63 protein-coding genes, 1 pseudogene and 1 riboswitch are annotated in these 82,519 nt (G+C 73.6%); of the genes and pseudogenes, 36 read left to right on the top strand and 28 right to left on the bottom strand.

The genetic code is table 11. The features are described 5' to 3' along the window. Positions 1-194: 194 nt before the first annotated feature. A complete protein-coding gene (locus AB0M39_RS18245) occupies positions 195-1,907 on the bottom strand; it encodes a PucR family transcriptional regulator ligand-binding domain-containing protein (protein ID WP_365365410.1) in 1,713 nt (570 codons plus the stop codon). 295 nt (positions 1,908-2,202) lie between these two features. Between AB0M39_RS18245 and AB0M39_RS18240 the strand changes: the two genes are divergently transcribed. The 5 genes from AB0M39_RS18240 (at position 2,203) to AB0M39_RS18220 (ending at position 9,036) form a co-directional block, all read left to right on the top strand. After that, positions 2,203-3,102 carry a xanthine dehydrogenase family protein subunit M gene (locus AB0M39_RS18240; RefSeq protein ID WP_365365408.1) on the top strand — a complete coding sequence of 300 codons (900 nt, stop codon included), beginning with the start codon at positions 2,203-2,205 and terminating at the stop codon, positions 3,100-3,102. Continuing rightward, a complete protein-coding gene (locus tag AB0M39_RS18235; RefSeq protein WP_365365406.1) occupies positions 3,093-3,677 on the top strand; it encodes a (2Fe-2S)-binding protein in 585 nt (194 codons plus the stop codon). The genes AB0M39_RS18240 and AB0M39_RS18235 overlap by 10 nt, the downstream gene beginning before the upstream one ends. A 5-nt stretch (positions 3,678-3,682) precedes the next feature. After that, entirely contained in the window at positions 3,683-6,091 is a 2,409-nt protein-coding gene (locus AB0M39_RS18230; protein ID WP_365365404.1) for a molybdopterin cofactor-binding domain-containing protein, read from the top strand. A gap of 271 nt (positions 6,092-6,362) precedes the next feature. Continuing rightward, positions 6,363-7,844 (top strand): NCS2 family permease, encoded by a 1,482-nt coding sequence (locus AB0M39_RS18225; RefSeq protein WP_365365402.1) that lies wholly within the window; start codon positions 6,363-6,365, stop codon positions 7,842-7,844. A gap of 40 nt (positions 7,845-7,884) precedes the next feature. After that, entirely contained in the window at positions 7,885-9,036 is a 1,152-nt protein-coding gene (locus AB0M39_RS18220) for an XdhC/CoxI family protein (RefSeq protein WP_365365400.1), read from the top strand. A gap of 94 nt (positions 9,037-9,130) precedes the next feature. Here AB0M39_RS18220 and eccCb read toward each other — a convergent pair whose 3' ends face one another. Then, entirely contained in the window at positions 9,131-13,450 is a 4,320-nt protein-coding gene (eccCb, locus tag AB0M39_RS18215; RefSeq protein WP_365365398.1) for a type VII secretion protein EccCb, read from the bottom strand. Then, a complete protein-coding gene (locus AB0M39_RS18210) occupies positions 13,413-13,895 on the bottom strand; it encodes a hypothetical protein (protein ID WP_365365396.1) in 483 nt (160 codons plus the stop codon). Before AB0M39_RS18210 ends, eccCb begins: the two co-directional genes overlap by 38 nt. 327 nt (positions 13,896-14,222) lie before the next feature. Between AB0M39_RS18210 and AB0M39_RS18205 the strand changes: the two genes are divergently transcribed. Both AB0M39_RS18205 and AB0M39_RS18200 read left to right on the top strand, forming a co-directional pair. Beyond that, a complete protein-coding gene (locus AB0M39_RS18205; RefSeq protein ID WP_365365412.1) occupies positions 14,223-14,642 on the top strand; it encodes an RNHCP domain-containing protein in 420 nt (139 codons plus the stop codon). A gap of 148 nt (positions 14,643-14,790) precedes the next feature. Continuing rightward, complete coding sequence (locus AB0M39_RS18200; RefSeq protein ID WP_365365394.1) at positions 14,791-16,077, top strand: GNAT family N-acetyltransferase; 1,287 nt, start codon at positions 14,791-14,793, stop codon at positions 16,075-16,077. Between the two features lie 213 nt (positions 16,078-16,290). Here AB0M39_RS18200 and AB0M39_RS18195 read toward each other — a convergent pair whose 3' ends face one another. Continuing rightward, the gene (locus AB0M39_RS18195) at positions 16,291-16,791 is read right to left on the bottom strand and encodes a GNAT family N-acetyltransferase (RefSeq protein ID WP_365365392.1); all 501 of its coding nucleotides are present in this window, start codon (positions 16,789-16,791) and stop codon (positions 16,291-16,293) included. A 145-nt stretch (positions 16,792-16,936) separates the two neighbouring features. Between AB0M39_RS18195 and AB0M39_RS18190 the strand changes: the two genes are divergently transcribed. After that, entirely contained in the window at positions 16,937-17,380 is a 444-nt protein-coding gene (locus AB0M39_RS18190; RefSeq protein ID WP_365365390.1) for a DUF6299 family protein, read from the top strand. An 82-nt stretch (positions 17,381-17,462) separates the two neighbouring features. Here the strand turns inward: AB0M39_RS18190 and AB0M39_RS18185 are convergent, their stop codons facing one another. Next, the gene (locus AB0M39_RS18185) at positions 17,463-18,221 is read right to left on the bottom strand and encodes a class I SAM-dependent methyltransferase (protein WP_365365388.1); all 759 of its coding nucleotides are present in this window, start codon (positions 18,219-18,221) and stop codon (positions 17,463-17,465) included. Positions 18,222-18,460: 239 nt separating this feature from the next. Here AB0M39_RS18185 and AB0M39_RS18180 point away from each other — a divergent pair, with 239 nt between their 5' ends. Further along, positions 18,461-21,175, top strand: a complete 2,715-nt coding sequence (locus AB0M39_RS18180) for a SpoIIE family protein phosphatase (RefSeq protein ID WP_365365386.1) — start codon at positions 18,461-18,463, stop codon at positions 21,173-21,175. A gap of 73 nt (positions 21,176-21,248) precedes the next feature. After that, positions 21,249-21,434, top strand: coding sequence for a DUF6381 family protein (locus tag AB0M39_RS18175; RefSeq protein ID WP_365365384.1), 186 nt, complete (start codon positions 21,249-21,251; stop codon positions 21,432-21,434). Between the two features lie 77 nt (positions 21,435-21,511). On the opposite strand, the gene cobN is transcribed toward AB0M39_RS18175, so the two are convergent. Next, on the bottom strand, positions 21,512-25,117 hold the full coding sequence (gene cobN / locus AB0M39_RS18170; protein WP_365365382.1) for a cobaltochelatase subunit CobN: 3,606 nt from the start codon (positions 25,115-25,117) through the stop codon (positions 21,512-21,514). 57 nt (positions 25,118-25,174) lie between these two features. Beyond that, a riboswitch (cobalamin riboswitch) is annotated at positions 25,175-25,247 on the bottom strand. A 113-nt stretch (positions 25,248-25,360) separates the two neighbouring features. Between cobN and cobG the strand changes: the two genes are divergently transcribed. The 3 genes from cobG to AB0M39_RS18155 are packed head-to-tail and all read left to right on the top strand — an operon-like array spanning position 25,361 to position 28,858. After that, positions 25,361-26,722, top strand: coding sequence for a precorrin-3B synthase (gene cobG / locus AB0M39_RS18165; RefSeq protein WP_365365380.1), 1,362 nt, complete (start codon positions 25,361-25,363; stop codon positions 26,720-26,722). 4 nt (positions 26,723-26,726) lie between these two features. Beyond that, entirely contained in the window at positions 26,727-27,368 is a 642-nt protein-coding gene (locus AB0M39_RS18160; RefSeq protein WP_365365378.1) for a precorrin-8X methylmutase, read from the top strand. Then, the gene (locus AB0M39_RS18155; RefSeq protein ID WP_365365376.1) at positions 27,365-28,858 is read left to right on the top strand and encodes a precorrin-2 C(20)-methyltransferase; all 1,494 of its coding nucleotides are present in this window, start codon (positions 27,365-27,367) and stop codon (positions 28,856-28,858) included. Before AB0M39_RS18160 ends, AB0M39_RS18155 begins: the two co-directional genes overlap by 4 nt. Positions 28,859-29,143: 285 nt before the next feature. On the opposite strand, the gene AB0M39_RS18150 is transcribed toward AB0M39_RS18155, so the two are convergent. Continuing rightward, complete coding sequence (locus tag AB0M39_RS18150) at positions 29,144-29,890, bottom strand: cobalt-precorrin-6A reductase (RefSeq protein WP_365365374.1); 747 nt, start codon at positions 29,888-29,890, stop codon at positions 29,144-29,146. Between the two features lie 12 nt (positions 29,891-29,902). Here AB0M39_RS18150 and AB0M39_RS18145 point away from each other — a divergent pair, with 12 nt between their 5' ends. Beyond that, the gene (locus AB0M39_RS18145) at positions 29,903-31,030 is read left to right on the top strand and encodes a cobalt-precorrin-5B (C(1))-methyltransferase (protein WP_365365372.1); all 1,128 of its coding nucleotides are present in this window, start codon (positions 29,903-29,905) and stop codon (positions 31,028-31,030) included. A gap of 78 nt (positions 31,031-31,108) precedes the next feature. Here AB0M39_RS18145 and cobM read toward each other — a convergent pair whose 3' ends face one another. The 5 genes from cobM to AB0M39_RS18120 form a co-directional block, all read right to left on the bottom strand. Then, positions 31,109-31,861, bottom strand: a complete 753-nt coding sequence (cobM, locus tag AB0M39_RS18140) for a precorrin-4 C(11)-methyltransferase (protein ID WP_365365370.1) — start codon at positions 31,859-31,861, stop codon at positions 31,109-31,111. Then, positions 31,858-33,123: a precorrin-6y C5,15-methyltransferase (decarboxylating) subunit CbiE gene (gene cbiE / locus AB0M39_RS18135; protein WP_365365368.1), complete on the bottom strand. Its 1,266-nt coding sequence runs from the start codon at positions 33,121-33,123 to the stop codon at positions 31,858-31,860. Before cbiE ends, cobM begins: the two co-directional genes overlap by 4 nt. Before the next feature lie 128 nt (positions 33,124-33,251). Then, a complete protein-coding gene (locus AB0M39_RS18130; RefSeq protein ID WP_365365366.1) occupies positions 33,252-34,835 on the bottom strand; it encodes a patatin-like phospholipase family protein in 1,584 nt (527 codons plus the stop codon). Further along, entirely contained in the window at positions 34,832-36,535 is a 1,704-nt protein-coding gene (locus AB0M39_RS18125; protein ID WP_365365364.1) for a GMC family oxidoreductase, read from the bottom strand. Before AB0M39_RS18125 ends, AB0M39_RS18130 begins: the two co-directional genes overlap by 4 nt. A 255-nt stretch (positions 36,536-36,790) precedes the next feature. Beyond that, entirely contained in the window at positions 36,791-37,483 is a 693-nt protein-coding gene (locus AB0M39_RS18120; RefSeq protein ID WP_365365362.1) for a TetR/AcrR family transcriptional regulator C-terminal domain-containing protein, read from the bottom strand. A 127-nt stretch (positions 37,484-37,610) separates the two neighbouring features. On the opposite strand from AB0M39_RS18120, the gene AB0M39_RS18115 reads away from it, so the two are divergent. The 4 genes from AB0M39_RS18115 (at position 37,611) to AB0M39_RS18100 (ending at position 40,303) form a co-directional block, all read left to right on the top strand. Beyond that, positions 37,611-38,129 carry a hypothetical protein gene (locus tag AB0M39_RS18115; protein WP_365365360.1) on the top strand — a complete coding sequence of 173 codons (519 nt, stop codon included), beginning with the start codon at positions 37,611-37,613 and terminating at the stop codon, positions 38,127-38,129. 110 nt (positions 38,130-38,239) lie between these two features. After that, positions 38,240-39,139 carry a LysR family transcriptional regulator gene (locus AB0M39_RS18110; protein ID WP_365365358.1) on the top strand — a complete coding sequence of 300 codons (900 nt, stop codon included), beginning with the start codon at positions 38,240-38,242 and terminating at the stop codon, positions 39,137-39,139. Positions 39,140-39,222: 83 nt separating this feature from the next. Further along, positions 39,223-39,684 carry a carboxymuconolactone decarboxylase family protein gene (locus AB0M39_RS18105; RefSeq protein WP_365365356.1) on the top strand — a complete coding sequence of 154 codons (462 nt, stop codon included), beginning with the start codon at positions 39,223-39,225 and terminating at the stop codon, positions 39,682-39,684. 67 nt (positions 39,685-39,751) lie between these two features. Continuing rightward, the gene (locus AB0M39_RS18100; RefSeq protein ID WP_365365354.1) at positions 39,752-40,303 is read left to right on the top strand and encodes a GNAT family N-acetyltransferase; all 552 of its coding nucleotides are present in this window, start codon (positions 39,752-39,754) and stop codon (positions 40,301-40,303) included. A 19-nt stretch (positions 40,304-40,322) separates the two neighbouring features. Here AB0M39_RS18100 and entS read toward each other — a convergent pair whose 3' ends face one another. Continuing rightward, positions 40,323-41,735: an enterobactin transporter EntS gene (entS, locus tag AB0M39_RS18095; RefSeq protein WP_365365352.1), complete on the bottom strand. Its 1,413-nt coding sequence runs from the start codon at positions 41,733-41,735 to the stop codon at positions 40,323-40,325. A gap of 377 nt (positions 41,736-42,112) precedes the next feature. Beyond that, the gene (locus AB0M39_RS18090) at positions 42,113-42,898 is read right to left on the bottom strand and encodes an AraC family transcriptional regulator (protein WP_365365350.1); all 786 of its coding nucleotides are present in this window, start codon (positions 42,896-42,898) and stop codon (positions 42,113-42,115) included. 129 nt (positions 42,899-43,027) lie between these two features. On the opposite strand from AB0M39_RS18090, the gene AB0M39_RS18085 reads away from it, so the two are divergent. The 5 genes from AB0M39_RS18085 (at position 43,028) to AB0M39_RS18065 (ending at position 49,001) form a co-directional block, all read left to right on the top strand. Next, positions 43,028-44,074, top strand: coding sequence for an iron ABC transporter permease (locus AB0M39_RS18085; RefSeq protein ID WP_365365348.1), 1,047 nt, complete (start codon positions 43,028-43,030; stop codon positions 44,072-44,074). Then, a complete protein-coding gene (locus tag AB0M39_RS18080; protein ID WP_365365346.1) occupies positions 44,074-45,153 on the top strand; it encodes an iron ABC transporter permease in 1,080 nt (359 codons plus the stop codon). Before AB0M39_RS18085 ends, AB0M39_RS18080 begins: the two co-directional genes overlap by 1 nt. Then, on the top strand, positions 45,150-45,953 hold the full coding sequence (locus tag AB0M39_RS18075) for an ABC transporter ATP-binding protein (RefSeq protein ID WP_365365344.1): 804 nt from the start codon (positions 45,150-45,152) through the stop codon (positions 45,951-45,953). The genes AB0M39_RS18080 and AB0M39_RS18075 overlap by 4 nt, the downstream gene beginning before the upstream one ends. Before the next feature lies 1 nt (position 45,954). Beyond that, the gene (locus tag AB0M39_RS18070) at positions 45,955-47,004 is read left to right on the top strand and encodes an ABC transporter substrate-binding protein (RefSeq protein WP_365365342.1); all 1,050 of its coding nucleotides are present in this window, start codon (positions 45,955-45,957) and stop codon (positions 47,002-47,004) included. Positions 47,005-47,123: 119 nt separating this feature from the next. Further along, the gene (locus tag AB0M39_RS18065; RefSeq protein ID WP_365365340.1) at positions 47,124-49,001 is read left to right on the top strand and encodes an SIP domain-containing protein; all 1,878 of its coding nucleotides are present in this window, start codon (positions 47,124-47,126) and stop codon (positions 48,999-49,001) included. Positions 49,002-49,068: 67 nt separating this feature from the next. Here the strand turns inward: AB0M39_RS18065 and AB0M39_RS18060 are convergent, their stop codons facing one another. The 4 genes from AB0M39_RS18060 to AB0M39_RS18045 all read right to left on the bottom strand — a co-directional run bounded on the left by AB0M39_RS18060 (position 49,069) and on the right by AB0M39_RS18045 (position 53,959). Further along, complete coding sequence (locus tag AB0M39_RS18060) at positions 49,069-51,135, bottom strand: iron ABC transporter permease (protein WP_365365338.1); 2,067 nt, start codon at positions 51,133-51,135, stop codon at positions 49,069-49,071. 5 nt (positions 51,136-51,140) lie between these two features. Next, the gene (locus AB0M39_RS18055; RefSeq protein ID WP_365365336.1) at positions 51,141-52,124 is read right to left on the bottom strand and encodes an iron-siderophore ABC transporter substrate-binding protein; all 984 of its coding nucleotides are present in this window, start codon (positions 52,122-52,124) and stop codon (positions 51,141-51,143) included. Next, complete coding sequence (locus AB0M39_RS18050) at positions 52,121-52,981, bottom strand: ABC transporter ATP-binding protein (protein WP_365365334.1); 861 nt, start codon at positions 52,979-52,981, stop codon at positions 52,121-52,123. Before AB0M39_RS18050 ends, AB0M39_RS18055 begins: the two co-directional genes overlap by 4 nt. 303 nt (positions 52,982-53,284) lie before the next feature. Next, positions 53,285-53,959 carry a DUF998 domain-containing protein gene (locus AB0M39_RS18045; RefSeq protein WP_365365332.1) on the bottom strand — a complete coding sequence of 225 codons (675 nt, stop codon included), beginning with the start codon at positions 53,957-53,959 and terminating at the stop codon, positions 53,285-53,287. A 160-nt stretch (positions 53,960-54,119) separates the two neighbouring features. Between AB0M39_RS18045 and AB0M39_RS18040 the strand changes: the two genes are divergently transcribed. Continuing rightward, positions 54,120-54,443: a YciI family protein gene (locus AB0M39_RS18040; RefSeq protein ID WP_365365330.1), complete on the top strand. Its 324-nt coding sequence runs from the start codon at positions 54,120-54,122 to the stop codon at positions 54,441-54,443. Between the two features lie 139 nt (positions 54,444-54,582). Continuing rightward, a complete protein-coding gene (locus tag AB0M39_RS18035; protein ID WP_365365328.1) occupies positions 54,583-56,550 on the top strand; it encodes a DUF6596 domain-containing protein in 1,968 nt (655 codons plus the stop codon). A 25-nt stretch (positions 56,551-56,575) separates the two neighbouring features. Here the strand turns inward: AB0M39_RS18035 and AB0M39_RS18030 are convergent, their stop codons facing one another. The 4 genes from AB0M39_RS18030 to AB0M39_RS18015 all read right to left on the bottom strand — a co-directional run bounded on the left by AB0M39_RS18030 (position 56,576) and on the right by AB0M39_RS18015 (position 60,491). After that, positions 56,576-58,258: a hypothetical protein gene (locus AB0M39_RS18030; RefSeq protein ID WP_365365326.1), complete on the bottom strand. Its 1,683-nt coding sequence runs from the start codon at positions 58,256-58,258 to the stop codon at positions 56,576-56,578. Between the two features lie 227 nt (positions 58,259-58,485). Next, positions 58,486-59,202, bottom strand: a complete 717-nt coding sequence (locus AB0M39_RS18025) for an adenosylcobinamide amidohydrolase (RefSeq protein WP_365365324.1) — start codon at positions 59,200-59,202, stop codon at positions 58,486-58,488. A 148-nt stretch (positions 59,203-59,350) separates the two neighbouring features. Further along, on the bottom strand, positions 59,351-59,935 hold the full coding sequence (locus tag AB0M39_RS18020) for a fasciclin domain-containing protein (protein ID WP_365365322.1): 585 nt from the start codon (positions 59,933-59,935) through the stop codon (positions 59,351-59,353). A 49-nt stretch (positions 59,936-59,984) separates the two neighbouring features. Next, positions 59,985-60,491: a hypothetical protein gene (locus AB0M39_RS18015; RefSeq protein ID WP_365365320.1), complete on the bottom strand. Its 507-nt coding sequence runs from the start codon at positions 60,489-60,491 to the stop codon at positions 59,985-59,987. A gap of 252 nt (positions 60,492-60,743) precedes the next feature. Here AB0M39_RS18015 and AB0M39_RS18010 point away from each other — a divergent pair, with 252 nt between their 5' ends. The 6 genes from AB0M39_RS18010 (at position 60,744) to AB0M39_RS17985 (ending at position 68,506) form a co-directional block, all read left to right on the top strand. Continuing rightward, the gene (locus AB0M39_RS18010) at positions 60,744-62,117 is read left to right on the top strand and encodes a deoxyribodipyrimidine photo-lyase (RefSeq protein ID WP_365365318.1); all 1,374 of its coding nucleotides are present in this window, start codon (positions 60,744-60,746) and stop codon (positions 62,115-62,117) included. A gap of 8 nt (positions 62,118-62,125) precedes the next feature. After that, entirely contained in the window at positions 62,126-63,625 is a 1,500-nt protein-coding gene (locus AB0M39_RS18005) for a cryptochrome/photolyase family protein (protein WP_365365316.1), read from the top strand. Between the two features lie 132 nt (positions 63,626-63,757). Then, entirely contained in the window at positions 63,758-64,966 is a 1,209-nt protein-coding gene (locus tag AB0M39_RS18000) for a polyprenyl synthetase family protein (protein WP_365365314.1), read from the top strand. Beyond that, on the top strand, positions 64,963-66,519 hold the full coding sequence (locus tag AB0M39_RS17995) for a phytoene desaturase (RefSeq protein WP_365365312.1): 1,557 nt from the start codon (positions 64,963-64,965) through the stop codon (positions 66,517-66,519). The genes AB0M39_RS18000 and AB0M39_RS17995 overlap by 4 nt, the downstream gene beginning before the upstream one ends. Beyond that, positions 66,516-67,511, top strand: a complete 996-nt coding sequence (locus AB0M39_RS17990) for a phytoene/squalene synthase family protein (RefSeq protein WP_365365310.1) — start codon at positions 66,516-66,518, stop codon at positions 67,509-67,511. Before AB0M39_RS17995 ends, AB0M39_RS17990 begins: the two co-directional genes overlap by 4 nt. Then, positions 67,508-68,506: a DUF5914 domain-containing protein gene (locus AB0M39_RS17985; RefSeq protein WP_365365308.1), complete on the top strand. Its 999-nt coding sequence runs from the start codon at positions 67,508-67,510 to the stop codon at positions 68,504-68,506. The genes AB0M39_RS17990 and AB0M39_RS17985 overlap by 4 nt, the downstream gene beginning before the upstream one ends. 25 nt (positions 68,507-68,531) lie before the next feature. Here AB0M39_RS17985 and AB0M39_RS17980 read toward each other — a convergent pair whose 3' ends face one another. The 6 genes from AB0M39_RS17980 to AB0M39_RS17955 form a co-directional block, all read right to left on the bottom strand. Beyond that, on the bottom strand, positions 68,532-70,094 hold the full coding sequence (locus AB0M39_RS17980) for an FAD-dependent oxidoreductase (protein ID WP_365365306.1): 1,563 nt from the start codon (positions 70,092-70,094) through the stop codon (positions 68,532-68,534). Continuing rightward, entirely contained in the window at positions 70,091-70,825 is a 735-nt protein-coding gene (locus AB0M39_RS17975; protein WP_365365304.1) for a class I SAM-dependent methyltransferase, read from the bottom strand. Before AB0M39_RS17975 ends, AB0M39_RS17980 begins: the two co-directional genes overlap by 4 nt. Further along, positions 70,803-72,044: a lycopene cyclase family protein gene (locus tag AB0M39_RS17970; protein ID WP_365365302.1), complete on the bottom strand. Its 1,242-nt coding sequence runs from the start codon at positions 72,042-72,044 to the stop codon at positions 70,803-70,805. The genes AB0M39_RS17975 and AB0M39_RS17970 overlap by 23 nt, the downstream gene beginning before the upstream one ends. 8 nt (positions 72,045-72,052) lie before the next feature. Continuing rightward, a complete protein-coding gene (locus tag AB0M39_RS17965; RefSeq protein ID WP_365365300.1) occupies positions 72,053-72,556 on the bottom strand; it encodes a hypothetical protein in 504 nt (167 codons plus the stop codon). 184 nt (positions 72,557-72,740) lie between these two features. Continuing rightward, the gene (locus AB0M39_RS17960) at positions 72,741-73,988 is read right to left on the bottom strand and encodes an NAD(P)/FAD-dependent oxidoreductase (RefSeq protein WP_365365298.1); all 1,248 of its coding nucleotides are present in this window, start codon (positions 73,986-73,988) and stop codon (positions 72,741-72,743) included. A gap of 273 nt (positions 73,989-74,261) precedes the next feature. After that, positions 74,262-75,248 (bottom strand): MerR family transcriptional regulator, encoded by a 987-nt coding sequence (locus AB0M39_RS17955; RefSeq protein ID WP_365365296.1) that lies wholly within the window; start codon positions 75,246-75,248, stop codon positions 74,262-74,264. Between the two features lie 141 nt (positions 75,249-75,389). Between AB0M39_RS17955 and AB0M39_RS17950 the strand changes: the two genes are divergently transcribed. The 5 genes and pseudogenes from AB0M39_RS17950 to AB0M39_RS17930 form a co-directional block, all read left to right on the top strand. Continuing rightward, positions 75,390-76,028, top strand: coding sequence for a sigma-70 family RNA polymerase sigma factor (locus AB0M39_RS17950; protein WP_365365294.1), 639 nt, complete (start codon positions 75,390-75,392; stop codon positions 76,026-76,028). A 236-nt stretch (positions 76,029-76,264) separates the two neighbouring features. Next, positions 76,265-78,973 (top strand): class III lanthionine synthetase LanKC, encoded by a 2,709-nt coding sequence (gene lanKC, locus AB0M39_RS17945; RefSeq protein WP_365365292.1) that lies wholly within the window; start codon positions 76,265-76,267, stop codon positions 78,971-78,973. Positions 78,974-79,057: 84 nt separating this feature from the next. After that, a complete protein-coding gene (locus AB0M39_RS17940; RefSeq protein ID WP_365365290.1) occupies positions 79,058-79,189 on the top strand; it encodes a SapB/AmfS family lanthipeptide in 132 nt (43 codons plus the stop codon). 227 nt (positions 79,190-79,416) lie between these two features. After that, complete coding sequence (locus tag AB0M39_RS17935; protein ID WP_365365288.1) at positions 79,417-81,330, top strand: ABC transporter ATP-binding protein; 1,914 nt, start codon at positions 79,417-79,419, stop codon at positions 81,328-81,330. A gap of 125 nt (positions 81,331-81,455) precedes the next feature. Continuing rightward, positions 81,456-82,373, top strand: a pseudogene (locus AB0M39_RS17930) (ABC transporter ATP-binding protein); the annotation flags it as partial. Positions 82,374-82,519 lie beyond the last annotated feature (146 nt).

Here is an 82,519-nt window from a genome sequence, read left to right as displayed (position 1 = left end):
GACGCGCGCGCTGGCTTCGTACGGCGACGAGACCGCGCCCCCCGCTCCCTCCCGAGCCCCCGCGCCTCAAACGCCGGCGAGGCTGGATGTGCGCCTCGAGCGCCGGCGGGGCTGGATGTGCGCCTCAAGCGTCGGCGGGGCTGGGTTGGGCACGTGACTCAAGTGCCGGCGAGCCCGTGAACCCCCCGTCCCCCTCAGCTCATCCGGAGCGCCAGGAAGAAGTCCAGCTTGTCCTCCAGGCGGGACAGGTCTCTGCTTGTCAATTGCTCGATTCGGCCCACCCGGTACCGCAGCGTGTTCACGTGCAGATGCAGCCTTGCCGCGCATCTCGTCCATGAGCCGTCGCAGTCCAAGAACGCCTCCAGCGTCGGGATCAGCTCCGCCCGGTGTCTGCGGTCGTAGTCGCGCAGCGGGTCCAGCAGGCGCGCTGTGAAGGCTCGTCGGACGTCGTCCGGGACGAACGGGAGCAGCAGGACGTGGGAGGCCAGCTCGTGGTGGCCCGCCGCGCAGACGCGGCCCGGGCGGGCCGCCGCGACGCGGCGGGCGTGGCGGGCCTCCTCCAGGGCGCCGCGCAGGCCCTCCGCCGAGTGGACCGCCGCGCTGACGCCCAGCGTGAGGCGGCCGTCGTCGGCGAGGCCGGCCGAGAGCGGGTCCCGTACGGAGGCCAGCAGCGCGTCCGCGTGCAGCCCCGCCTCTATGGCCTCCTCCTCGCCGGTCTCCGGCGAGACGGGGACCGTCGGCAGCGGTACCAGGGCGATGGCCTCGTCGCCCGTGTGGGCGACCGCGATGCGGTCGGAGGAGTCGGAGCCGGTCACCGCCGGGTCCACGAGGATCTCCTCCAGCAGGGACTGGGCGACCGGCCCCGCGTCGATGCCCGTGCCCGTGCCGGAGCCCGCCGAGCCGTCCTGGCCGCCCCAGTCCACCCGGGCCACCACGACCTGCCAGTGCGGCGCGGTCCCCAGGCCCGGCAGCAGCACCGGCGCGGCCACCCGGAGCCTGGCCGCGATCTCCGCAGGGGCCGCGCCCGTTTGGACCAGCTCCAGGACCTCCTGCGCGAGCCGCCGCCGTACCGTGCGCGCCGCGTCCCGCCGGTCCCGCTCCACCGCGATCAGCTGGGTCACGCCCTGGAGCAGGTCCAGCCGCGCGGCCGGCCAGTCGCTCGCGTCCGCCTCGACGGCCAGCAGCCAGTCCGACAGGACGGTCTCGCGTACGTCCCGGGCCGCCGGGACCGCTCCGCGCCCGGTGTTACGGATCGGGAAGAGCGAGTACGTCACCGCGCCCACCGTCGCCCGGTGCGGTCCGCGCCGCCCCGTGCGGACCGCCGCCAGGTGCTCCCCGGCGAGCTTCGCGCTCGTCGACGGCGGCAGCGGATCGCCCGCCCCCGCGATCTGGCGGCCGGTCGGCGAGAGCACCCAGGCGCGAAGGTCCAGGTCGGAGCCGAGCAGGTCCAGGACGACGTCCGGTCCGCCGCCCGCCGGACCGGAGGTCATCAGCCTCCTGTGCCTGTCCACGACAGCAGCGAGGTCCCCGGCCCGCTCGCCGGAGACCTGGCGCACGACGTACTCGGTGATCGTTGCGAAAGCGACGGACTCGTTGACTGCGAACAGGGGGAGGTGGTGGCGTGAACACGCCTCCACCAGATCTCCGGGGACGTCCGCGAGCTCCGCCTCCCCGGCTGCGAGGCCGGCGACCCCCGCGCCTGCGAGAATTCGTACAAAAGGTTCGGAGTCAGCGGCGTCGTGCCGCCATGCGAGCCCGGTGAGCACCAGCTCGCCGCCCGAGAGATAGCGGCTCGGGTCCCGCAGGTCGGTCGTCATGACGCCGCGTACGCCGCGGTCCAGCTCCTCGTCACCGCCGAGCAGCCGCAGCCCCAGCGCCTCGGTTTCCAGCAGTGCGCGCAGCCGCATCTCGTCGCCGCCGATCTGTCTCGTTGTTGCCGGTGACCTGTGGCCACGGTTTCCGGGGGAAAACGGTGAGGTAACTGAGCCTCGCCTTTCGTTCGAATCTACAAGACGAGGGAGGCGGCCAGCCAACTCCTTCATGTTTTCGGTGACTGCACCCCGGACGAGCAACGCTTGTGTACTTGTGCCACACCGCGTTAACAGCACGTGAATACCAGTCGAGGGTCGGCCGTCCCTGGCCCGTTTGCGACGTACGCCCCCCGATGCGCACGACCACCGATCACGAAGAAGAGAGCCACTCATGGACTTCCTTCGCCCCGCCAGCTGGGAGGAGGCGCTCGCGGCCAAGGCCGAGCACCCCACCGCCGTGCCCATCGCGGGTGGCACCGACGTGATGGTGGAGATCAACTTCGACCACCGGCGGCCGGAGTACCTCCTCGACCTGAACCGCGTCGGCGAGCTGAGCGAGTGGGAGGTCGGCCAGGGCAGCGTGCGGCTCGGCGCCTCCGTTCCGTACACCCAGATCATGGAGAACCTCAGGGCGGAGCTGCCCGGTCTGGCTCTCGCGTCGCACACCGTCGCCTCCCCGCAGATCCGCAACCGCGGCGGCGTCGGCGGCAACCTCGGCACCGCGTCCCCGGCCGGCGACGCCCACCCGGCCCTGCTCGCCGCGGGCGCCGAGGTGGAGGTCGAGTCGGTGCGGGGCAGCCGCCTCATCCCGATCGACGCGTTCTACACCGGCGTCAAGCGCAACGCCCTCGAGGCGGACGAGCTGATCCGCGCGGTCCACGTCAAGAAGGCCGACGGGCCGCAGCAGTTCTCCAAGGTCGGCACCCGCAACGCCATGGTGATCGCGGTCTGCGCCTTCGGACTGGCGCTGCACCCCGAGACCCGCACCGTGCGCACCGGCATCGGCTCCGCCGCCCCGACCCCGGTCCGGGCGAAGGCCGCCGAGGAATTCTTGAACGCCGCGCTCGAAGAGGGCGGACTCTGGGACAGCAGGAAGATCATCACGCCGTCCGTCGCCAAGCAGTTCGCCGATCTCGCAGCCGGCGGCTGCAGCCCGATCGACGACGTGCGCGGCACCGCGAGCTACCGCCGTCATGCCGTCGCCGTCATGGCCCGCCGCACGCTCGGCTGGACCTGGGAGTCGTACCGCGGCCAGGACCGCGGCGTCGAGGGAGTCGCATCATGCGCGTGAACTTCACGGTCAACGGCCGTCAGCAGGAGGCCGACGACGTCTGGGAGGGCGAGAGCCTCCTCTACGTACTGCGCGAGCGCATGGGCCTGCCGGGCTCGAAGAACGCGTGCGAGCAGGGCGAGTGCGGCTCCTGCACGGTCCGCCTGGACGGCGTGCCCGTCTGCTCCTGCCTCGTCGCGGCCGGTCAGGCCGAGGGCCGCGAGATCGTCACCGTCGAGGGCCTCGCCGACTACGCCAAGCAGCGCGCCGAGCGAGCCGAGTGCGCGACCGGCGCCTGCGGCACCTCGCTCCAGGACGCCCGGCACTGGAGCGCCCAGGGGACGGACTCGCAGACCGGCGAGGGCACTGAGCTCTCCCCGATCCAGCAGGCGTTCATCGACGCCGGCGCCGTGCAGTGCGGCTTCTGCACGCCCGGTCTGCTGGTGGCCGCGGACGAGCTGCTCGAGCGCAACCCCGAGCCGTCCGACGCGGACATCCGCGAGGCGCTCTCCGGCAACCTCTGCCGCTGCACGGGCTACGAGACGATCCTCGACGCGGTCCGCCTCGCGGCCGCCCGTCAGGAAGAGGCGGTCTGACAGCCATGGCTTCCACTCCACGCGCCGCCGCCGCTCCGGCCGGCACTCCCACGAACCTCTCCCAGGGCTCCCAGACCAAGGGCGGCGTCGGCGAGTCGACGCTCCGCCCCGACGGCACCCTCAAGGTCACCGGCGAGTTCGCGTACTCCTCGGACATGTGGCACGAGGACATGCTCTGGGGCCAGACGCTGCGCTCCACCGTGGCGCACGCCGAGATCCGGTCCATCGACGTCTCCGAGGCCGTGGCCATGCCCGGCGTCTACGCCGTGCTGACCTACGACGACCTGCCGGCCGAGACGAAGAACTACGGCCTGGAGATCCAGGACACCCCGGTCCTCGCCCACGGCAAGGTCCGCCACCACGGCGAGCCCGTCGCGCTGGTCGCCGCCGACCACCCGGAGACCGCCCGCCGCGCCGCCGCCAAGATCAAGATCGACTACGTCGAGCTGCCGCTCGTCACGGACGAGGCGTCGGCGACCGCGCCGGACGCGGTCCTGGTCCACGAGGCCCGCGCCGACCACCACATCGGCCATGTGCCGCACCCGAACATCGTGCACCGCCAGCCCATCGTCCGCGGCGACGCCGACGCGGCCGCCCGGCGCGCCGATGCGATCGTCCAGGGCGAGTACACCTTCGGCATGCAGGACCAGGCCTTCCTCGGCCCGGAGTCCGGCCTCGCGGTCCCCGCCGAGGACGGCGGCGTCGAGCTGTACGTGGCCACCCAGTGGCTGCACTCCGACCTCCGCCAGATCGCGCCCGTCCTCGGCCTGCCCGAGGAGAAGGTGCGGATGACGCTCTCCGGCGTCGGCGGCGCGTTCGGCGGCCGCGAGGACCTGTCGATGCAGATCCACGCCTGTCTGCTGGCGCTGCGCACCGGCAAGCCCGTCAAGATGGTCTACAACCGGTTCGAGTCCTTCTTCGGACACGTCCACCGGCATCCGGCGAAGCTCTCCTACGAGCACGGCGCCACCAAGGACGGCAAGCTCACGCACATCAAGTGCAGGATCGTTCTGGACGGCGGCGCCTACGCCTCCGCCTCCCCGGCGGTCGTCGGCAACGCGTCCTCGCTGAGCGTGGGCCCGTACGCCGTCGACGACGTCGACATCGAGGCCATCGCGCTCTACACCAACAACCCGCCCTGCGGCGCGATGCGCGGCTTCGGCGCGGTCCAGGCGTGCTTCGCCTACGAGGCCCAGATGGACAAGCTCGCGGCGAAGCTCGGCATCGACCCGGTCCGGTTCCGGCAGATCAACGCCATGGAGCAGGGCACGCTCCTGCCCACCGGGCAGCCGGTCGACTCCCCGGCGCCCGTCGCCGAGCTGCTGCGCCGCGTCAAGGCCAGGCCGCTGCCGCCCGAGCAGCAGTGGCTCGCCGCCGGCGAGGCGCCGGACGTCCGCGCCCTGCCGGGCGGCCTGTCCAACACCACCCACGGCGAGAGCGTCGTACGCGGCGTCGGCTACGCGGTCGGCATCAAGAACGTCGGCTTCTCCGAGGGCTTCGACGACTACTCCACCGCCCGGGTGCGGATGGAGGTCGTCGGCGGCGAGCCGGTCGCGACCGTGCACACCGCGATGGCCGAGGTCGGCCAGGGCGGCGTCACCGTCCACGCGCAGATCGCCCGCACCGAGCTCGGCGTCGCACAGGTGACCATCCACCCGGCCGACACCCAGGTCGGCTCGGCGGGCTCCACCTCCGCCTCCCGCCAGACCTACGTCACCGGCGGCGCGGTCAAGAACGCCTGCGAGAGCGTCCGCGAGAAGGTGCTGACGATCGGCCGCCGCAAGTTCGGCTCGTACCACCCCGCCTGGGCCACCGCCGAGCTGCTGCTCGAAGGAGGCAAGGTCGTCACCGACGGCGGCGAGGTCCTCGCCGACCTGGCGGACGTCCTGGAGGACGAGGCGGTCGAGCTGGAGCTCGAGTGGCGCCACCGGCCCACCCAGGCGTTCGACCTGGTCACCGGCCAGGGCAACGGACACGTCCAGTACTCCTTCGCCGCGCACCGCGCGGTGGTGGAGGTGGACACCGAGCTGGGCCTGGTCAAGGTCGTCGAGCTGGCCTGCGCCCAGGACGTCGGCAAGGCGCTCAACCCGCTCTCCGTCGTCGGCCAGATCCAGGGCGGCACCACCCAGGGCCTGGGCATCGCGGTGATGGAGGAGATCATCGTCGACCCGAAGACCGCGAAGGTGCGCAACCCGTCCTTCACGGACTATCTGATCCCCACCATCCTCGACACGCCGACGATCCCCGTCGACGTGCTCGAACTGGCCGACGACCACGCGCCGTACGGGCTGCGCGGCATCGGCGAGGCCCCGACCCTGTCGTCCACCCCGGCCGTCCTCGCGGCGATCCGGAACGCGACGGGGCTGGAGCTGAACAGGACGCCGGTACGACCCGAGCATCTGACCGGCGCCTGATTCCCCATCACCTCTCCGGGCGGTGGGCCGTGCCTCCAAGGAACGTCACACTTCCGCCCGTGCTCGCCGCCCGGAGAACCCCAGTACCGCACCGCTCGCGGTCCTCGGAGCACCACCGGCACCATCCGCACCACCGGCACTACCAGAACCACCAGCACCATCCAGTTCGTCTCGGGCCGTCCCCCGGGTCGTGCAGCCAGCGCACCATCCCAAATCCCGCAGATGCCGATCCACGGCGCGGGTGCCCCTGTGAACCTTGGGAGTAGGCACCATGACCCAGCAGTCCCTTGAGACCGAGACCCCGGCGGAGGACGCCGGCGCGGGAACGCGCCAGCCGGCCGGACGGTCTTGGCTCGACCGGTACTTCCACATAACCCAGCGCGGTTCGACCATCGGTCAGGAGGTGCGCGGCGGCGTCACCACCTTCATGGCGATGGCGTACATCATCCTGCTTAACCCGGTGATCCTCTCCGTGCCGGACGCGACCGGCCAGCGGCTCGACGGCGACCAGCTGACCACCGCGACCGCCTTCGCCGCCGCCGCGACGACCATCGTGATGGGCGTGATCGGCAATGTGCCGCTGGCCCTCGCCGCGGGACTCAGCGTCTCAGCCGTCATGGCATTCCAGGTCGCACCTGAGATGACCTGGGAAAACGCGATGGCCATGTGTGTCATCTACGGCCTGGTGATCGTCCTGCTCGTCGTCACCGGCCTACGCGAACTGATCATGAACGCGATTCCGCTGGCGCTCAAGCACGCCATCACCATGGGAATCGGCCTCTTCGTCTGTCTCATCGGTCTGGTCCAGGCCGGATTCGTCACCTCGATGCCCGGCGAGGGCGGCATCTCCGGCGCCAAGCCCATCCAGCTCGGCACGGCCGACATGCTCACCGGCTGGCCGGTCCTGTGCTTCTCCTTCACCGTTCTGCTGATCTTCCTGCTGCAGGTCCGCAAGGTCCCCGGCGCGATCCTCATCGGAATCGTCGGCGGCACCGTCTTCGCCGCGGTCGTCCACCAGTTCGCCGGCCTCGACAAGAAGTCCTGGGGCGGCCTGAACGCCCCGGAGATCACCGGCTCGATCGTCTCCACACCCGACTTCGGCCTCTTCGGCAAGGTCTCCTTCGACGGCATCGGCGGCGTCGGCGGCATCACGGTCGGCGTCATCGTCTTCACCCTGGTGCTGGCGGGCTTCTTCGACGCCATGGGCACCATCATCGGCATCGGCCAGCAGGCGAACCTGGCCGACGACAAGGGCAAGATGCCCGGCCTCAACAAGGCTCTGGCCATCGACGGCGCGGGCGGCGCGATCGGCGGCGTCGCCGGCGCCTCCGGCCAGACCGTGTTCGTCGAGTCCACCGCCGGAGTCGGCGACGGCGCACGCACCGGCCTCGCCAGCGTCGTCACCGGCCTCGCCTTCACGCTCTGCCTGTTCTTCACCCCGCTGGCCCAGGTCATCCCCACCCAGGTGGCCGCCGGCGCGCTCGTGGTCATCGGCTCGATGATGCTGACCAACGCCAAGCACATCGACTGGAACGACCAGGCGACCGCCATCCCGGTCTTCCTGACCACGGTCCTGATGCCCTTCACCTACTCCATCACCGCGGGCATCGCGGCGGGCGTCATCGCCCACGTCCTCATCAAGGCCGTCCAGGGCCGGGCCCGCGACATCGGCTGGCTGATGTGGGTGCTCGCCGTGGTCTTCCTGGCCTACTTCGCCCTTCACCCGATCGAGGGCTGGCTCGGGGTCAAGTAGCTCCGTGCCGCCTTCCCCGCACCCTCCGAGGAGTACCGACATGCTGGACATCGCCGAAGAGCTGCACCGGTGGGTCGAGCAGGGCCGCGACTTCGCCGTCGCCACCGTGGTGGCCGTCGGCGGCAGCGCGCCCCGCCGGCCGGGCGCCGCCCTGGCCGTCGACAGCGCCGGCACGGCGATCGGGTCGGTCTCCGGAGGGTGTGTGGAAGGCGCGGTGTACGACCTGTGCCTGGAGTCGCTCACGGACGGCGAGACCGTTCTCGAACGCTTCGGCTACAGCGACGACGACGCCTTCGCCGTGGGTCTGACCTGCGGCGGCGTCGTCGACATCCTGGTCACCCCGATCCGTGCGGAATCTCCCGCCCGTCAGGTGTTCGTCGCCGCGCTGTCCGCCGCCGCCCGTGGGGAGGCGGCGGCCCTCGCGCGGGTCGCCGAAGGACCGGACGGTGTGATGGGCCGCGCGATCCTCGTCCGGCCGGGCGGCTCCTGCGAGGGCTCCCTCGGCGGCCACACCGAGCTGGACCGCACCGCGGCGGCCGAGGCGAGCGCCATGCTGGACGCCGGGCGCACCGGCGCCGTCGTCATCGGCGAGGACGGCAGGCGCTGCGGACAGCCGCTGACCCTGCTCGTCGAGTCCAGCGTCCCCGCCCCTCGCATGATCGTCTTCGGCGCCGTCGACTTCGCCTCCGCGCTGGTGCGCGTCGGCAAGTTCCTCGGCTACCACGTCACCGTCTGCGACGCCCGCCCCGTCTTCGCGACGAGGACCCGCTTCCCCGACGCGGACGAGATCGTCGTCGACTGGCCGCACCGCTATCTGGAGTCCGCCGAGGTGGACGGCCGCACCGTGCTGTGCGTCCTGACGCACGACGCCAAGTTCGACGTGCCCCTGCTGGAGCTGGCCCTGCGGCTTCCCGTCGCGTACGTCGGCGCGATGGGCTCCCGCCGCACCCACGAGGACCGCAACACGCGGCTGCGCGAGGTCGGCGTCACCGAGCTGGAGCTCGCCAGGCTCCGCTCCCCGATCGGCCTCGACCTCGGGGCGCGCACGCCCGAGGAGACCGCGCTGTCGATCGCCGCGGAGATCGTCGCGGGCCGCCGCGGCGGCAGCGGCGCCTCGCTGGCCGGCGCGCACACCCCGATCCACCACGACGTCCCGCGTGAGGCGGCCGTCCCGATCGGCTCCGTCGCCTGAGCGGCCCGGGCGGCGCGGCAGCCGGCGCGCCTGACCTCAGGCCTGACCTCACCGTGGCCTCAGGCCCGACCGCACTCCCGCCCCACACTTGACCTCACGACATGTGCAGCGGCTGGTACGCCAGCTGGATCTGGCGCAGCGAGTGCCTGCGGGTCACCAGCGTCCCGCGCCCCGGCGGCTGCCGCGAGGGCCGCACCGGGCCGATCAGGTTCCCCTCCGACGCGTCCCCCGACAGCACCAGACCCTGCGCGCCCGCCTCCTTCATACGGCTGAGGAACGGCTCGTACGAAGCCCGGGAGGCCCCCACCGAGCTGCGGGCCAGCACCACCCGCAGTCCCAGGTCCCGGGCGAAGGGCAGATGGTCCGACAGCGGAGCCAGCGGGTTCGCGCCGGTGCTGAGCAGTTCGTAGTCGTCCACGAGCACATAGGCGTCCCGCCCGTGGTACCAGCTGCGGTCGCGCAGCTGCTCGGGCGTGGTGTGCTCGGACGGCATCCGCTGGGCCAGGGACTCCGCCAGCTCCCCGAGCACCGCCTTCAACTGCGCGCCCGACGTGCAGTACTTGAGCAGATACGACTTCGGCACGTCCCCCAGCAGCGAGCGCCGGTAGTCCGCCACCACCAGCATCGCCTGGTCCGCGGTGTGCCGCGCGGTGATCTGCCGCGCCAGCAGCCGCAGCAGCGAGGACTTGCCGGACTCGCTCTCGCCGAAGACCAGCAGCAGCGGGTCCGTCTCGAAGTCGACGAACACCGGCGTCAGCGTGGCCTCGTCGACGCCGATGGGGACGCCCCGCCCGGGGAAGGCCCCCGCCTTCGGGAGCTCGTCCGCCCCGAGCAGGTCCGGCAGCATCCGCACGGGCGGGGCCGCCGGACCCGGCCAGTGCGAGCGGACCGTCGCGGCCAGCCTCTGCGTCTCCTCGCCGAGCGTGTCCCGGCCGTCGGAGTCGGCGAGGCGGGGCAGCGCGGCCAGGAAGTGCAGCTTCTGCGGCGTCAGCCCGCGACCGGGCGCGCCCATGGGGACGTTCTCCGCCTCCTCGCGGTCGATCTCCGACTCCGCCGGGTCGCCGAGCCGCAGCTCTATCCGGGTGAGGAGGTGGGAGCGCAGCGCCGGGCGGACCTCCATGTGGCGGGAGGCGCTGATCAGCAGATGGACCCCGAGGCCCGGGCCGCGCTCGGCGATGTCCATGATCATCGGGTCGAGGAGCTCGTACTCCGTCTTGAACGACGACCAGCCGTCGACGACCAGGAACACATCGCCCCACCGCTGCTCCTCCAGATGCCCCGCCGCCAGCCGGGTCCGGAAGGCGGCGACGGAGTCGATGCCCTCGGTGCGGAAGAGCTCCTCGCGCGCGTCCAGGAAGATCGCTATCTCGGCCACCGTCCGGCGCACCTTCTCGCCCTCGAGGCGCGAGGCCACGCTCCCCACATGCGGCAGGCCGGCGAGCTGGGACATGCCGCCCCCGCCGAAGTCCAGGCAGTAGAACTGCACTTCGGCCGGCGTGTGGGTGAGGGCGAACGCGGCGACGACCGCCCGCAGCAGCGTGGACTTCCCCGACTGCGGCCGCCCGACGACCAGTCCGTGCCCCATGTGCCCCGAGAAGTCCAGCTCCATCACGTCACGCCGCTGCTCCAGCGGATTGTCGACGATCGCGACCGGCACGACGAGACGACGGCCCCGCTCGCCGTACTCCGCCGGGTGCAGGCCGCGCTCCGGCGAGGTCGCCAGCGCCGGCAGCAGCTGCGCGACCGAGGGCGACGCGTCCAGCGGCGGCAGCCAGATCGGATGCGCGACCGGCCCCCTGCCCGCCAGCTGCCGCACCACGACGTCCAGCAGCGTGTCCGCCCCGTCGTCGTCGAGGCCGGCGGCGCCGTCCGTGCGGCAGGCCCCCGAGACGTACGCCGCCCGGAAGCGGGTCGTCTCCTCGCCGGTCCTCAGATAGCCCGAGCCCGGCGCCGGCGGCAGATGCAGGGCGTCGGGCACGCCCAGCACCGCGCGGGACTCGGACCCCGAGGAGGTGCGCAGGCCGATGCGGTACGAGAGATACGTGTCCAGGCCGCGCAGTCTGCCCTCCTCCAGGCGCTGGGAGGAGAGCAGCAGATGCACCCCCAGCGAGCGGCCGAGGCGGCCGATCATGATCAGCAGGCTGTTGAACTGGGGCCGGTCCAGCAGCTCGTAGAACTCGTCGACGACGAACACCAGCGAGGGCAGCGGGTCCTCCAGCGGCGCGCCCGCGGCCCGGGCCCGCTGGTAGTCATGGGCGCTCGCGTAGCCGCCCGCCCCGCGCAGCAGGTTCTGGCGGCGCAGCAGCTCGCCGTGGATCGCGTCGCCCAGCCGGTCGGCCATGCCGGGGTCGTCCGCGAAGCCGGCGACGACGGCCGAGACATGGGGCAGGTCGCGCAGTCCGTCGAAGGCGCCGTCGCCCTTGCCGTCGGCGAGGACGAAGTTCAGCGTCTGCGAGGAGTGGGTGAGGGCGAGCCCCAGCACCAGCGTGCGCAGCAGCTCCGACTTGCCCGAGCCGCTCGCGCCCACGCACAGACCGTGCGGACCCATGCCGCTGCTGCCGGACTCCTTCAGATCCAGCAGCACCGGCTCGCCGCCCTGGCCGACGCCGATGGGGACCCGCAGCCGCAGGGCCGTCGGCCGGGACTGCCGGATCTCGTCCAGGTCCAGCGCCGCCGGGTCCTCGACGCCGAACAGCTCGGCGAAGGACGGGGAGGACTCCAGCGGAGCGGCGTCCGCCGCCTCTCGTCTCAGCCCCAGCCAGCTCGCCCGGATCCGGTCGGCGACGTCGCTCAGCGCGCGCCGCGCCCTGGCCGGATCGGCGACGTCCTCGATCCTGGGCACCGCGACCCTGAAGCGCCTGCGGTGCGCCAGTCCCCAGCCGACGCCCACCGACGAGGCGAGCGACGCGTCGACGAGCGACTCGTCGGGGGCGTCCAGCGCGAGCTCGACCCGTGTGCCCAGCAGCCCCAGCAGATCGGTGGGGAAGTCGCTCCAGCGGCGGGCGGACGCGAAGAGGTGGACTCCGTAGTTGAGCCCGGTGTTGGCCAGCCGGTGGATCTCGTCGGCGAAGGCCGGATCCTCCAGATGGAAGTCCAGCCAGCCGTCGACGACCAGGAAGACGTCGCTGCCCGCCGCGCCCTGGAGCCCGCCCGAGGCGCGCAGCTCCCGGAACTCCTCGATGGAGTCGATGTCGCGCTCCCGGAACAGCGAACGACGCGTCGCGACGGCCTTCTTGACCGTGCTCAGGATGCCGGCGACGGCGTCGTGCTCATGGGGCGCCGCGACCATCGTGACGTGCGGCATCCGACGCAGCACCCCGAGGCGGTTGACCGCGCCCTCCAGGAGGTAGAACTCCGCCTCGTGGGGTGTGTGCGTCAGCGCCAGCGACATGATCATGACGCGCAGCAGGGTCGTCTTGCCGCTGCCCAGTCGTCCGACGACCGCCGCGTTCCCCTCCCGGCTGGAGAAGTCCAGGCACATCGGCTCGCCGCCGGACCCGGCCTCCATCCGGCCGATCGGCACCGCCAGGCGCGAGGAGCCCTCCCAGGAGTCGCAGATGAAGCCCCGGTCGGCCGTGTCCACGGGCGGCGGCAGCAGCGACCCCAGCAGCAGCTCGTCCGCTCTGCCCGCGCCGGCCGAGGGGCGGGCCGCGGAGTCTCTGCGGGGCGCGTACGCCAGGGGGACGTTGCCCTCGCACTGCCCGGACTTGGTGGGCGTCTGCTCGGGGCCGGACTGGTTGACCACGGCGTCGTGCACAAAGGTGTACAGCTCGTCGGGCGTGATGACGCCGTCGCCGTTCAGGTCGGCCAGCCCCGTGCTCACGCCCTCGATCACCGAGGCGGTGAACCGGGAGCCGTGGTGCGGATTGTCGAGGGTCAGCTGGTCGCCCTCGTACGCGTACTCCAGCGCGGTGGAGGCGGTGATGACGAAGGTGCCGCGTCCGACGAGCGCCGACTCGACGTCCACCGGCGCCGCGGACATGGGCGCGTTGCCGCGGTGGAACAGGCCGCTGTAGCAGCAGTCGAGCAGCACGATCTTGCTGCGGGCCTGGCACTCGTCGAGGAGGTGGTGCAGGAACGCGGCGGGGATCGCGGTGGTGTGCGGACGCTGGAGCTTGGTGCCCAAGGTGGCGAAGAACAGCCGGTCCTTGTCGTTCCTGATGCCGTGGCAGGAGAAGTAGAGCAGCACGAGATCGTCGGGGGAGCGGTCGCTCAGGACCTCCTCGACGTAACTCTCGATCTCGGCCTTGGGCCGGTTGAGCATCGCGCGCACATAGTCGAAACGCCCGACCATCGGGTCTTCGAGCAGCTTCGCGAGCTCGGACGCGCCGCGGGCCGGCGCCCGCAGCTGGTTGAGGCCCGGGTCGGTGTAGCCGTCAGTCGCGACCAGCAGTGCGATGCGCTGACCCGCCATCGTCGCCCCCTGGCCCGCCGTCGCCGCCCTGACCCGCACCCTGCCCCTGACTCGCGGCCGCGGCGCCCTGCTCGGCCGAGGCGGCGAGGTAGGGCGCCAGCGCCTCGACGAGCGTGCGCTGGTCGTGGGCGGACAGGGCGTCGAACGTCCCCTTGAAGTCGCCGAACTCCCACTCCACCGCACGCGCCTTGGAGCGCCGCAGATGCTCCACGACCACGGTGGACACGGCCTTCAAAGCGGCGGCGGAGAAGGCGCCGCTGAGGACCAGCACCCCCAGTTCGTACCCCGCCCCGGCCATCGAGCCGGGCGGCGGGGCGGTCTGCTTGCGCTCGACGCGGAGCAGCCCGAGCGTCCGCAGATCGAGGTAGAGGCTCTTGACTTGGCGGTCCAGCTGGTCCGCGGTGGCTTCCGTGCCGGCGTCCACACGGAGTTCCAACAGATGCACTCGTGCCCCCTCTGCCCTGGGTCCCGCTGCTGCGAGCTGATCGTATAAGCCATGCGTCTGCCGTGTGGCCTGGATCACAGGATCGGCGCCCCCGTCGGCTCGGGGCCGACCCGCGGGAAAATGGCTTGCCGTGCGCGCCGGCCGCGGGTTCTCATCGAGAGGACCGCGAATCGAGCGCAGAGGTGGTGCGTGTATGCCCAGGGCCCAGTGGAACCGTTCTCGCGATCGAGGAAGGCCTCCCGCCCCTGCGGTATGAACTCCCTTGATGCGAGGCGGCGTTCAGAGCTGACGCCCATTGACCGCATCACACCAGGAGTCGTGTCCACGATGTCCCGCAACACCTCTTCGCGCAACGCCTCCGCGCGCGGCGCCTCCGTACGCAACACCTCCAGACGCGCGCGGTCCGAGGCGCGCGCCGAGTCCTTCCGCTGTCTGCACTGCGGTCTCGACGTGTCGATGTCCGCGGCCGGCACCGGTCACCGCAACCACTGCCCGAACTGCCTGTGGAGCCGTCACCTCGACGACGCCCCCGGCGACCGGGCGGCCGACTGCGGCGCTCGCATGGAGCCGCTCGCCATCTCGGTGCGCGGCGACGGCGAGTGGGTGCTCGTCCACCGCTGCACCGGCTGCGGGGTGCTCCACGCCAACCGCACGGCAGGCGACGACAACGCGCTGCCGCTGACCAGGCTGGCCGTGCGCCCGCTGGCACAGCCGCCGTTCCCGCTGGAGCGGCTCTCCGCCCTCTGAGGCGGCGCCGGATCCCGAACAGCCGCCCCCGCCAGGGGCGGTCGGCCGGGGTCCGGCGTTCCGGGCGGCGTTCGGCGTCCGGCCGGGGCCGTCTGGCGCGAGGCGAAATACGGATGCCTGTCCGATAGTCCGGGGTTACTGTCCGGGTATGCGCACGGTGAACGGCATCGACAGCACGGGCGGCACGGACTGCACAGGCGGCACGGGCGGCACGGCGTACGTCGACATCCGCGAGATCCCCGAGGCCCACGTCGACCGGGCCCTGGAGCTCGCCTATCTCGTCTTCCACGACCGGCCCGATCAGGACAAGCGCGCCCACCACCGCGAGGTGCTGCTCGGCTGCGAGCGCATCGGGGCGTACGACGGCGACACGCTCGTCGGCGTTCTCGCGGCCCTGCGCTTCACCCTCTCCGTGCCCGGCGGCGAACTCCCCTCGCCCGCCCTCACCTTCGTCTCCGTGGCGCCCACCCACCGCCGGCGCGGCGTGCTCAGCGCGATGATCGACGAGCTGCTGTGCCGCTGCGCCGCCGACGGCCGTCCGCTCGCCGCGCTCTGGGCCTCCGAGGACGCCATCTACGGCCGCTTCGGCTTCGGCCCGGCCACACAGGGCGTCACCGTGGAGATCGACTCGGACCGGCCGCTGGCCCTGCGCATCGACCCCGACGAGCGCCCGCTCCGCCTGATCGACCCCGCCGACGCGCCCGAGGCGCTCGGCCCGTACTACGACGCCACCCGCCGTGCGCGCGCCGGACGCACCTCACGCTCCGCGCAGTGGTGGCGGGAGGAGTGGCTCGTCGAGGAGGACGAGGAGGACGAGGAGCTGAGCCCGCCGCGGATCGTCGCGCTCGGCGAGCCGCTCGCCGGCTACGCCGTCTACCGCACGCGCGGCGGCGACGACGAGGCCCGCAAGCCGGGCCTGGTCCGCGTCGGCGAGCTGGAGGCCGACACCCCGGCCGTCGCCGCCGCCCTGTGGCGCTACCTCGCCGCCGTCGACCTCACCGGCCTGGTGCGCGCCTGGGGCCGCCCGCTGGACGACCCGCTGCTGCTCTTCGCCGCCGACCGCGACCAGGTCAGGGCCGAGCGGCAGTTCCCCGCGCTGCGGGTGCGGCTGGTGGACGTCCGCGCGGCGCTGACCGCCAGGTCCTGGGCCGCCGACGCCGACCTCGTGCTGGAGGTGCGCGACGAGCGCGTCCCGGCCAACGCGGGACGCTTCCGTCTCACCGCCGGCCCGAGGGGCTGCGCGTACGAGCCGAGCGGCGAGCCGCCGGACCTCAGCCTCGACGTCCGCGACCTGGCGTCCTGCTACCTCGGCGGCGCCCGGGTCGAGGACCTGGTCCGCGCGGGCCTGGCGGCGGAGCGCTCCCCGGGCGCGGCACGGACCCTGGACGCGGCCCTGCGCACGGAGCTGCTGCCGCACACGGTGGACGAGTTCTGAAGCCGCGGACGGCCTGCGGCCCGAGACTCGCCGCATCCGCCCGCGTCGGGCGGATGCCGTCCAGGCGCGGCTTGCGCACGGAGCTGCTGCCGCACACGGTGGACGAGTTCTGAAGCCGCGGACGGCCCGCGAGCCGAGACTCGCCGCCTCCGCCGGCGTCGGGCGGATGCCGTCCAGGCGCGGCCCGAGCACCATCGGACGGCCGCGCCCCCGTCAGGCGGAGCCCGTCCAGACGGTCCGGTAGTACCTCAGCCGCTCGTCCTCGGCGTACAGCTCCATGCCCGCCGACGCCATGACGCGATGCGACGCCGCGTTGTCCTGGTCCGCGTCGCCCAGCACGCGGGCGACGCCGCTCTCCCGTGCGAACCGCAGCAGCCCCCGCAGTGCCTCGGAGGCGTACCCCTGGCCGCGGACCGACTCGATCAGGCCGTAGCCGATCGTGACCGAGCCGTCCTCGTCCGGAGCGTCGTGGAAGCCGACGCCGCCGATCGCCCGCCCGTCCTGCCTGCGCCGTATCTCGTACGCGCCGAAGGGCCGCGGATCGCCCGCGCCGGCGCACACGTCGAGGAAGCGCCGCGCTCCGGCCACGTCGCCGGCGGAGGGGTAGCCGGGCGCCCAGCGGCCGGCGTCCGCCGGCCCGCCCGCTGCCAGCCGCTCCGCCTCGTCGACGGTCAGGGGGTGCAGTGCCAGCCGTTCGGTCAGAAGGTCATCCATACGGGGAGGAGTATCACCCGTAACCCCCCGGCCGCATATGAATTCCCAGGTCCAGGCGGGTGCGAGTGCGCGGCGCCGTCGCTCGGGCGTCGGCCGTTCGGGCGGGTGTACGACACCTCTGTCCCGAAGGCTCGTTGGGCCCGGCATGATCACTGCCCGACGAGCCTCGCTCGTCTCCGCGGCCTGCCTCGCGGCCGCCCTCACCGTCATGACCCCCGGCAGCGCGGGCGCGCGATTCAGCCCCGACTCCGTCACCATCGACAAGGCCGGGCGCATCGCCCCGGACGGCACGCTCACGCTCACCGGCACCTACCGCTGCTCCGGCGCCAAGTCCGGGCCCGTGGTGATCGGCGCCAAGGTGGTCCAGGGCGAGGCCCAGGTCGGCACCGGCGGCACCACGGCCGTCTGCGACGGCGAGGAGCACGCCTGGACCAACACCGGCGGGTTCGGCCGCTACCTCACGCTCACGCCCGGCGCGGCGACCGGCGAGGCCACGCTGATCGTGCTCGAGCGGACGTCCGGGCTGCCGCCCGTGCTCCCGTACGTACTCGTCGCCGACCGGCAGGACCTGACTCTGCGACAGGGCTAGCGGGTCGGCTCCAGCACCGCACGACGCCCCCGGGCCGGCCCGCCGCGCCCGGGGGCGCGCAGCCCCGGGCCCAGACCGGTAATCAAGACAGCTTCTGTCCTGATTGCCCCCGGCCGTCCTTCCGCGCCACGACCATCCGGCAGCGAGGGCTCCCGTCCGCACGCCGCCCCAGCGCCTCCAGCGGCTGAAGCTCCACCGCGAAACCGGCCCGCCGCAGCTCCTCGAGCACCTCCGGCAGCCGGAAGGTGCGGTAGTACATGACGAAGCTCGGCCGCCACAGCAGATTGCGCACCCGCATCACCGCGTCGAAGCCCCACAGCGTCCAGTACAGCCGCGAGCCGACCCTCGCCGGCGCGGGCATCGGGAAGACGAACCGGCCCCCGGGCCGCAGCGACGCGTGGACCTGCGCGAAGAGCTCCGGCCGCTCGCCGGGCAGGAAGTGCCCGAACGCCCCGAAGCTCACCGCCAGGTCGAACGCGGGCGCGAAGGGCAGCGCCCTCGCGTCCGCCCGCACCCAGTCCACGACCGGCCCCTCGGGGCGCTCGCCCAGGCGCTCCCTGGCCGCGGCCAGCATGCCCGCGCTGAAGTCGACGCCCGTGACCCGCTCCTCGCACAGCTCCCGCAGCACCTCCGCCCCGGCCCCCGTGCCGCAGCACACGTCCAGGCCCGCCCGGAACGGGCCGAGCGGGCGGACGGCGTCCGCCACCGCGTCGAGGACGGGCGGGGAGGTACGGAAAGGGGTCTCGTCGAACTTCGGAGCGAGCAGGTCGTAGCCGTGCTCGACCGAGGAGAGAGCCTGGACGGCCAGCTCGCGGAACGTGGGGCCAAGGGGCGTGAACATCGCTGCTCACCCTAGCGACAGCGGCCCCCGCGCGAGGGCCGAAGCCGACGGCGGACAAGACGACGGGCAGGACGGCTGACGACGCGGCGGACAAGAGGCGGACAAGGCCGACCCCGCCGGAGATCTGTTCCGACGGCCCATGTCGGGCTTAAATGTGACCCTTACCGGCTTGACCGGCGGCCACAGCGCTCCGCATCGCGCGGTTCGCCCGGCGTTTGCGGGAGGTGTAGAAAGAGGTCATGGCCGGACGCTACGGCCGCCCGCGCTCGGTTCTCCGCATGCGAACTGTCGCAGGCCAGGTCTTTCTCCTGCAGGTGGCGATCGTGGTGTTGCTCGTCACGGCCGCCATCGCGGCGCTGGTCCTGCAGAGCCGGACCGACAGCGAGCGCGAGGCCCTCAACCGCTCGGTGGCCGTCGCCCAGACCTTCGCTAACTCGCCCGGCATCGAGGCGGCCCTCGAGAGCGGACACCCCACGGTCATCCTCCAGCCGCGCGCCGAGGAGGCCCGCAAACGCTCCGAGGTCGACTTCATCGTCGTCCTGAACACCGACGGCATCCGCTACACCCACCCCCTGCCGGACCGGATCGGCAAGAAGTTCGTCGGCGATCTCGAGCCGGCGCTGGCCGGCGAGATCGTCACCGAGAAGATCGTCGGGACCATCGGGCCGCTCGTCCAGGCCACCGTCCCCGTCTTCGGAAGCGACGGCAAGGTCGTCGGCCTGGTGTCGGCGGGCATCACCATCGACCGGGTCAGCGGCGTCGTCGAGGACCAGCTGCCCCTGCTCCTCGGCGCCGCGGGCGGCGTCCTGCTGCTCACCACCGGCGGAACAGCCCTGGTCAGCCGCCGGCTGCGGCGCCAGACGCATGGCCTGGGCCCAGCCGAGATGACGCGGATGTACGAGCACCACGACGCGGTCCTGCACGCCGTGCGCGAAGGCGTGCTCATCGTCGCCGGCGACGGCCGGCTGCTCCTCGCCAACGACGAGGCGCGCCGCCTGCTCGGCCTGCCGCCGGACGTCGAGGGCAGCCATGTCACCGAGCTGGGCCTGGACCCCGCCACCGCGCAGCTGCTGGCCTCGGGGCGGATCGCCACCGACGAGGTGCACCCCGTCGGCGACCGGCTGCTCGCCGTCAACCAGCGCGCGACCGACCAGGACGGCGGGCCGCCCGGCAGCGTCACCACCCTGCGCGACACCACCGAGCTGCGCGCGCTCACCGGGAAGGCCGACGTCGCCCGCGGGCGCCTCAAACTGCTGTACGACGCCGGCGCGGAGATCGGCACGACCCTGGACGTGGTGCGCACCTGCGAGGAGCTCGCCGAATTCGGCGCGACCCGGTTCGCCGACCACGCCACCGTCGACCTGCTCGACGCCGTGCTGCGCGGCGAGGAGCCCACCGCCACCGGCGGCACCGGCACCGACGTACGGCGGGTGGCCTTCCGCGGGCTGCGGGAGGACACCGCGCTCTACCCGCTCGGCTCGCTGTTCCAGTTCCTGCCGTCCACCCCGCTGGGCTTCGGCATCGGCAAGGGGGAGGCGGTCCTCGAGGCCGATCTGGCCGCGTTCTCCGGCTGGCAGGCGCAGGACCCCGAGCGGGCCCGGCAGCTCGTCGAGTACGGGATCCACTCGATGATCGCGGTTCCGCTGAAGGCCCGCGGGGTCATCCTGGGCGTGGCCATGTTCTGGCGCTCGCGCAAGCCCGAGCCGTTCGAGGAGGAGGACCTCTCCGTCGCCGAGGAGCTGGTCGCCCGCGCCGCGGTGAGCGTCGACAACGCCCGCCGCTACACCCGCGAGCACACCATGGCGGTCACCCTCCAGCGCAGCCTGCTGCCCCGCGGACTCCCCGAGCAGTACGCCATGGACGTCGCCTACCGCTATCTGCCCGCCCAGGCCGGGCTCGGCGGGCTCGGCGGCGTCGGCGGCGACTGGTTCGACATCATCCCGCTCCCCGGGGCCAGGGTGGCGCTCGTGGTCGGCGACGTCGTCGGCCACGGCCTGCACGCGGCGGCCACCATGGGCCGGCTGCGCACCGCGGTGCACAACTTCTCCACCCTCGACCTGCCGCCCGACGAGCTGCTGTGGCACCTGGACGAACTGGTGGCCCGCATCGACCAGGACGAGACCGCCGACGACGCCGACGCGGGCGTCACCGGCGCCACCTGCCTGTACGCCATCTACGACCCGGTGACCGGGCGGTGCACCATGGCCCGGGCCGGCCACCTCCAGCCCGTGCTCGTCCAGCCCGACGGCACCGCCGTCTTCGCCGACGTCCCCGGCGGCCCGCCGCTCGGGCTCGGCGGGCTGCCCTTCGAGACCCTCGAGGTGAAGCTGCCCGAGGGCAGCCGGCTGGTGCTCTACACCGACGGGCTCGTCGAGGACCGCGACCGCGACATCGACGAGGGCCTCGCGGCGCTGCGCCGCACCCTGTCCGAGAACGCCGACAAGACGCCCGAGGAGACCTGCGAGGCAGTGATCCAGGCGCTGTTGCCGGAGCGTCAGCGCGACGACATCGCGCTGCTCGTCAGCCGCACCCGCGTACTGGACTCCGCGCACGTCGCCGACTGGGACGTGCCGTCCGACCCCTCGGCCGTCTCGCAGGTGCGGGCCGCCGTCGCCCGCAAGCTGGCCGAATGGGACCTGGACGAGGAGGCGTTCACGACCGAGCTCATCCTCAGCGAGCTCGTCACCAACGCCATCCGCTACTCCGCCGGCCCCATCCGCGTACGCCTGATCCGCGACCGCAGCCTGATCTGCGAGGTCTCCGACCACAGCAGCACCTCGCCGCATCTGCGCCAGGCGGCGATCACGGACGAGGGCGGGCGCGGGCTGTTCCTGGTCGCGCAGTTCGCCGAGCGCTGGGGGACCCGCTACACGGCGGACGGCAAGGTGATCTGGACCGAGCAGCCGCTGCCGGGCGGCGGCTCCGGCCTCACCACGGACGATGACAGACGGTGACGCTTCGACGTGCGAGCGTGACGGAGGCCTGGTTCGCTGGAGGGAACCGCTCTCCCTACGTCAAGGAGTGACGATGAGCGTTTCAGGCGAATCCCGAGGCCGTGCCCAGCAGATGCGCGACAAGGCGCAGCAGCTGACGGAGGCCGCGCAGCGCGCGAGCGACCCGCAGGAGCGTCAGAAGCTCCAGGAGCGGGCGCGCCGGCTTCAGGAGCAGAGCAAGCAGGAAGGCTCGATGGAGCAGGGCCAGTTCCCTGAGTGACGCTCCGCCCCTTCACGTGGTGACGGCCTCCGGTCCTCTTGCGAGGGCCGGAGGCCGTCGGCCTGTTCAAGCCCGGCTCAGTCCTGGCCCTCCAGGTCGCCCTCGGACTCCAGGAACGCCTGCCGCAGCGCCTCCAGCACGGCCGGGTCGGGCTTCGCCCACATCCCCCGCGACTCCGCCTCCAGCAGCCGCTCCGCGATCCCGTGCAGCGCCCAGGGGTTGGCCTCCTTGAGGAAGGCGCGGTTCTCCGGGTCCAGGACGTAGGTCTCCGTGAGCTTGTCGTACATCCAGTCGGCGACCACGCCCGTCGTCGCGTCGTAGCCGAACAAGTAGTCCACGGTGGCGGCGAGTTCGAACGCGCCCTTGTAGCCGTGGCGGCGCATCGCCTCGATCCAGCGGGGGTTGACCACCCGGGCGCGGAAGACGCGGGACGTCTCCTCGACGAGCGTGCGGGTGCGGACCGTCTCGGGGCGGGTCGAGTCGCCGATGTACGCCTCGGGGGCCGTGCCCCGCAGCGCCCGCACGGTGGCGACCATTCCGCCGTGGTACTGGAAGTAGTCGTCGGAGTCCGCGATGTCGTGCTCGCGGGTGTCGGTGTTCTTCGCCGCCACCGCGATGCGCTTGTACGCCGTCTCCATCTCCTCGCGCGCCGGACGGCCGTCCAGCTCGCGGCCGTAGGCGTAGCCGCCCCACACCGTGTAGACCTCGGCGAGGTCGGCGTCGGTGCGCCAGTCGCGGCTGTCGATCAGCTGGAGGATGCCCGCGCCGTACGTGCCGGGGCGGGAGCCGAAGATACGGGTGGTGGCGCGGCGCTCGTCGCCGTGGGCGGCGAGGTCGGCCTGGGTGTGCGCCCGTACGTAGTTCTCCTCGGCGGGCTCCTCCAGCGAGGCGGCCAGCCGCACCGCGTCGTCCAGCAGCCCGATGGTGTGCGGGAACGCGTCGCGGAAGAAGCCGCTGATGCGCAGCGTGACGTCGACGCGCGGGCGGCCCAGCTCGGCGAGCGGGATCGGCTCCAGGCCGGTGACCCGGCGCGAGGCGTCGTCCCAGACCGGGCGGACGCCGAGCAGCGCCAGCGCCTCGGCGACGTCGTCGCCGCTCGTGCGCATCGCGCTGGTGCCCCACAGGGACAGGCCCACCGACGTGGGCCAGTCGCCGTTGTCGGTGCGGTAGCGCTCCAGCAGCGAGTCGGCGAGCGCCTGGCCGGTCTCCCACGCGAGGCGGCTGGGCACGGCCTTGGGGTCGACGGAGTAGAAGTTGCGGCCCGTCGGCAGGACGTTGACCAGACCGCGCAGCGGCGACCCGGACGGCCCGGCGGGGACGAAGCCGCCGTTCAACGCGTGCACGGCGTGGGCGAGTTCGTCGGAGGTCGCCGCCAGCCGCGGGACGACCTCGCGCGCCGCGAAGGCCAGCACCGCGGCGACGTCGGGGGAGCGCCCGGCGGCGACGCGCTCGACGGCGGCCGGGTCCCACCCGGCGTCCTCCATGGCCTGCACGAGCGAGCGGGCCTGCTCCTCCGCCTCGTCGGCGGTGGTGCGCGTGGCGGCGGACTCGTCCAGGCCGAGCGCCTCGCGCAGACCGGGCAGCGACGTCGTGCCGCCCCAGATCTGACGGGCCCGCAGAATGGCCAGCACCAGGTTGACGCGCTCGGGGCCGGTGGGCGCGCCGCCCAGCACATGCAGTCCGTCGCGGATCTGGGCGTCCTTGACCTCGCACAGCCAGCCGTCGACGTGCAGCAGGAAGTCGTCGAAGCCGTCGTCGTCCGGCCGGTCCTCGAGACCGAGGTCGTGGTCGAGCTTCGCGGCCTGGATCAGGGTCCAGATCTGCGCGCGGATGGCGGGCAGCTTCGCCGGGTCCATGGAGGAGATGGCGGCGTACTCGTCGAGGAGCTGTTCCAGCCGGGCGATGTCGCCGTAGGACTCGGCGCGCGCCATGGGCGGCACGAGGTGGTCGACGAGGGTCGCGTGCACACGCCGCTTGGCCTGGGTGCCCTCGCCCGGGTCGTTGACCAGGAACGGGTAGACCAGCGGGAGGTCGCCGAGCGCGGCGTCGGGCGCGCAGGCCGCGGACAGGCCCGCGTTCTTGCCCGGCAGCCACTCCAGGTTGCCGTGCTTGCCCAGGTGCACCATGGCGTCCGCGCCGAAGCCGCCGTCCTCGCGGGCGGCCTGGATCCAGCGGTAGGCCGCCAAGTAGTGGTGCGAGGGCGGCAGATCGGGGTCGTGGTAGATCGCGATCGGGTTCTCGCCGAAGCCGCGCGGCGGCTGGATGAGGATCAGCAGATTGCCGCGGCGCAGGGCCGCGAGCACGATGTCGCCCTCCGGGTTGCGGCTGCGGTCCAGGAACATCTCGCCGGGCGCGGGGCCCCAGTGCTCCTCGACGGACGCGCGCAGCTCCTGCGGCAGACCCGCGTACCACCGCTTGTAGTCGGCCGCGGGGATGCGGACCGGGTTGCGGGCGAGCTGCTCCTCGGTGAGCCAGTCCTGGTCGTGGCCGCCCGCCTCGATGAGCGCGTAGATCAGCTCGTCGCCGTCGCCGGACGCGAGGCCGGGCACCTCCTCCGCGCCGAAGTCGTACCCCTCGGCCTGGAGCCGGCGCAGCAGGGCGACGGCGGAGGCGGGGGTGTCCAGGCCGACCGCGTTGCCGATGCGGGAGTGCTTGGTCGGGTAGGCGGACAGCACCAGCGCGAGGCGCTTGTCGGCGTTGGGGATATGGCGAAGCCGCGCGTGGCGCACGGCCGTTCCGGCGACGCGGGCGGCGCGCTCGGGGTCGGCGACGTACGCCGGCAGGCCGTCCTCGTCGATCTCCTTGAAGGAGAACGGGACGGTGATCAGACGGCCGTCGAACTCGGGCACCGCCACCTGGCTCGCCGCGTCCAGCGGGGACAGGCCCTCGTCGTTCTCCTCCCAGGTGCTGCGCGGGCCGGTCAGGCACAGCGCCTGGAGGATCGGCACGTCGAGCGCGGCCAGCGCGCCCGCGTCCCAGGACTCGTCGTCGCCGCCGGCCGACGCCTCGGCCGGCTTGGTGCCGCCCGCCGCCAGCACGGTGGTCACGATGGCGTCCACGGTGCGCAGTTCGTCGAGCAGCTCCGGCTCGGGCGCCCGCAGCGAGGCCACGTACAGCGGCAGGGGACGGCCGCCGGCGTCCTCGATCGCGCCGCACAGGGCGTCGACGAAGGCGGTGTTGCCGCTCATGTGGTGCGCGCGGTAGTAGAGCACCGCGATCAGCGGGCCGTCCGCGGGCCGCGTCGCCTCGCGGACCAGCGGGCCCCAGGTGGGCGCGGCGGCGGGCGGCTCGAAGCCGTGGCCGGTGAGCAGCGCGGTGTCGGAGAGGAACCGCGCGAGCTGCTCCAGGTTGGCGGGGCCGCCGTGCGCGAGGTAGGCGTGCGCCTCGGCCGCGAGGCCGACGGGGACCGTGGAGGCCTCCATCAGCTGGGCGTCGGGGGCCTGTTCGCCGGAGAGCACCACCACGGGCCGCGGCTGGTCGTCGGCGAGCAGCAGGTCAAGGCCCTCCTGCCAGGCGCGCAGACCGCCCAGGAGACGTACGACGACGAGGTCCGCGCCCTCCAGCAGGCCGGGCAGCTCGTCGAGGGAGAGCCGAGAGGGGTTCGCGAACCGGTACGGCACCGGGCCGCCCGCGGCACGCGCGCTCAGCAGGTCGGTGTCGGAGGTCGACAGCAGCAGGATCATGCGTGCGCAGGCCTTCCTCGGGGATGTCCGCGCCCCGGGTGGTCGTGTGAACGGCGGGAGTTCCTGGCTCACCCGGCAGTCGCCGGGCTCACAGTGGCGGGACCGCGCCGGATTCTCACCGGGCTTCCTCCCCTGACGCCGTCTTCGGCTGTGGCGGGCCGATCGGCCCGTCGCTGAGCATAGTAGGGGCCCGGCTGCTGAGCAGGGGATACGGCTTGTGTGATGGTCGGTATGCTCGCGGCCATGCCACCGGCCGCCTCGCCCGCCCCCCAAGGGGACGAACGCCCCATACGGGACGGCGGCGACGCCTGCCCGGGCGCGCTTCGCCTGCACACAGCGGACGACGGCGCCCTCGCCCGCGTCCGCATCCCGGCGGGCGTGCTCGCCGCCGACCAGGCGCACGCCCTGGCCGACGCCGCCGAGCGGCTCGGCGACGGCAGCCTCGACGTCACCTCCCGCGGCAATGTGCAGCTGCGCGGCCTGGACGACGGCTGCGGCGCGGAACTGGCCCGGCTGCTGGACGCGGCGGGACTGCTGCCCGCGCCCCGCCACGAGCGCGTCCGCAACATCGTCGCCTCCCCGCTCAGCGGCCTCGACGGGCGCGGGCACGCGGACGTGCAGCCCTGGGCCCGGGCGCTGGACCGGCTGCTGTGCGCGAGCGAGAGCGCGACCGCGCTGTCCGGCCGCTTCCTCTTCGCCTTCGACGACGGCCGCGGCGACGTCGCCGCCCTCGGCCCCGATGTGACAATTCTCGCTCAGCCGGCCGGTCAGGCGCTGCTCCTCGTCGCAGGCGACCCGAAACCGGTACGCATCGGGGCGAACGACACGGCGCGGGCCGCGCTGCTCGCCGCCGACGCCTTCCTCGCCGCCGCGGGCGCCACGCGCGCCTGGCGTGTGCGCGAACTGCCCCCGCAGGCCCGCCTGTCGGCAGCCGCCGTCGCCGAACGGCTCGCCGCCCACGGCCTCGACGCGACCTTCCCGGCCGAGCCCGGCGAGACGCCCCTCGCCCCGGCCCCGCCCGCGATCCCGGAGCTCGGGATCGTCGCAGGGCCGGCGGGCCGCTCCCTGTCCGTCCTCGCGCGGCTGGGCCGGCTGACGGCCGCGCAGTGGCGGACGCTGGCGGCCGTCGCCGCCCACGACGGCACGGCCGAACTGCGGGTCACCCCCTGGCGAGGCATCGTGCTGCCGGGCCTGACGGCCGCCGCGGCGCCGCCCAGGCTCGCCGAACTCGCCGACGCCGGACTCGTCACCGCCGCCCACGACCCCTGGGCGGGCGTCGGCGCGTGCACGGGCCGGCCCGGCTGCGCCAAGTCGCTCACCGACGTACGGGCCGACGCCTGTGCCGCGGTCCAGGCGGCCACGGAGCAGCCCGCCGGCGTGCTGCCCGTGTACTGGTCCGGCTGCGAACGCCGCTGCGGCCACCCCCAGGGAACGGACTGGACCGACGCGGTCGCCACGCCCGACGGCTACGAGATCTCCGTCCGGAGGTCCGGCCACGCCCCAGCCGGCCAGAGCCCGTCCTTACCGCGGGGCGTGCCGACACCCGCACTCGCCGACGCCATCGCGGCGGCGCGCACCCCACCCGTGACCGAGCAGACGCAGTGAAGAGATGAGCGAGAAGCCAGTGTTCGACTACGAGAAGGACGGCCCGGCCATCTACCGGCAGTCCTTTGCCACCATCCGGGCCGAGGCGGACCTCGCCGGACTGCCGGCCGACGTCAGCCAGGTCGCCGTACGGATGATCCACGCTTGCGGCATGACGGATCTCGTCGAGGACCTCGGCTGGACGCCCGGCGTCGTGGCGCGGGCGCGCGAGGCGCTGCGCGCCGGCGCCCCGATCCTGTGCGACGCGCGGATGGTCGCGAGCGGGGTGACCCGCAAGCGGCTGCCCGCCGACAACGAGGTGCTGTGCACGCTCGCGGAGCCCGGCGTCGCCGAGCTCGCCGAGAAGATGGCCACCACCCGCAGCGCCGCCGCGCTCGAACTGTGGCGGGACCGGCTGGAGGGGTCCGTCGTCGCGGTGGGCAACGCGCCGACCGCGCTGTTCCGACTGCTGGAGATGATCGCGGAGGGCGCGGGCCGGCCCGCCGCGGTCATCGGGGTGCCGGTGGGCTTCATCGGCGCCGCCGAGTCCAAGGACGCGCTGGCGGCCAGCCCGCTGGCGCTGGAGCACCTGGTGGTGCGCGGACGGCGGGGCGGCAGCGCCATCGCCGCCGCCGCGATCAACGCGATCGCGAGTGAGGCCGAATGACCGGGCGGCTGTACGGAGTCGGGCTGGGGCCCGGCGACCCGTCGCTGATGACGCTGCGGGCCGCCGAGGTCATCGGCGAGGCGGACGTGGTCGCGTACCACTCGGCCCGCCACGGCCGGTCCCTCGCGCGGACGATCGCGGCGAAGCACATCCGCGAGGACCATATCGAGGAACTCCTCATGTACCCGATCACCGTCGAGACGACGGACCATCCGGGCGGGTACCGCGGCGCCCTCGACGACTTCTACGAGGAGGCCGCCGCCCGGCTCGCCGCGCATCTGGACGCCGGGCGCACGGTCGCCGTCCTCGCCGAGGGCGACCCGCTCTTCTACGGCTCGTACCAGCACATGCACAAGCGTCTGGCGCACCGCTACCCGACCGAGGTCGTCCCCGGCGTCACCTCGGTGAGCGCCGCCGCCGCCCGGCTCGGAGAGCCCCTGTGCGAGGCCGAGGAGACCCTCACGATCATTCCGGGCACCCTCCCGGAGGACGAGCTGACCGCCCGCCTCGCCGCGGCCGACTCGGCGGTCGTGATGAAGCTCGGCCGGACCTTCCCGACGGTGCGGCGCGCGCTGGAGCGGGCAGGCCGCCTGGACGACGCGCGCTATGTGGAGCGGGCCACGATGGCCGGGGAGCGCACCGGCGAACTGGCCTCGGTGGACCCGCAGTCGGTTCCCTACTTCTCCGTGGCGGTCCTGCCCTCCCGCGTCGACACGGGCCCGGCGGTCCGCGAGGAGGGCTCGGGCGAGGTCGTGGTCGTCGGCACCGGGCCCGCGGGCGCGCCCTGGCTGACGCCGGAGTCCCGAGGCGCCCTCGCGGGCGCGGACGACCTCGTCGGCTACACCACGTACCTGGACCGGGTGCCCGCGCGGCCCGGCCAGCGGCGCCACGGCTCGGACAACAAGGTGGAGTCCGAGCGCGCGGAGTTCGCGCTCGACCTGGCCCGCAAGGGGCGGCGCGTGGCCGTCGTCTCCGGCGGCGACCCCGGCGTCTTCGCGATGGCCACGGCGGTCCTGGAGGTCGCGGCGCAGGAGCCCTACGCGGACGTGCCGGTGCGCGTCCTGCCGGGCGTGACCGCGGCCAACGCGGCGGCGGCGCGCGCGGGCGCGCCGCTCGGCCACGACTACGCGACGATCTCGCTCTCCGACCGGCTCAAGCCCTGGGAGGTCATCGCGGAGCGGCTGCGCGCGGCCTGCGCGGCCGACCTGGTCCTCGCGCTGTACAACCCCGGCTCGCGCAGCCGCACCTGGCAGGTCGCCAAGGCGCGCGAACTGCTGCTGGAGCACCGCGCCCCGGACACCCCGGTGGTCGTGGCGCGCGACGTGGGCGGCCCGGAGGAGTCGGTGCGGGTGCTGCGCCTGGCCGACCTGGAGCCCAGCGAGGTCGACATGCGCACGATCCTGCTGATCGGGTCCTCGCAGACGCAGGCCGTCGCCCGGGCGGACGGCTCGACGGTGACCTGGACGCCGCGGAGGTACCCGGAGGCCTAGGGCAGGCGTGCGCTGACCGCGGCTTCGGCCGCGGCCGAAGCCGACGCTCTCGGGAGTCGCGGTGCGTCCAGGGAATCGCTCAGGCGGTCGCGCCGGGAGTCAGCTCCCGCACCCAGGCGGCCGCCTCGGGCACGTCCCGTGCGACCCGCACGCCCTCCGGCGCCTTCGGGCGCCGGACGACGACGACCGGGACGCCCGCCTCCCGCGCCGCCCGCAGCTTCGGCGCGGCTTCGGCCGCGGCCGAGGTCGGCGCTTCCGGGAGTCGCGGTGCGTCCAGGGAGTCGCTCAGGCGGTCGCGCCGGGAGTCAGCTCCCGCACCCAGGCGGCCGCCTCGGGCACGTCCCGCGCGACCCGCACGCCTTCCGGCGCCTTCGGGCGCCGGACGACGACGACCGGGACGCCCGCCTCCCGGGCTGCCCGCAGCTTCGGCGCCGTCGCCGCGCCCCCGCTGTCCTTCGTCACCAGCACGTCGATCCGGTGCGCCTGCAGCAGCTCCCGCTCGCCCTCCAGCGTGAAGGGCCCCCGGTCCAGCAGCACCTCCATGCGCGGCGGCGCCGGCGCGGCCGGCGCGTCCACCGAGCGGACGAGGAACCACACGTCGTCGACGTGGGCGAAGGCCTCCAGGCCCATCCGCCCCGTCGTCAGGAACGCCCGGCGCCCCAGCCCCCGCACCGCCTCGGCCGCCTCGGACAGCGAGCCGACCTCGTGCCAGTCGTCGCCCTCGACCGGGACCCAGCCGGGGCGGCGCAGAGCCAGCAGGGGAACATGGGCCGCGGCGGCCGCCGCGGCCGCGTTGAAACTGATCGTCCCGGCGAAAGGATGCGTGGCGTCGATGACCGCGTCCACCGCGTGCTCGCGCACCCAGCGCGCGAGGCCCTCGGCTCCGCCGAAGCCCCCGATCCGGACCTCGCCCGGCGGCAGCCTCGGCGCGGCGACGCGCCCCGCGAGGGAGCTCGTGACCCGCACCGCCGGGTGCAGCGTCTCGGCGAGCGCGCGGGCCTCCGTGGTCCCGCCGAGGATCAGTACGTGCATCGGAGTCCATCCATGAGTTCGAGTACGGGCGGCGGCGGGCGCAGCGCCCAACTCAAGCACACCGGTCTGCGGCACGGATGGACGACCGGCGCCTGCGCGACGGCCGCGACCACCGCCGCGTACACCGCGCTGCTCGCCGGCGAGTTCCCCGACCCCGTCACGATCACCCTGCCCAAGGGCCAGACGCCCGCCTTCGCCCTCGCGGCGCGGGAGCTGAGCGCCCAGTGCGCCATGGCCGGCGTCGTCAAGGACGCGGGCGACGACCCGGACGTCACCCACGGCGCGCTGATTCGCGCCAGGGTACGCGCGCTGGCGCCCGGCGCGGGAGTCGTCTTCCGCGCGGGACCGGGCGTGGGCACGGTCACCCGCCCCGGCCTGCCGCTCGACGTCGGCGAGCCCGCGATCAACCCCGTCCCCCGCCAGATGATGCGGGACCACGTCGCCGAGGTCGCCGCCCGGCACGGGGCCCGCGCGGACGTCGAGATCACCGTCTCCGTCGACCACGGCGAGGAGATCGCCCGCTCCACCTGGAACCCCCGGCTGGGCATCCTGGGCGGCCTCTCGATCCTCGGCACCACCGGCATCGTCGTCCCGTACTCCTGCTCCGCCTGGATCGACTCCATCCGCCGCGGCGTGGACGTGGCGCGGGCGGCCGGGCGCACCCATGTCGCCGGCTGCACCGGCTCGACGTCCGAGAAGACGGTCGTCGCGGTCCACGGCCTGCCGGAGGACGCACTGCTGGACATGGGGGACTTCGCGGGCGCGGTGCTGAAGTACGTACGCCGGCACCCGGTCGAGCGGCTGACGATCTGCGGCGGGTTCGCCAAGCTCTCCAAGCTCGCGGCCGGCCACCTGGACCTGCACTCCGGCCGCTCGCAGGTGGACAAGGGCTTCCTGGCCGCTCTGGCCCGCCGCGGCGGCGCGGACGAGGCGCTCGCCGCCCAGGTCGCGACGGCCAACACGGGGCTGGCGGCCCTGCAGCTGTGCATGGCCGCCGGCGTTCCGCTGGGCGACCTGGTCGCGGTGGCGGCCCGCGACCAGGCTCTGGACGTACTGCGCGGAGCGCCGGTCGCGGTCGACGTCATCTGCATCGACCGCGCGGGCACGGTGGTCGGCACAAGCGAGCCACGCGACGGGTGACGGGGCTGGGCCGTGGGGCGCACGGGGCCGGGAGGGCGTGCCCGTGTCGTGCGGCGCGTGGGGCCGGTGGCCGTCCCGCTAGCAGGTGTGCGGGCGCTCGCGGTCGGCTGAGTACAGGTGGCTGTCCCGGAACTGCTCCGCGCCCAGCGTGCGGCCGACCATGATCACGGCGGTGCGGACCACGCCCGCCGTCTTCACCTGCTCCGCGATGTCCGACAGCGTGCCGCGCAGCACCAGCTCGTCGGGGCGGCTGGCCATCGCGACGACCGCGGCCGGGCAGTCCTCGCCGTAGTGCGGCAGCAGCTCCTCGACCACCCGGTCGACGTACCGCGCGGCGAGGTGCAGCACCAGGAGCGCCCCGCTGCGGCCGAGGGTGGCCAGGTCCTCGCCCTCGGGCATGGGCGTGGCCTGCTGGGAGACGCGGGTCAGAATGACGGTCTGGCCGACGGTCGGCACGGTCAGCTCCCGCCCCAGCGCCGCCGCGGCCGCCGCGAAGGCGGGCACCCCCGGCACCACCTCGTACGCGACGCCCGCCGCGTCCAGCCGCCGCATCTGCTCGGCGACGGCGCTGAAGACGGACGGGTCGCCGGAGTGCAGCCGGGCCACGTCGTGGCCCTCCTCGTGGGCGCGCACCAACTCCGCCGTGATCTGGTCGAGGTTGAGCTCGGCGGTGTCGATCAGCCGGGCGTCGGCCGGGCACTCGGCCAGCAGCTCGCGCGGCACCAGGCTGCCCGCGTAGAGGCAGACCTGGCAGGCGGCCAGCGTGCGGGCGCCGCGCACCGTGATCAGGTCGGCGGCGCCGGGCCCGGCGCCGATGAAGTACACGGTCATCGCTGTTCTCCTGACGGGACGTGCAGAGGGGATTTCACAACGCTCCACTGGGTCACCGGCATCGCCTGCCGCCAGCCGGTGAAGCCGCCCACCGGGACGGCGTGCGCGACCGCGAGCCGTACGAGCTCGCCGCCGTGCCGGCGGTACCAGTCGGCGAGCAGCGCCTCGGACTCCAGCGTCACCGTGTTGGCGACCAGCCGCCCGCCCGCGGGCAGGGCCTCCCAGCAGGCCTCCAGCAGTCCGGGGGCGGTCAGCCCGCCGCCGACGAACACGGCGTCCGGCGTGGGCAGCGCGTCCAGCGCCCGCGGCGCGCGGCCGGTGACGACGCGCAGCGTGGGAACACCGAGGGCGTGCGCATTACGGCCGATCCGCTCCGCGCGCGTCTCGTCGCGCTCGACGGTGATCGCCGAGCAGGAGCGGTGGGTGCGCATCCACTCGATCGCGATCGAGCCGGAGCCGCCGCCGACGTCCCACAGCAGCTCCCCGGGCGCGGGCGCGAGCGCCCCGAGCGTGGCGGCGCGCACATGCCGCTTGGTGAGCTGGCCGTCGCTGTCGTACGCCTCGTCCGGCAGCCCGGGCGCCGCGCCCAGCCGCAGCGCGCCCTCGTCCCGGGCGCAGTCGAGGGCGATCACATTGAGCGGGTCGCCCGCCGGGCGGTCCCACCGGCCCGCGACGCCGTCGGTCTGCCGCTCCCGCTCGGACCCCAGCTGCTCCAGCACCCGCATCCGGCTCGCCCCGAACCCCCGCTCCCGCAGCAGGCCCGCCACCTCGCCGGGCGTGGCGGCGCCCGCGGAGAGCACCAGCAGCCGCCGGCCGTCGTGCAGCGCGGCGGCGAGGTTCGCGGCGGGCCGGCCCACCAGCGTGACCACGTCGACGTCCTCCACCGGCCAGCCGAGCCGCGCGCACGCGTACGACACGGACGAGGGGTGCGGCAGCACCCGCAGCCGCTCGGCGCCGAACTCCTCGGCCAGGGCGCGCCCGATCCCGTAGAACATCGGGTCCCCGCTGGCCAGCACGGCCACACGCCGCCCGGCCCGCGCAGCGAACACGCCGGGCAGGCTCTCCCGCAGCGGCGTCGGCCACGCCACGCGCTCGCCGGGGCACTCGGCCGGCACGAGGTCCAGCTGCCGCGGCCCGCCGACGATCGCCTCGGCGTCCCGCAGCGCGTCGCGCGCGGCGGCGCAGAGCCCGCTCCAGCCGTCGGCGCCGATCCCGACGACCGCGACGACAGGGACGGCGGGCTCGGGGGCTGCGGAACTCACGGCACGTACCTCGAAGAGTCGACAAGGGGACGGAGCCGCACTCTACTGGCCGCGCGACCTGCTGCTTCGAGCAGGGGAGGGCGGCCGCGACGGTCCCGCCCCGCCGCGTGCGCTCGCACGGCGTCAGGTCACAGCGGCGACCAGGGCAGCACCTTCTGCCCGTACACGTCCCACAGCTTGCCGAAGAAGAACTGCCCGAAGCGGCGCAGCGCCGTCACACGGCCCGGGATCGTCGGGGCGTCGGCGCGGAAGGTGGTGAGCTGCTTGAGGAAGTCGGCCGGACGGATGCGGATCACCCCGGAGGCCACCGTCTGCGCGCCGTCCTCCTCGCCGGGGCCGACGTGGCCGCGCAGAACGCGGGTGTAGAGGACGGAGGTGTCGCTCCACAGGCCCTCGCGCGAGTCCTCGCTGACCTCCTTGTGGCCGGTGAGGGTGAGCCGGTGGCCGGCGCGGTCGGAGAAGTACAGGCGGTACAGCATGCGCAGATGCGCCGGATCGGTGTCCGGCGGGTCGGCGCCGTCCGGGTCCGACCGCTCGACGAGCAGCTGGAAGACGCCCTCGTCGACCGGCAGCCGTCCGCCCAGCTCCTGGCACTCGATCCAGCCCGTCGCCGACGCCCTGTGCTCGGGGCTGACGACGAAGCGGTCCACGCCGCGAATGTCGATGGTCAGCTCCACGGCGAGGTCCGCGCGCGCCCCGGCCTCCGCCTCCGGTGCGTCCACCGGCTGGAAGGCGCTCTCGCCGAACGCGACCGAGCCCGTCATGCGCTCGGTGAACCGGACGCGCGTCTCGTCGTCCGGCTCGCTCGGCTCGGGACCGGGGGCCAGCGGGATGCCCTGGCTCTCGCACCAGCGGCGCGCCTTGTGCACGCCGAGCTCGACGGCCTGGGCGAACCGGTACCTGGAGAAGTTGACCAGATAGTTCAGCGGCACCTCGGAGCTGAGGAGCCTGACGTCGATCACGCGCCCGAACTCCCCGCCCTCCTCGCGGCGTTCGGCGTCGTTGTTGGCCTCGATCCGTCGCAGCCAGTGCAGCAGCTCGCCGTTGGCCGCCGCTTCGACGATATGGAAGTAGTTCGCCACGAAGCCGTTCCGCCAGCGCTGGCGCCGGCTGACCGTCCAGACGATCCACAGCTCGTCGCAGCCGCGCCGGATCGCCTCCTCCACGTTCGCGTCGGTCAGATACACCGGGTCGATGTACGTCTGGCCGTCGATGACGACCGGAGGGAACCACATGGGCAGGGACACCCCGGAGGCGAAGCGCTCCTCGTCCATGCGGTCGGGGGTCACGGTCTCGAGCTCGTTGGCGCTGAAGTTGTAGAGATTGAAGGTGGCCTCGCGCTCGGTGGCCCGGATCTTCCTCCAGTCGAGCCCCCAGGCAGGGAACACATGGCGCCGGTACCCCTCCAGCGTGAACAGGGAGCGGGCGTACGGACCCTTGACCAGCTCGCGCCAGTTCGGGCTGACGCCCTTGAGCGGGCGCAGCTCCCGCCAGTTGTCGGCGATCTCGCGCCCGGACATCCCCTGGCAGTACATGGCCAGGTTGAACACGCCCCCGCTCGCGCCGTCGACGTGGTCGAAGCGGAGCCGGGCCTCGTCGAGCAGCACCTGGAGGACGCCGGCCTGGAAGGCCACCTTCAGCCCGCCGCCGGCCAGCAGCAGCGACCTGCGGGGGGAGCCGGCGCCGGGACGGGCGCCCTGGTCGTTCGTCATGGCCTGCCTGCCGGGTTCCGCCGGTGGTCGTCGATGATCCGCTCGGCTGAGCGGTCGGCCAGCGCGGCGATGGTCAAGGAGGGGTTGGGGCCGACCGGCCCGGGCATCACCGATCCGTCGGCGATCGACAGGCCCGGATAGCCGTACACCTGCCCATAGGAGTCGACCACGCCCTCCCGCCGGTCGCGCCCCATCGGCGCGCCGCCCAGGGGGTGGACGGTGATCAGCCGGTTGAGCAGCCACAGGGGACTCGCCCAGTACCGCCCGCCCAGGCTCTTCGACACCTCGCCCATGGTCTTGTTCAGCCGGTCGAAGTAGGGCTTCGACGCGGTCAGATCCCAGTCCAGGTCCAGGTGCCCCTCCCGCAGGAACACCCGGCCGTCGGGCACGTCCCGGCCCATTCCGAGCATCGGCAGGGACGTCGCCGTGAACAGCCCTTTGCTCAGGGCGTCGGCGGCGCTCCGGCCCACCTGGCTCTTGGGGCTGTGGGTCGCGGCGGACCACGCGCGGCGCAGCAGGAAGCGGCCGACCCGGTGGGACATGGTCAGTACGTTGTTCTCGACCAGCCAGTTGAGGAATTCCGGGTATCCGGCGTCCTCGATGTAGAAGCCCCGGCCGGTGCCGCCCTCGTCGTGTGCGTCGGGCATGAACATCGCGCTGGTGACGACGGGTCCGTAGCTCGGCGCCAGCAGCCGCGGCACGAGCTCGCCGTCGCCGCCCTCCTCCTGGAGCCGCCGCGCCTTGACGATCATCCCGAGGAAGTCCCCGTTGCCCGAGAAGCGCGAGCCGAGGGCGGGGCTGAGCGCCGGGAACGCGCTGCGATTGCGGAGCAGGAGGTAGGGGGTGCCGAGCGCGCCGGCGGAGAGGATCAGCCGCCTGGCCCTGACGGCGCCCCGCAGCGGCGGCGCGGCCGGATCGCCGTCCTGGCCGGGGCGGTGCTCGATGTACGAGACCTGGAACCCGCCGTCCACCGGCTCGAACGCGCGGACTTCGCAGAACGTGCGGATGTCGGCGCCGCGACGCTGCGCGGCGCTGAGATAGGTGAGGTCCAGGCTGTTCTTGCTGCCGAAGTTGCAGCCGAGGTCGCATTCGCCGACGAGCCGGCAGGTGGAGCGCGGGCTGTGGTGCAGATTGTCGTCCCCGCCCGGGATCTCGACGCCGGGCGCCGGCGCCTCGTTCGGGCGCGCGAACGTGATGGCGAGCTTGGGCAGCTCCCACGAGAGGCCGAGCTTGCCGGCCGCCTCCTGCATGGCGACCGTCTTGGGGGTGTCCTCGTACGGCTTCTGGTCGAAGGGGTACGGCTGCGCGTCCAGCATCCGCTCGACGCTGTCGTAGTGGGGGTCGAGGTCCTCGCGCGTCACGGGCCACCGCTCGTAGCCGCCGTCGATGCTCTCGTTCACGAACCAGGTCTCGGGCTTGCGGATGAGGACGTTCGCGTAGATCAACGAGCCGCCCCCCAGCCCGCTGGACACGAGGGCGTCGAGCTTCGAGAAGCTCCACAGGTCGTACATGCCGAAGAGCTGGGAGCTCGGGTCCCAGAAGTTCTTCGCGGTCTCGTGCGGACTGCGGGGGAAGGAGCCGGGCGGGTACGCCTTTCCGCGCTCCAGGAGGCAGACGCGCAGACCGGCCTCGGCGAGGCGGTACGCGGTGACGGATCCGCCGAAACCCGATCCGACGACGATGGCGTCGAAGGAGTCCACGCTCACCACCTCACGGAGCTGGGGCCGGGAACCGGCAGTCCCCCCGGATTCCCCCGTGCATTCCCCTCCGGGTCGTTCGCCGCTCAACTAACCGGTGTGGGCGGTGCTTTCAGTGTTTCACCGGGGCGGGGGAGGCGCATGTCGGGGCGGGCGAGGCAGGCGAGGCGGGGGCGTTCCGGGGACGGCGCGACGGGCCGCGCCGCTGGGAGGCGCGCCGCCGTCCTCGGCTGTGCTCGGCTGCTGTGCTCGGCGGTCTCAGCTCGTGCGGGAGGCGTCGGAACTCAGCCGCGCTTCGAGGCCGTTGAGGAGTGCCTGGAGTCCGTACTCGAACGTCGCCTCGGGCGCACCGCCGTACTCGGCGGCCGTGGTGGTGTCGAGGCGGGCGCGCAGCCGCGGGAACGCCCTCGCGACGTCCCTCGCCTCCCTCATGACCGCGCCCAGCCGCTCCTCGGCGTCGCCGCCGTCGCGGTCGAGCCTGCGGCTCAGGGACGCGGTGGCGGAGGCGGCGACGGCGTTGCCGAGGACGTACATGAACACGGTGGCCGTGGCCTGGTCCGCCTCCGCGCCCACGAAGCCCGCCGCCTCGTACACGGCGAGGCTGTGGTCGTCGTGGCGGGCCTTGCCGGGGCCGTAGAACGCATGGGTGGCCAGGGCCTGCACCAGCCAGGGATGGCGGCCCAGCATGGCGTGGAAGTCGGCGGCCATCGCGGCGGCCGCGGCCCGCCAGCCGACCGTGTCGAGGTCGGGGAGCGTGATCTCGTTCCAGACCTGGTCGCCGGCGAGGACGACGAGGTCGTCCTTGTTCTTGACGTGCCAGTAGACGGCCGTGGCGGCGGAGTCGAGCCGCTTGCCCAGCGCGCGCATGTTCAAGCCCTCGAGTCCTTCGGCGTCGAGGAGCTCGATGGCGGTCTGGACGATCTGGTCCCGGGTGAGCGTGTCGCGCGGCATGGGGTCACCGTAGGTCACGGCCCCGACTTGCACCATGTTCAAGAACCCTCTTGCACGCTGTTCAAGTCACGGGCTAACCTCACTTGAACAAAGTGCAAGTCAGGCCGCCGCCCTGAAGGAGACCCCCGTGAACACGCTCGCCGCCGTCGCGCAGATACTCGTCGCCGCCGCGTTCGTGAGCATCCCGATGGTCCGTCACCGCTTCGGCGACACCGCGAAGACGAGTGCGGAGGCGGAGCTGGCGCGCCAGGGGGTTCCGGTCACGGTCCTGGAGGAGAACAACCTCCGGTTCGACGCGAGCGGGCACGAGACGATCGTCCCGCTCTCGGTCGCCGCGGTGATGCTGACGCTCGCCGGCCTCAACATCGCCGGCGACGACTGGGGCCGGCTGCTGACCTGGATCTTCCAGTCGATCGTGCTCCTCGGCAACGGCGTGATCCTGTACAGCAATCTGACCGCCGCCGCGTCCGTGCGGGCCGCCTTCGCCCGCAAGGGCGACCCGACGCTTCAGCGCATCGACGTGCCCGCTCTTCTCAAGGCCGCGAAGGACGGCTTCCCGGAGTGGGTGTGGGTCCTGCAGAACGTCCGCCACGTCGTGGTGTTCGGCGCGTCGGCCCTCGCCCTGGCGGCGACGGCCATCGCCTGAGGACGCGAGGACGCGAGGACCTGAAGACGCGAGGACCCGAAGTCCTGGAGCCCTGGCGTCCTGAAGTCCTCGGGACCGCACGAGGCCGAGACGACTTCCGGGAGGGAATCATGGAACGCGCGGAGATCGAGGCCTTCCTCGCCCTCGCCGAGGAGCTGCACTTCGGCCGGGCCGCCGAGCGCCTGGGGTTCTCCACCGGCTGGATCAGCCAGACCATCCAGCGGCTGGAACGCCGTATCGGCGCCAAGCTGTTCGACCGCACCAGTCGCCGGGTGGCCCTCACCTCGATCGGCGCCCGGTTCCACGACGATCTGCGGCCCGGCTACGAACAGGTCCGGCGCGCGCTGGAGCGAGCCACCGAGGCGGCCCGCGGCTTCGACGGCCTCCTGCGCGTCGGCTTCCTCGGCGCCTCCGCCGGGCAGTTCCTCCTGGAGACGGCCCGGGTCTTCCGGGCCGCGCATCCGAGCGCCGAAGTCCGCATCCAGGAGCTCCAGATGGACACCTGCGTCACGGGCCTGCGCGACGACACCGTGGAGATGGTCCTCAACACCCGGCCCCTCGCGGAGCCGGACCTGGTCGCAGGACCCGTCCTGTGGAGCGAGCCCCGCTATCTGGCCGTCTCCTCCCGGCACCGGCTGGCGGGCCGGGCCGAGATCAGCCTGGAGGACCTGGCCGACGTCACCCTGCTGCGCATGCCGGACAACGCGCCGGCCTCCATCGCCGACGACCGGGTGCCCTCCCGTACTCCCGGCGGCAAGCCGATCGCGCATGCCCCTGCGGTCTCCACGTTCATGGAGGTCCTGGGCCTGGTGGGCGCGGACGAGGGCGCGTTCACCGTGGACGGCCAGGTGACCCGCTTCTACCTCCGTCCCGACGTCGCCTACGTCCCGTTCGCCGACGCCGCGCCCATCGCGTGGGGCTTCGTCTGGCGCGCGGCGCACGAGACCGCGCGCATCCGCGCCTTCAACGAGACGGCCGTCGTACTGAGCCGATCGTTCAGCTGGCGCTGACGACCGTGCAGCAGATGGGGGTTGATCACGCTGGGGCGCTCCTCAAGGATTGAAGCCACCGAAACCCGCTCAGAGGAGATTCCATGAAAGCGCGAATGACGAACCCCGCCTTCGTCCTGCCCGACGGCATCAAAGGCATCGGCGCGATATTCAAGGCGATCGACCAGGGCGGCATCTCCCTGGAGCTGCGCGAGATCGTCGGACTGCGCGCCAGCCAGATCAACGGGTGCAGCGCGTGCGTCCACAGCCACGTACAGAACCTGAGGAAGGCGGGGGAGAGCGAGGAGCGGATCGGCGCGGTCGCGGCCTGGCGGGAGGCGCCGTACTTCACGGACGCCGAACGCGCGGCCCTTCAGCTCACCGAGTCCGTGACCCGGCTCGCCGACCGCTCGGACGAAGCCGTGCCCGACGCCCTGTGGGACGAGGTCGCCGACCACTTCGACGAGAAGGAGCTGTCCGCGCTCATCCTCGTCATCGGCGTGACCAACCTCTTCAACCGGCTCAACGCGACCATCAAGGAGCCGGCCGGCACGACCTGGGGCTAGCCCCGGGTCGAGGGCCGGGCGAAAGCCGATTGCCGGGGGCCTCGGCCCATGGGTAGCGTCGCCGACTGTGACCCCTGTCCTGCGCACCGAGCGCCTGCTCCTGAACCCGTACACCCCCGCGGACGAAGAGGGCTTCGTCGCCCTGTTCCAGGATGCGAGGGTGTCCCAGTGGATGGGGGAGGGGCCGACGTCCGAGGCGGAGGACCGGGACCTGTTCCGGCGGATCTTCTCCAAGGTGTACGCCCAGAACCTGTTCGACGTCTGGGCCGTTCGCCGCGACGGCGTCCTGATCGGACACGCGGAGATCAAGCGGACCGACGTCGTGCGGGGCCACGAGATCATCTACGCGCTGGCGCCGCAGGCGTGGGGCTGCGGCCTGGGCTCCGAGGTCGCCGAGGCGGTCGTCGCCTACGGCTTCGAGGCCCTGGGGCTCAGCGAGGTGCACGCCACCGTGGCCGCCCCGAACCGCGCGTCGCTCGCCCTGCTGGCCCGGATCGGCTTCGAGCATGTGCGGGACGTGGCCGAGGACGACGGCAGCACCACCCTGGTGCTGACGCGCCGTCTGGCGGCGCGGCCGCCTGCGGACGGCGGTCCGCCGAGCCGGCCTGCGGCGGGCTGAGGCGCCTTCGGCGGGCGGCTCAGCCCGCCGCCGCCGGGACGTCCCGTACGGAGCCGGGGCCGGGGTCGACGCCGGAGCCCGGGTGGGCTTTGGAGTCTGCGTCGGCGCCGGAGTCCGCGTCGGAGTCTGGGTCCGGGCCCGCGTCGGAGTCCGGGTCCGGGCCGTCGTCGGAGGCCGGGGGCTTGTTGTCGTCCCCGCTCGGCAGGGTCGCCCGGCGCAGCCCGGGGACCAGCACCGCGACCAGCACGGCCGCCACCGCGCAGACCGCGCCGTTCACCACGGCCGCGCCGGCCGGGCTGAACCACCGTGCCACCAGGGCGACTTCGACGTCGCCGACGACGTCGCCCACGGTGCCCTGCGCGGTGGTCACACTGACGACGCGGCCGCGGAGCCGGTCGGGGGTGTTGTGCTGCACCAGCGCGTACTCGAGGATCTCGTACACGGTCCCGGCCGCGCCGCACACCGCGAGCATCGCGAGGGCGAGGGCGATATGGCCGCTCAGTCCGAAGCCGATCGTCGCCACGCCGCCGGCGAAGGCCGCGGCCAGCAGCAGCCGTCCGGGGCGCGCGCTGCGGGTGAGCCAGCCGCTGGTGGCGGAGACGACGACCGCGCCCACGGCGGGCGCGGTGTACAGCAGGCCGAGCATGACGTCCCCGCCGCCGAGGCGGGTGTCGACCATCTCGGGGAAGAGGACGACCGGCACATTGAACAGGGCCGTGACGCCGCCGAGTACGAGCAGTCCGCCCACGATCCGGTTGCGCACGGCGTACGCGAAGGCCACCAGCGGCGAGCCGCTGTCGCCCTCGCCGTCCTCGTCGTCGTCCTCGACGGGCGGCAGCGGCCGGATCCGGGAGATGAGGAAGGTGGTGACGGCGGTCGTGAACGCGGCGAAGGCGTACACCGGACCGGGGCCGCTGAGGGCCAGCAGCACTCCGCCCAGGAACGGCGCCGCGATCGAGCCGATCTCCCCGGTCAGGGATATCAGCGCGCCTGCCGCAGGCAGCTGGTCGGGGCGCACCAGCGTGGGCGCGACGGCCATCAGCGCGGTGACGCTGACCCCGGTGGCGAGCCCGTCCCACGCGACGCACAGATAGACCGCCCACAACCGCGGCTCCGGCAGGAAGGCGTTGACCGCCAGTCCGGCGAAGGCGAGGGCGGCGGCGGCCCGTGCCCAGACGATCAGACGCCGCCGGTCGGCGCGGTCGGCCATCCAGCCGCCCCATACCGAGCCGAGCAGCACGGTGACGCTCATGATCATGCTGGCGACGGCGACGCTGAAGGTGGACCGGGTCATCGCGTACACCTGGGCGGCCAATGCCACCGTCGCCATGCCGAGCCCGAACAGCGACACCACCCGGGCGACGAAGATGGCGCGGAAGTCCTTGCTGGTGCGCAAGGGCTCGACGTCGAGGAGGAGTTCACGCACCCGCACGGCGCGCTCCCGCCGTAGCGGCGGCTGGAGCGAGGAGGCCGGCTGCCCGCCGTCTTGGGCCGGGACGCTCGACGGCAGGCTGACCCATACGACACTCCTCGCTGACGGCGCGACAGACCGAGGCACGACAAGGGGGAGACGGGACCCTCCGCGGCGCTGCTGCGGCCGCGGGCGCACTCGGGACCGGCGCCGGAGACAACGCCCGGGCCGGAATATTTAGCTGAGGCTAACCTAAACCGGCTCGGGGTGGACAAGCGGCGGTGCCGCGGGGCCGGTTGAGGCGTCCCTGTGGCCGTGGCGGTACGGGGGCGGTCCATACCGGGGGGGTCCAGCGGCGGCCGTGCGCCGCCGGGAGGCGCCGATCGGGCGTCAGGGCGTCACGGAGTCGCAGCGTCAGGCCGCCTTCGCGTGTACGCGCCCGGGGTGCTGCCGAAGTGCTTGCGGAACGCCAGGATGTAGCCGTTGGTGCTCGTGAACCCCACGCGGGTCGCGACCGTGCCGACCATATGGCCCTGTGCCAGCAGCTCCAGAGAGCGGTTGAGTCGCAGCCGGGTGCGCCACTCGGTGAAGGAGAGCCCGGTCTCCGCGCGGAACGCCCGCCGCAGGCTCGTGGAGCTGGTGTAGAGGTCCCCGGCCCACTCCGCCGCGGTGCGCGGGTCCTCCGGCTGGCGGGTCAGCGCCTCGGACACCCGTCGCGCCGCCTCGCTCGTGGGCCGCGGCAGAGGGAGGCAGTCCCTCTGGCCGCCCGTCAGCGCGGCGAACACCCGCGCCTCGTCCTGCGCCCCCGTGTCGCGGGTGCGCCCGAACAGCAGCCGGCGGTGCGCGTCGGTGACGTTCAGGATCGTGGGCTCGCAGTACGGCAGCCGGTGCTCCTCGACGTCGAAGTCCTCGGCGATCACCAGGGAGTCCGGGGCGAACCACGCGCTGTGCGGCACTCCGGCCGGCACCCACAGGGCGACCGACGGGGACAGCTCGTACTCCCGGCCGCACGCGGTGACCACGATTCGGCCCAGCGGCACGTAGAGGAACTGGTGGTAGTCGTGGACGTGGGTCGGGTGGCCGTCGCGGGCGATGAGGTCGTCCGGCGCGGCGGCGGCGAGGTCGTCGACGGCGACGGCGGCGCGCTCTGCCTGTGCGGTCCGTGCCGCTTCGTACGTCACCACGGTCCATCCCCCCAGAATGCGGGGGGCCTTCGAACTGGCCCCCGAGTGTGAACGGCCCGCCCTCCTGATTGGATCAGCGGAACTAAGGTTAGGTTAGCCTAAGTCGCCACCGCGAGCCGAGGAAGACCCATGAACGACACGTCCCCGCCGGTGACGTCCCATCCGCCGCCGCCGAGGACCCGCTCCTCGCGCGGTGCGACCGTGGTCCTGGCCGCCGTCGCCGTCCTGGCCGTCACCCTCGTCGCCGGCATCGGCCTCGGCGTCCGCGAGATCTCGCCGGCGGAGATCGTCCACGTCCTGCTCCATCCGGGCGGGGAATCGTACAACTCCCATGTCCTGTGGACCGAGCGCATACCGAGGACCTTCCTCGGCCTGCTGGTCGGCGCGGCCCTGGGCGCCTCCGGGCTGATCATGCAGGCGCTCACCATGAACCCGCTGTCCGACCCCGGCATCCTGGGCGTCGAACAGGGAGCGGCCATGTTCGTCGTCCTCGGGATCGTGCTCTTCGGAGTCACCGGGATCCACAACGCCTTCTGGCTCGCCCTCGCCGGCTCCGCGGTCACCGCCGCCCTCGTCTACCTGATCGGCACCCGGACCGGCGCCGGCAGCTCCACCCTCGGCCTCGTGCTGGCCGGCGTCGCCATCGCCGCCGTGATGTCGTCCCTCATCACCCTCCTCAGCGTCCGCGACGAGGCCGTCTACGCCCACCTGCGATTCTGGTCCGTGGGCCAGCTGACCGGACGGGCCGAGATCATGGGCGAGATCGCGCCGTTCGCCGCCGTCGGGCTGCTCCTCGCCCTTCCGCTCGGCCGCACGCTCAACATCCTCAGCCTCGGCGACGAGGCCGCCCGCGGACTTGGGGTCAAGACCGACCGGGCACGCCTGGCGAGCGCCGCCGTCGCCGTGCTGCTGTGCGCCGCGGCCACCGCCGCCGTCGGGCCCGTCGCCTTCGTCGGACTCGTCGCGGCGCACTGCGCACGGATGCTCGCCGGGCCCGACCACCGGTGGTCGCTCCCGGTGTCCATGGCAGCGGGCGCCATCCTGCTCATCGCCTCGGACACCGCGGGCCGACTGGTCCTGGACCACGGGGAGATCCAGGTAGGGGTCATGACGGCCATCGTCGGCACCCCCTTCTTCGTATGGCTGGCCCGTCGCCGGAACCTGGTGCGCGTGTGATGACGACCCTCCTCGACACCCGGACCGGGACGCCCGCCGCCGAGAACGCGGCCCTCATGGCGCGCCTGCGCGCCGGCCGCCGCGCCCGCCGCCGCCGGACCGCCCTGGCGGTGTCCGTCCTCACGGCGCTGCTCCTCGCGCTGACGGCCGCCTCCGTCCTGCTCGGCGGCATCGGCAGGATCGACCCCGCCGACGTACTGCCCGCCGCCCTCGGGCTGCGCACCGGTCTCGCCGACTACATGATCTTCCAGCTGCGGATGCCCCGGGCGCTCGCTGCCCTGCTGTCCGGGGCGCTCTTCGGCCTCGCGGGCGCCCTGTACCAGAAGCTGATCCGCAACCCGCTGGCCACGCCCGACATGGTGGGCATCTCCGCCGGCGCGGGCGCCGGCGCCGTCACCGTGCTCCTCTTCGGCCCCGTGGGCTTCGCGCTCGGCGCGCCGACGGCCGCGATCGTCGGCTCCTTCGTCCTCCTCGCCGCCGTCCACGCCCTCAGCTGGCGCGACGGAGTGGACACCTACCGGCTCGTCCTCGTCGGCATCGGACTCGGCGCCGTGTGCACCGCCTACACCAACTACCTGTTCACCGTGGCCGACCAGCACAGCGTCGCCATCGCCATGCGCTGGCTGGTGGGCAGCACGCACGGCGCGGACTGGGACGGCGTCACCACCCTCGCCGTCGGCCTCGCCGTCTGTCTGCTCGGCGCCGCCCTGCTGGAGAGGCCGCTGACCGCCATGTCGCTCGGCGACCAGCTCGCCACCGGCCTCGGCGCCAAGGTGTCCGCGGCCCGCGTCGCCGCCCTGCTGCTGGGCGCCGCCGCCGCGGCCCTGGCCACCAGCGTCGTCGGCCCGATCGGCTTCGTCTCGCTGATCAGCGGGCCCATCGCGGTACGGCTGGTCGGCGCGGACCGCGCCACCGCCCTGGCCCCGCTCGTCGGCGCCGTCGTCGTCGTCGGCGCCGACGTGCTCGCCCAGCACGCGCCCCTCGTCAGCCCGGTGCCGACCGGGGTCCTCACCGCGCTCCTGGGCGCGCCCTACTTCGTCTGGCTGATCCTTCGGCACAGGCAGGGAGCCACGCCGTGACCCATCGCATCGAAGCCCGCGGCATCACCGCCGGATACGGCAGGACCCATGTCGTCGAGGAGCTGTCCCTGAAGATCGAGACGGGCCGGATCACCGCGCTCGTCGGGCCGAACGCCTGCGGAAAGTCCACGCTCCTCAAAGCGGTCGCCCGGCTGCTGCCCATCGCCGCCGGATCGGTCCTCCTCGAAGGCGCCGACATCCACTCCCTGCCCACCCGGCAGGTCGCCCGCCGGCTCGGCATCCTGCCGCAGTCGCCGATCGCGCCGGAGAGCATCACCGTAGGCGACCTGGTCTGGCGCGGCCGCCACCCGCACCGCCGGTTCGGGCAGCGCCGCACCGAGGCCGACGACGCCCATATCGCCGACGCGCTGACGGCCACCGGCACCGCCGACCTGATCGACCGTCCGGTCGACCAGCTCTCGGGCGGACAGCGCCAGCGGGTGTGGATCGCCCTGGCACTCGCCCAGGACACCCCCACCCTGCTGCTGGACGAGCCCACCACCTACCTGGACATCGCCCACCAGATCGAGGTGATGGACCTGCTCGCCGACCTCAACGAGCGGACCGGCAAGACCATCGTGCTCGTCTCCCACGACCTCAACCAGGCGGCCCTGTACGCCTCGACCGTCGTCGCCATGCGCGACGGCCGGATCGTCCGCCAGGGCACGCCCCACGAGGTGCTCGACGAACAGACCGTGGCCGAGGTCTTCGGCCTGGACTGCGTCGTCGTACCCCACCCCCGCACGGACAGGCCGCAGATCTTCCCCCTCGGCCGCCGCCATCTCACGCAGGAGAACTGACATGAACCGCCTCGCAAGACCCACCGGACGACGCGGCGGCGCCGCCAGAGCGCTGGCAGCCGCGGCGGCGTGCGTCGCCCTCGTCGCCGGATGCAGCAGCGGCACGGACGAGAAGAAGACCGACGACAAGCCGGCCGCCGGCGCCGCGGCCGCGGCGTTCCCGGTCTCGCTCGCCAACGCCTGGGGCAAGACCGAGGTCGGCAAGAAGCCGGTCAAGGTGGCCACCGTCTCCGACGGCGACACCGACATCGCCCTGGCCCTCGGCGTCGTCCCGGTCATCACCCCGGACGCCGAGGACGGCGGCCCCGTGCCCGAGTACAAGCAGCGCGCCATCGACAAGCTGGGCGCCGGCAAGCTCAAGACGTACGACGACTCCGACGGCACCGACTACGAGGCCGTCGCCGCGGCCGAGCCCGACGTCATCCTCGGCATGAACACCTGGGGCATGGACAAGGACTACGCCAAGCTCGCCCCCATCGCCCCGGTCGTCACCTACTCCGACAAGATGCACGCCGACACCCTGACCTGGCAGGAGCGGCTCACCACCGCGGCCAAGGCGCTGGGCCTGGAGGCCGAGGCGAAGAAGGTGATCGCCGCGAACGAGAAGGCCACCGCCGACGCGGCCGCCGCGCACCCGGAGTTCAAGGGCAAGAAGTACACCTACGCCGTCGTCCACCCCGAGCAGATCACGTTCATGTCCTACGCCGACCAGGACCCGGGCATCTTCGAGCAGCTCGGCTTCAGCAAGACGGACAACGCCAAGAAGTACACCGCCGACAAGAACTCCGTGAGCCTGGAGAACCTCGACGAGCTCGAGGCGGACGTCCTGCTGATGACGTACCCCTTCGGCGACAACGGCCTGCTCAGCGCCGACGAGCTGGAGAGCAACAAGCTCTTCCAGTCCCTCGACGTGGTGAAGGACAAGCACTACGCCGTCGTCCCCTCGGACGGCAACCTGGCCTCCGCCCTCGCCTACCCCGACGCGCTCAACTCGTCGTGGGTCGTCGAGAAGCTCACCCCCATCCTCGCCAAGGCCGTCGCCGGCAAGTGAGCCGCGCCCACGCCGCCCCCGTCGGCGGCTGACGCGCCGGGCCGACCGCGGGCCGCACCCCTGCCCGCGGCCGGCCCGCCCCCATGACGGGCCCATCCGTGTACGAAGGAGCAGTCGCCATGCCCACCCGCAGCCCCCGTTCGGTCGTCACGTTCCCCATCGTGCTCAGGGAGCTGACCGTGCTGCGCGCCGAGAACATCACGCCGGGAATGCGGCGCATCACGCTCGGCGGCGAGCAGCTGCACGCGTTCACCCGCGACGGGCTCGACCTCCCCGCGCTGCGCACGGACGGCTTCGACGACCATGTGAAGTTCTTCTTCGCCGACGAGAGCGGCCGGCTCGTCCTGCCGCGCCAGAACGTCAGCAGCCTCGACTGGCCCGCGGACGGCCGGCCGGTCGCCAAGGACTACACCCCCGTCCGCTTCGACCCGGAGGCCGGGGAGATCGACTTCGACTTCGTACGCCACGAAGGAGGCGTCGCCTCCTCCTGGGCGGAGCACGTCGAGGCGGGCGAGAGCACCTGGATCGCCGGGCCGAAGATGTCGCACAGCCACCCGGAGGGCGCCGACTGGCTGCTCGTCGTCGGCGACGAGACGGCCCTGCCCGCCATCGGACGGTGGCTCGCCGAGATGCCCGCGGGCGTCAAGGCCCGGGTCCTCGTCGAGATCGCGGACGACAGCCACCGGCAGGAGCTGCCGACCCGTGCGGACGCCGAGATCCTCTGGCTGTCGCGGAAGGGGGCGCCGGCCGGCACGACGGACCTGCTGGAGCAGGCGGTGCGCGCACTGGAGTGGCTGCCCGGAACCGTCTTCGCCTGGGTCGCCGGCGAGGCCATGGCCCTCAAGGGCATCCGCCGGCACCTCGCCGCCGAACGCCTCGTGCCCCGCGAGCACACCCACATCACCGGCTACTGGCGGCGCACCGAGCCGCCCGCCCCCGACGCCGACGCCGGCGCCGCACCGGTCGAGGAGGCGGAGGACGACGCGCACGAGCGCCTCCACGAACTCACCGACCTCGCCCCGGGCTACGCGATCCGGGCCGCCGTCACCCTCGGCGTGTTCGAGCTGGTGGACGGCGGGGTGCGCGACCTGGACGCGCTGACCGCCCGCACCGGCGCCGACCCGTCCACGCTCCAGGCCCTGCTCGCCTACCTCCTCTCCATCGACCTGCTGGCCGCCGACGCCGAGGGCGGCTACCGGCTCACCCCCGTCAGCGAGGAGCTCGTCGAGGACGACCACTCCGCGCAGGAGTACCACCTCGGCGGCGCCCAGGCCGCGTTCGACGCCTCGCTCAGCGGACTGCTGCACACCCTGCGGACCGGCACGGCCGGCTACCGCACCCTGGGCGGGAAGACCCTGGCCGACGCCATGGCCGAGGACGCCCGCCTCGCCGGGACCGCCCGGTCCGCCGTCGAGGACGAGGCGCGCTGGATCGCGCCCGGCGTGCTCCGCGCCCACGACTGGTCCTCCGTCGCCTCGCTCACCGCGATCGGCCACGGCTCGGCCACCGTCGTCAACGCCCTCGTCAAGGCGCACCCCGGGCTGTCGGCCAGGATCGCCGCGATGCCGTCGGTGCTGCGCACCCTGAAGGAGCAGGTCGTCGACACCGACGTCCTGCCGCACGTCGAACTCGTGCCGCAGTCAGGTCCGGTGCCGCCGGGCGGCGCCGACACCGTCCTGATGTCGCGCCTGCTGGAGTGGCTGCCGGACGACGACGCCGTCCATGTGCTCCGCGAGACCGCGGCCGCCCTCGCGGACGACGGGACGCTCCTGCTGGTGGAGCAGGTCGCCGCCGCGGACCCGGACGACGTCGACGCCGTGCTGCACCACCTCAGGCTCAAGTGCGCGTTCGGCTCCGGAGTCCGCGCGGCGGACCATGTGGCCTCGCTCGCGCGGCGGGCGGGCCTGAGCGTGCGCGCCTGCCAGGACATCGGATGGGACCACCGCATGTGGGTCCTCGCCGGCGCGAGCGCGGCAACGTCCGCACCACAGCACTGAGTCCGCACACGCGACGGCGCCCACCGCCTCCTCGGAGACGGTGGGCGCCGGTGTGTCGGCAGGCGCCCTAGCGGCGGGTGCGCACCAGCAGGTAGAGGAAGTACGGCGTGCCGATCACCGCGGTCATCAGGCCGGCGCCGAGCTGGGCCGGCGCGATCACGGTCCGGCCGATCATGTCCGCGACGCAGACGAGCAGGGCGCCCAGGAGCACCGAGACCGGAACCACCCGGGCGTGCTGCCGGCCCACCAGCGCCCTGGCCGCGTGCGGCGCCACGAGCCCGACGAAGCCGATCGTGCCCGCGGCGGCCACGGCGGTGGCGGCGAGCGTGACGCTCAGCGCGAGGAAGCCCAGGCGTCCTCGCGACAGTTTGAGCCCCAGCAGCCTCGGGGTGTCCTCGTCCAGCGACACGAGGTCGAGCTCGGTGCGCCGCATGACCGCGACGAACAGGCCCACGCAGAGCACGATCGCGAGAGGAACCACGTCGGGCATGGTCCGCCCGTAGGTGGAGCCCGACAGCCAGGTGAGCGCCTTCGTCGCGTTGAACGGGTCGGTGAGGACGATGAGCAGGCTGATGAACGCGGCCGCTCCGGTGTGCACGCCGAACCCGACGAGGACGAGCCGGTTCTGCGGGAAGCCGCCCCGGGCGGCGAGCCCGAAGACGAGGAGGGAGCTGGCCGCGGCGCCCGCGAACGCCGCACCGGCCACGCCCCACGAGGTGGCCGCGGGCACCGTCGTCACCAGGAGCACGGCGCCGAGCGCGGCCCCGCCGGAGACGCCCAGGGTACTGGGCTCCGCGAGCGGATTGCGGGTCACGGCCTGCACGATCGTCCCCGCCAGGGCGAGCGCCGCGCCCGCCAGGAGCGCGGCGAGGACGCGGGGCACCCGGGTGTCGAGGACGAACCCGACGGTCTGGCCCGCCCTGCCCTGCGCCCAGTTCATGACGTCGCCCAGCAGCAGCTTGCTGTCGCCCAGCAGTACGGCGCCGATCGCGACGCCGACGAGCGCGGCCGCCAGGACGGCCGTGGTGGTCAGGAAGACGGCCCGGCTGCGGATGCGCAGCCGGTCGGGAGCGGAGGCGCCCCCGGTGTCCTTGGCGCGGGTGGCCATCACGATCAGGAACACGGCGCCGACGAGGCTGGTGGCGACGCCCGTGGGCACCGCGACGGCCGTGTCCGCCGCCACGAAGGTGCGCAGCAGCACGTCCGAGCCGAGCACCAGCACCGCACCGGCCAGGCCCGCGACCGGAATCGCCGTACGCGCCCGGGAGAACGCGCGGAACCTGCGGGCGAGCGGGCGGATCAGGGCGGGGGCGCACAGGCCGACGAAGCCGATCGGTCCGGCGAGCGTGACGGCGGCCGCGGAGAGCAGCGCGGAGAGCACGACCGAGGTGATGCGGGTGGCGCGGACGGAGACGCCCAGGCCCCGGGCCGCGTCGTCGCCGAGGGCGAGGGCGTCCACCCGGCGGGCGACGAGCAGCAGGCCGACGAGCCCGACGAGGCCGATCGGCGCCATCTGCAGCACGCCGTCGAACCCGTTCTGGGAGATGCTGCCCTGGTTCCACTGGTAGATGCCCTCGGTCTGCTGGGGGAACAGCAGGAGGATCGACTCGTTGACGGCGGTCAGGCCGAGGGTGAGGGCGCTGCCGGCGAGGACGAGCCGTACGGTGCCGGCGCCCAGGCCGGACACCCCGAGCACGGCGGCCGCCGCGGCGAGGCCGCCGACGAAGGCGACGCCGGAGGCGGCGAACAGCGGCAGCGAGACGCCGGTGACGGCTATCAGCCCGAGGGACAGATAGGAACCCGCGTTCACCGCGAGGGTGTCGGGCGAGGCGAGCACATTGCGGCTCACCGCCTGCAGCGCGGCGCCCGCCATGCCGAGCACGGCGCCGACGAGCAGCCCCGTGGTCATCCTCGGCAGCCGGGAGGCGATGATCACGGACGCGTCGTCCGGGTCGGAGCGCCCGGTGAGCGCCTTCCAGATCTCGGGGGCGCCGACGGAGGCCGTGCCCTGGGTGATGTCGACGACCGCGAGGGCGACGACGAGGAGGACCAATGCGGCCGTCACCGCGGCCGCGCCCGTCCGGGACGGGGCCGCCGACGGACGGGTGGCGGGAGTGGAAGCGGTGACGGCCATCGGTGTTACTTCTTCGTCAGAGCCTGGACGACGGAGTCGACGTACTTGCCCATCGACTCGGTGCCGCCGAACATCCAGATGCCGTCGGGCAGCCGGTGGACGTTGCCCTTCTTCACGAACGGCAGCGAGGTCCACACCTTGTCCTTGGCCAGGACGCCGTTGAACGGCGTGCTGTTCTCGTCGCCTTCGCTGCCGATGTACGCGAACTGCACGTCGCCGAGCTTGGTGAGGCCCTCGACGTCGGTGGCGGCGAGACCGTAGGCCGGGTCGCCCTTGACGGTCCAGGCGTTCTTCAGGCCGAGCTTCTCGTTGACGGCGCCGATGAGCGAGCCGCTGGTGTACGGCCGGATCGAGACCTGCTTGGAGACGACGTAGCCGTCGGCGAAGGCGTACTTCGCGTCGGCGAGCTTGGCGTCGGCGAGGGCCTTCTTGCCCTCGGCGAGCTTCGCCTCGAAGTCCTTCTTGAGCTTGTCGGCCTTCGCCGTGGTGCCGGTGGCCTGGGCGATGAGGTCGAGGTTCTTGTTCATCTCCCCGATCGGGTCCTTGGCGTCGGAGGGCCGGACCTCCAGGACCGGGGCGACCTTGCGCAGCTGCTTCACGGCGGCCGGCGGCAGGTCGCTGGTGGCGAGGATGAGGTCGGGCTTGAGCGAGGCGATGGTGTCCATGCTCGGCTCGCCGCGGGTGCCGATGTCCTTGGGCTCGTTCTTCAGCGGGACCGCGGTGTCCCAGGTCTTGTAGCCCTTGACGTCGGAGACGCCCACGGGGTCGACGCCCAGCGAGACCAGCATCTCCACGACGTTCCACTCGGTGCCGACGACCTTCTTGGCCGGGCCGTCGAGCTTCACCTTGGCGCCGGTGGCGTCGGTGAGGGTGATGGGCTCGGCGCTCTTCTTCTTGGCGTCGTCGGCGGCGGGCTCGGTGGTCCCGCAGGCGGTCAGGGTGAGAGCCGCCGCGGTCGCGACCGCGGCGGTGATCAGGAGGCGTCTCATGAGGTGGTGCTGAGCCTTTCGGATCGTGAGTGGTGTCGGCCGATCGCGCGGGTGCGCAGTCGGCCCGTCAGGGGATCGGTGTCGACTTCGATGCGGATCCCATAGGTGTCGGTCAGCTGCTGCGCCGTCAGCACGTCCTCGGGGAGGCCGTCGGCGGTGATGCGTCCCGCCTCGAGCAGGACGATCCGGTCGGCGACGGCGGCGGCCTGGTCGAGGTCGTGCAGGACGGCGCCGACGGCGATGCCGTGGTCGTCCGCGAGGTCGCGGACGAGGTCGAGGAGTTCGACCTGGTAGCGCAGGTCGAGGTAGGTGGTCGGCTCGTCGAGGAGGAGCACGCCGGTCTCCTGGGCGAGGCAGCCGGCGAGCCATACGCGCTGCAGCTGCCCTCCGGAGAGATGCTCGGCGCCGCGCTCGGCGAGCTCCGCGACCCCGGTCAGGGCGAGCGCCCGGTCCACGGCGGCCCGCCCGTCCGGGTCCGCCTTGCCCCAGCGCCCCCGGTACGGGTAGCGCCCGAACTCGACGACGTCCCGCACGGTCAGCCCGCTGGGCGTGGGGCGTCCCTGGGTCAGCAGGGCCACATGCCGGGAGAACTCACGGGGGGTCAGCGCCAGGCCGTCGGTGTCGGCGTCGATGGCGATCGCGGCCGTCCTGGGCCGCTGCAGCCGCGCGAGCGTGCGCAGCAGCGTCGACTTCCCGCTGCCGTTCGGCCCCACCAGAACGGTCACTTCGCCAGGCCGCAGCGTCAACGACGCATCGTGGACGACATCGACGCCGTCGTACGCCACGGTGACCCCCGTGGCCGACAGCTCATGGCCGCGGGGACTCCTGGCCGCTGAGTTCTCTTCACCGACATTCACGGCACGAAGGGTAGCCTAACCTTAGGGCGGCCAGTGACGGTGGGCGGTGGCGAAATACAAGGCGAAAACCCGCCATAGTTGGATCAAAGGGTCGAAATGCTGAGCGAGGCGGATCTGCCGAGGGCCGGTCGCGCCCCTTGAGGGCGGTGTACGGGCTTCCCGCGCTGACTCGGTCGGCTCCTCGGCGGCCGCCCGGGGCGACTGGGGAGTGGAGCCGGGCGCTCAGACGCCAGACAGAGAAACGGTCGGGGAACGTCGGCGCCGCCGACGTTCCCCGACCGGTAAGGGCCTCGCGTGCCCGGCTCAGAGGCTGCGACGGCACCGGTGGGCGACCAGGGAGATCCACGTCATCGCGGTGATCACTCCGACGGCCAGGGTGAGAGTGCCGGCCCTGCCGCCGCTCATCGCCCAGCCGTTGCCGAGCAGCAGGGCGGTCCCGGCGACGCGGGAGCCGACGGCGTACCGGAGGTTCCCGGCGCGGCTGAAGTGGCGGCCCAGGACGTAGCAGGCGGCGATCAGCGCGATGAAGGTGACCGAGCCGGCCGCGAAGTGGGCGTAGCTGTGCCAGCTCATGGCGGCGGGCATCCCGTCCGGCGTGCCGAGGGGGAACCCGTCGGCCGGGTCCATCACGAAGACGCCCGCGGCGACCATGCCGAAACCGCTGACGCGTACGAGCCGTGGCGCCCATGTGCCTCCCGGGGCGCCGCGCAGGGCCCGGCGCAGACCGGCCGCCCCGATGACGGTCAGGACGCCGGCGAGCACGAAGTTGGTGATCTGAATCCAGCCGAGGGAGCCGTTGCTCAGCGCGCTCAGCGGATGGCGGGTGATGTCGTAGCCCTGGCGCGAGGCGGCCTGCGCCAGGGACACGACCGCCCACAGGGGCTGCGCCACGATCGCGGCAGCGAGCAGGGAGCGGGTGACGGAGGAGGCAGCGGCGGACGAGGCGGCGGACGTGACGGGGATCTGAGCGGTGGTCATGGCGGGTGTCTCTCTTCGGCTCGGCGATTGCGGTTCTCGCTGACACGTCGTCCGGGCCATGTGACAGGGAATGCCCTTCGTTCCCTGTCACATGGCCCCGTTCGACGCTTAGGCAGAAGCACCACAGGACGAACACACGACGACAGGAACAGAGGCCCCCATGCGCTACCTCATGACGACCAAGCCCTCCGACACCGCCCCCGACGAGAAGCTGTACGTCGAGATGGGCAAGTTCATCGAGGAGCTGACGGCGGCCGGCGTGCTCCTGGCGACCGGCGGCCTTGAGCCGGGCGGCGTCCGCGTGACCTCCGCCGGCGACGAGATCACGGTGACGGACGGCCCCTTCGCCGAGGCCAAGGAGGCGGTGGCCGGCTTCGCGCTGATCGAGGTCCGCTCCAAGGAGGAGGCGATCGAGCTGGCCCGCCGCTTCCGCAGGATCGTCGGGGACGGCGAGAGCGTGGTCCAGCAGGTCTTCGGCCCGTGACCGCCCGCGCGCCCCTGAGGCCGGGACGCCCTCCTGTACGACCCTGATCCCTGAACGCAGTTGACCCCCGGCGCCCCCTGGGCGACGACCACCCGCCGCGGCTTGCGACCGAGCCGCGGCGGGTGCTGTGATCGTGCCCGTGCCGGACGTTCACCGCACGGTCGATGCGGCCTGGAAACTCGAGTCGGCGAAGATCGTCGCCTCGCTCACGCGCATGGTGCGCGACGTCGGCCTCGCCGAGGAGCTGGCCCAGGACGCCCTCGTCGCAGCGCTCGAACAGTGGCCGGTCTCCGGCGTCCCGGACAACCCCGGCGCCTGGCTGACCACCACGGCCAAGAGGCGCGCCGTCGACCACCTCCGTCGCACCCAGCGCCTTGAGCGCAAGCAAGGCCAGCTCGCCCACGAGCTGGGACAGCAGCAGAGCCCCGACGAGCGGCAGGACCCCGAACAGGACGACGTCCTGCGGCTGTTGTTCATCTCCTGTCACCCGGTGCTGCCCACCGCGGCCCGGGCCGCGCTGACGCTCCGGCTGCTGGGCGGCCTGACGGCCGGGGAGATAGCACGCGCCTTCCTCCTCCCGGAGACGGCGATCGTCCAGCGCATAGCGGGCGCCAAGCGGACGCTGGCCTCACAACGCGTCCCGTTCGAGCTGCCGGAAGGCGACCGGCTGGCCGAGCGCCTCTCCTCGGTCCTCGAGGTCATCTACCTGATCTTCAACGAGGGGTACTCCGCGACCTCCGGCGACGACCTGATGCGCCCCGGACTCTGCCTGGAGGCCCTGCGCCTGGGCCGGCTGCTGGCCGAGCTGGCGCCGCAGGAGGCCGAGGTCCACGCGCTGGTCGCGCTGATGGAGGTCCAGGCGTCCCGGTCGGCCGCGCGCACCGGGCCCTCGGGCGAGCCCGTCCCCCTGCACGAGCAGAACCGGGGGCGCTGGGACCAGTTGCTCATCCGCCGAGGCTTCACCGCGATGCTGCGAGCCAGGGAGTCGGGCGGCCGCCCCGGGCCGTACATGCTCCAGGCGGCCATCGCCGTATGCCACGCGCAGGCACGGAGGGCCGAGGACACCGACTGGGCCCAGATCGCCGCCCTGTACGAGGCGTTGGCACGGGTGCTGCCGACACCGGTCGTACGACTGAACCGCGCCGTGGCGGTCGGGATGGCGCGCGGGCCGCAGGCAGGGCTCGAACTGGTCGACTCCCTGGTGGCCGATCCCGTGCTGCGCGACTACCACCTCCTGCCCAGCGTCAGAGGAGACCTGCTGGCCCGACTCGACCGTTTGGGCGAGGCGCGAGTGGAGTTCCGGCGGGCGGCGTCCCTCACCAGGAACGCCGCCGAGCGCGCCTTCCTCGAGCGGCGCGCGGACGAGCTCGCCGCCCCCGGTCCGTCCGGCCTCGTACTCGGGCAGGCCGCACACGACTTCCTGACCCGGGACGATCTGGACGCGGCGACGAGCCGCTCCTACGGGCAGACGCTGGGCCGCCTGTGCCGAACCCTCGGCGACCAGCTGCCGTTGGCGTCCCTGACGGCCGATCAGGTGACGCGGGTGTTCGCGACGGCTTGGGGCGAGGCGGCGGCCTCGACCTGGAACCGGCACCGGTCGGCCGTCCGGTCCTTCGGCGCCTGGGCGTCCCTGGGCGACCTCGCGGCGGGCCTCGACCGTCGAGCCGAGACGCGCCCCCGGGCGCGACCGCTGGACCCCGCACAGCTCGACGCGCTCTGGCGCCTCCCGGACCTGCCGCTGCGCGAGGAGACCCTGTGGCGGCTCCTGCACGAGTCGGGAGCCGGAGTGAAGGCCGTCCTGTCGCTGAACGTCGAAGACCTGGAACTCGACGACCGGCGCGCCCGATCGGGCGGCGTCTGGGTCCTGTGGCGCTCCCAGACCGCCCGGCTCCTTCCCCGGCTGCTGGCCGACCGGACCCGGGGGCCGGTGTTCCTCTCCGACCGTCGCCCCGGCCCGGGCCGAACGCCCGGGGAAGCCGAGCTGTGTCCGGACACCGGCCGCCGCCGGCTCTCCTACGAACGGTCCGAGTACCTCTTCAAACAGGCCACCAAGGGACTGGACCCGGCCCGCGACGGCTACACCCTGCGCCGCCTCAAGCCCCGCTAGGAGAACTCTCGTTGCGGGAAGCGCCTCACAGCAGTCCGCTGAGCGGCAGGACCCGCTCGGCGAGCTGTCCGCGCAGCCGTCCTCCCTCGACGTCGAGGTCGGCCTCTGCCTCGGTGAGCCAGTCGGCGGCGATCAGTCTCTCCGCGTGCTCGGCGACTCCATCAGGGGACAGGGCGCAGAACGCGGCGAGGGCGCCCAGGTGCAGCCCGCCGTCCTCGGCGTGTCCGAGGCGGCCGTCGGGGCGGCTGTGCGCGGCGGTGTACAGGGCCAGGAGCCGGGCGGTGGCGCCCAGCTTCTTCTTGCGGATCTTCCGGTCGCCCACGACCTTCTGGGCCCAGCCGGAGACCCTGGAGCGGGTCGTCTTGCCGAACGTGAACGGGCGGGGCCGCTCGGGCAGCAGCGCGGGAACGGTGAACGCGGTGGGGTCCTCGGGCCGGGAGGCGAGGGCTTCGGCGGCGGTGCCGGGCAGTCGCAGCCATTCGGCGGCGACCAGCTGCTCGAGCACCCGCTCGGCGTCGCCGGCCAGCCAGCCGGCCAGGTCCTGTCCGGTGATGTTCCCGGCGCCGGCGCGCGCGGCCCGCAGGGTCAGGAGGAGCACCGCCAGGCGCGTCTCGGCGTCGGGCTGCGGGGCGTGGGCCTGGACGTAGTCCAGCACGATGCGCGCGTGGGCGGCCTGGCTGCGGGTCAGCAGCCGTTCCACCAGCGGCTCGTCGCCGCTCGCCGCGGCGCCGGCCGGCTGGCCGACGCGGTTGTGGTGCATGGCCAGGGTGGCCTGGACCGCGGCCTGGGCGCGTGTCGCCTCGTGGCGCAGGGATCCGTCGCCGGTGACGTCGGCCCACAGGGCGAACGCGCGGGCCTTGCGCTCGTGCAGTTCCGCGAGGAGGGCGAGGTCGGGCTCGGGGCGCTGCTGGTAGGCGCGGAACAGGTCGCCGAGCTCGACGAGTTCGTCGCGCAGGACGACGGGCCGCAGATCGTGGGGGACGATCCGCTGCGCGATCTTCCCCCGCCGCTTGGCCCGGGGCGCTCCGGACGAGCCGGCGCGGGCGCGCGGGAGCGGAAGGGGACCGGCGGGCGGGGAAGCGGGCTCGGCGGCCGGGGCAGCGGGGTCGGCAGGGGGCGAGAAGGGGGCCGGGCCGTCGGAGAACACCGCCGCCGTCCCCTGCCTGGCCGCGGCGCCCGCGGACTCCTGGTCCGCCCCCGGCCTCCCCGCCGTCTCCGCCCTGGCTCCGGCGGGGGTGGGGCGGGCCGGGGGCCGAGCGGTGTCCAGTACGCGGCAGCCGGGCATGGAGGCCGCGCAGCGTGCGCACATCTCCGCGATCCGCCACAGCCGCCCGGCCCGGTCCGCGTACACCGCGAGGACGACCGGGCCCCCGCACCGCGCGGCCCCGGCCGCCGGCCCCGCCCCGGCACGCCTCGCGGCGGGGGCGCCGGCGGCGGGAGTGTGCCACGCGCAGTCGGCGGCGCGACATCCGCACCACGCCTCGCCGCGGGGGCCGCCGCCCGCGCGGACGTGGGCCAGATGCATGTTGACGTGTCCGACCGCGGCCTTGCGCCCCGCGGCGGCGCTGGGGAAACGCTGGTCGGAGCAGGCGGGGAGGGAGCAGGAGAGCCGGACCGAGCCGGCGGAGGGACGGCCCGAGGGGTCCAGCCGCACCGTCCACACCCGTCCCGCGACACGCTCCTCCTGCGCACCGGCCTCCACCGCCATGTCCGTACTCCCTGCGTTGCTCGATGGTGCACTCATGCTGTCCCTCTCGTACCAGCGAGGTCGGCCGACACGCCAGCCGACGGCCGTCGCGGGGGAGTCGTGGGGCCGACGGGGCAGAGGAGGGCGGTGGGCGGGCGCGACGGACACCTCCCCATGACCAGAACAACGAACCGACTACCCAACAGTCACACGTTTCTCAACGGCCTTCGTCGGAGCCGGCGAAGGCCCTACGGAGCCGCCGGCGCGCGGTGGGACCCGCGTGCGGCCGCCGACGTGGCGTGGTGGACGGCGCCGTGCACCGCGCGGGCCAGACGGGCGCCCCACACCGAGCGGGGTCCGGCGAAGGCGTGGACCTCCCCGTCGGCGCGCGCGGCGGGCGCGGCGACGCACACGGCGTCGGTGGGCGTGCCGGAGCAGTCGTAGCCGGCGTCGAGCAGTGCCTGGACCTTGGCCTCGGTGGCCGTGGCGACCGCGTTGACCAAGGCGGCGTCGGACAGCGCCACGGGGAGGGCGGCGACGATGTTGATCGTTCCTGGCTCCGCCGGAGCAGCCGTGCCCTGGGCCGGCGAGGCGGCCCAACCCCGTACCTCGACGCCCGCGGTGACCACGGCGTCGACGCCGCCGTCGTGCGCGACGGCGTGCTGCGAGACGTCGGCGGCCGTCATCAGCCCCACCCCCTGTCCCCGCGCGCCGGCGTCGCCGGCCAGGACGGCGAGGTGCCGGTCCGGGTCGGTGCGCCGGTAGCCGTGGGAGACCTGGGCGTTGAGGATCCAGGCCCGTTCGCCGATGCCTCCGCCGAGCACGGCGCTGCTGATCATCCGCCAGCCGGGCCCCGGCGACCACAGCAGGGCGTGCAGCCGCGCACCGTCCTCGATGCGGGTGAGCAGCCGGGGGGTCAGCAGCCCGGCAGCGGCAGTACGGGGAGGCGGGACGACGGCGGTCACCGGCAGGGCTCCTGGTCGGGGAGGCGTGGACCGGGGTGATCGTACGCCCCGTCGCCCGGCCGGCCCGCGACCGCGTTGCCGCCGCGCCAGGGGCCGGCGCACACCCTCCTGCGCCTCCCGGCGCACGCGCCGTCTCGATGTGAGTGGGTCAGGACTCGGGCGTCAGCACGCCGTCGATGAGATAGACGGTCGCGTTCTGGGTGGGGATGTCTCCGCAGACGATCGACGCCGAGTCGTTCACCTTGAAGGAGTCTCCCGACCCGGAGGTGGTGAGCTGGCCGCCCTGCAGTGTCTTGAAGGAGCCGTCGGGGAGCTCGCCGACGGTCACGTCCTGCTCGACCACGTGGTAGGCGAGCAGGTCCTTCAGCTGCTCCTTGTCATTGAGGATCGCGTCGAGGTCGGCTTTCGGGATCTTCTCGAACGCGTCGTCAGTCGGCGCGAACAGGGTGATGCCCTCGGCGGTGTTCAACGTGTCGACCAGCCCGGCCTTCTGTACGGCGCTGACGAGCGTGGACAGTGCGGGACTGTTGGACGCGGCTGTGGCGACCGGGTCGTCGGCCAAGCCCTCGGCACTGCCTTCGCCGCTGGTCGGCAGCGAGGCGCAGCCGGGGCCGAAGGGCTCGGCGACCGGTCCGGCGTGGGCGGCTGGGGCGAGGGCCGTCAAGGCGAGGGGGACCAGGAGCGCGCCGGCTCCGGCGAGAGCGGCGCTCCTGCGGCGATGGGTGGTGTTCATGAGCTTCACCTTTGCTGTACGGAGGTGACGAGGCTCGTCCTGCTGTCCGTCACACCATCACTTCGCTCGCAACGGCGCCCTTGGATGCCTCGACGACCGCGGTCCGCGGAGCGGATCGAGCCGCGGCCTCGGCCGACGACCGGGCCATGCGCGACACTCCTGCCCACACGGCGGCGCCGACGGCGGCTGCGCCGAGGATCGGAGCGAGCGCCGCCAGCCCGCGAGCAAGCTGTCGTCCCGGGCCGCGCCGGCTGTGCGCAGGTCGCGCACCGGCGATCGCCGGGGCGGGGGGCCCGTGCCGGGCGGGGCTTGCTTGCGACCGCTCTGACCTGTGGATTCTCTGCTGAATCGATCGCCATACGCGCTCAGGCGGGTCGGTGGCCAGATCGCCGGGCTCGGCGGAGCGCGCCGCTTCGACCACGCGGCGCAAGGCGTGGAGTTCGCGGCGGCACGCGGAGCAGACGGACAGGTGGAGGAGTTCCTCGGCGAACAGCGCGGGATCCGCGTTGGCCAGCGCCATCTCGGCCAAGGCCGCCGCGTCGAGGTGCACCGTCACCCTGCCCCTCCTCTCACGCCGTGTCGGCGCCCATCCCAGGAACGGGCCTGCGTGTGCGCCGCGCAGTGCGAACGGCTGCGGCACGCCTGTACTTCTTCGCTGCCCTGCTCCGCGGATGCGCGACCGCACCGGGACAGGGCGGGCGCCTGCGCGAAGAACCCGCCCGAAGACCGCATCCGTGGGCCGTCCGACCGCGGAAGTAGTTCCCGATAGCCCTATCACCCCTGGTCCCCGTCTCTTACGGAGTGGCGCATGACTGTCGCGGTCGTCCTGTTCACCTCGGACTTGCGTCTGCATGACCATCCTCCGCTCCGCGCGGCGCTGCGGGCCGCCGACGAGGTGGTGCCGCTGTTCGTACTCGACCCGGCCGTCCACGCCGCCGGGTTCGACGCGCCCAACCGGCTTGCGTTCCTGGCCGACTGCCTCGCCGACCTGGACGGCTCGCTGCGCCGGCGCGGCGGCCGGCTGGTGCTGCGCACCGGGCCGGCGGCCCGCGAACTCGGCGTGGTCGTCGCCCAGTGCGGAGCCCATGAGGTGCATATGTCGGCCGGCGTCACCCGGTTCGCGCACCGGCGCGAGGAGCAGCTGCGCACGGCCCTGGACGGGACCGGTGCGCGGCTCGTCGTGCACGACGCCGTGGTGACGGCCATGGCGCCGGGCGCCGTGACGCCGGCGGGCTCCGACCACTTCGCGGTCTTCACGCCGTACTTCCGCCGCTGGTCCGAGGCGCCGCTGCGCACGCCGGACGCCGCCCCGCGCCAGGTGCCGGTTCCCAGCGGTGTGCACAGCGACCCGCTGCCCGGCTGGGACAGCGGGGCGGACGTCTCCCGCGGTGTCCCGGCCGGCGGCGAGAGCGAGGGGCGCCGGCGCCTGGCCGGCTGGGCTCGCGGCGGGCTCGAGGCCTACGAGGCGCGGCACGACGATCTGGCCGGCGACGCGACCTCTCGACTGTCGCCGTATCTGCACTTCGGGGCGCTCTCGCCCGTCGACGTCGTGGAGCGGGCCCGCAGACGCGGCGGCCCGGGGGCGGAGGCGTTCGTCCGCCAGCTGTGCTGGCGCGACTTCCACTACCAGGTGATGGCCGCCCGGCCGGAGTCGGCGGCCTGCGACTACCGCACACGACAGGACGACTGGCGCTCCGAGGACGAGGCCGCGGAGGAGATCACGGCGTGGCAGCAGGGCCGTACCGGCTACCCCGTCGTCGACGCGGCGATGCGTCAGCTGCTGCATGAGGGATGGATGCACAACCGGGCCCGGCTGCTGGTGGCGAGCTTCCTGTGCAAGACCCTCTATGTCGACTGGCGGATCGGCGCGCGTCACTTCCTGGATCTGCTGGTCGACGGGGACGTGGTCAACAACCAGCTGAACTGGCAGTGGGTGGCCGGCACCGGCACGGACACGCGCCCCCACCGCGTCCTCAACCCGGTGGTCCAGGGCAAGCGCTTCGACCCGCAGGGCGCGTATGTGCGCCGCTGGGTGCCGGAGCTGCAGGACGTCGCCCCGACCCATATCCATGAGCCGTGGCGGCTGCCCGAGCGGGAGCGGGCGGGGCTGGACTATCCGGAGCAGCTGGTCGGCCTCGCCGACGGCCTGGCACGGTTCAAGCACGCCCGCGGCCGGGACTGAGGCGGCCGATGCACTGGCTGTTCGGCGATCAGCTCGGTCCCCACTTCCTGCGCCCCTCGAAGGACAGCGGTCTCACCCGCGAGGCGCCGCTGCTGATGATCGAGGCGAGGTCGGTGCTCCGGCGCAGACGGTTCCACCGCGCCAAGGCGCATCTGGTGCTCTCCGCGATGCGGCACCGGGCGGCCGAACTCGGCGACCGGGTCGTCTATCTGCGGGCGGACACCTACCGGGAGGGCCTGGCACACGCGGCGGGCGGCGGTCCGGTGACCGTTCATCACCCGACCTCCCACGCGGCCGTCCGGCTGGTCCGCTCCCTTCCCCAGGTCGCGATGGGGCCGGCGCGGGGCTTCCTGGCGCCCATGGCCGACTTCGCGGCCTGGGCGGACGGCCGCGGAGACAGGCGTCTGCGCCAGGAGGACTTCTACCGGTGGATGCGGCAGCGACACGACCTGCTGATGGACGGCGACGCTCCGGCCGGCGGCCGGTGGAACTACGACCACGACAACCGGCTGCCGCCGCCGCGGAACGTGCCCACGCTGCCCGTGCCCGCCCCCTACCGGCCGCGCGAGGACGAGATCGACGACGAGGTCCGCCGCGACCTGGACCAGTGGGAGAAGGACGGCGACGTGTCCTTCGTCGGCCTGGACGGGCCCCGCCTGTTCCCCGCCACCCGGACGGAGGCGCGCACCGCTCTGAAGCGCTTCGTCGAGCACAGGCTGCCCACGTTCGGGCCCTATGAGGACGCCATGCTGACCGCCGACCCGGTCATGAGCCACAGCCTGCTGTCGGCGTCGCTCAACCTGGGCCTGCTCGACCCCGCGGAGTGCGTGGAGGCGGCGGAAGCGGCCTGGCGGAGCGGGGCGGCGCCGCTGAACAGCGTGGAGGGCTTCGTCCGGCAGATCGCCGGGTGGCGCGAGTACGTGTGGCAGCTGTACTGGTACTTCGGCGAGGACTACCGCGACGCCAACGTCCTGCGGCACACCGCCGAGCTGCCCGGCTGGTGGAGCGACCTCGACGCCGACGACGTACGGGCGCGCTGTCTGCACACCGTGCTGGCCCAGGTGCGTGACACCGGATGGACGCACCACATTCCCCGGCTGATGGTGCTCGGAAGCTACGCGCTGCAGCGCGGATGGGATCCGGCCGCGGTCATGGACTGGTTCCACCGGTGCTTCGTAGACGGCTACGACTGGGTGATGGCGCCCAACGTCGTCGGCATGTCCCAGTACGCCGACGGCGGACGGACGACCACCAAGCCCTACACCTCCGGCGGCGCCTACATCGACCGGATGAGCGACCTGTGCGGGCCCTGCCCCTACCGGCCGGGCGACCGGACCGGCGAGCACGCATGCCCCTATACCGCCGGGTACTGGGCCTTCCTCGACCGGCACCGGGCGCTGCTGGAGCACAACCACCGCACCCGCCAGGCCGTGCGGGGGCTCGACCGGCTCGCCGACCTGGACGGAGTCCGCCGTCAGGAGCGGGCGCGCGGCGACGGGCCGCCCTGAACCGCCCTGTGTGAGCCATCGGGGTGAGCTGCGGCCCACACGAGGGCGCACCGGGCAGGTATGACCGCATCCAGGCACCGGCCGACGTCCGAAGTGCTCCCGATACACGGATCCAGGACCGGAGGAGTCTCCATGCTCGGTACCCGCATGACACGGGCGACCCGCGCCGGCGCCGACGGCCGTGCGCGCCACGACGCGGTCCCGGGGACGCCGGACGACACGGTCCCGGGGACTGCGCACGACACGGTCCCAGGGACGGCGCACGACGCGATCACGGGCGTCGACGCCGTCCTCGCGGAGTATCTCGACGCCCGGCTGCGCGAGGCTCACGAGGTGGACGCGCTGTCCGCCACGGAGATGGCGGCTCGGGTCGCCGACTTCGTACAGCGGGGCGGCAAGCGCCTGAGGAGCGCGTTCGTATGGTGCGGATGGCGGGCCGCCGGCGCCGGCGGCGACCCGGGGGCGCCGCTGCGCGTCGGCGCGGCCCTCGAACTCGTCCAAGCCTGTGCGCTCATACACGACGACGTCATGGACGGATCGCCGATGCGCAGGGGCGCGCCGACCGTCCACGCCGACTTCGCCTCGACGCACCGGGCAGCCCACATGCACGGATCCGCGGAGCCGTACGCGACCGCCGCAGCTGTCCTCGCCGGTGACCTGGCCCTGGCCTGGGCCGACGACCTGCTCACCGATACCGCGCTCAGCTCCCCGCACGGCGCGCGACTGCACCGCGAATGGCAGCGCATGCGCGGCGAGATGGTCGCCGGACAGTACCTGGACCTGCGCGCCCAGGCGACCGGCTCGTCCGCCGAGGACGAAGCCCTGTACATCGCGACGCTGAAGAGCGCGCTCTACACGGTGGAACGGCCGCTCGCGCTGGGCGCGTGCCTGGCCGGCGCCGACAGCGGCACAACGAAGGCGCTGCGGTCCGCCGGCCGGTGCGCGGGCCTCGCCTTCCAGCTGCGCGACGACCTGCTGGGCGCCTTCGGGGACCCCGCGGCGACGGGCAAACCCGCGGACGAGGACCTGCGCGCACGGAAGCTCACCTATCTCCTCGCCGTGGCCGTCCGGCTCGCCGCCGAATCCGGCGACACAGAGGCCGCCGCGGCGCTCAGGCCGAACACCGCCGCGCACTCGGACGACGAGGTGTCCCTGATGCGCGCCGCCATGGAGCGCACCGGGGCCCGCGCCGCGGTCGAGGAGGAGATCTCCCGGCTCTCGGAACGCGGCGTCCGCCACTTCGCGGACACCGGCGCGGATCACCACGTCCAACGAGAGTTCGCCGCGCTGCTGGACCGGGCCGTCGGCGCCGCGCCCGCTCGGAGCGGGGAGGGCACGTGAGGACCGTCCCCGGGCCGACCGAGCACGTCGTGGTCGTAGGGGCCGGGCTGTCGGGTCTGGCCGCCGCCCTGCACCTTCTGGGCGCGGGCCGTCGGGTGACCGTCGTCGAACGGGACGCCGGACCCGGCGGCCGGGCCGGCCGGATCGACCTCGGCGGCTACCGGCTGGACACCGGCCCCACGGTCCTCACGATGCCGGACCTGGCCGACGAGGCGTTCGCGGCGGTCGGCGACAGCCTGTACCGGCGCGTGGAGCTGATCGAGCTCCATCCGGCCTACCGGGCCCGGTTCGCCGACGGCAGCCAGGTCGACGTCCACACCGACGCCGAGGCCATGGAGGCAGAGGTGCGGCGCTTCGCGGGCGCTGCCGAGGCCGCCGGATACCGCCGGCTGCGGTCCTGGCTCGAACGGCTGTACAGGGCGCAGATGCGGCGCTTCATCGACACGAACTTCGACTCCCCCTTCCAGCTCCTGCACCCGGACCTCGCCCGGCTGGCCGCACTCGGTGGCTTCGGACGCCTCGACGCCCAGATCGGGAGGTTCCTCTCGGACGAGCGGCTGCGCAGGGTGTTCTCCTTCCAGTCGCTGTACGCGGGAGTGGCGCCCGCGCGAGCACTCGCCGCCTACGCCGTCATCGCGTACATGGACACCGTCGCCGGCGTCTTCTTCCCCCGCGGCGGCATGCACGCGCTGCCCCAGGCCATGGCGGACGCGGCGAAAGACGCCGGAGCCTGTTTTCGCTGGTCGGCCGAGGTGACGGAACTGGAGCGCTCCTCGGGGCGTGTCACGGCCGTGCACACGGCCTCCGGCGAGCGCATCGCCTGTGACGCCGTGGTCCTGACGCCCGATCTGCCCGTCGCGCACCGTCTGCTGGGGCGCGCGCCCCGGCGATGGGCGGGGCTGCGTCATTCGCCGTCCGCCGTGATCCTGCACGCCGGCACGGACCGCACCTGGCCGGAGCTCGCGCATCACACGATCTCCTTCGGCGACGCATGGGAGCGCACCTTCGCCGAACTGACTCGTACCGGCGCGCTGATGAGCGATCCGTCGCTGCTGATCACCCGCCCCACCACGCACGACCCACAGCTCGCGCCGCCGGGCAGGCATCTGCACTACATCCTCGCGCCGTGCCCGAACACCACCACGGGCCCCACGGCGGGCGCCTGGCACGACCTCGGACCGCGCTACCGGGACCGTCTCGTCGACGAGCTCGAACGGCGCGGCTTGCACGGGCTCGGGGCGAGCATCGAGGAGGAGACGCTGGTGACGCCCGCCGACTGGACGTCGCAGGGCCATGTGGCGGGCACGCCGTTCTCCCTCTCGCACACCTTCGCGCAGACCGGCCCGTTCCGGCCCCGCAACCTCGTGCGCGGGGCCGACAACGTCGTCCTCGCGGGCTGCGGCACAACGCCTGGAGTCGGGGTGCCCACAGTCCTCGTCAGCGGCAAGCTGGCCGCCGCCCGCATCACCGGCGCCCGCCGTCCGGCACGCGCACGGCAGCCCTTGGAGCGGGCGCCGAGCGCTGCCCCGACCATGGGAGGCAGCCGGCCATGACCCGTCGTGAGCTGGACGCCGCCGGTGTCACCGACCCTCGGCTGCGCAGCGCGTACCAGCACTGCCGACAGCTCAACTCCCGCCACGGCAAGACGTACTTCCTGGCCACGCGTCTGCTGCCCGTCGAGCGCCGCTGCGCGGTCCACGCGCTGTACGGCTTCGCACGATGGGCCGACGACATCGTCGACGACCTCGACCGGAGCCAGACGCCCGAGCAGCGCGACCGCCTGCTGCGGCTGCTGGAGAGCGACCTCGCGAATGGCCTGCGCACGGGCCGCGGCGACGAGAAGGTGGTCCAGGCCGTGGCGGACACCGCCGAGCGCTACGCCATCGACCCGCGGCTCTTCGCCGACTTCATGGCCTCGATGCGCAGCGATCTGAGCGTCTGCGACTATCCGACGTACGAGGATCTGCGCGCCTATATGCACGGCTCGGCCGCGGTGATCGGGCTTCAGATGCTGCCTGTGCTCGGGACGGTCGTGGCCCGCGAGGAGGCGGCCCCGCATGCGGCGGCCCTCGGGGTCGCGTTCCAGCTGACCAACTTTCTGCGCGACGTCGGCGAGGACCTGGACCGCGGTCGGGTCTATCTGCCGGCGGACCTGCTCGCCGCGCACGGCGTGGACCGGCCGCTGCTCGAGTGGAGTCGCCGCAGCGGCCGGCGCGACGCGCGCATCCGCGCCGCCCTCGTCGCCGCCGAGGCGATGACCAGGGCCGTCTACCGGGAGGCGGAGCCGGGCATCGCCATGCTCGACCCCCGGGTGCGGCCCTGCATCCGCACGGCCCGCACGCTCTACGGCGGCATCCTCGACGCGATCGCCGACGACGACTACGCCGTCCTGCACCGCCGCGCGGCCGTGCCGCGGCGACGACGGGCGGTCGTGGCAGCGGCCGGACTCGCACACATCCTGGGCGCCCGTGTCCGCACCCGCGCACCGAGCCCGCCGCCGGCGCGGCACGCGGTGGCGGCCGGCGAGGAGGCGCCGAACCGATGAAGCGCGAGTCACGCTGGACGTCGCCGCTGCGGATGCGCCGGGGGCCGGGATGGGCGGCGCAGAGCCCGACCTGGCGCGAGGCGCAGCCCGCTCTGATCGCCGAGGCGCTCAAACGCGCTCAGGCACGGCCCTCGGGCAACTGGTTCGTCGTCGGCGCCTCCCGGGACGTCGTCGCCGACGGCCGCCCCTGCGGCACGACGGTGGGCGGAGTGGAGGTGGTGTGGTGGCGGACGGACGTCGGCGAGGTACGGGCCGGCCCGGGCGCCTGCCCCCACCTGGGAGCCCCGCTGCGCGACAGCAGGGTGGTGTGCGGCGCCCTCGTGTGCCACTGGCACGGTCTGGCCCTGGACGGCGGCGCGTTCGCCGGATGGGACCCGTACCCCGCCCACGACGACGGGGTCCTGGTGTGGGTCCGGCTGGACGAGGTCGGCCGCGAAGAGCCGCTGCGGCGCCCGGTGCTGCCGGACCGTCCGGCGCCGGGCAGCGCTGTGGACGCCGTCTTCGCCGCGGTCGGGCGGTGCGAGCCGCAGGACGTGGTCGCCAACCGGCTCGACCCATGGCACGGCTCCTGGTTCCATCCGTACGCGTTCGTCGATCTGCGAGTGGTGGGGACACCACGGGACGAGAGCGACGACGCCTTCGCCGTCGACGTCTCGTTCCGGGTCGGCGGCCGACTGGTGGTGCCCGTACGGGCCGAGTTCACCGCTCCCGAACCCCGTACGGTCGTCATGCACATCACCGAGGGCGAAGGCGCCTCCTCGATCGTGGAGACGCATGCCACCCCGCTGACGCCCAGAGGCGCCGCGCATCCGCGCACCGCGGTCATCGAGGCGGTCGTCGCCGCTTCGGACCGGCGGGGATTCGCCCTGGCGCGCGCCGCCGCCCCGCTGCTGCGCCCGCTGATGCGACGGACGGCCGGCCGGCTGTGGCGCGACGATCTCGCCTACGCCGAGCGCCGCTGGCGGCTGCGCAGCACGGGCCGCTTCCCGGGCTGAGGGCCTCCTCGGGATATGCGCGCGGTCAGTGGCGTGCGGCGACGGCGGCGAGGGCCCGCAGGACCCGGGAGCGGCCGGCCCGCGGCACGGTCCACAGCACCTGCCCACGGGTGTCCCAGGCGGCGAGCAGGTTGTTGGCCGCCAGGAAGCCCGAGGTCGCCGCGCGCTCCATCAAGGCGACCGGCAGGCCCGTGCGCACCAGATCGCCCGCGACCATCACGCGCGGATGCGGGGTGCGCACGGTCGGCCGGCGGCCGTAGCCGCCGAGGGAGAACAGCGGGCAGTCGGCGCGCCACTCGTGGCGTGCGTCGACGATCCGGGCGTCGCGTGTCTCCGGGTACACCGCGTGGAGCTGGGCGATCAGCCGTTCCTGGACCTTCTTCGGCTCGGCGGCGGGGTCGACGGCGTAGGCGTGCAGCTCCACCGTCGAGCCGCCGGTGCGCGCCGCCCAGCGGGCCGCCTCGCCCTCCCAGCGGTCGAGGACGCTGACGTTGTCCAGGTCTCCGTAGCCACTGGTGCCGAGGAACCCGGCGCGATCTTCTCGTACGGGGCGGTCGAGCCAGAGCCGGGAGACGAGGAACGGCGGTGTGGTGCGCAGGGCGGCGACGTCGTCGCGCCAGACGGCGTCGCCCAGACCGGGCGAGGCGTCCACGAGCCGGCGAAGGCCCGGCACGTCGAGGGCGAGGACCGCCGCCTGATGGCGGTCGGCCGTCGTGTCGGTCTCCACCACGAGGTCCTCGCCGGCGACCGGGCAGACGCCGTGGACGGGCGTGCCGGTGCGGACGTCGACGCCGAGCCGCTCCAGATAGCCGTCGAGCGGCTGCCAAAGGGCCTGCGGGAAGGGCTCGCGGGGGACGTCGAAGAGGAGGCCCTCGGACGAGCCGAGGAAGTAGATGTGGAACATCAGCAGCAGTTCGGCGGCGGACAGCTCGCGCGGATCGGCGAAGAAGCTGCGGGAGAAGACTTCGAACGCCAGGTGATGGGCGGCCTCGGGAAACCGGATGCGTGCCAGGAGGTCGTTCGCGCTGACCGCGTCGAAGCGTTCGTAGACCGTGGGAACCCGTACGTCGAGCAGGGGCAGCGCCGCGCGCGCGTCCATGGCGGCCAGGTCGCGCCATCCGAACGTCGGGCTCAGGGCGACGAAGCCGAGCGCGCTCCAGGGCGGTGTGCGGGGCACATGGGCGAAGCTGTCGGTCAATCCGCTGCTGTGCCGCAGCGGGTAGTCGGGCAGCGGTGTGAGCGCGGACAGCGTGGGGTCGGCGCGTCGCAGCAGGCCGCGCAGGTTGTAGTACTGGCGGAAGAACGCGTGGAAGCCGCGGCTCATGGTGGCTTCGGAGCCGTCGGCGAGGCGTGTGCGCCATCCGGCGAGGCGGCCGCCGAGCGTCGCCTCCCGCTCGTAGAGCGTGACGCGCACACCGCGCTCGGCGAGTGCGGTGGCCGCGGCGAGACCGGCGATGCCGCCGCCGATCACGGCGGCGCTGGGCGCGTCGCCGGTGAAGCGGCCGCGTCCCGGCGCGGGCATGATCCTCTCCGCCTTGCGGTCCCGGCCGCGGCGGGCCGCGGCGCCGGCCGACGGGCGCGCCTTCATGAGGCGGCCGCCTGCGCGGACGGGGAGCCGTTCTGGGCGAGGAAGGTGTGGACGATGCCGGTCTGCCATCCCGCCACCGGGATCGTACGGACGTTGTCGAAGCCGGCCCGGGCGAGCCTGGACGCGAAGACGGGCGCGGTGTCGAACGTCAGCACGCTGCGCCACAGATGGCGGTACAGGTCGCGGTCGCCGGTCAGGGCGCCCGCCGGGATGATCACGCCTCGGCACACCGCGTTCCACAGGGCCCGATGGCCGAGGGCGCCGCTGAGGCTGTACTCGTGAACGGCCAGGCGCCCGCCGGGACACAGGCGCGCACGCACGGCGGCGAGCACACGGTCCGGGTCGGAGACGTTGCGCAGGAGGTACGCGGCGAAGACAGCGTCGTAGGGCTCGTCGCCCGCCGCTGTGGCCAGTTCCTCGGCAGTGAGGTGCAGAAAGCGCACGTCGCCCGGCCAGCGCTTGGCCAGCGCGCGTTCCAGCATCCCCTCCGACGCGTCGACGGCGGTGATGCGGGCGTGCGGTGCGGCTTTCAGCAGAGCCCGGGTGGAGGCGCCCGTGCCGCAGCCCAGGTCCAGCAGGTGCAGCCCGGCGCCCCCGTGCGGCAGGCGGAGCCGGCGCGCCGAGCGCAGCAGGTCGGCCCGGTAGCCGGGATTGACCGCGGTGAGACGGTCGTAGGTGTGGGACGCGTGGTCGAAGGCCCGCGCGAGGTCATGGTCCCGCAGGAGCGTCATCAGCGGCTCTCCTCGGCTCGGATGGCGATGCCGCCGCCGCGGCGGGGCGGCGGGGCAGGAACGGCAGCTCGGCCGCGGTGCGCAGCATCGGGCCGACGGGGGTGCGCAGGCCGATGCCGAACTCCTCCCACGGTGTGGTGCGGCCGTCGAGGAAGCGCAGCAGCCGCTCCATCGGGACGCGGCTGAAGAGGTCGGCGAAGAACCGGGGCCCGTCGATCCGTCCGGTGTCGAGCGCCCGCAGCACAACCGCGTCCATGGCCAGCGCCCGACGGCTGTGCGGCCGCGGCACGATGTCGCTCCCGTCGCCCAGCGCGGCGGCGATCGCACGGCTCTGCCTCTCGATGGCGGCGAAGGTGTAGCCGGTGGCGGGCCGGGTGGCGCCTCCGGCGGCGCCGATCCGGAAGACCGCCCTGCCGACCCTGCGCGGAAAGCGGGCGTCGGTCATCGGGATGACGCCCTGCTCGGCGGACTCGACGGTGAGCGTGCCCAGTCGCAGTACGTCGTGGGCGTACTGCCGCAGAGCCGTCTCGTACGCCGCGGTCGTCAGCGGGGCCTTGGAGAACTCGGTGTACTCGACCAGGGCATGGTCGGGCGCCAGGGGCAGGACGTAGCCGAAGGCGAGCCCTTCGGGCGGCTGCGGGACGCGGAAGTCCATCAGGTCCGCGACCGCAGGATCGAAGCGCGGGGACGCGGTGCGCACGAACCAGCCGCGGAAGTGCTGGAGCAGGACAGTGCGCGCCGGGGGCAGGGCGCGCAGAGGGCGTGAGTCGAAGACGAGGCGTCCGCGCAGGACGAGCCCCTGCCCGTCGGCCGTGGTGCAGGACAGCTCGGCTCCGTCGGGCACGTCGCGTACCGCGTGGGCCGTGGCGCGGACGATCCGCACGGCGGGGCATCGCGCCAGCCGGGAGCGGACCAGTTCCTCGAAGGGGGCGGACCGCAGCATGCGGTAGCGCAAGGGCGCGGGCTCGGCGGCGGTGGCCGCGCCGTCCGCCGCGGTGACGCGCAGCCTCGCCCAGGACGCGACGACCGCCTCCTCGAACTCGCCGGGCACGTCGTCCCAGTAGCACCAGGTGCGCTCCGCCGGTCGCAGCGGTCCGTCGGGCGCCTCCACCAAGGTCACGTCGGTGGCGCCGGTCGCGGCGAGCCGGTGCGCCAGGCACAGTCCGGCCGCCCCGCCGCCGACGATGACCACGCCGCCTTGTCCGATGCTCCTGGCCACGCGCCAGCTCACCGGCCCCGTGGTCCGGCGAACGGGGTCGTGTGGGGTGCGGCGAGCACACGCTGGGCACCGGTCTCCAGATGCCCCAGGCGGATCTCCAGCACAGGGACGTGGGCGGGTACTTCACGGCACACGGCATCGAGGCAGGCGCCGAGAGCGGACGGGTCGGGAGCGGACGGGGAGGCGCGGTAGCCGGCCATGCCCGGCTGTGGGCGTGCCACCATCGCACCGGTGACGGCGGCGAACGTTCCGCCCACGCCGAAGGCGTGAAATGCGGCGCCCGGCGCGAGTGCGCTCACCGTCGTCGGGCGTTCGGCGCCGACAGCCGCGGAGACGAGGGCCGTCACCACGGCGTCCAGGCCGCCTGGCGTCTGCCTCGCCGTCTCCACCGTGCGGGCGCATGAGTCTGCGTCATGCGCGTCGAGCGCGGCCGTCGTAGAGGTGCCGTCCAGCGCCTCGGCGGTCCGGGCGAGGCTCTCCTGGCCCTGGCCCTGGCCCTGGCCCGCGCGCACGAGACGTGCTCCCCGCCCGCTGAATCCGCGCCCACGGCCGAGTCGACCGCGCCGCCTGTGGCACCGGTGACCAGGACCCGCGCGCCGTTGAGTCTCACGCCCCACTCCGTGCTCCGATCCTGTTGGCGTCCCTACTTCGGCCGGTCGCGCTCGTACGGATGCACCGGGCGCGGAATCCGCGCGGTCACCGACGTGACAGATCGGCCAGCACCTCCCGCGCGGCACGCGCACCCGACGCCAGGGCGCCTTGCACCGACCCCGTCGCCCGGTGATCGCCGCAGACATACCGCCCGGCTGCGAAGCGAGTCGTACGGCTCAGCGGCCACGGCGGTCGCATCACGGGCAGTGCGCCCTCGACGGTGTAGGCGGCGACCAGCGTCCAGGCGCTCGTGTCGGTCCCGTACAGCTCGGCCAGACGGCCCCGTACGACACCCTCCCTCGCCGGCGGGTCGCCGCCCAGCACGGAGGTCGACACCAGAGCGGTCCCGGGCGGGGCGTAGGCAGGCGTGACCTCGCTGAGGACACAGGTGTTCAGCACGGTCAGGGTGCTGTCCACCACAAGGGTCGGCTCGTCCATCGGCGAGGCGCCGGCCGCGTGGTAGTAGGTGGTCACCGTGCGGCTCTGCGGTACCGGCAGGCCGGGCAGCAGGCGCGCGGCCGTGGCGGCGTCCGTCGCGACGACGACCCTGTCGGCCGGTCGTTCGCCGCCGTCTTTCAGGAGCACGCCGGAGTCGGTGACCGCGGCGACGGGCGCGTTGAGGCGGAGCGTGCCGTCCGGCAGACCGGCGGCGAGCTGGGCCGGCACGGCGCCGATGCCCTCCGCCGGCAGACAGAGGCTGCCGCGGGCCATGCTGCGCCAGATCAGATGCAGAAAGCGGGCGGAGGTTTCGAGGTCGGTCTCGAGGAACACTCCGGACAGGAACGGCCTCAGCAGGTCGTCGACCGTCCGCGGCGAGACGCCGGCGCGATCGAGCGCCGCCGAGGCACTCCGGTCGGACGCGCGTTTGACGATGTCGGCGGGCAGCAGGGCGTCGCGCGCGGTGAGGACGGCGAGCGCGGCGAGGTCGCGGCCTCCGAGCACCCGTCCGGGCAGCAGGTTCGCGGCGTCCGCCGGGTGTCGGGTGGGGTCGGCGATCCGTACCCGCCCCGAGGGCGTCTGGGCGACGAAACCAGCGGTGAACGGGCGCAGGCGCAGGTCGCGCAGGTTCAGGCGCTTCTTGACCTGCGGGTAGGCGGTGTTGAAGACCTGGAAGCCGCGGTCCAGGAGGAACCCGTCCCTGCGGTCGGTGCGCATCCGGCCGCCGACGCCGTCGGACGCCTCGATCAGCTCGACGAGCAGCCCGGCCCGGCTGAGGTCGCGTGCGCAGGCGATGCCCGCCAGGCCCGCGCCGACGACGATGGCGTCACTGCGTCGATGCTGCTGATCTGCCATCGTCCAGCTCCTGCGGGTCCATTGGGTCGTTCGATCCTGCCCGGGGTCAAGGCGACCACGATCGGGACACCGATGCCAGGAGCCCTGCCGACGTGTCCCATCAGGTGGTGAACGGACTGGGCCTCATGGGGAGGCGATGGGCCGGGCCGGTCCTCGTCGGGACGGGCTGGTCCGCATCCGGACGAGACGGGCCGGGCTGGTCCCCATCCGGCCCGGCCCGGGCCCGGGCCGGGGCTGGGCCTCCTGCAGACGGGACAGGAAAGGCCCTGGGCCTCATCCGGCCGCGATCGACTCCAGGGCCGCCAGCGCGTCGGCGAGCGTCAGCGGACGCAGCAGACCGTGCGCCGTCTGCCCGGTCCACCCTGGGCCGAGCGTCAGCACGACCGGATGCCGGCGGGCGCCCCGGATACCCCATTCCATGGCCGCCAGATGCTGGGCGAGCGGCCGGCTGGCGGTCGTCCGGGACTGCGCCCACAGGCAGATGGCGGCCGGCCCGGTCCTGCGAACCGCCTCGACGAGCGCCTCGCCGGGCAGGGCCGCGCCGAACATACGAACCGGAAGACCGCGCTCGCCCAGCGTGGCCGCGAGAGCCTCCAGCGGCAGGGTGTGGTTCTCGCCGGGCACACAGGCCAGCAGGCTCGTGGGTCCGGACCGCTCTCCGTCGGCCGGGCGCACGCAGCGGCGCAGGGCGACGGCGATGTGCCAGGACAGAAAGTGCTCGACCTCGATGTACTTCTCTCCGGAGGTCTCCCATTTGCGGCCGACGGCCTGCAGCGTCGGCATGATCACCTCGTGCCACGCCGCCACCAGCCCGTAGTCGGCGATCACCGAGTCGAGCAGCGCGTCGAGGGCGGCGGCGTCCAGCCGGAGGGCGGCCCGGGCCAGTCCCTTCGACTCCTGGCGGGCGCCGCCCATCTGGAGACCGGTCCGGGCGGGACGACTCGCACCGCCACGCGACGGCCGAGGAGGAGCGGGGAGACCGGATGCGGCGTCGACCGCCGGGCGCCCCTCATGGCGAGCGAGTCTGGCCGCCTCCGCGGGCGGCAGGCCCGTCGCCGTCAGCGCGCACATCCGCTCGAGCCGGGCGACGTCGGCGGCCGTCCAGCGCCGGTGCTTGCCGCCGGTGTGCACGTCCGGACCGACTCCATAGCGCCGGTCCCACGACCTGACCGTGGTGGGAGCGACGCCGAGGCGTCTGGCGACCTCGCCGGTCGTCAGACCGCCTTGCCATCCGAGCCCCTGCTCGTCGGGAGAAGCCACATCAGCAGCATACGACGCACAACCGATGCATGTTGATATGCGTCGTTTATGCGTCCAAGACTGGTCACAGCCCGGGAGGCGGGCCGATCAGCTCCTGTCGACACCTCTCGGACATCCGGCTTCGGCGGGAGGAACGGGACGATGACCGCGATCGCACGACCGGCCGACCAACTGCGGTCCCCGGCCGAGAACACACCGGGCGAGGAGCAGCTCGCCTGCGGCTTCCGCGCGGCGGACGAGAGCGCCTTCGCCACCGTCTACCGGCGTTGGAGCCCCCTCGTGCACACCATGGCCAGCCGCTCGCTCGGCGACGCCCAGGAAGCCGAGGACGTCACACAGCAGGTCTTCATCGCCGCCTGGCGCGGGCGAGCCGGTTTCCATCCGGAGCGCGGACCGCTGGGCGCCTGGCTCGTCGGCATCACGCGCCGAAAGATCGTCGACGCGCTCGCCGCCAGGACGCGGCGCATCCGGCTCGCCGAGGCGGCCGCCCGCACCGCCGCGACATCGGCCCCGCACGAGGGCGCCAGCGCAAGCCCGGAGGCGGCGGTCGAGCGCGTGCTCGTCGTCGACGAGCTCCTGCGACTTCCCCAGCGGCAACGGGAGGTGCTCTGCATGGCGTTCTACGAGGATCTCACCCACGTCCAGATCGCCGAGTGCACTGGCCTGCCCCTCGGCACGGTCAAGAGCCACGCCCGCCGGGGACTGCACCGGCTGCGCCTCATGATGGAGCAGGGCCGCGCGGATACAGCGGATACACAGGGCGCGCCCCATCACGCCTGACATGGCGGCGCATCGGCGTATCCCATCGGCGTATCGAATCGGCGTATGCAGCAGGACGGCGTGCGGCCCGACTCCCGTACCGCCGGTGTTCCGCTGTGTCACGGCGTACCTCGGTCCCCGTCCCTCCCCGGAAGCTACTCGTGCGTTCCTCACGGGCCCTTCGTTACAACTGCGACTGTCGAGCCCCCTTCGCCGCGTGACAGCCTCAGGGCCGTCAACCGGGCCGAAGGAGCGAGATGAACAAGGGCTACGCGGTCTTCTGCGACGCAGACCGACAGTTCTACGACGCCCCGCACCGGCTCACCGCGGACGCCGGCGGCCTCGGGCGGCCGTATGAGGCGGCACGGCGCGAGGCGCCCGCGGGCTGGCAGCGGCACCAGTCGGGCGACTGGCTCGCCTTTCGGCCCCTCGACGCCGAACTCCCGTCGCAGGGCTGGAAGATCCATGTCTCCGCCTGCCTCGACAACGCCGAGAAGGTCCTCGCCCAGGTCTGGGACTACTGCGTCCCCAGGGACATCGCCTTCAAGTTCATGCCGAGCCGTTATCTGCTGCACACGCGCAACGCCAAGTACGCCGACCGCGCCGGCAGCGGCAAGTTCATCACGGTCTATCCCGCGGACGACGCGCAGTGCCGCGGCATCGCCGAGGACCTCGACGCGCTTCTCGCCGGGGAGCCGGGCCCGTACATCCTCAGCGACCTGCGCTGGGGCAGCGGGCCGGTGTACGTGCGCTACGGCAGCTTCACCGAGCGGCACTGTCTGGACGACGAGGGGGAGTTACGGCCCGCGGTCGAGGACGCCGACGGCCGGCTCGTACCGGACCGCAGGGAGCCCGCCTTCCACCTGCCGCCGTGGGTGACCCTGCCCGACTTCCTCGAGCCGCATCTGGCCGCCCGGTCCGCGACCACGACCACCGGCATCCCGTACACCATCGAACGCGCCCTGCACTTCTCCAACGGCGGGGGCGTCTACGTCGGCCGCGACGAGCGCACGGGCCGCAAAGTCGTCCTCAAGGAGGCGCGGCAGCACGCGGGTCTCGCCGCCGACGGCGCGGACGCGGTGACCAGGCTGGAGCGCGAGAAGGCCGCGCTGGAACGGCTGTCCGGGCTCGCCTGTACGCCGGAGGCGCTGGACTGGTTCAGCCTGGGCGACCATCGCTTCCTGGTGCTGGAATTCGTCGAAGGGCGTCCGCTCAACAGCTTCTTCGCCCGCAGACACCCGCTGATCGAACAGGACCCGTCTCCCGAGGCGCTGGCCGAGTACACCGCCTGGGCGCTGCAGATCCACGGTCTGGTGACGGAGGCGGTCGAGGCGGTGCACGCCCACGGCGTGGCCTTCAACGACCTGCATCTGTTCAACATCATGGTCTCCGAGGACGAGTCGTCGGTGGTGCTGCTCGACTTCGAGGCCGCGGCCGCCGTCGACGAGGAGCGCCGGCAGGTCATCGCCAACCCCGGCTTCGTGGCGCCGGCCGACCGGCGGGGCAAGGACGTCGACCGGTACGCGCTCGCCTGCCTGCGGATCGCCCTGTTCCTGCCGCTGACCAGCCTGTTGGCGGTGGATCGAGGCAAGGCGGCTCATCTGGCGGAGATCGTGGCGGCCAACTTCCCGGTGGACCGGGCGTTCCTCGACGAGGCGGTGGCGGAGATCACCCGTGGGGGCCCGGCCGTCTCGGCGTCGCCCGGGCGGGGCGCCTCGGACCCGTCCGGCGGGGTGTCCGGCGGGGCGTCCGGCAAGGCGTCTCTCGGGCGGCGCGCCTCGGGCTCGTCCCCTGAGCGGCAGGCCCCGGACCCGGCCCTCACGCCGTACGACCTGGGCCAGAGCGGCTATCTGCCCGTCGAGCCGGGGGACTGGCCGCACAGCCGCGACTCGATGGCCGCGGCGATCCGCGCGTCGGCGACCTTCGGACGCGACGACCGCTGCTTCCCCGGAGACGTCGCCCAGTTCGCGGCCCCGGCGGGCGGCGCCTGCTTCGCGTACGGAGCGGCGGGAGTGCTCCACGCCCTCGCCGAGACCGGCTGCGGCCGATGGCCCGAGGCGGAGGACTGGCTGCTGCGCGCCGTGCGCACGCCGGCCCCGGGCACTCCGCTCGGCTTCTACGACGGCCTCGCCGGCATCGCCTGGACGCTGGACCGGCTCGGACACACCGCCCAGGCCCTCGAACTCATCGAGGTCGTCCGGGCCCAGGACTGGTCCGGCATGGCGCCGGATCTGCACAGCGGCCTCGCCGGCATCGGACTCGCCCTCGACGCGCTGGGGGCGTCCACGGGCGACGACTCCCTGCACCGGGCGGCCCTGCGCTGCGGCCGCCTGGCAGCCGAGAAGACCGCCGCCGCCACCGGCAAGGCGGCCGGGCGCGCCGGACTGCTGTACGGGGGGAGCGGCGCGGCCCTGCTGCAGTTGCGGCTGTACGAACGTACCGGCGACACGCGCCTGCTCGACCTCGCCGCCGACGCCCTGCGCCGCGACCTCGACCGCTGTGTCCGGGGTGCGGGCGGCGCGCTCCAGGTGGACGAGGGCTGGCGCACGATGCCGTACCTCGGCGCCGGCAGCGTCGGCATCGGCATGGTGCTGGACGACTGGCTCGCGTACGGCGACGACGAGCGGTTCACCCTTGCGCGGAGCGAGATCGTGCAGGCGGCGCAGGCCAAGTTCTACGCCCAGCCCGGTCTGTTCCGGGGCGCCGCCGGGATGGTGCTCCATCTGAGCCGGACGCAGGCGACCGGTCCCGGCACCGCGGCGGCCGACCTCGCCCGGCAGATCGGCGTCCTGGCCTGGCACGCCCTTCCGTACGAGGGGCATCTGGCCTTCCCCGGCGAGCAGATGATGCGGCTGTCCATGGACCTCGCGACCGGCACCGCCGGATGCCTGCTGGCGCTGGGCGCGGCGCTCCACGACGCGCCGGTGCGGCTGCCGTTCCTGCCCCCGCCACCATCCGGCCGCTGACGCGGCCCCCAGAGCTGGCCTCTGATCATGTGTCAGGGGTCATGGCAAGACCGTACGTTCCGTCCCCGATGAAAGGAAACGACCATGACGCTTCTCGACCTGCAGACGATGGAGACCCCCAAGGACGAGCTCACGGAGGAGTTCGGCGGCGGCGGCAGCCGCGCGAGCCTGCTGCTCTGCGGCGACAGCAGCCTGAGCGTCACGACCTGTAACTGACCCTGGTCGAACCGCTCAGGTCGAACCGGCCTCGGTCGAACAGGCCTTGGTAGACCGATATCGGTCGAACCGGCTTCGGTCGAACCGACATCGGTACAACCGGGCCTCGGCAGACCGGCATCGGTCGCCGCGCGGAGTCCGCTCCGCGCGGCGGTGACCCGGCCCACCAGTCCCAGGCGGTCATCCGCCCGGGACCGGTGGGCCTCTCGTACGACGGGGAACGATCCATGAGGAACCGTCAGTCCGCCGCCACCACCGCCACCGCGTCGCACGACCCCGACCACGCCCCGGGCCACGAGGCCCTCCGCGAAACCGGGGCCCGCGAGGAAGGCGCCACCGCCTCCGACGACACACGAGCCGCCGCCCGCGCGTTGCTCTACGGCGCCGCCCGGGCCTCCGCCGCACGGGTCATCGCCATCGTCGTGGCCGGCCTCGTGTCGGCGGGGGCCGCGATCGCGCTGCCCGCGGTGCTGGGCCGCACGCTCGACCTGGTGCTCGACGGATCCCCGCACGCCGGGACCTGGCTCGTCCTGTGCGCCGCCCTCATCGCCGTGGACCTGCTGTGCGACACCTCGTCGGCCCTGCTCACCGGCACGGTCACGGCGCGTTCCGCCGCCTGGACGCGCCGTCGTGCCCTGCGGCGCCTCCTCGCGGCCGGGCCCCGCGGGGCCGCCCGCCTCACCCCCGGCGACCTGGTGACCCGGCTGACGGGGAACGCGGCCGAGGCCGCCGCGGCCCCGGCGACCGTCGCGGCCGCCGCGCCCGCCCTGCTCCTCCCGCTCGGCTCACTGGTGGCGCTGCTGCTGATCGACCCCTGGACGGCGGCCGCCTTCCTCGCCGGAGCACCGGTGCTGGTGCTGCTGCTGCGGGCGTTCACCCGCGACACCTCCACCGCCGTGGCCCGGTACCAGCGCGTCCAGGGCGAGATCGCGACCCGGCTCGTGGAGGCGCTCGGCGGAGCGCGAACCGTCTCGGCGGCCGGCACACAAGAACAGGAGCGCTCCCGGGTCCTCGCACCGCTGCCCGAACTCGACCTGCGCGGGCGGCAGGTGTGGGGGGTGTACGGCACGGCCGTCGCCCGTGGCGCGGTCCTGCTGCCGCTGCTGGAGACCACCGTGCTCGCCGTCGGCGGACTGCGCCTCGCGGCCGGGGAGCTGAGCGTGGGCGAGCTGCTGGCCGTCGTACGCTACGCCTCGCTGGCCGCGGGGATCGGCGCGGTCGTCGGACAGCTCGCCGCCCTCGTACGCAGCCGTGCCGCCGCATGCCGTATCGCCGACGTGCAGGCCGCGCCCGCCATGGCGTACGGGAAGGGGGAACCGCCCGCGGACGGCCCCGGGCGACTGGAGTTCCGCCAGGTCACGGCAGTACGCGAGGGGCGCCCGGTGCTGTGCGACGTCGATCTGGTCGTGCCGGGCGGCGCGACCCTGGCCGTGGTCGGCCGGTCGGGGGCGGGCAAGACGGTCCTGGCCGAACTGGCGGGCCGGCTCGCCGATCCTGACGTCGGGACGGTGCTGCTGGACGGCATACCGCTGCCCCGGCTCGAGCGGTCGGCTCTGCGCCGCGAGGTGGGGTACGCCTTCGAGCGGCCCGCGCTGTTCGGCGCGACGGTGGGCGAGGCGCTCGCGTTCGGTCCGTACGAGCCGGCCCGCGCCGAGGTGGCGCAGGCCGCGCGGGCGGCGGGCGCAGACCCTTTCATCCGTCGGCTGCCCGACGGCTACGCCACCGCGCTCCGCGACGCCCCGCTGTCCGGTGGAGAGGCCCAACGCCTCGGTCTGGCAAGGGCGTTCGCCCACGCCGGACGGCTGCTGGTGCTGGACGACGCGACGTCCAGCCTGGACAGCGTGACCGAGCGCCAGGTCGTACGGGCCCTGCTGCACGACGTCCGGCCCGGTACCCGGCTGGTCATCGCCCACCGGGCGTCGTCGGCGGCCCGCGCGGATCTGGTGGCCTGGCTCGACGCCGGCCGGATCCGGGCGGTGGGGCCGCATGCCGAGCTGTGGGCGCTGCCGGAGTACCGCGCTGTGTTCGCCACGGAGCCGGGCGAAGGTCACGGCGGTGGCGGTGGCGGTAGCGACGGTCACGGAGACGGTCTCGGCGTCGGTCACGAAGGCGGCGACGATCCTCGGGGCAGGGCACGTTGAGGGCCGGGGAGCGTACACAGGAGCAGGAGCGCGCGGCCGTGCTTCCGGCGGCTTCCGGTGCGGCGTCCGGCGCCGTCCGGGAGCCGCGCCCGGGCGCGAGCCGCCGACGCGGGGCGCTGCGCCGGGTGCTGTCCCGGGCGGGCCCGTTCCTCGCGCCGCGCCGCCGCGCGCTGCTGGGCCTCGGCGGCTGGTCGCTGCTGGAGTCCGGTCAGACCTTCCTCGGCGGCTACAGCGTCGCCCAGGCCCTGGACCGCGGCTTCCTCGCCGGGCGGCCCGGGGTGGGCCTGATCTGGCTGGCGGTCGCCGCGGTGGCGGTCGTCGCGGGCGGGCTGGCCACCGGGCGGATGTTCCGACGGCTCGCCGACCTCGTCGAACCGCTGCGGGACGGCCTGGTGCGCCGGGTCGTGACCGACGCCCTGCGCGAGGCGGTGTCGGGCGCGGGCGCGGGGCACGACCGTACGGCGGTGTCCCGGCTGACGCACCAGACGGAGGCGGCGCGGGACGGTTTCGCCGGACTGGTCCTCGTCCTGCGCTCGTTCGTCTTCACCTGTGCGGGAGCCCTGCTGGGTCTCGCGGCCCTCGCGCCCGCGCTGCTGCTGGTCGTGCTGCCGCCGCTGGCCGCCGGTCTGCTGCTGTTCGCCGCCGCGCTGGGGCCGATGGCCGCGCGGCAGCGGGAGTTCCTGCGTACGGACGAGGAACTCGCCCAGCGGTTCGGCGACATCGCGCCGGGGCTGCGGGACATCGTGGCGTGCGGCGCGGAGGAGCGGACGGCCGAGGCGGCCGGGAAGCTGATCGACGCCCAGACCCGGGCCGCTCGGTCGCTCGCCCGGTGGGCCGCCGTGCGCACGCTCGCGCTCGCGCTGTCCGCGCAGCTGCCGATCGTCCTCCTCCTCGCCGCGGCGCCGTGGCTGCTCGACCGGGGGACCACGGCCGGGGCGCTGCTCGGGGCGCTCACGTATCTGACCCAGGCCTTGCTGCCCGCCCTGCACACGCTGATGACGGGGCTCGGGGCGGCCGGCACCCGGCTGCTCGTGATCCTGGACCATCTCGCCGGACGTCCTGGCGCCGGGGCCGAGGTGGTCGACGGGACGGCGCCCTCGTCTCCTCCCGCGACCGCGTGCTGCCCGGCGAGGACCCGGACGCCGCCGCCGTCCTCGAGGACGTCTTCCGCCGGCGCGGCATGAACGTC

Source organism: Streptomyces sp. NPDC051907 (assembly GCF_040681075.1).
Taxonomy (GTDB): Bacteria; Actinomycetota; Actinomycetes; order Streptomycetales; family Streptomycetaceae; genus Streptomyces.
Note: the sequence above shows the minus strand (reverse complement) of the source record. Positions and strands in the feature narration are given on the sequence as shown.

What these genes read in the sequence shown, in the direction of transcription:
- AB0M39_RS18245 (WP_365365410.1), bottom strand. Translation starts at nt 1,907, where the DNA reads ATGCGGCTGCGCGCACTGCTGGAAACCGAGGCGCTGGGGCTGCGGCTG.
- AB0M39_RS18240 (WP_365365408.1), top strand. Translation starts at nt 2,203, where the DNA reads ATGGACTTCCTTCGCCCCGCCAGCTGGGAGGAGGCGCTCGCGGCCAAG.
- AB0M39_RS18235 (WP_365365406.1), top strand. Translation starts at nt 3,093, where the DNA reads ATGCGCGTGAACTTCACGGTCAACGGCCGTCAGCAGGAGGCCGACGAC.
- AB0M39_RS18230 (WP_365365404.1), top strand. Translation starts at nt 3,683, where the DNA reads ATGGCTTCCACTCCACGCGCCGCCGCCGCTCCGGCCGGCACTCCCACG.
- AB0M39_RS18225 (WP_365365402.1), top strand. Translation starts at nt 6,363, where the DNA reads ATGACCCAGCAGTCCCTTGAGACCGAGACCCCGGCGGAGGACGCCGGC.
- AB0M39_RS18220 (WP_365365400.1), top strand. Translation starts at nt 7,885, where the DNA reads ATGCTGGACATCGCCGAAGAGCTGCACCGGTGGGTCGAGCAGGGCCGC.
- eccCb (WP_365365398.1), bottom strand. Translation starts at nt 13,450, where the DNA reads ATGGCGGGTCAGCGCATCGCACTGCTGGTCGCGACTGACGGCTACACC.
- AB0M39_RS18205 (WP_365365412.1), top strand. Translation starts at nt 14,223, where the DNA reads ATGTCCCGCAACACCTCTTCGCGCAACGCCTCCGCGCGCGGCGCCTCC.
- AB0M39_RS18200 (WP_365365394.1), top strand. Translation starts at nt 14,791, where the DNA reads ATGCGCACGGTGAACGGCATCGACAGCACGGGCGGCACGGACTGCACA.
- AB0M39_RS18195 (WP_365365392.1), bottom strand. Translation starts at nt 16,791, where the DNA reads ATGGATGACCTTCTGACCGAACGGCTGGCACTGCACCCCCTGACCGTC.
- AB0M39_RS18190 (WP_365365390.1), top strand. Translation starts at nt 16,937, where the DNA reads ATGATCACTGCCCGACGAGCCTCGCTCGTCTCCGCGGCCTGCCTCGCG.
- AB0M39_RS18185 (WP_365365388.1), bottom strand. Translation starts at nt 18,221, where the DNA reads ATGTTCACGCCCCTTGGCCCCACGTTCCGCGAGCTGGCCGTCCAGGCT.
- AB0M39_RS18180 (WP_365365386.1), top strand. Translation starts at nt 18,461, where the DNA reads ATGGCCGGACGCTACGGCCGCCCGCGCTCGGTTCTCCGCATGCGAACT.
- AB0M39_RS18175 (WP_365365384.1), top strand. Translation starts at nt 21,249, where the DNA reads ATGAGCGTTTCAGGCGAATCCCGAGGCCGTGCCCAGCAGATGCGCGAC.
- cobN (WP_365365382.1), bottom strand. Translation starts at nt 25,117, where the DNA reads ATGATCCTGCTGCTGTCGACCTCCGACACCGACCTGCTGAGCGCGCGT.
- cobG (WP_365365380.1), top strand. Translation starts at nt 25,361, where the DNA reads ATGCCACCGGCCGCCTCGCCCGCCCCCCAAGGGGACGAACGCCCCATA.
- AB0M39_RS18160 (WP_365365378.1), top strand. Translation starts at nt 26,727, where the DNA reads ATGAGCGAGAAGCCAGTGTTCGACTACGAGAAGGACGGCCCGGCCATC.
- AB0M39_RS18155 (WP_365365376.1), top strand. Translation starts at nt 27,365, where the DNA reads ATGACCGGGCGGCTGTACGGAGTCGGGCTGGGGCCCGGCGACCCGTCG.
- AB0M39_RS18150 (WP_365365374.1), bottom strand. Translation starts at nt 29,890, where the DNA reads ATGCACGTACTGATCCTCGGCGGGACCACGGAGGCCCGCGCGCTCGCC.
- AB0M39_RS18145 (WP_365365372.1), top strand. Translation starts at nt 29,903, where the DNA reads ATGAGTTCGAGTACGGGCGGCGGCGGGCGCAGCGCCCAACTCAAGCAC.
- cobM (WP_365365370.1), bottom strand. Translation starts at nt 31,861, where the DNA reads ATGACCGTGTACTTCATCGGCGCCGGGCCCGGCGCCGCCGACCTGATC.
- AB0M39_RS18130 (WP_365365366.1), bottom strand. Translation starts at nt 34,835, where the DNA reads ATGACGAACGACCAGGGCGCCCGTCCCGGCGCCGGCTCCCCCCGCAGG.
- AB0M39_RS18120 (WP_365365362.1), bottom strand. Translation starts at nt 37,483, where the DNA reads ATGCCGCGCGACACGCTCACCCGGGACCAGATCGTCCAGACCGCCATC.
- AB0M39_RS18110 (WP_365365358.1), top strand. Translation starts at nt 38,240, where the DNA reads ATGGAACGCGCGGAGATCGAGGCCTTCCTCGCCCTCGCCGAGGAGCTG.
- AB0M39_RS18105 (WP_365365356.1), top strand. Translation starts at nt 39,223, where the DNA reads ATGAAAGCGCGAATGACGAACCCCGCCTTCGTCCTGCCCGACGGCATC.
- AB0M39_RS18085 (WP_365365348.1), top strand. Translation starts at nt 43,028, where the DNA reads ATGAACGACACGTCCCCGCCGGTGACGTCCCATCCGCCGCCGCCGAGG.
- AB0M39_RS18080 (WP_365365346.1), top strand. Translation starts at nt 44,074, where the DNA reads ATGACGACCCTCCTCGACACCCGGACCGGGACGCCCGCCGCCGAGAAC.
- AB0M39_RS18070 (WP_365365342.1), top strand. Translation starts at nt 45,955, where the DNA reads ATGAACCGCCTCGCAAGACCCACCGGACGACGCGGCGGCGCCGCCAGA.
- AB0M39_RS18065 (WP_365365340.1), top strand. Translation starts at nt 47,124, where the DNA reads ATGCCCACCCGCAGCCCCCGTTCGGTCGTCACGTTCCCCATCGTGCTC.
- AB0M39_RS18060 (WP_365365338.1), bottom strand. Translation starts at nt 51,135, where the DNA reads ATGGCCGTCACCGCTTCCACTCCCGCCACCCGTCCGTCGGCGGCCCCG.
- AB0M39_RS18055 (WP_365365336.1), bottom strand. Translation starts at nt 52,124, where the DNA reads ATGAGACGCCTCCTGATCACCGCCGCGGTCGCGACCGCGGCGGCTCTC.
- AB0M39_RS18045 (WP_365365332.1), bottom strand. Translation starts at nt 53,959, where the DNA reads ATGACCACCGCTCAGATCCCCGTCACGTCCGCCGCCTCGTCCGCCGCT.
- AB0M39_RS18040 (WP_365365330.1), top strand. Translation starts at nt 54,120, where the DNA reads ATGCGCTACCTCATGACGACCAAGCCCTCCGACACCGCCCCCGACGAG.
- AB0M39_RS18030 (WP_365365326.1), bottom strand. Translation starts at nt 58,258, where the DNA reads ATGGCGGTGGAGGCCGGTGCGCAGGAGGAGCGTGTCGCGGGACGGGTG.
- AB0M39_RS18020 (WP_365365322.1), bottom strand. Translation starts at nt 59,935, where the DNA reads ATGAACACCACCCATCGCCGCAGGAGCGCCGCTCTCGCCGGAGCCGGC.
- AB0M39_RS18010 (WP_365365318.1), top strand. Translation starts at nt 60,744, where the DNA reads ATGACTGTCGCGGTCGTCCTGTTCACCTCGGACTTGCGTCTGCATGAC.
- AB0M39_RS18005 (WP_365365316.1), top strand. Translation starts at nt 62,126, where the DNA reads ATGCACTGGCTGTTCGGCGATCAGCTCGGTCCCCACTTCCTGCGCCCC.
- AB0M39_RS18000 (WP_365365314.1), top strand. Translation starts at nt 63,758, where the DNA reads ATGCTCGGTACCCGCATGACACGGGCGACCCGCGCCGGCGCCGACGGC.
- AB0M39_RS17990 (WP_365365310.1), top strand. Translation starts at nt 66,516, where the DNA reads ATGACCCGTCGTGAGCTGGACGCCGCCGGTGTCACCGACCCTCGGCTG.
- AB0M39_RS17985 (WP_365365308.1), top strand. Translation starts at nt 67,508, where the DNA reads ATGAAGCGCGAGTCACGCTGGACGTCGCCGCTGCGGATGCGCCGGGGG.
- AB0M39_RS17980 (WP_365365306.1), bottom strand. Translation starts at nt 70,094, where the DNA reads ATGAAGGCGCGCCCGTCGGCCGGCGCCGCGGCCCGCCGCGGCCGGGAC.
- AB0M39_RS17975 (WP_365365304.1), bottom strand. Translation starts at nt 70,825, where the DNA reads ATGACGCTCCTGCGGGACCATGACCTCGCGCGGGCCTTCGACCACGCG.
- AB0M39_RS17960 (WP_365365298.1), bottom strand. Translation starts at nt 73,988, where the DNA reads ATGGCAGATCAGCAGCATCGACGCAGTGACGCCATCGTCGTCGGCGCG.
- AB0M39_RS17950 (WP_365365294.1), top strand. Translation starts at nt 75,390, where the DNA reads ATGACCGCGATCGCACGACCGGCCGACCAACTGCGGTCCCCGGCCGAG.
- lanKC (WP_365365292.1), top strand. Translation starts at nt 76,265, where the DNA reads ATGAACAAGGGCTACGCGGTCTTCTGCGACGCAGACCGACAGTTCTAC.
- AB0M39_RS17940 (WP_365365290.1), top strand. Translation starts at nt 79,058, where the DNA reads ATGACGCTTCTCGACCTGCAGACGATGGAGACCCCCAAGGACGAGCTC.
- AB0M39_RS17935 (WP_365365288.1), top strand. Translation starts at nt 79,417, where the DNA reads ATGAGGAACCGTCAGTCCGCCGCCACCACCGCCACCGCGTCGCACGAC.